The organism is Rhizobium phaseoli, assembly GCF_010668805.1.
GTDB lineage: Bacteria > Pseudomonadota > Alphaproteobacteria > Rhizobiales > Rhizobiaceae > Rhizobium > Rhizobium phaseoli_A.
The window spans coordinates 113086-226797 of the sequence record NZ_WUFT01000009.1; the positions used below are offsets into that span (position 1 = coordinate 113086).

A 113712-nucleotide genomic window follows, 5' to 3' on the forward strand; every position below is an offset into this window, starting at 1 on the left:
AAAATGCGATTGAGGCTGAAAACACACGATGAATGTCAAGACACCGAATGCGATAGACGGCTATGTCGGAGCGCGCATTAGAATGCGCCGGCAGTTGCTCGGAATGAGCCAGGAACGGCTTGCCGACCAAATCGGCGTGACCTTCCAGCAGGTTCAGAAATACGAGAAGGGCATCAACCGCATCGGCGCGAGCCGTCTGCAGCGCATAGCCGAGGTTCTTCATACGTCGCCGAGCTTCTTCTTTGAACAGGAAAATTCCGAGCCGTTGACGTTGCAAGGGCTGGAACTGCCCGCAAACACTGATCCGGTCGTCGAATTCCTCAGAACCAAAGAGGGATTGGTGCTCAATCGTGCGTTTCTGAAGATTGCCGACCGGAAAATCCGCGAATCGGTCATTGCACTGGTGAAGGCAATGGCGCAGACGGAAAGCCGCAGTGTAACATTGGCCGCCTCTGCAGCGGATATCACCCTTCCGCTTGGAGAATAGTCAGGCATATTCTCATGAAACTCCGGCTCGAGTCATTTGGTGAGTTGCGGTTGATCGACCCGGCCGGGAAACCAGCGGCTTTTCCGGAAAAGGGTCTACTGGCGATTTGTTATTTGCTGGACCGTGATCTGCGCGAAGGGGCTGGGAGCGAATTTCCACGCTCGGCGCTGGCGCGGTTCTTGTGGGACAGCCATGACAATTCTGACATCATGGCCAACCTGCGCAAGACCATATCGCGTGTCCAGGCGCGTCAGACCCAGCTCGGTACCGAACTTCTGATCTTCTCGGCGACCGGTGTTCGGGTCAGGCCGGACGCATTTGCTGGGGATCTCTCCGAACTCGTCAACCCCGACGGCGACGACGCTCTTGGCAAGCTGCGGCGGCTGGTTACCATCTTTCGCCAGGATTTCCTGGCGGGGCTCGCCGACCAAAGCGTCGGTACGCGGCAATGGATCGCCGGCCAGCGCGACAGGCATATGGCAATCCTGGTGGATGCGCTGAAGACGGCGCTGCCCGCGGCCCGGTCGCGAGAGGATGTGAGCCTGATCAAGGAGGCGGCGCTTAGGATTTTTCGCGAGGCCCCGGATGACGAGAACATTCGTCGTATCCTTCTCGAGGCCTACGAGTCCGAAGGACAATTGGAGAAAGCGCGCCGGCTTTTCGAGACCAGCAAACATCAGCCGGGAAGCAAATTCGATATCGGCCTTGATGTCCAGGCGCTGGCAGAGGTCCGCAAAATCTTTGCCGGCGGTCAATCTTCGCAAAGCGCTGCGATGCCGCTCAGCGACGGCGAAGTTCGAGTTCCTGGTCCCCTGCCCCGTCTGGTGCTGTTGCCGCCGGGCGGGACCGATGCGGGCGCCTCGCCGATGCTTTCCGAAGCGCTGATCGAGGACGTGACCATCGGCCTTTGCGCCCTGAACACGGTTTCGGTGGTGGCGCCCCACACGGCCGCTCGGATCGCACGCAATGCCGACAGAACCGACCTGATCCTGCGTCATTCGATTACTTATGTTCTCGACACGAGGCTGACCGATCGTGCGGGCAATCGTGCGCTCTTTGTCCAGCTGATCCATGCCGGCAGCGATGAAGTCATCTGGGCCGAACGTTTCAGCCTCGAGAAGTACGAATTGATAAGTCACCGGCGCGACATCGCCCGGCAGATCGCTCGAGAGCTTGCCGGGCAGGTTCGCCGGCATGAAACCATGCGCGATTCCTTCGAGGGCAACTCGGCTGCCTATCACAGCTACCTCATCGGTCTGCGGGATATCAAGCGGCTCGCCCTCCCCGATGTTCGCCGCTCCCGAAAGGCTTTCCGCGAGGCGCTTCAGCACAGCGCACATTTCGCTCCTGCGCTCAGCGGATTGTCGCGTACCTTTCTCGTCGAATGGTTGCTGACGGCACGGGGCGACAGCGAGTTGCTCGGACTTGCGGAGGAATATGCGAACCGCGCGATCGTCGCTGATCCTTCGCTTGCAGCCGGCTTTCGTGAGCTTGGCGTTGCCAAACTTTATCTCGGGGATCTTGACGAAAGCGTCGTGGCGTTGAAGCGCGCGGAAGAGCTGAGCCCGCACTATGCCGACGGCATTGCAAGTTATGCCGATACGCTCGTCCATGCGTCGCGCCCTGCCGAGGCATTGGCCAAGATCGAGCGGGCGATCTCCCTCAACCCACTGACACCGACCGACTACCTCTGGACGGCGGCGGGCGCGAATTTCGCCCTCGGCCACTATGCCGAGGCGCTCGAGAAAATCACGGCAATGGACGACCGCACACCCGCCGACCGGCTTTCGGCTGCCTGCTGGGCGATGCTCGGCGATATGAAAAACGCACGTATCTATATGCGCAAAGTGCGCGAGATCTATCCGGATTTCGATGTCGACAAATGGCTTTCAGTCGTTCCTTTCAAGGAGCAATGGCAGAAGGAACAGTATCGCGAGGCGCTACGCAGGGCCGGTTTCTGAGGCTGACGGCGAAAGCTTTAGGCCGACAAATCCTGTCACGCCCGTGTCACGCGCGTCTTTCGTTCAAGGGGATTAAGCTGTCTTTGTTCTGTCGGCATGCGCTGGCCAGGCAAGACGGAGGATTCTCAAATGCACGATGCAGCCGAAGCAACGTTCACGCCGAAAAGTGACGACGAGCTCAAGGAGCTGGTCTCGCTCGCCAGGCTCGTTGCCTATGCCCGAGAGAACGCCAAAGACCTGAACGCCGAATTCTCCGCCTATTGCTTGGACCTTGCGCTCGGTGCCCTGATGCAGGATCTCGACAGAAGCGGCGTGTCCCTGTCCGACGAAAACGGTCAGGATGGCAGTCTTCTCGGCACACGGCACTAAACCCGTCACCGTTGACCCGCTCGTGGTTGCCAGCTTGCCTCACCCTGCGGCAAGAATCGATATATCGATTCTCCCATATCGGATCGGCTACGATGCCGGTGCGGTCTTTGTTCTTGATTCGATCTGCAAATACGCGATTGCCCCGCCGGCAGCGCGACCGGCGGCCCGTCCAAGCCCGTGAAAAAGATTGGACAACCCAGCGATAGGGTCTTGTTAACCCTATTTGCCTTGCCACTCTCCCAGAATCGGGACTAAATGCGCTTTCTAGGCTCGCAGGGCTTTCAAATCGCATTTTCGAGATTTCCATGAATATGGTACCGCAGATAGAAAAAGCAATTTCCGATGTTGACCAGCTGATCATTGGTCAGGCGCAGGAGCTATCCGACAAGCTGAAGCAGCATCGGCTCGAAATGTTCCCACCGCGCGCTCTGAAGGGGTTGCGGGAATTTCAGCTTGCTGAAACAGCGCGCTTCCTCGGCGTCACCAGCGGCTATCTCCGCAACCTGTCGCTGGAGGGCAAGGGCCCTCTTCCGCAGGTCACCGCGTCCGGGCGCCGATCTTATACGGCCGGGCAGATGGAAGAGATGCGCAGCTTCCTGGAACACAATGCGCGCGCCGGAACCCACTACCTAAGTCATCGCCGAGGCAACGAACATTTGCAGGTCGTTGCGGTCGTCAATTTCAAGGGCGGCAGTGGCAAGACGACGAGTGCCGCGCATCTTGCCCAGCACCTTGCCCTGACGGGTCATCGCGTCCTTGCCGTCGACCTCGACCCACAGGCATCTCTCTCGGCCATTCACGGCTTTCAGCCTGAGTTCGACGTCGACGAGAATGAGACGCTCTACGCCGCCATTCGCTATGACGATCAGCGGCGGCCGCTGAGGGAGATCATCCGGCCGACGAATTTCCCGAACCTGCATCTGGTGCCGGGCAATCTCGAGCTGATGGAATTCGAGCATGATACGCCCCGGGTGCTTGCGCAGGGCAAGGCCGGCGACTATGGGCGCGTCTTCTTTGCCCGGCTCGACGAGGCGCTGTCTTCGGTCGCCGACGATTACGATGTCGTCATCATCGACTGCCCTCCCCAGCTCGGCTTTTTGACGATGAGCGCCATTTGCGGCGCAACGGCGGTTCTGATCACCGTCCATCCTCAGATGCTCGATGTCATGTCGATGTGCCAATTCCTGCAGATGCTCGGGGAAGTGCTGAATACGCTGAAGGGCGCCGGCGGCAACATGAACCTTGACTGGCTGCGTTATCTCGTTACCCGCTACGACCCGCAGGATGGCCCCCAAACCCAGATGGTCGCCTTCATGCGTTCGATGTTCAAGAACCATGTTTTGACCAATCCGATGTTGCGCAGCGTCGCAATCTCCGATGCGGCGATGACCAACCAGACGCTTTACGAGGTGGAGCGGAGTCAGTTTACCCGCGCGACCTACGACCGCGCCATGGAGGCGATGGATGCCGTCAACAATGAGATCGTCGACCTCGTTCACAAGGCCTGGGGGCGGAAATGACCGAGAAGTTTACTGCAGTAAACTGGGGCAGGGGCTTGGCTGATGGCGCGTAAAAATCTTCTCTCGGGCCTGATGGACGAGTCCAAGAAGTTTACTGCGGTAAACAATGAGGATGAGCCTCCCCAAAGGGACGAGAAACAGCAGATTGCCTTTAAGGGAATCGGCGCTCTTGGTGCGGTCACGCGCAGCATCGATGCACTGGCTGCCAAGGCGGATGCGGCCAAAGCCATCGAGGAGAAGCTGGCGACTGGCGAAACGGTGATTGATCTCGACCCTGCCCTGATCGAAGATTCGTTCGTTTTGGACCGGCTGGCGCATACCGACGAACAGTTTCGCGAATTGGTCGAGGCGATCCGCCTGCGTGGCCAGGATTCGCCCATCCTGGTTCGCCCGCATCCGGAAAAGCACGGCCGCTATCAGATTGCCTTCGGGCACCGTCGCGCTCGGGCCGCCAAAGAGCTGGGCAGACCTGTCCGCGCTGTGGTCAAAAAGCTTGACGATCGCGACCATGTCATCGCGCAGGGCCAGGAGAATTCGGCGCGCGCCGATCTCTCGTTCATTGAGAGGACGATGTTCGCCCACAAGCTCGACACGTTGGGTTTCGACAGGGAAACAATCATGTCGGCGCTCAGCGCCGACAAGACGACGGTTTCCAAGATGATGTCTGTCACCAGACGGATCCCAACCGAAGTCCTGACCGCAATTGGTGCGGCAAAAATGATCGGTCGTGACCGCTGGCACGATCTGTCGGTAAAATTCGAGACCGAAGACATCTCTGCTCGGGCGATAGAGTTCAGCAAGTCGGCAGAATTTGGGGCCGCGGAACCGGATGCGCGCTTCGATATGCTGGTTGCCCACATGAGCAGGAAGCAACAACCCGCGCCGGTCTTAGCGTCGCTTCAGCCCGCAGCGCGCGCTTGGCAGCGCAAGGACGGCGCGGTCAAGGCGAAGATCAAGGATGACGGGAAACAGTTCACCATAGCGTTGAAGGCGGAAAAGGCGTCAGCCTTTGGAGCTTATATCGCAAGCAATCTGGATCGTCTTTACGAGGCGTTCGAGAAGACACAGGATTTGACGAACAACGGAGATCAATAAGCAAAAGAAAAGGCCCCCGAACGTTGCCGTCGCGGAAGCCCTCTCTGATCTAGACACCCAGAGAATCACATTTCCGCGAATCATAGTCAAGAGTTTTTGGCACCGAATTTGGTGAGCCGTGATCTTTTGCCTTGTAGAAGGCGAAGAAAATGGAAAGCGGAAGTGTGACGACGCCCTTCGGGCGGCGGTCGATGACGCTTGGCATGTTAGCAAGCCAGGCGGCTACTCGGAGAATCGAGCCCGGCCAATCAATTGACAAGTGGAAACTCTATCGTGCGCTGTGCGAGGCCAGGCCGTTGCTCGGCATCACCGACCGGGCGCTCGCCATCCTGAACGCCTTGCTGAGCTTTTATCCCAAGGGAGAACTCTGCGAAGACAACGGGCTCATCGTGTTTCCTTCCAATGCACAGCTCTCCCTGCGCGCGCATGGAATGGCGGAACAGACGATCCGGCGGCATCTGGCGACCCTGGTCGATGCCGGGCTGTTGATCCGCAAGGATAGCCCGAACGGCAAGCGTTACGCCCGCAAGGAGCTGGGTGGAGAACTGCGCGAAGCATTCGGCTTCTCGCTGGCGCCGCTGCTCGTTCGCGCTGAGGAGATCGAGCGGCTGGCGGCGGAGGTAGTGGCGGAGCGATTGCACCTGCAGCGGCTAAGAGAACGTCTGACGCTTTGCCGGCGCGACGTTGCCAAGCTGATTGAGATGGCATTGGAGGAGGGTGCTGCTGGAAATTGGAGTGCCATTCATCTGCACTTTCGCAGTGTCGTCGAGCAACTGCCACGGTCTCCGTCCGCCGAACAAATCGCCGCTACGCTCGACGAATTGGAGATGTTGCGCGAAGAGATCGTCAATCAGTTGGAAATGCAGGTTAAAACCTACAATCAAGGCGGCAATGCCCCACACACTGAGCGGCACATACAGAATTCAAACCCACAATCTATCACTGAACTTGAACCAAGCTTCGAAACGAAGCAGGGCGCGACGGCGGAAGATGGATCGGAAGGTCGGGCCGAACCGACAGAACAAATACAAAAGGATGAGGCAAAGATCGACCCTGTCTCGGGCACGCACGCCGCCTCTGCAGCCAACGCTGCGCTCCGATCCTTCCCGCTGGGACTGGTGCTGCAGGCCTGCCCGGAAATCATGGCCTATGGGCCTCGGGGCGCGATCGGCACCTGGCGCGACCTGATGGCCGCGGCCGTGGTCGTTCGGTCGATGCTCGGCGTCAGTCCGTCGGCCTATGAGCAGGCCTGCGAGATCATGGGTGCTGAAAATGCCGCCACCGTCATGGCCTGCGTCCTCGAAAGGGCAGGGCATATCAACTCCGCCGGCGGCTATTTGCGCGATCTGACCCGCCGGGCGGAGAGGGGAGAATTCGCCATCGGGCCGATGTTGATGGCGCTTGCTCGCACGAATTCGCCGATCCGAGAGAAGACAGGATGAAGATTCCCGAATCTTGCCTGCGACGCGACGTTATGGTTAACGGATTGTGACGGAAATGAAGTCCAAGATAACTTCTGAATGGGAGCTTCTCGTTTCCGGATCAAGGGTTTAAGGTCTGCCACCTCTGAGGAGCGAGGCGGAGGACGGGGCGATCACTGACAAACCCGGCCCACAGGGGAATACGATATCACACAGTTGACGCGAAATGGTTTTTTGACGATACGGCAAGGGTGGCAAATAGCGACCGCCAGTGGGCGGGAAAGAGCAGCGGAGCATGGGTTTAAAAAGGGCGGTGGATTTTTTCCTGGCTTTGGCTGCTTCGATGATGCTGCTCGTTCCGATCGTTATCGTCGCTCTTGGTGTTCGCCTCACTTCGCCCGGACCAATCCTCTATTGGTCGAAACGTGTCGGTCGCTTCAATCAGATCTTCCTGATGCCGAAATTCCGCAGCATGCGCGTCAACACACCAACCGTTGCTACGCATCTGCTCGAAAATCCGGATCGGTTTTTGACACCCATCGGCTCGTTTTTGCGCAAGTCCAGCCTCGATGAACTGCCGCAACTCTGGTGCATTCTCAAGGGTGAAATGAGTTTCGTTGGACCCAGGCCAGCGCTCTACAACCAGAATGATCTGATCGGATTGCGCACGGCCCACGGCGTCGACGAGTTGCTGCCTGGATTGACGGGCTGGGCGCAGATCAACGGCCGCGACGAGTTGCCGATTCCGGAGAAGGTCAAATTCGACGTCGAATATCTCGAGCGGCGTTCATTCGGCTTCGACATGCGCGTCCTGTTCCTGACCGCAGGGAAGGTTATCCGCCGAAAGGGAATACGGCATTAAGTTACCTACTTCTGATAGATAAGCGGTGCGGAAGACTCTGCTTTCCGATTATTTCAGTTGCGCTCGTTGCAGAAAATGACAAGAAGGTGCTTGTCCGATTGATCCACGAGACGCTGGTTAGCAATGCCTGACAATACGCCCACTGAGACGTCGCGCTCAGCATGGTTCTTGATGCCGATGCAAGCGCTCGTTACCCCTCTGCTGGCGATGCCGCGGGTTGCCAAACGCGCTCTGGCTTTGCTGGTGGATTCCAGCTTTTGCGTTCTGACGATCTGGTTGGCCTATTGCTTCCGCTTGAACGAGTGGACGGTTTTGACCGGCGTACAGTGGTTGCCGGTGTTGGTTTCCTTGTGCATGGCGCTGCCGATCTTCATCGTCATGGGTATGTATCGGGCGATCTTCCGCTATGCGAATTTGGCCGCTTTCATCGCTGTCCTGAAGGCCATCGCAATCTACGGCCTCGCCTTCATGACGATATTTACGGCGCTCAGCGTGCCTGGCGTTCCGAGAACTGTTGGTATTCTTCAGCCCTTCCTGCTGCTAATCGCGATCGGCCTGTCGAGGCTGGGTATCCGTTATTGGCTTGGGGACGCCTACCAGCGTATCCTCAACAAGAATACGGTCGCGAAGGTGCTGATTTACGGGGCGGGGAATGCCGGACGGCAATTGGCCGCCGCCTTGAGCAACAATGCCGAACTCAATGTCGTCGGCTATCTCGATGATGATCCGCGTCTCAAGGGCGGCATCATGGGCGGATTGCCGATCTACGATCCTTCGGATCTTCCGATGCTTGCCGAAGCCCTTGGCGTGCACAATGTGCTTCTTGCTCTTCCCTCCGCGTCACGGCAGCGTCGAAACGAAATCTTGGAGCATATCCGCAAGGCCAGGGTGAATGTCCGCACCCTTCCGGATCTCACGGCGCTGGCTCAGGGACGTGTCGCTGTCTCTGATATCCGTGAGCTCGAGATCGAAGATCTGCTTGGGAGGGAAGCGGTCGCGCCGCGCCAAGAGTTGCTCGACAAGGCAATGCGCAACAAGGTGGTGATGGTCACCGGCGCCGGCGGCTCGATCGGTGGCGAGTTATGCCGTCAGATTCTCCGCAACGGACCTTCCAGCCTGATCCTCATCGATCAGAACGAATTCGCGCTCTATAATATTCATGCGGAATTGCAGAAGCTGGCCGACGTCTTCGAACATAAAAATTTGCAGATCGTTCCAATCCTCTGTTCCGTCCGCGATCAGGATCGCATGGAGCATATCATCCAGAGCTGGCGGCCTCAGACGCTCTACCATGCCGCGGCTTACAAGCATGTGCCCCTTGTCGAACATAATGCCGTGGAAGGCATCAAGAACAACGTCATGGGTACGCTTGTTGCGGCACGCGCAGCGCGTAAATGCGGCGTGGCGAATTTCGTGCTGATCAGTACGGATAAGGCCGTGCGCCCGACAAATGTGATGGGCGCCAGCAAGCGGCTGGCGGAGATGGTTCTGCAGGCGCTCTCAGCAGAATCGATGGCCGACAGAATGCGAACGAATTTTTCCATGGTCCGCTTCGGAAACGTCCTCGGCTCCTCTGGATCCGTCGTGCCGCTTTTCAGGCAGCAGATCAAGGAAGGCGGCCCGGTTACGCTGACACATCCTGACATAACCCGCTATTTCATGACCATTTCGGAAGCCTCGCAGCTCGTCATCCAGGCAGGCGCCATGGGCGAGGGCGGCGATGTTTTCCTCCTCGATATGGGCGAGCCCGTTCGCATTGCCGATCTCGCCCGCAAGATGGTGGAGTTGTCCGGGTTGACCGTCCGCGACGAGACCAATCCCGACGGGGATATCGAGCTTTCCGTGACCGGCCTCAGGCCCGGTGAGAAGCTTTATGAAGAACTGCTGATCGGGGATAATCCGGAAACAACTCAGCATCCCCGGATCATGAAAGCGCGTGAGGATTTCCTGTTCTGGCCGGAACTTTTGAAAAGGCTCAATTCGCTCAATGCGGCATTGGATCGGAACGATATGCTCGCCGCACGTGCGACATTGGCTGAGCTCGTTTCCGGCTATTCGTCAACGGGTGAGGTCTCAGATCTCGCTTTCACCGGCGCCGAAACCAACACGGCGGCGTGAGCCATCACAGACGTTAAAGCGCGTTGTTTTTATCCGTTGCGTTATCGCGGAACCCTTGCACCCTTCCCAGGCGACATGCATCAGTTTCGAACGACGGGCGCAAAGCCTGTGCTGCCGCGATCCACGCAAATAAGAGCGACGAGATAGGCGAAGATCGGATCCAGCGCCTTCTGATTGAACATGATGCCGAAGCTGCCCGTTATGACGTAGCTGCTGACGAGCAGCAGTGCGAGCGCAATGGCCAGATCACGGCCCGGCCCAGCTTCCTTTCTCCACGCGCCGATCAAGGGCGTCGCGAGCATCAGCGAAAGCGCTGCAATGCCGAAAATACCGGCGTCTATTCCCGCCGTGAGAAAACCGTTGTGAACATGCGAATAGGTCAGCTGCGGCCTTATGCTGTCGGGCAGCTCCGCTAGCACCGAAGCCATCCGGTTTTGCGGGCCATAACCCGTCAGCGGGTCCTTGCTGATTGCTGATACTGCGCCTTTATACAGAGCAAACCGTGCACTGAGCGACGTGACTTCGCCGTCGCTGCGGTCGAGCGATGCCATATTTTCCTGCAGGGCCTCGATGCGATGGAGGATTTGGCCACTGCCCAAAGCAATAAGTCCCGCAAACAGCAAAGAGCCGGTGATAGCAAGACTACGCAAACTCAGATGGAAGCTGTGTTTGCGGAAATACCAGAGAAAAATGACGATATGAACGGGAATGACGAGCCAGGCCGAGCGCGTTCCAGAAAGCAGTACGCAGCCTAGACCGGCGGCATATCCCAGTATGGCAATTCGCTGCTCAACACTCTTGGGCGATTGGACGTTGAGAAGCGCAATGCCCCCGAAAAGGACGCCGATGACGCCAAGTAGTGCAGCGTTCGATGTCCCGGCCTCTGCCCTCTCCATCAGAAACATGATCTGCAGCAGACTGAAGAGAAAGGTAACGATCATGCCGATGCCTGCGCTGAGAATAAACAGTGGCACGAGGCGGCCATCGGGAGACTGGCGCATTCGCGGCAATAACAGCCAGACCGAAAAGAAAGGCAGCAGCCGGAATATCCAGTCCAGTACTTCGGAGTAGGGTGGATTGACGAATATGCTGGCGATCATCACCAGCGGGTAGATCGACATTCCAATGGCGACGAGTCGGTCGGATTTCGACAGGTTCAAGGCCATGCTGCCGGTCGCCAAACAGTAGAGGCCCCACACCATCGATGCGAGAAGAATGAACAAGTTGAAGTTGGGCGAAAGTCCGGGAAGGATTGCAAAGGAAAAGACCGCAATGCGGTTGTTCCGATCGCGTGCGCCTTCCGCCCCATCTTCTGGATAGAGCACTGCTATCTTCAGTTGTTCGAGGTATTTCACTTGCCGATCCTGATCATGCTGATGCCGTCTCGCTAAGGATCGGGATCACGGCTGTCAAGCCGAGGATTGCGTACAATCTATGGCTTTATTCCCAGTGGTATTCCAGCAACAGGATCTACGGGCGAACGTGGCCCACGAAATGACGGGATGCGAGATAAGCCAGCTTCAGCGGTGGACACGCCCAAGGTGCAGGTTTTGTTCGAAGGTTTGATCGTCGAACGACATTTATCGCATGTGGGATCGCCGTGCGGCGAAGCCCCGCTCCTAAGGTGCCGATGGTCGATGGGCCGCGCTACAGATCTTCGATCCGGCAAGCCGCTGCACTGAATGTCACCGCTATCGGCAATATCGGCTTGTCAGACTCTCGTTCGATGATCGACCGAGGAGGTAGCCGAGGCCGAAGGCCAGAATGCCCGTGCTGAGCAACAATGCGCTTGCGGTGTGCGGGTGATCCCTAACGCCGGAAGCGACGGCGTAGACCTCACGCGTCACGCCGTTGGCTGCCGACCTCGCAGCTTTGGTCAGTCCCTCCGGCGGCTCGGAGGGCGTTCCGGTGAACCCGGCGTTCAAGTTTTGTTTGTCGGCCATGTCTGGACCTTTCCTGAGATTGGCTAACGGCTGAAAATTCAACTTTGCTCGCGCGTGCCGGGAGAGGCCTCGCGCTGATCGGCATCTTCGAGATCGCTTTTGACGAGGAAGGTATCGGTATGTTGGCGCGAGGCCTCTCGCAGTGCCGCAAGATTTGGAGGATTGTCGATCTCGCCCTGTGCATCGAGTTCATGTGCATCGAGCTCATCCTCAGCCAAGGTCCAGTGATGCCGGTGCATGCCTTCCGGTCTACCTTCCTTCTCCCAGAGCGAGTATGCTTTTTTGCGGATCTCCTCCTCACGGGTGGCCGTCGGCGACCCGGCGCTCTGCTTGTCTATTTCGTTTACGCCTCGCTTTCCGCGGCTGTCCGCAGCGGATGGAAATTCCGGCCGGACGTCGGCCGGGGCTTCGCGTGTCTTGCGTCGTGTTGGGTTTTTCATGAGCGTCTCCTTGGCTCTTTCAACCAGCCCGGCCGTTCTAAGTTCCAAAACAATGAATGCCCTGGCGTGGGGTCTAATTTCCCGCCCGTCTTTCGTTCGCGGCGCCAGCAGGCAAACCTGCGGATGGACGTCATGCCGTCATCCCGACGACCACGAGTTGGCAAAGTGAAATGATTGATATACTAGTATGCTAAATCTTTGTCCGGTATCATTATGCGGCAGGCATCAGGAACCGAAGTTTTTATCGTCCCGCCCGTTATCGGCAGGCTGCGTCGGGTCACCACCGCTGGCGCCATCTACGATCGCCTGCATGCCGATATCGTGTCGCTGCGGATGCCGCCTGGCATGTCGCTGCAGGAAAAGCGCATCGCCAACGATTTCGGCGTAAGCCGCACGCCAGTGCGTGAGGCACTGCTCAGGCTTTCCGAAGGAGGACTGGTCGACATTTACCCGCAGTCGGGCACCGTTGTGTCGCGCGTGCCAGTTTCTGCGATCCCGGAAGCAGTTGTCGTGCGCAAGGCGCTCGAAGGCACGACCGTCGAGACCGCGGCTTTGACCGCCACCGCTGCCGACATCGCCTGTCTCGATGCCATCATCGGCCGTCAGCGGTCGCATGCCGCGACCGGCAATAGCTCGAGTTTCCATGAGGAAGACGAGACCTTTCACGAAGCGATCGCACAGATAGCGGGTTATCCCGGCATCTGGGCGATCCTGAAAACGGTCAAGGTGCAGATCGACCGAGCCCGGCGGCTGACGCTGCCGGTGCTCGGACGGATGGACACAGTGGTGCACGAACATATGATCATTCGCGATGCGCTCGCCGCCCATGATGTCACGGCTGCACGGGAAGCGATGATCCATCACCTGAGCGCCGTCATCCCCGATGTCGACGCGCTGCGCGCGCGTTATCCCGACTATTTCTGCTGATGGCAGACCGAGACATGAAACGAAAAGGCGAGGGAAGGAAACAAGGATGCGGCAAGGTTGGAGATGGTTCGGGCCGGAAGCGCCGGTGACGTTGGATGATGTCCGCCAGACGGGCGCGACCAATATCGTCTCTTCGCTCCATCAGGTGCCGATCGGCAGGGCCTGGACGGAAAGGGAAGTGCGCGAGCGCCAGTCTCTGATCGAGACGACGCCTGGCGACCGTTCGCCGCTGGTCTGGTCGGTGGTCGAGAGCATTCCGATCCCCGATGCCGTCAAGCGCAAGGGCGGGGAGGCGAGGGCCGAAATCGAGGCGTGGATCGCCAGCCTCGAAGCCGTCGCCGCCTGTGACATTCCGATCGTCTGCTACAATTTCATGCCCGTGGTCGACTGGACCCGTACCGAGCTTGATTTCGTGACGCCGACTGGCGCCACCGCCATGCGGTTCGATCACGAACGTTTCGCAGCCTTTGATCTCTTCATACTCGAACGGCCGGATGCGGCGCAGCACTATTCGGCGGAAGACCGCGAACGGGCGCGTATCGTCTTCGAAGCCATGTCGGAGGACGAGATCGCCGATATCACCCGCATCATCACCTCGGCTCTGCCGGGTTCGACCACCGAGCCTTTGACCATTCCGGCATTCCGGGAAAAGCTGGTCGCCTATGGCGGTATCGATGCCGCACGGCTGCGCCGGCATCTGATCGAATTCCTGGAGGCAGTGACGCCGGCTGCCGAGGCGCGCGGCGTCAAGCTGACGCTGCATCCAGACGATCCGCCGCGTTCACTGTTCGGCCTTCCACGCATCGCCTCGACGGCCGATGACTATGCTGCGCTCTTCGATGCGGTGCCATCGGCAGCCAACGGCATGTGCTATTGCACCGGCAGCCTTGGCGTGCGCGCCGAAAACGACCTGCCGGGGATCGCCCGGCGTTTCGCGTCGCGCATCCACTTTGCCCATCTGCGCGCCACGACGCGCGAGGGCGACGGCCGGACCTTCCATGAAAGCGCCCATCTGGAAGGCGACGTCGACATGGTTGCGGTGCTCAGGGAACTGGTTGCTGAAGATCGCCGCCGCAGCGCGCAAGACGCGATCGTCTTTCGTTCGGACCATGGTCACCGCATGCTCGACGATCTCGACAAGATCGTCACGCCCGGTTACCCGGCGATCGGCCGCATGCGCGGCCTCGCCGAACTGCGCGGCATCCTGCATGCCCTCGGCGCGCCGCCGAACTGAGGGCGTCCAGCGGCTTGCATCGCTGCACCTTCAGCAGAAATCATCGCGCTCTGAAGCTTGAGCAACGCTTCAGAGCGCGCAACCCTTCAAAAAAAGATCAGCGCACATTTTCGCCCGAGCCTCAATTGCCTCGATTTTCGGCGCCGGTTCCTGGCGAAGCATTGCGGCGCGCTGCGGCTCCATGATCATCATGCCGCGCAGCATGCCGCAGGCGGCGTGTGGATCGTCAAGCGCGATCAGGCCGCGGTCGATCTGCTTGCGCAGCCAGTCCTCCATCAGCGTATTGGTTCTGACGATGGCTTTCTCATAGAAGGTATTGGCGATCTCGGGAAAACGGTCGGACTCACTGATGACAAGCCGGGTGACGGTGATCGTATCCAGCGAGAGCGTCAGCATGCCATAGGCCAACAGCATGCGTTCAAGCCCTTGTCTGAGATCGGCCACGGCGAGGGTGCCCGGGTCAAGCGCCATGAGAAAGCGGCCCGTGCGCTCCGTGACCATTTCGGAAAAGAGGTCTGCCTTCGTCGGGAACAGGCGGTAGAGCGTCTTGGTCGAAACCCCCGCCTCTTGTGCGATCGAAGCGATGCTTGCAGCCGCATAGCCGCTCTCGTGGAACTGCCTGTTGGCCGCCTCGATGATGACGCTTCTCGTATCGTCGTCGCAACGCACTTGCGGTCGGCCTCGCGGCCTCTTCTCGATTTCGTGATTTTGGACCATCATAATTTTCCAAATTATCGTTGACATCCAATTTCTAATGCATATTTTGGAAAATATCAAGTTTCTAAAATGTATTCCACCTGTATTCAAAGGCCGCAGCCGGTAGCGACAGCGACCACTCCAAGGAGAGAGACATGTCCATCAAAACGCTGCAGGCCCTTAATAACAACGCACCTATGCCGGAAATCGTCGCGGAAGCCGCGCCCGCAACCCTTGATGCCGGCAATTCGCCGCGCATCGTCGAGCCTGCCGTCGTTTCGGAGCCTCCCGTTCGCAAACGCGGCGGTCGCGGATTGTTGCTGGGTGCAACGGCGCTCGTGCTGATCGCCGCCGGCGGCTATTACGGCCACAACTACTGGACTGTCGGCCGTTTCGAAGTCTCGACCGACGATGCCTATGTGAAGGCTGACAATACGACCGTCGCACCGAAAGTGTCGGGCTATATCGCGGAAGTGCTGGTCAGTGATAATCAGATGGTCGAGGCCGGCCAGCCACTTGCCCGCATCGACGATCGCGATTTCCGCGCCGCGCTCGACCAGGCCAAGGCCGATGTCGCTGCAGCCGAGGCGATGCTCGACGCCAAGCAGGCGTCGCTCGATATTCAGCACTCGACGATTGCCGCCGCCCGCGCCACGGTCGAGGTCGACAAGGCCAATGAGACCTTTGCCGAACAAAACAACAAGCGCTATGCCAATCTCGCGACCAACGGTTATGCTCCGGTCCAGACGGCACAGCAGGCGGCCTCTGCCATCGCTGCAGCCCAGGCAACCATCGTTCGCGACAACGCCGCTCTCGATGCCGCCGTCAAGCAGGTCGATCTTTTGAATGCCGAGCTCGCCCAGGCGAGGGCGACGTTTGCTCATGACCAGGCCGTCCAGCATCAGGCTGAGCTGAACCTCTCCTATGCAACCATTGCCGCGCCTGTCGACGGCACCGTCGGCAACCGCACGCTGCGTGTCGGCCAGTATGTCCAGGCCGGCACCCAGCTGATGTCGGTCGTGCCGACGAGCGAGGTCTATGTGATTGCCAACTACAAGGAGACGCAGCTCACCGATGTTCGGGCGGGGCAGCCGGTCAATATCGAGGTCGATACCTTCCCGGGCCGCATCTATCACGGCCATGTCGACAGCCTTGCTCCGGCAAGCGGCCAGGAATTCGCCCTGCTGCCTCCTGACAATGCGACGGGAAATTTCACCAAGGTCGTTCAGCGCATTCCGGTCAAGATCGTGCTTGATGGCGAAGCCGCCGGTGGCGACCTGCGTCCGGGCATGTCCGTTCAACCGAGCATCGACACCATGGCCGATGCCGACCGCAAATAGGCGCCGGGATCAGGAGATCGTGTCATGTCCACCATCGCAGCAACAGCCGTCGCCACATCGCAGCCCCGCGCCAGCACCAGGGAATGGATCGCCGTTCTCGCCGGCATGATCGGCGCCTTCATGGCGATCCTCAACATCCAGATCACCAATGCCTCCCTCCTCGATATCGAGGGCGGCATCGGAACGGGCGTCGACAACGGTGCCTGGATCTCGACCTCCTACCTGATCGGCGAAATCGTCGTCATTCCGCTGACGGCCTATTTCAGCAGCGTCTTTTCATTCCGCCGCTATATCCTCGTCAACTCAATCCTGTTTCCGCTGTTTTCGATCGCCTGCGCCTTCGCCCATGATCTCGGCACGATGATCCTGCTGCGCGGCCTGCAGGGTTTTGCCGGCGGCGTGCTGATCCCGATGGCCTTCACCATGGTGCTGACCAAGCTGCCGAAACCGCAGCAGCCGCTCGGCCTTGCGATCTTCGCGCTCTCCGTCACCTTCGCACCGGCGATCGGCCCGACCATCGGCGGTTACCTGACTGAAAACTATGGCTGGCAGACCATTTTCTTCATCAACGCCATCCCGAGCGCCGTCATGGCCGTGGCGCTCGCCATGACGCTCGACAAGCAGCCGATGCAGCTTCGCCTGCTCAGGGAGGGCGACTGGGCGGGTATTTTCACCATGGCGATCGGTCTCTCGGCGCTGCAGACGGTTCTCGAGGAAGGCAACAAGGAGGACTGGTTTTCCTCGCCCTTCATCGTCAAGCTCAGCATTCTCGCCTTCGTCTTTCTTGCCGCCTTCATCTGGATCGAGCTCACCGTCAAGAAGCCGCTGGTCAAGCTCAGCCTACTGACGCAGCGAAATTTCGGCATCGGCGTTGCCGTCAACGTGCTGGTTGGCGTCGCCCTCTTCGGCACCGTCTATATCCTGCCGCAATATCTCGGCCAGGTTCAGCGCTACAATGCCGAGCAGATCGGCATGGTGCTGGCTTGGACCGGCTTGCCGCAACTGCTGCTGATCCCGCTTGTTCCGATGATGATGAAGCGCTTCGACGCGCGTTACATCGGCTTCCTCGGCATCTCGATCTTCGCGATCAGCTGCTTCATGAACGTCACGCTTTCGGCCGATACCGCGGGCGACCAGTTCTGGATCCCCAACATCGTTCGCGCCATCGGCCAGGCGCTGGTGCTGACGCCGATCACCGCCATTACCACCGCCGGCATCGCAGCCACGGATGCTGCTGCCGCTTCGGGCCTGACCAATATGCTGCGCAATCTCGGCGGCGCCGTCGGCACGGCAACGCTCGGCACGGTGCTGACCAAGCGCGAGCAGTTCCACTCCAACATCATCGGCCAGTCGGTCACGCTCGGCCGCGATGAGGTCCGCGACCGGCTTGCGCAAACGACCGGCTATTTCATGCAGCACGGCATTTCCGACCCAGCGCTCGCCGGGCAGAAGGCCATTGTCGTACTCGGGCAGATCGTCAGGCGCCAGGCCCTGATCCTTGGCTTTGCCGATACCTTCGCCGTCATCGGCGTGGTTCTTGCAATTGCTGCCGTCGCGCTGCTGCTCACCCAAAAGCCGCGGGCCAGCGGTGGCGCCGGCGCTCACTGAGAACGGCCCCGCGACAGCTGCAAAAGCCTCCTTCGTGCGCCCTGTCGGGCGCACGGCTTTCTATTGTAAAATCTCGACGGTAAAGGCGAAGCGAGCGACCGCACCCGGTGCCAGGATCGTCGTGGAGGGCCGCTTCGAAAGTTCGCTCGAACGTCCAGCCTCCGCGGCCGTTCCATGCCAGGGTTCGATGCAGAGGAAGGGAGCGCCCGGTTTGGTCCACAGGGCAAGATTGGGCAGATTTTCGAACCGGAACTGTATGGTCGGCCCATTTTCGGCGCCATAGGTCAGGCCTTCGCCTGCCCCTATCGGAAAGATCATCGCATCCTGCTCGAACATTGCGTGATCGAGCACCAACCGGCCGGCATCGAACGGCGAGGGCAGCGGCGCAGGATTGATGAGGCCACCCTGCAGCCGCACAAGCGGCGGCTCGGCCTTATTGTCGAGGGTAATGACATGGTCGTGCCCGTCAGCACCCGGCAGCGGCCAGGTGAAGGCCGAGTGAAATCCAAGTCCAAACGGCATCGCCTTCTGGTCGCAGTTGGTGACTTCTGCCGCCACCGTCAACGTGCGACCCTCAACCGCATGCTCCACGGCCAGCTGAAAATCGAATGGATAGACCGCCTGGGTGGCCGCCGACGCGGCCAGTTCGTATCGGCACATCGTCGCGGTGGATGCTGCAAGCGCGAATTCGCTGCGGCGGGCAAAACCATGCTGGGTCATCGGATAGATCGTGCCGTCGATTGCTATCTTGTCATCCGGCGCCTTGCCGACGATCGGAAAAAGGATCGGCGACCGCCCGGTCCAGAAGGCTGGGTCGCCCGTCCACAACCATGAGCGTCCGTCGCTGGTGGCGAGCGCCTGCATCTCGGCGCCGAGGGAGGAGACGTCGACGGTGAGATGCTGGTTTCCAATCCGGATCGAGCTTGGCATCGCAATTCCCTTTCGCCATGGTTCGCCATCAAGCCATATCTTTCTGGGCGGCTGATTTCCACTCAATAGGTAAGGAAGCCGCTCCTGCCGTCGCACCGCGTTATTTTGGCACGGCGCCCACTCTGGCGATCACTTCGTTTGGGATGCCATAACGCTGAATGGCGTCGCGGTTGTTTTTGAGCCCGCAGATCTCACGCTGGATAAAGAAGGCCCAGACGGCGTCGGATGCTGCATTGAGAAGTCTCTCGCGTTCCTCGCCACTCTGGCTGTCGGCGGTCCAGGCCTTCAGCGCAGCAAGTGCTGCCTCCACCTTCAGCCCGTGGCGCCTGAGCGTATCGGCGCGTTCCGACATCAGCTCGTATTCGAGGACGTTGAAGCCACCTGGATTCTGCAGCGATTGTCCGAGGGACTGCGGCGGGCGGACGCTCATTGGCAAGGCTTCTCCTTGGCGCGAGCCACGATACTATCCAATCCGGTTCTAAATGAAAGACGCAAGCACGACGTCGTCCGACAACCGCCAGATCGAGAGGGTTGGGAACGGGCCTATCCTGTCATTTCCATGCGTGGCATAAGGGCGACAAAATCTTTTCTTGGGTCCCCGCGCACATCATGATTCGTATCGAAAATATCAGCAAACAACTCAGCCACCGGATTCTCTTCATCGAGGCGTCTGCAGCTCTCAACAGAGGCGAGAAGATCGGTCTCGTCGGCCCCAACGGCGCCGGCAAGACGACGATCTTCCGGATGATCAACGGTGAGGAGCAGCCAGACGAAGGGCAGGTCTCCTGTGAAAAGGGCGTCACCATCGGCTACTTCAACCAGGACGTCGGCGAGATGGCGGGCCACAGTGCCGTCGCCGAAGTGATGAACGGCGCCGGCCCGGTCAGCATCGTTGCCGGGCAATTGCGTGAGCTCGAGGCGGCCATGGCCGATCCCGAGCAGGCCGACGACATGGACAAGATCATCGAGCGCTACGGCGAGGTGCAGGCGCGCTACGAGGAACTGGACGGCTATGCACTCGAAGGACGCGCCCGCGAAGTGCTCGCCGGCCTGAGCTTCAGCCAGGAGATGATGGACGGCGATGTCGGCGCCCTGTCGGGCGGTTGGAAGATGCGCGTGGCGCTCGCCCGCATCCTGCTCATGCGTCCCGATGTCATGCTGCTCGACGAGCCGAGCAACCATCTGGATCTCGAAAGCCTGATCTGGCTGGAGGAGTTCCTGAAAGGCTATGAAGGCGCTCTGCTGATGACCTCGCACGACCGCGAGTTCATGAACCGCATCATCACCAAGATCATCGAGATCGATGGCGGCACGCTGACGACCTATTCGGGTGATTACGAATTCTACGAGCAGCAGCGGGCGCAGAACGAAAAGCAGCAGCAGGCCCAGTTCGAACGCCAGCAGGCAATGCTCGCCAAGGAAATCAAGTTCATCGAGCGGTTCAAGGCGCGTGCCTCGCATGCCTCGCAGGTGCAGAGCCGCGTCAAGAAGCTGGAGAAGATCGACCGGGTGGAACCGCCCAAGCGCCGTCAGGTGGTCTCCTTCGAGTTTCAGCCGGCGCCGCGATCCGGCGAAGACGTGATCAACCTGAAGAACGTGCACAAGAAATACGGCAGTCGAAGCATCTATGAAGGACTGGATTTCATGGTGCGGCGCCGGGAACGCTGGTGCATCATGGGCATCAACGGCGCCGGCAAGTCGACACTGCTGAAGCTGGTGACGGGGACCGCCGAGCCCGATGAAGGCAGCGTCGCTCTCGGCGCCAGCGTCAAGATGGGATATTTCGCCCAGCACGCTATGGATATTCTCGACGGCGACCACACTGTCTTCCAATCGCTGGAAGACCGGTTCCCGCAGGCGGGGCAGGGGCCTTTGCGGGCGCTCGCCGGATGTTTCGGCTTTTCCGGCGACGACGTCGAGAAGCGCTGCCGCGTGTTATCGGGCGGCGAGAAAGCGCGGCTGGTCATGGCCATTATGCTGTTCGACCCGCCGAATTTGCTCGTGCTCGACGAGCCGACGAACCATCTCGACCTCGACACCAAGGAGATGCTGATCAAGGCGCTGTCGCAATATGAGGGCACCATGCTGTTTGTCTCGCATGACCGGCATTTCCTGGCGGCACTCTCCAACCGGGTGCTGGAGCTGACCCCCGAAGGCGTTCATCAATATGGCGGCGGCTACACGGAATATGTGGCGCGCACCGGCCACGAGGCGCCGGGTCTCAGAAGCTGACGATTATTTTTCCCGGCATGTCGAAACCGCCAAGCTCGAAGCGACCAGCAGAGCCGGCCATCGACAACGGTGGACGATCGGAACAACGGAGGAGAAATGCCCACGAGGTTGGATAGGATCGAGGTCATCACCCTGTTCGCCGACGATATCGACGCGGCGAGGGCATTCTACCGAAAGGTCTTTGCCGCCAATGTCGTCTACCAGGACGCGGTATGCTCGGTTCTGGAATTTTCGGGGACGATGGTCAATCTGCTCCAGACTACAGAAGCGCCGCAGCTGGTCGATCCCTCACCGGTGGCGGCATCCGGTTCGGGCAGTCGCGTCTTGCTGACGATCAAGGTGGATGATGTCGACGGGGTCTGCGCGGACCTGCGCAAACTCGGGATCATGCTGCTCAATGGTCCGATCGACCGTCCATGGGCCGCCGCACCGCAGCCTTTGCCGATCCGTCCGGCCATGTCTGGGAGGTCGCGCAGGAACTGCGCTGACGTTGCATCTAAGGCATTGGCAAGCGGTTTCCTGCACGCGAAGAATGGATTCGACAGGTGTTGCCACGATGATGACCAAATTCCGTGGTGTTCGGAGCCCTCTTCATGCAATCGGGGACGCGCATCGGCATGGACTGGATCAATCGCTATATCGATCAGCCGCTACTGCACGGCGCGGCGGGCTTGTTACGGAGTTGGCATCTCCGCACGCGGCAACCGCCGGAGTTGTTGGAGCCGGTATGGAATCTCGTCGTGCTCTCTTTTCTCCTGATCGCGAGCGGGCAGGTCATGGCTGGCAAACCCTTTGCGCTCAGTGTCGCCGCGCTGCTCATGCTGGCGTTGCCGTCAGGACGTAAACTGCTTTCGGCGGTGAAGGCGAGGGGAAGCAGTTATGGCGCCCGACAATACAAATCGCTGCGAGCGCAGGCCATCGCCAAACGTGAAGCGGAATGGTCGGTGCGGATCATCGTCCTGTTTGCCTCCGCCTGCCTTCCCTTCATCGCCCGCATCGACGAGCCGGTGGGAGCCTATTTCATGCTGGGGGCAAGCGTCTGGTTTGTGCTGACCGGACCGCTCAAGGCCTACCTCGATGCGGCCGAGCCTCCCGAGCCGAATGAAGGAGACCGGATGGTCAGCGGCGCCTTTCATTTCGGCTGAACAAAGCCGATGCGAGATTGCATTTACCAGGTCGCAAGAGTGGCAGGGAACCAAATGGGGCGGCCTCCGTTATCTCCGCAGCAACGTAAAAGGAGATTGCGATGCTTTATTACGCTCTGGTGTTTCTCGTTGTGGCCTTGATTGCCGGCGTCCTCGGATTTGGCGGTATAGCAGGTGCTTCAGCTTCTATTGCCCAGGTTCTGTTCTTCATTTTCCTGGTGCTGTTCGTCGTATCGCTCGTTATGCGCTTCATGCGAAGAGTATAACGCGAATAGAGCAAGTATAAAAACCCGGCGACACCACGCCGGGTTTTTTAGTATTGCCTCATCCGCTTGGCCATCTCTTCACATTTCCATCCAGGTGGTGGTCACCATTGAATCCCGGCATTCCCGTCGCGAGATCCCGCTCCGGATGATCAGTCATGGTTCAGCTTAGATAAGTGAAGCCATGCCGTCCAAAGCCGACAGCTCTCAACGACCGTGCCTTTCCGGCAACCATTCCTGACAACATCATGAAATAACCGGATGGCGCGAATTAGTGCCTTCGAAATGTCCCAATAGGGGCTGAACCGTAAGCGTGTTTGTCGCTTGCGCATTTTCTGCGCTCTGACAGGCGACGTGAAGATGGTACCGGATCGGGATCGTTTTGCAGTTCCGTCCGTTATCTATTGCCGAATCTGGTGGCGAGTAGCCGGGTATGCTCCCGTCACGATTTGAGAAGGAGAGACTTATGAACAAAATTCTTGCAAAGGCACTTGCCGCGGTATCGTTGACGCTGGTCGGCGCTGGGGCGGTCAATGCCGCTGACCTCGTAACCAGGACATATGAAGAGCCGGACCTGCGCAATGGTGTCAAGATCGGTTATCTCACCTGCGATATCGGCGGCGGTACAGGTTATGTGCTCGGTTCATCCAAGGAAGCCGATTGCATCTTCCAGTCGACTGTCGGCAACGAGCTTTCGGATCGTTATACAGGCGAGATGAGAAAGCTCGGCATCGACCTCGGCTTCACCACCCGCAGCCGCCTGATCTGGGCCGTGTTCGCGCCGACCGCCGGTTATCACCGCGGATCGCTCGCGGGCCTCTATGTCGGCGCTACCGCCGAAGCGACGCTCGGGGCCGGTGTCGGCGCCAATCTCCTGATTGGCGGCACTTCCGGCTCGATCCATCTGCAGACGGTCAGCCTGACCGGCCAGCTTGGCCTCAACGTTGCGGCCGGCAGTGCGTCGATGACGCTGACCGCCGACAATTGATATGCCTTTGGCGCCCCGCCGCGATGCGGCAGGGGCGCTACCCCTCCGAAGGCGATTTTACGCCCCGATATGCCCCCCGGCCGGATCAGGACATGATGGATATTCGAACGGCAACGCCTGACGAGGATGAGATCCTGGTCGGGCACCACCTGAAGATCTGGGATAGCTACGGGACGCCACCGGAACACTACAGGCCCGATGCAGCGGCGCGGATCTTGTCTTTCATCAGAAGCGGTCGCGAGGAGCGGCGTCTGACCTCATTCCTTGCCATCGTCGACGGTGAAATTGCCGGTTCCGCATCATGCCAGATGCACCAATCACCATTTCCAGAGATCATCCAGCCGGAACAGCGGCTGCATGGCTATATCTGGTCCGTCTATGTCGCCGATGCTTTCCGCCGGCGCGGCATCGCATTGGCGCTGACCAACAAGGCCGTCGCCTATCTGAAGTCGATCGGTTGCACGACGGCCGTCATACATGCTTCGGATGCCGGTGAGCCCGTCTACCGGGCCGCTGGGTTTGAACTGGCGAAGGAAATGCGTCTGCAGTTTCCGGCAGAGTAACGAACGGCGTGACGGCACGTCTTCCGCCTACGCCTTTGCCCGGCCGGGTGCGATGAAAGTGGCGATCGTCGCCTCGTCATGGCCGGCTTCGCGCAGTAAGCGACTGGCGAATTCGATGGCAGGGCTTCTGAGCGCATCGTCCGGCCGAATAAGGTGGAAGGCCACATGATTGTCGAGCGTCCGCTCCGACACGGCAACGACGCGCCCGGCCGCAAGTGCGGCATCCGACAGCGGTGGCCGGGCGAGAGCTAGGCCGAGCCCTTGGGCACAGGCATCGATCACCAGATTGTAATCCTCGAACCGACGGTCGTGGCCGCGCGGGGTATAGTTGACGCCCTCGCGAGCGAGCCAGTGGCGCCAGCCTTCGATATTGGAGTCGTGCAGGATCGGCAGGTCGAGCAGCGAAACAGCATCGGAGCGCTGGCCGAGCCGGTCTGCGAGGGCCGGGGCGGCGATCGGATAAGATTTCTCCTGCCAGAGCGGCAGGGCGCGTACGCCGGCCCACGGCCCCTTGCCGCAGCGGATGGCAAGGTCCGTACCTTCACCGAAATCCGCCAGCCGGTGTTCGAGCGTCAGCTCGACATGCAGCTCGTTTCCTTCGAGCTTCGCCAGACGCTGAAACAGCCACAACGAGGCGACCGAGGGCGTCACCGAAAGGCGCACCACCGCCTTATTGCGGCGAGGCAGCCAGCGTTCGCCGCTATTGCCGAGCAGCGCAAGTGCTTCCTCCGCCCGCGCGAAAAACCGCATGCCCTCCGGCGTCAGCCGCACGCCTCTGGCTTCGCGGGCAAAGAGGCGCACCCCCATCCAGCGCTCGAGGCGCGAGACCTGCCGCGACACTGCGCCATGCGTGATGCCGCTTTCCTCGGCCGCGGCCGAAAATGATCCAAGCCGGGCGGCGCGGGCAAAGGTCTCGAGCGTATCAAGCGGCGGAAGCACTGGCGAGCTGTGAACCATGGACACATTTGATCATCGATTGCGATGCTTTTCAAGCACGCATGGAAGGCCTAATTCATTGTCGAAGAATAAATGGAGGCGAAGATGAGCATGGCCGTAAGCACACCGATTTCGACGAAACAGCAGGGCGGGTTCGATCTGGTGGCGTTTGGCGCGATCCTCGTCACGATCCTCTTCTGGGCTTCCTCCTTCGTGGTGATCCGCATCTGTCTCGGACCGCTGACGCCGATTGAACTGGCGACCGCGCGTTATGTGGCAGCCGGCGCCATCGCTTTGGTCTACCTCGTGATCTACCGGCCGTTGCCGGTAAAACGCGATTTCCTCCGCCTCTCCGTCGCCGCGGTGCTCTTCATCGCCGCTTATGCGGTTTTGTTGAACACCGGCGAGCAGACGGTTGCGGCAGGACCGGCAAGCTTCATCATCAACACCATGCCCGTCTTCACCGCCCTTATCGCCACGTTCGCGCTCGGTGAACGCTTCGGCCGCTGGGGCTGGGCCGGCACTGCCATATCCTTCGGGGGTGTGGCGCTGATTGCGGTTGCCTCGGACGGCGGCTTCAAGCTTGATCCGAATGCCGTCCTCATCCTCGGCGCAGCACTTTGCTCGGCGATTGCCAGCGTGCTGCAGAAGCCGTTGCTCGGCCGGATGCCGGCGCTTGCCGTCACCGCTTGGATCCTGCTGATCGGTTCCGTGCCGCTATTTCCCGCTGTGCCGGCGACGATCCAGGCGCTGGCCGCCGCCCCGGCGGAGGTGAACTGGGGCGTTGCCTATCTCGTCATCTTCCCGACTGCGATCGGCTACCTCACCTGGGCGATCGCGCTGAAGCGGCTGACGGCCGCTCGCGCTTCGAACTTTCTCTATGGCGTTCCGCCGGTCGCCACGCTGATCGGCTTCCTCTGGCTGGGTGAGACGCCGACGGCGCTTGGTGCAGTCGGCGGCGTCATGGCGATCCTCGGTGTGCTTGTCGTTAATGTAATGCGGAAGCGATAGACGTAAATTCGCCCCACAAGGTGATCAGTCTCGCCCCAGTAAGCCTCCAACTGCGGTGATTGTTTTGTTGAGTTTTCACCTTGCTAGCCCCTTAGAACCGTCACCTGTGCGAGCGCGATACCATTTCGCATACTTTGTCGTCCTTGCCAGGTGCCGGTTGAGATCCGGCGCGCCCGTCCACCATACCGGCCCTCGCTCGCCCAACCCGACCTTCGCCGCGCCTACCGCGGTTCGCGCTGCGCGCATCCGATCCGCCTGCGGCTTCCCTGACTGCCCTGCGCGCCGACATAAGCTCGCACACTAGGCGCTGCTTCACCTCCTCCGGAAGGTTAGGGGTCGCCTTCCGCCACAGCCGGCCGCGCACGATGATGTATCGGTCGTCCGGCGTCTCAAGGAGTAGTTGCTCCTTCATTAAGCGGATCCACCCTGGGTCGACCGTCGACCTTTTTTAGTCGGAAAAAGTACCGCCGCTCATCGCCCTCGACGACCATCATCCCAGCGAGTTCGTCGTCGCCAAGCCAGCGGAAATAGTCGACGATCGGCCGACGGTCGTAGACCATCGCGGCCGTTTCTTTGCCGTCGATCATGCGAAGCTTGAAGGACGCCGTTCTCGCGCGTGCGCGGAAAATCCTTTGCATATAGGAGAACCAGTTGCGAGCGACGAACGTACGGCCAAACGGGGCGAAACGGATCGCCATCCTGATCGGGATCAAGGCCGGGTCTATCGGAACAAGGCGACCGGGCTTCCACTGGAAGAGGAGAGCGTCTGCGCTGAGATCGGGATGGAAGCGCTTGCCGAACCATTGAAGGTTTTCCAGCACACCGTCGAGCGGGTGCCCGGACGGAATTCCGACACCGCTCCAGAGGCCGATCATCTCGGCGGGCAGCACGGGATCGAGAGCATCGAACCATGCACTGCGCGAAGGCTGGCTATCGGTCCTCGGGCCCTGTGTATCCATTCTAAACTCCTTGATTGAGGCGTGCCGGACAGGTGGGGCGCTCGTCTGCCGTTTCGTTGGCCTCAGCGAGAAACCGGAAAAATCGCTGAGTTCACCATCCCTGCCGAGTCCAGTTGACACGGCTCGCTCTCGACAAGGGGAATGTCAATCCGTCGGAATGGTTCCGGGCGAAAGGAGCGGGGAGATCGGCGGACGCCTTGAAAGGAACACCGTGTCCACTTAAGTAATGATCGCCGGCATTGCTGAGGAGCGCAGATTTCTGCCGCTCGCCCTGCTGGACCCGCTTCTGACTTTTGACCACGGATGTACTGGCACTAGGAGATAGCGGGATGAGGAAGGTCGGTGCGGTTTCGCCCCGGCCTTTTTTGTTTGCGATGCGTGCATCCACGCAACTGCGGCCAATGTCGGTCTATGTGTGCTTGGCCCGAGCTGCGCGTCGAGCCGATCGAATCCGACGCGGGAGCCTTGCAAAATTGGGCTTCTGGACCGAACTGCGCGACAAGCGCTTCCCGGCGATCGCAAAAGGCGCAATCTACCGCCTCAAGGGACGATGAACCTCTTTCAGGACAGGGCCGCCTTTGTTGTCCGGCGCCGCTCGTCTTCTCGGCTTCATGACTCGATAGCGGACGCGGTATCCGAGCGCCGGCCACCAGCGGTTTTGGTTCCTCAGGCAAGGCGCCGACACTGACAAAAAATTCAATGAAGACACAATGAATAGACAAACAGAAGCATCGGCATCGCCCGCGGCGCTCTCGTGTAATTCGAGTGTCTAGGACGTCCGGATGCCAGACTAGCGGAGGAGCCCGTCCCGCCCAAACTCTTCCCAACCCCGTAGCTTTGCGGACGCTTCTTCGGTGACGTCCTGCGATGCCTCGGTCGCCTTACAGTCCTTCTTCAGCGAACGCGTCAGCTTCGCCTTGTAGGCTGCTCTGCGCCTGTTCTCCGCGGCAGCCGCGGTGTCCTCTTCACGCCACTCTTCGACAGCGCCCCGGTCGAGCAGATCCTCGACCATCCGTGGTTCGAAGATGTGGAAGGTGATCTGCCTGGCGCGGCCCCGAAGTTTCACCGTTCGCGTTCCCGCGCTGGGCAGACGACCGTCCTCCAGCCAGCGACGTCGCTCGGTCGTTGAGATCGTGAGGATGTCCTCGATTTCGCGCGGGATCACCGGCAGGCTTTCGATGCCTTCGAGCGACTTCGCAATCACTGCCGAGGCATGACGGAACTCGCTCTCCGAGCTTTCAGGCATTGCCAACGTTAAAACCCTCCCGCTGACGTCGAGCAATTTTCGGGTGGACGACGGGAGGCGCGCACGAATTTCCAAGAGGATTCCCTTGGCGCGCACTGACGACCCTAGAGTGCCCGCGGGCGCTAGCGTCCACGTTTCGACCAGTTCAGGAGAGCCATTTTTCTTTGTTTTCGCCATGCGCACTCAGATGGGATCAAGGCGCAGCTCCGTCAACAGATCACGACGTTGATACATTGGCCTCCTCGATCTCCGCCAAGATCAACAGCTCCTGCGCCACAGCGTGGTACGAGGTCGGGGTTCGTGGTATTTTTAGGAACGGTGGAGCGGGATCAACGTCGATGCAGGCGATTGAGGATTGGCTAGGTCAACTCGGTCTTGGCAAGTACGCCGACACCTTCGTCGAGAATGACGTGGACCTGCGAGCGCTCGCTCATCTTGCCGAATCCGACCTTCTGGAGCTCGGCGTCTCGCTTGGGCACCGGAAGATTATTCTGGCTGCGATCAACGAACTTGCGCATCAACGTCCGGACGAGCAGCCTCCTGCTTTAGCCGCTACCGATGCAGAACCCGAAGCTGCGGCTGACCGGCGATTGCTCAGCGTGCTGTTCTGCGACCTGGTCGGGTCGACAGCGCTGTCAGCGCAGCTCGACCCGGAAGACATGCACGAGTTGACCCGCCGCTATCAGGATAGCGTCGCCGGGGCCGTCACGCGCTTCGGAGGCTACGTCGCGAAATATCTCGGAGATGGCGTGCTAGCCTATTTCGGGTGGCCTAGCGCTTACGAGGACCATGCCGAGCGTTCAATCCGGGCCGGCCTCGAGGCGATGGCCGCCGTCGACGCCCTGCAGCCGCCCAATGCGCAGCGACTGAAGGCTCGCATCGGCATCGCATCCGGGCACGTGGTCGTTGGCAACACCGACGGCAGCGCGAAGGAGCGGGCATCGATCGCGGGAGACACTCCCAACCTAGCATCACGCCTGCAGGTCGCGGCCGCCCCAGGCCAGATCGTGATCTCCGACAGCACCCGCCGTCTCGCCGGGCAGTCGTTCGAAATCGAGAGTCTCGGCGCACAGGAGCTCAAAGGCTTCACCTCGCCCGTTGCACTGTTTGAAGTCCGCGGTCAGCGAGAGGTGGATAGCCGTTTCGAAGCTGCACATGCCAGCGGGCTTTCGAAATTTGTCGGCCGCGTTAGTGAGATCGGCCTGTTGCTCGAACGGTGGGAGTTGGCGAAGGCCGGGCAAGGCCAGGCGGTCTTCCTGTCGGGGGAGGCTGGCATCGGGAAATCCCGCCTTGTCGAGACTTTCGAAGAACATCTGCAAGAGACACCGCATGATCTCATTCGATTGCAGTGTTCACCCTATCACGCTACCTCGGCCTTTTATCCGATCGTCGAGCGACTGAGCCGGGTCGCGTCGTTTGCCCCGACAGATGACTGGAACACGCGCGTCGAAAAGTTTCGCACCCTTGTTGGCCGCTACGGCGAAAGTCCTTCCGACGTTGGCGCGATCTACGCCGAACTGCTTTCGCTCGACGTCGGCGACGAGTTCAGACCTCCGGATATCTCCGCCCATCAGCGCAAGGAAATTCTCGTCCGCACATTGGTGAACCGTTTGCTCCTTGCCGCCAAAATCGCACCAGTGCTGATGGTTTTCGAAGACGCGCACTGGATGGACCCATCCACCAGCGAAGTGCTGAGGGAACTCGTCGGCCGGCTTCACGGGGCCGCTGCCCTCGTCGTCGTGACCCATCGACCGGAATGGAGCGCGGACTGGGCAAGCGGGCTGGCGCAGGCGACGACGCTCTCCGTTGGGCGCCTGACCAGGCAGCAGATGCACGAGTTGATCCAATCTATGGTGTCCGATATTCCCGAACAGCTTGCCGAACGGATCGCAGAGCGAACGGACGGAGTGCCGCTGTTCGTCGAGGAGTTGACCCGCTCTGTAGTGGAAAGCGGTAAACCGTCTGCGCTCAACGCAGAGATCCCCGACAGTCTGCAGGGCTCTCTGATGACACGTCTCGATCGTTTAGCGACGACGGCCAAGGAAGTCGCGCAAATTGCTGCCGTAATAGGCAGGGAATTCGATCGTGGCCTTCTTTCAAAGATCGCAGGCCTTGACGACCGGACGCTCGAGAAAGCACTGAACCAGCTCGAAACCAGCCAGATCGTCGTCGAAGGCGGCGTCTTGGACGATGCTCTCGTTTTTCGCCATGCGCTTATTCAGGATGCGGCCTACCAATCGCTCCTCAACCGGCGCCGGCGGCATTTCCACGAGAAGATCGCCAGGGTTCTCGTCGAACAATATGACGATGTCGCTGCCACGCAGCCCGAACTCATCGCCCAGCACTACGAGAAGGCGCAACGGATTGAGCTCGCGCTTCCCTACTGGTTGAAGGCTGGAGAACGCGCCCTTGCGCAATCAGCCAACTACGAGGCGGTCGACCATTTCCAGAACGCCTTGGCAATCGCAGAGCATTTGCCTGAAGGGCCTGCGCGGCAAAGGGACCTGCTCACCGCGATCCTAAAACTCGGCGACGCCCTTTTTGCTGCGGGTCGCATGACGGATTCGCTGGCGAAATACAGGCTGGCCGCGCCATTGGCACGCAAAGCGGCCGACACACAAGCCTTTATTCGCGCAGTGATTGGTCTAGACGGTACCAAATTCCTCTCCTCGAATTCGCTTGCCGAAACGGTGCCGCTTCTTGAGGAAGCCCTCGAGATGGTTGAACCCGCGGATATGAGTTCACGGTGCCAGCTTCTCAGCCGCCTTGCGCGGGCATACACCTACCTGAGCGACAGCAAGAAGGCTGCAAAATGCCATGATGAAGGAATAGAACTGGCCCGACGGGTTGGCGATAAGACTGCTCTCGTGGAGCTCTCCTCTCTGCCGTTCCTGACGCCGGCACCGGTCAAGTCCATCATGGAAAGAAACGACCGGATCGCTCGCATCGTTGAAGTGAGACGCCTCGCGGATGAGATCGATGACGATGATTTGCAAAGCCGAGCGCTTTCAGTTGACGCATATGTCTCCACGGAACTCGGCGATCGCGCGCGAGCCGATCGGGCGGTTGAGGCGCTGGACGAACTTGGTACTGAGCGGCAGCATTTGAACGTCCAGTTCTACGCTCGCACCGCAAAAGCGATGATGGCCATCCTCGATGGAAGGTTCACTGCCGCGGAGGAGCTTGCTGAGGAAGCGCTGAAGCTGGGTATGCGAACCCTTGGCGCTACGCCGGAGGGCGTTTACGGCATGCAGATGTTCGCGATCCGACGGGAGCAGAACCGCCTCTCCGAGGTCGCACCGATCATGAAGCTGCTGATTGACGAAAATCCGGAAGAGACCACCTGGCTACCGGGCTTTGCATTGGTTGCCTTTGACCTGGGCTATCGGGAAGCGGCCCAGCGGAGGTTGAGCGAGCTTGCCCGCAACCGCTTTGCCCTTCCGCTTGACGGAAAGCGGAGTGCCTCCCTCTCGTTCTTGACGGAAGTCGCCGCCGGTCTCGGCGACGCGGATGCTGCCCAGGCCCTCTATGAGCTTATGCTCGACTACAGGGAGATGACCGTCACGATAGGTATGGCGACCGTTTGCTTCGGCGCGGCAAGCCGCTATCTGGGAGTGCTGGCAACGGCGTTGGGCGAATTCGACAGAGCGTCGGAACACTTTGAGCACGCACTCGAGATGAACGCAGAGATCGGCTCGCGGCCGTGGCTCGCGCACACACAGGCAGATTATGCGGACTTGCTAATGAAAATAGGTAGCCGCACCGGGATAAAGAGAGCAATGTTGCTATCCGAGAATGCCCGGTCAACCGCGGCTGAACTGGGAATGGTCCGGCTGCAACAGCGACTGAAGCCAACGATTCATTAGGAAAAACGGCTGCTTTTGGTGGGAAGAAGGTCTCGTCATGCCACGCTACATCATTGAAAGAAATTTTGCGGAACAACTCAATCTATCGAAAGAGGGGGTCGAGCACATCAACCTGATCAATGACCAGGAAGGAGTGAAGTGGATTTTTTCCTTCCTCAGCGCGGACAGAAAAAAGACTTACTGCCTTTATGAGGCGCCCAATACGGACGCCATTCTCGCTGCAGCGCGGAAGAACAATGTTCCTGCGGATATGATCATTGAGGTTAGCGAGGAGATTGGTCCCAATATGTTTGCGTAGTGCTCCTCGGCCAAGCAGAGGCGTAAGGCGCTGTCGCGCGCATACTGTTCAGTCGGAACAGGTTCAGCGAGATATTCGTTAAACGGCAATGGCCGCTTCGGGCCGCGAGCGTCGCGACTGGTGGCGATCTAAGTTCCTGCCAAAGGGCTCCCCTGCTCCTTTAGTGCCGCTGCCTTGGCGACGTGGGCGCGAAAAGCTGCCAGAACGAACTGTTCGTCGTCGACATTCCCCTTCGTCCACTCGCCACGCCATCCTTGCTGTATCGTCTAGGTACGGACCGGCGATGTGGTGGCGCTGGCCGATTTCCCCGGCAGATGCGCGAGAAGAAGGACTGCGCCCTTCGAGCGAGCATCCAAGCGCCATCCGATACCGCGATGTTTGTGTCTCCCAAAGAATGAAAATCCTAAGATGCTCATCGAGACTGTTCATCCGTTTTCAACGGTGTCCGGTGGTCCACCACGCGAACTCGAAATTTTTTTTATGGCGATCTTGAAACCGAAAATACTGAAAACCAAATCGATGCCGTCGGCAGCCCATAAGGGGGCCGAAAGCCGGGGACGCAGGTTTCCGCCGCGTTCCTTCCATCTCGCTTCTAGGAGGTTTTGGTCATGAGAACTGAGTTTGACTTCGCACCGCTCTACCGGTCCAGCATCGGCTTCGACCGTGTTTTTTCGCTGCTCAACAATCCGCAGCGCCTGCAGGCTCTCGACGCCTGGCCGCCCTACGACATCCTCAAGGTTGGCGACAACGAGTACCGCATCGTCATGGCCGTCGCCGGCTTCGAGGATGGCGATCTCGACATCACGCAGGAACGCAACGTGCTTGTCGTCAAGGGCGGCAAGGCCGATGACGCCAAAGCGGAATACCTGCACCGCGGAATCGCTGGGCGCGGCTTCGAGCGCCGCTTCGAGCTTGCGGACCATGTGAGCGTGGAAAACGCTTCGCTGAAGAATGGTCTGCTGCACATCGAGCTGAAGCGCGAGATTCCGGAGGCGATGAAGCCACGCAAGATCGCGATTGGAAATGGCGCGCCGACACAGGTGCCGTTCCAGATCGAAGGTGAAAAGCAGGCCGCGTAAAGGTCGATCGATGGAGGGCGCGGGCGACGCTTAGGCGTCGCCCGCCGAAAACGATGAATGCATTGGATTTCGATAAACCAGATTGCTTCGGCGCTGCAGACCTGCGTGTCTGCCAGGGCGTGTTCGACATCGTCGCTGCAGAAGCGGGAGTGGAGCCGACGTCCGAGGAGGGCGAGCGCATAGCCGCCATTCTCGTGCAGCTCTATCGCCAAGGAGTGAAAGAGCCCGATCGTCTGCGGGTTATGGTCGAATCCGCCCGCGGTATTCATTTTCCAAAAGCTGCATAAGGGGCGGGACGCCGCGACAGCGGCGTCTTTGTCTGACTTGTTCAGATCCGTGGGCAAGCTGTTTCGGAGCAAGGCGCCTCTTGGCAGGCCAACGTCATCTTTTCGTCATGAGAACGCGGGCCGGGTTTACTTAGCGCTTGTCGAAGCGGATATGCGCCCGGCGCGTCGATCCGAGCGAGAAGGCGTGGATCATTGTCGGCTTCTCGATGGCATGGTGGTCCTAGGTGCAGACGTCGGTTGAAGACAATGTTGATCCCAGGAGAGGTTTCGCACTTTAGATTGGGTGAGCTTCGCTGGAGATTGGGTGAGCTTCGCTGGCAGCCTAATTTTAGAGGCGCGGGGTCTAGAATTTCGAGCGCTCAGCCTAAAATGAGATGGAGGGCGATCAGGTCACAGATAGGCATTGCACAGGCGTTCGCTTTCTTTAAAACGAAAGTAGATCGAAAGGTGCCAGCTCATGTTCTTGACCGACCGGCAAACTGAAATCGTGGCGATAGCGAAATCGAGCGGCAGGGTCCTGGTCGAGGAGCTCGCTTCCCGCTTTTCAGTGACGCCGCAGACGATCCGCAAGGACCTGAACGATCTCTGCGATGCGCAGGTCCTGACGCGCATCCATGGCGGCGCCACATTTCCGAGCGGGACCGAGAACGTCAAATACGAGGCGCGAAGGCAGATCGCGGCGTCCGAGAAACAGTCGATCGGCATGGCTGCAGTCGAGCTGATACCGAGCGGAGCCTCCCTGTTCATCAATATCGGAACGACGACCGAGGCGGTGGGCGAGGCGCTCGCCAACCATCACGAGCTGATGGTCATCACCAATAACATCAATGTTGCCAACAGATTACGATTGCTGCCGGCGATCGAGGTGGTGATCGCCGGTGGGGTGGTGCGCGGTTCGGACGGCGGCATTGTCGGCGAAGCGGCGGTCGATTTCATCCGCCAGTTCAAGGTCGATTACGCCGTCATCGGCGCATCGGCAATCGACGTCGATGGCGCGCTTCTCGACTATGATTTTCGCGAGGTCAAGGTCGCCCAGGCGATCATTGCCAATGCCCGGCATGTCATTCTCGTTGCCGATTCCACCAAGTTCGAACGCACCGCGCCGGTCAGAATCGGCCAGCTTTCCCAGGTTCATACCTTCATCACCGACCACTGTCCGGTGCCGTCGATCCGCAATCTCTGCCTCGAAAACAATGTGAAGCTGATCGAAACCAACGGCAGGATTCGCTAAGGGCGAGGAAGCGAGCCACTCCAAAACTGCCATCTGCGAAACATTCGTTTGACATTCGTATTCCTTTCGTTTTAACTGCCTTCACTTTCGCAATCGCGAAAGTTTTGTGCGATGCGAAATCACGCGCAGGCTCGGAGGGGCAATTGGGCCGGGAGATCTACGACATATTCGTCATCGGTGGCGGCATCAACGGCTGCGGCATTGCGCGCGATGCTGTCGGGCGCGGTTATTCCGTGGCGCTGGCGGAGATGAACGACTTCGCCTCTGGCACCTCGTCGGGCGCCACCAAGCTCATTCATGGCGGCCTGCGTTATCTCGAGCATTACGAGTTCCGTCTGGTGCGGGAATCGCTGATGGAGCGCGAGATCCTCTGGGCGATGGCGCCGCACATCATCTGGCCGCTGCGCTTCGTGCTGCCCTACCATAAGGGCGGCATCCGGCCGGCCTGGCTGATCCGGCTCGGCCTCTTCCTTTACGACCATCTCGGCGGCCGCAAGCTGCTGCCGGCGACATCGGTGCTCGACATGCGCCGCGATCCGGCCGGAAAGCCGCTGAAGGCGCTATTTGCCAAGGCCTTCGAATATTCCGACGGCTGGGTCGATGATGCCCGCATGGTGGTCCTGAACGCCCGCGATGCCGCCGACAAGGGGGCGACCATCATGCCGCGCACCAAAGTGGTGTCGGCAAGGCGCGAGAACGGCCTCTGGCACATCGAGACCACCGATACGGCCACCGGCCGCAATGACAGCCACCAGGCCCGCATGCTGGTCAATGCTGCCGGTCCCTGGGTTGACCATGTCATCCGCTCCGCCTTCGGCCAGAACGAGGCTCACCATGTGCGTCTCGTCCAGGGCAGCCATATCGTCGTGAAGAAGAAGTTCGATGGTCCACGCGCCTATTTCTTCCAGAATCCCGACAACCGCATCATCTTTGCGATTCCTTACGAGGGCGACTTTACGCTGATCGGCACCACCGACCGCGATTACACCGCCGATCCCAAGGATGTTCGGATCTCCGAGGAAGAGACCATCTACCTGTGCAATGCGGCGTCGGAATATTTCAATGAGCCGGTCAGGCCGCAGGATATCGTCTGGACCTATTCGGCGGTCCGGCCGCTTTATGACGACGGTGCTTCGAAGGCGCAGGAGGCGACGCGTGACTATGTGCTGAAGTTGGACGGCGAGGGAAGTAGCGCACCGCTACTCAACGTCTTCGGCGGCAAGCTCACCACCTATCGCCGGCTTTCCGAACATGCGCTTGAGAAGATCGGCGCTGCGATCGGCGTCAAGGGCGCCCCGTGGACGGCCAAGAGCCATCTGCCGGGCGGCGACTTCCCGGTCCAGGGTTACGACGCCGAGGTCGCCGATCTGAAGCGGCTTTATCCGTTCCTCGCCGATCAGCATGCCCGCCGGCTGGTGCGCCGTTACGGAACGAGGGTCAAGGCGCTGCTCGGTGAAGCCCGCGGCGTCGACGATCTCGGACGGCTGTTCGGCGGCGATCTCTACGAGGCAGAGGTCACCTATCTCGTCAAACATGAATGGGCCCGGCACGCCGAAGACGTGCTGTGGAGGAGAACAAAGGATGGTCTGCGCCTTTCGAGGGAGCAGGCTCAGTCACTGGAGGAGTACATGGCTGCCATGCCGGCGATGGCCGGATAAGGGCAACATGTGATCCCCGATGCGTGGAGGCACGGGAACAGGAATGCTGGAACTGCGGAAGGCCGCAAAGATGGTGGGAGGAGACTATCATATCCACCCGACCGATCTTGTTTTTGAAAGAGGAACGCTGAACGTTCTGCTTGGGCCGACCTTGTCGGGCAAGACCTCGTTGATGCGTCTGATGGCCGGCCTTGATCGGCCGACAACGGGTACGATCCATTTTGATGGTGCTGACGTGACAGCTATGCCTGTCCAGAAGCGCAACATCGCTATGGTCTACCAGCAGTTCATCAATTATCCGGCATTGACGGTCTACGAGAATATTGCCTCGCCGCTGCGGATTGCCGGCAAGGATGCCAAGGTCATCGATCTGGAGGTCCGCAAGGCTGCCGAACTTCTGAAACTCGGGCCTTATCTCGATCGTACGCCGCTCAACCTCTCGGGTGGCCAGCAGCAGCGTACCGCACTTGCCCGTGCACTCGTAAAGAATGCGAGCCTTGTTTTGATGGACGAGCCGCTTGCCAACCTCGACTACAAGCTGCGTGAGGAGCTGCGGCAGGAATTGCCGCGCATCTTCGCGCAGTCCGGTGCGATCTTCGTCTATGCCACGACCGAACCCTCCGAAGCCTTGTTGCTGGGCGGCAATACGGCAGCGCTCAGCGAGGGCCGGATCACCCAGTTCGGCCCGACGGTCGAGGTCTATCGCCATCCGCTCGATCTGACCACGGCGAAAACCTTTGCCGATCCGCCGCTGAATTTCATTGATCTGGTCAAAGCGGAAGGCAATTTCCTGCGCGACGGCGCTCTGATTTTTGCCGTGCCGCCGCATCTTCAGAATGTGCCGGACGGGCCGGCGACCATAGCGTTTCACCCGCATCATCTTGCACCAACCGCCCAGACGGCTGTTTCGGCGCGGATGACGGCACGAACGCAGGTTTCGGAGATCACCGGGTCGGAAAGTTTCGTGCATCTGCAATTTGCCGACACCCGCTGGGTGATGCTTGCGCACGGCATCCACAATATCGACCCGGACACGGACATCTCCGTTTTCATCGATACGCGCCACCTGATGGCATTCGGCGCGGACGGCCGGGCGATCACCACCGCCAGGCAAGGGGGTTAGGAGAAGATCATGGCACGTATCACCCTCGATCATATTCGCCATGCCTATGGGCCGAACCCGAAGAGCGAGAAGGACTACGCTCTCAAGGAAGTGCATCACGAGTGGAACGATGGCGGCGCCTATGCGTTGCTCGGACCTTCGGGCTGCGGAAAGACCTCGCTGCTCAATATCATCTCGGGCCTCATTCAGCCGTCCGAAGGGCGAATTCTCTTCGACGGACAGGACGTTACGAACCTGCCGACGCAGCAGCGAAATATCGCGCAGGTCTTCCAGTTCCCGGTCATCTACGACACGATGACGGTCTACGACAACCTCGCCTTTCCCCTGCGCAACCGCGGCGTGGCCGAGGCGGATGTCGACCGACGCGTCCGCGAAATCCTCGAGATAATTGATCTTGCAGACTGGGCCAAGCGGCGCGCGCGCGGCTTGACGGCGGACCAAAAGCAGAAGATTTCGCTCGGCCGCGGCCTCGTGCGCTCGGATGTGAACGCAATTCTTTTTGACGAGCCGCTCACCGTTATCGATCCGCATATGAAATGGGTGCTGCGATCGCAGCTAAAGCGACTGCATAAGCAGTTCGGCTTTACCATGGTCTACGTCACCCATGACCAGACGGAGGCGCTGACCTTCGCCGACAAAGTCGTGGTGATGTATGACGGCGAGATCGTGCAGATCGGCACGCCAGCCGAACTCTTCGAGCGTCCGAGCCATACCTTCGTCGGCTATTTCATCGGTTCGCCGGGCATGAACTTCATTCCGGCCAAGGTAGAGGGCAGTACGGTTCGCGTCGGCGAGCACGCGCTGACGCTCGACTATGCGCCAAAGACTTCGGCGGCGGCCAAGGTCGAGCTTGGAATCCGACCCGAGTTTATCCGGGTCGGCCGCGAGGGTATGCCTGTGACGGTCAGCAAGGTTGAAGACATCGGCCGGCAGAAGATCGTCCGCGCGCAGTTTGCCGGCCAGCCGATCGCGATCGTGGTTCCTGAGGACGAGGAAATTCCGGCCGATCCCCGGGTGACCTTCGAGCCATCGGGCATCAGTATCTATGCCGACTCTTGGCGCGCCGGACCGGAGGCTTGATCATGGAAAAAACCTGGAACAACAAAGCCTGGTTTCTGGTTCTGCCGGTCCTCGTGCTGGTGGCTTTCTCGGCTGTCATTCCCTTGATGACGGTTGTGAACTATTCCGTTCAGGACACTTTCGGAAACAACCAGTTCTTCTGGAACGGAACGGACTGGTTTACCGAAATCCTGCATTCCGACCGCTTCTGGGCCGCCCTGCAGCGAAACCTGATTTTTTCGTTGATCATTCTCGCTCTTGAGATTCCGCTCGGTATCTTCATTGCGCTCAACATGCCGAAATCAGGCATCGGCGTGCCGGTATGCCTGGTTCTGATGGCACTGCCGCTGTTGATCCCGTGGAACGTGGTCGGCACGATCTGGCAGGTGTTCGGCCGCAACGACATTGGTTTGTTCGGCTATTACGTCAACGCCATCGGCATCGATTACAACTATGTGCAGGATCCGCTCGACGCCTGGGTAACGATCATCATCATGGATGTCTGGCACTGGACGAGCCTGGTCGTCTTACTCTGCTATGCCGGCCTGGTTTCCATTCCGGATGCTTTCTATCAGGCAGCCAAGATCGACGGTGCGTCCCGTTGGGCAGTGTTCCGCTATATCCAGCTGCCGAAGATGAAGCGCGTTCTTCTGATCGCCGTGCTGCTGCGTTTCATGGATAGTTTCATGATCTACACCGAGCCTTTTGTCGTCACGGGTGGCGGTCCGGGCAACTCGACCACTTTCCTGTCGATCGATCTGGTCAAGACCGCCCTCGGACAGTTTGATCTCGGTCCGGCAGCTGCCATGTCGCTGGTTTATTTCCTGATCATCCTGCTGCTTTCGTGGGTGTTCTACACCGTCATGACCAGCCACGACGCGGAGAATTGAAATGAGCGTCTCCAACGAAACGACATCGAGCCGAAACATCCCAGGCGTTACCAGTGTCGCAAGCGGGCTCTCCGCCGATGAAGTCAGCCGTCTGATGCGCCGGCGCGGCGAGGAATCGCGCTGGTGGTGGCTGGTTCCGACGATCTATATCATCGTGCTGTTGCTGCCGATCTATTGGCTCGTCAACATGAGCTTCAAGACCAATGCGGAAATCGTCAATTCTCTGACGCTTTATCCTCATAATCCGACGATCGCCAATTACGTGACCATCTTCACGGAGAAGGCGTGGTATTCCGGCTATATCAATTCGATCAGCTATGTCGTCATGAACATGGTAATCTCGGTGACAGCCGCGTTGCCGGCGGCCTATGCCTTCTCCCGATATCGGTTCCTCGGCGACAAGCATCTGTTCTTCTGGCTGCTGACCAACCGGATGGCGCCGCCTGCAGTCTTTGCTCTGCCGTTCTTCCAGCTCTACTCAGCTTTTGGACTGATCGATACGCATATCGCCGTGGCCTTGGCGCATTGCCTCTTCAACGTACCGCTGGCGGTCTGGATCCTTGAAGGCTTCATGTCCGGCGTGCCGAAGGAAATCGACGAGACGGCCTATATCGATGGCTACTCGTTCCCGCGGTTCTTCCTGAAGATCTTCACGCCGCTGATTGCGAGCGGCATAGGTGTCGCCTGCTTCTTCTGCTTCATGTTCTCTTGGGTCGAGTTGCTGATCGCACGAACCCTGACGACGACCGACGCGAAGCCGATCGCCGCCACAATGACCCGCACCGTCTCTGCATCCGGTATGGATTGGGGCTTGCTCGCCGCCGCGGGTGTTCTGACCTTGATCCCGGGAGCGCTGGTGATCTGGTTTGTGCGCAATTACATCGCCAAGGGCTTTGCCCTGGGGAGGGTTTGATGAGCTTTTCGCTTCCCGATTTTTCATGGATGGCATGGACCTGGCCGACGGCCGCTTTCTTCATCGTCATCGCATTGCTGCTGATCGGCATGGGGATATGGGAATATGCGGTGCCGGGCGGCAATCCGCGGATCGGAATCCTGCGCTTCGAGACGACGCGCGGTGACCGGCTTTTCCTTTCGCTGCTCGGCGCAGCGTTCATTCATCTTGCATGGCTTGGGCTCGGTGGGCCCAACCTGTGGTGGGCTCTTGCCATCTCCGTGGTCTACGCCATCGGCGTGTTCCGCTACGTGTGACGGTAAAGTGAAGACAGATGGCCGGGGGTCCTTGGCCGCCTGAGACGTGACTGCAATCGCAAACCCTGGGAGGATATTATGCGACGGCACTTATTGACGACGACAGCAGGCTTGCTGCTGGCGATGACCGCATCGGCCTATGCCGGCATGGACGAGGCTAAGACTTTTCTGGACAAAGAGATCGGCGACGTGTCGACGCTCTCTCGCGCCGACCAGGAAAAGGAAATGCAGTGGTTCATCGATGCTGCGAAGCCTTTGCAGGGTATGGACATCAAGGTTGTCTCGGAAACCCTGACCACTCACCAGTATGAGTCCCAGGTTCTGGCTCCGGCCTTTACTGCGATTACCGGGATCAAGGTCACTCACGACGTCATTCAAGAGGGCGACGTTGTCGAGAAGATCCAGACACAGATGCAGACCGGCCAGAACCTTTATGACGGCTGGGTCAACGACTCCGACTTGATCGGTACGCATTGGCGCTATCAGCAGGTGCGCAACCTGACCGACTGGATGGCCGGCGAAGGCAAGGACGTTACCAACCCCGGCCTCGATATCAACGACTTCATCGGCACCAAGTTCACGACGGCACCGGACAAGAAGCTCTACCAGCTTCCCGACCAGCAGTTCGCCAACCTCTATTGGTTCCGCTACGACTGGTTCAACGACGAGAAGAACAAGGCCGATTTCAAGGCGAAATACGGCTACGATCTCGGCGTTCCGGTCAACTGGTCGGCCTATGAGGACATCGCCGAATTCTTTACCGGCCGCGACGTGAACGGCAAGAAGGTCTTCGGCCACATGGACTACGGCAAGAAGGACCCGTCGCTCGGCTGGCGCTTCACTGACGCCTGGCTTTCGATGGCCGGCAATGGTGACAAGGGTCTGCCGAACGGTCTTCCGGTCGACGAATGGGGTATCAAGGTCGACGAGAAGTCGCGTCCCGTCGGCTCGTGCGTTGCCCGCGGTGGTGACACCAATGGCCCGGCTTCCGTCTACTCGATCCAGAAGTATCTCGATTGGTTGAAGGCCTACGCACCGCCGGAAGCTCAGGGCATGACCTTCTCGGAATCCGGTCCGGTTCCGGCACAGGGTAACGTCGCGCAGCAGATCTTCTGGTACACGGCCTTTACAGCAGACATGGTCAAGCCTGGCCTGCCTGTTATGAACGAGGACGGCACGCCGAAATGGCGCATGGCACCGAGCCCGCATGGCGTTTACTGGAAAGACGGCATGAAGCTCGGTTATCAGGACGTCGGTTCCTGGACGCTGATGAAATCGACCCCGACGGACCGTGCGAAAGCTGCCTGGCTCTATGCACAGTTCGTGACCTCGAAGACGGTTGACGTGAAGAAGAGCCAACTCGGTCTCACCTTCATCCGCGAATCCACCATTCGCGACAAGAGCTTTACGGAGCGTGCTCCGAAGCTCGGCGGTCTGATCGAGTTCTATCGTTCGCCGGCCCGTGTTCAGTGGTCGCCAACCGGCACCAACGTTCCCGACTATCCGAAGTTGGCTCAGCTTTGGTGGCAGGCTATCGGTGACGCCGCTGCCGGCGCCAAGACGCCGCAGGAAGCCATGGATTCTCTTTGCGGCGAGCAGGAGAAGGTCATGGGCCGTATCGAGAAATCGGGCGTCCAGGGCGATATCGGCCCGAAACTGGCCGAAGAGCATGATCTCGCCTATTGGAACGCGGATGCGGTAAAGAAGGGCAACCTTGCGCCGCAGCTGAAGATCGAGAACGAGAAAGAAAAGCCGGTCACCATCAACTACGACGAACTCGTCAAGAGCTGGCAGTCGAAGTAAGGCGGACCTGGCCGGAAGCAGCGAGGCTTCCGGCCATCACTTCCTGCCACCGGCAGCAAGCCGGTGGCACCCACAATCTTTCTCTCATGAAATATCCGCATCCGCCCTCCTTGCCGGGCGGAGCGGTTTCGTGCGAGCCGGAGACGATATGAGCGGCTATATTCTTTCAATCGACCAGGGCACGACATCGTCACGCGCGATTATCTTCGATGGCGACATGAAGATGGCCGGCTCGGCCCAGGCGGAGATCACCCAATATTATCCGCAGCCCGGCTGGGTGGAGCACGACGCCACTGAGATCTGGCAGTCCGTCGTCGAGACGGCGCGCAAGGCGATCGCCGATGCCGGTCTTGATGCCGCCGACATTGCCGCGATCGGCATCACCAATCAGCGCGAGACGGCGGTCGTTTGGGACCGCAGGTCCGGCAAGCCGCTTCACCGGGCGATCGTCTGGCAAGACAGGCGTACGGCCGAAATGTGCGAGAGCCTGAAGGCCGATGGATACGAGAAGCTGTTTTCCGCCAAGACCGGCCTGCTGCTCGACCCCTATTTCTCCGGAACCAAGCTGCGCTGGCTGCTCGACAATGTCGACGGCCTGCGTGAGAAGGCGGAGGCGGGCGACGTCTGCTTCGGCACGATCGACAGCTGGCTGATCTACAATCTGACTGATGGTCGTGTTCATGTCACCGATGCGACCAATGCGTCGAGAACGCTGCTCTACAATATCGATGACGGGGTTTGGGACGAGGAGCTTCTCGGCATTCTCGGCATTCCGGCCGCCATGCTTCCCGAGGTCAGGGAATGCGCCGATGATTTCGGGCGTGTCGACAAGACCCTCTTCGGTGCGGAGCTTCCGATCCTCGGCGTCGCCGGCGACCAGCAGGCGGCGGCCGTGGGCAATGCCTGCTTCGAGCCCGGCATGATGAAGTCCACTTACGGAACCGGCTGCTTTGCGCTGTTGAACACCGGCAGGGATCGTGTTTCCTCGTCCAACCGGATGTTGACGACCATCGCCTGCCGCCTCGACGGCGAGACGACCTATGCGCTCGAGGGTTCGATCTTCATCGCCGGCGCCGCCGTGCAATGGCTGCGCGACGGCCTCGGCATCATCGACCAGGCGTCGGAGGCGGGCGCGCTGGCGGCCAAGGCCGATCCCGGACAGCAGGTCTACATCGTTCCGGCCTTCACCGGCCTCGGCGCACCCTATTGGGATCCGACAGCGCGCGGTGCGATCTTCGGGCTGACGCGAAATAGCGGGCCGGCGGAATTTGCCCGTGCCGTGCTTGAATCCGTCGCCTATCAGACGCTCGACCTGCTGGTGGCGATGAAGAAAGACTGGGGCGTCAACCAGCTGGAAACCGTGCTGCGCGTTGATGGCGGCATGGCGGCTTCGGATTGGACGATGCAGTGTCTGGCTGACATGACGGGGAACCCGGTCGACCGGTCGGCGATCCGCGAGACGACGGCGCTGGGTGCCGCCTGGCTTGCCGGCTCGAAAGCCGGCATCTGGCCGGGCCGACGGGAGTTTGCGCGGGCCTGGGCCTGCGACCGCCGCTTCAAACCCTCGATGGAGGAGAGCGAGCGGCAGGCTAAGATCATCGGCTGGAAGAATGCCGTCTCGCGGATGATTTCGGACGTCTCGGCGGGGTAATCGGCTTCCCCGAGGCTAACGGCACTGGCGGCGTTTCTCACGTGCCGCTTTCGGCCTTTCGGCTGATGAAGCTCAGAGCGAGTACGGCGAAGATCAGCGTTCCCGTGCCGACCTGCTGCCAATAGAAGTTCAGATCGGTCAGCAGCAGGCCGTTGGCGACGATGCTGAGCAGCAGCGCGCCGAGAACGGTGCCGCCGACATTCGGCCGGCCGAGGGGGCTGAGCGTCGTGCCGATGAAGGTCGCGCCGATGGCATTCAGCAGGAAGGCATTGCCCGAGGAGGGGATGTAGGTGGTGACGGTTGCCGTCAGGATCAGGCCGGCGATGGCCGCGATCAACCCGACCAGGATGAAAGTCACCGCGACATGAGCCGGTGCTGCAATGCCGGAATAGCGCACGACGCCCGGCTGGATGCCGATCGACAGAATGACGCGGCCAAAACGCGAGCGGGCAAAAACGACCGCAGCGGCGGCGATGACGACAATGGCAACTGCAAGCGGCACCGGAAAGCCGGCGATCTCGCCGTGGCCGAGGAAACGGAAGGCTTCCGGCACGCCGTTCGGCGGCAGATAGACCGGATTGCCGCCATTGGTCAGTAGCTGCTGGACGCTGCGGCCGATGAACAGCGTGCCGAGCGTGGCGAGGAACGGCGACACGCCGATCCCGGAAATCAGAAACGCGTTGAAGGCGCCGACGAATGCCCCAGCGGCCAGTCCCGCGAGCGCGGCGAGTGCCACCGGCTGCCCGGCGAGGACCAGCGAGACGAAGGCGAAGCTGGCGAAATCCATCGCCGTTCCCACAGAAAGATCGATGCCGCCCGAGGCGACGGCGAAGGTCATGGCAATCGAGACGATGGCAAGCAGCGTGAAATTGTTGACCAGGATGCTCTGCAGGTTTGCAAGCGTCAGGAATGTCGGCGTTGCCGCGGAGAAGGCTGTAAAGACCGCAATCAGGGCGAGGATCAGCCCATAGCGCACCAGGCCGCCGGCGATAAGACGCGGCAAGCCTGTCGTGGCAGGGGTAGGGGTGTGGAGCGACATGGTCAGGCCTCCTGCCGGCGCAGCAGCGTGGTCGCGGAAACGACGATGAGAATGAGCACGCCCTGGACGCCGCTGACCAATGTGCTCGAAATGTTCAGCAGCTGGAAACCGTTGATGAGGAAGCCGACCAGCAGGGCGGACAGCAATGTGCCGGTGATTGTCGGAACCAGCCGGCGCGAGAAGACCGCGCCAAGCAGGGCCGTCACGACGACGGGCAACAACATCTCCCCGGAACCGGTCGTGCTGCCGCTGAGATAGGAAACCGAGAGGATGCCGGCGATGCCGCCGCAGAAGCCGCTGGCAATGAAGGCGCCGGCGAGCAGGGGGCGAAGCGGCAGGCCGGCGGCACGCGCCGCGTCCGGAAACTCACCGACGGCATAGAGACGCAGGCCGAGCGGAGTATATTGCACGATCGCCGCCGCAATGGCCGTGAAGCCGAGGAGCACATAGGCAAGAACCGGTATGCCGAAAGGATCCGAAGCCGAAAGTGCCGATAGGAAAGGCGTCGAGGCCGGCAGGACGGTATTCCCCGTCAGCACCAGTTCCAGGCCGGCGACGATATTCATGACGGCAAGCGTGGCGAGCAGCGGCACGATGCCGGCATAGACGACGGCAATGGCATTGACCGTGCCGATCAACGCGCCGGTCAAGATCGCCGCTGCAATCGCTGTCGCGTCGCCGTAGCCGAGTTGCGTCAGGCTGGCATAAACGGCGGCGCTGAGGCCCATATTGGCAGCCAGCGACAGGTCGATGCCGCCGGTGACGACATTGGAGCCGCCGGCAATCAGCACAACCGTCAGTCCGATGGCAAGCACGCCCGAGATGGCCGATTGGCCAAGCACGTTGCCGATATTGCCGATGCTGAGGAAATAGGGCGCGCTCAGCGAGAAGATCAGCAGGATAGCGGCAAATGCGATCAGCGATCCGAAGCGCAAGGCCGCAGCCGCAACATTGCCGGTCGGCCGCGGAGACAATTCCACAGCGGCAAAGCGGGAAGGCGCAAATTCCACTTCAGCCGGCATGGCGCTGCCCCTTAGATGATCCGGTCGATTGAGCCAGCACGGCATCCGCGCTGGTCTCCGATGAAATGAATTCTCGCACCACGCGCCCGCGAAAGAGCACAAGGATGCGATCGGTGATGCCGACGAGTTCGGGCAGATCCGAAGACAGCACGATCACGCCGGCGCCGCGCGCCGCGAGTTCGCCGATCAGCGTGTAGATCTCGACCTTGGAGCCGATATCGACGCCGACCGTCGGCTCGTCGAGGAGATAGACCTCGGAGCGGCGGCTCAGCCATTTGGCGATGGCGACCTTCTGCTGGTTGCCGCCCGAAAGCGTGCGCAGCAGGGCATTCCGCCCATTGGTTTTCACCTGCAGTCGCGTGATCAGCGCATCGACCTCGCTCTGTTCGCGTTTACGATCGAGAAAGCCGAAACGCGTGAAACGGCCAAGGCTCGAAAGGCTGATATTTTCGGCGACGCTGAGGTCGAGCGCGACGCCGTGACGGCGGCGATCTTCCGGCACCAGTGCGATCTCGCGGCCGGCCGCCTGTGTCGGATTGGTGAAACGGGTAAGCTTGCCGCCGACCTCGATGCGGCCGGAAGCGGGTGTTTCCAGCCCGAAGAGAGTGCGAAGCAGCTCCTTTGCGCCGGAGCCGAGCAGGCCTGTGATGCCGAGCACCTCGCCGCGGCGAAGCGTGAAGCTGACGTCGGTATATTTTCCTGGCGCCGACAGCTGCTCGACCTTGAGGATTTCCGCGCCGGGCGTCACCTCAGGCTTTGGAAACATTTCCTTGATGTCGCGCTCGACCATCAGCCGGGCGATCGCGGCGGCCGACGTTTCCCCGATCGGCAAGGAGGCGACGTCGAGCCCGTTGCGCAGCACGGTGACGTGGTCGCAGAGCGCTTCGATTTCGTTCAGATAATGCGAGATGTAGATGATGGTCACGCCTTCGTCGCGCAGGCGACGGATCAGCCGGAAGAGGATATCGGCCTCGCGGGCCACCAATGCGGCGGTCGGCTCGTCGAAGACGAGCACCTTCGGCTGATTGAGGAGCGCGCGGGTGATTTGCACGATCTGCTTTTCGGCAGTCGACAATTCGCCGATCAGGGCGGCGTTCGGCAGACGGAGACCGAAATAGTCGTTGAGAATATCGGATGCGCGGCGCTGCATCAGTCGCCGGTCGAGAAAGGGCGTACCCGAGATCCGCGGTTCCCGGCCGAGGAACAGGGTTTCACCGACGGTGAAGGTCGGGACCAGCAGCCGGTCCTGGTGAATGAAGTGGATGCCGAGCTCTTCGGCAAGATGCGGCGTCAGCCTGTCGAATATCTGCCCTTCGATCTCGATCCGGCCGCCATCCGGCTGGTGAAGGCCGGCCAGCAGCTTGATCAGTGTCGACTTGCCGGCACCGTTCTGGCCAACAAGGCCGTGGATGGTGCCGCGCCCGACGATCAGCGACGCACCGGCCAGCGCCTGCGCCCCGCCGAAGCGCTTGACGATGCCTTCGAAGCGGATGATGTCGTCGCGCGCCGTCACTGGCTGCTTTAAGGAAATAGCCGTCATACGATTTCTCCGGTCATCTTGCCCGGGCGATCCAGCGATGCCGGATCGCCCGTCAGACAAGGTCAGCCGATGCCGAGTTTCTTGGTGATTTCGCCGACATTGGTCTTGTTGGCGAGCAGGGCGGGAACATAGGTCTCGCGCGGCAGGGTCTGGCCGGCGAGCAGCTTGGCGACGTTGCGGATGGCGGTGCGGCCGATTTCCGCCGGCTGCTGCGCGACGTCGGCCCCGGCCGGCGAATTCGGATCGGCGACGAGCTGCAGGACCTCGGGGCTGCCATCGACGCCGTAGGTACGGATCTCGGTCCGGCCGGCCGCCGCCAAAGCCTGGGTGGCGCCAAGCTGCGGAATATCCCAGGCCGACCAGATCGCCTTGATCGAACCCTTTTCCGGATATTTGTTGAGGATTGCCGTGATCTGCGTGAAGGCGTCCTGCACGGTATTCGGGATGACGTCGCGCAGTTCCGGCTGGAGAATTTTCACCTTCGGGAAATATTTGACGACATTGACCAGCTGGTCGTAGCGGATTGCGCAAGGGGTGACGCCATAGAAGCCGTTGAAGACGACGATATTGCCTTCGCCGCCGATATCGGAGACCAGCTGCAGCGCCAGGTCCTTGCCGATGCCCCAATTGTCAGAGGTGGTGTTGTTGATCGAGTTGGTCGAGCCGACGTCGACGGTTAGAACCGGGATCCCGGCATCACGCGCCTTCTTCAGCCAGGGGTCGATGACACTCAGCGTGCCGAGGATTTGAACGATCGCATCCGGTTTCTGGGCGATCAGGGTCTGCAGCTGCGAGACCAGCTTGCCGTCATTGCGTCCGGCATCGACAGCGATCGGCTCGCCGCCGAGGCGCTTTACCTCTTCGATCTGGGCATTAAAGGCCTGCAGGTCGAAGAAGTGATCGGTGCCGGTTGCGCTGATGGCAATGCGCTTGCCTTTCAGCGACAGTTCTTCGCCGGCTGCGAAAACCGGCTTCTGCCCGATGAGGGATGCACCGGCGACGGCGACCCCGGCCGCGGCAGACAGTTTCAGCAGATCTCGTCTTCCGAGACCCTTTTCAGACTTTTCGATGCTCATGACCACTCTCTCCAATTAAGTTATTTCTATAAATTAAGTAGACTAATAAAAATGAGGAGAAAGGAATTTCCAAAAAGAAGCTCTCCGAGAAAAAGAGTAGGCGGAAAGAGCGCCTATTCCCGGCTCGAGGTTTCCGGCGAACGCTCGATGGTGCACGTCCTTGGATGATGCCTGCAACGGAGATGACCGAAGCACCCTTGATCATCGGCTCACTTGAGACTAAATATAACCTCAAGTGAAAAGGAGCCATTGTCATGATGGGATTTTCTATCGTCGCCGACGTTCTCGGATTGCCTGCCCGGGAGCCGGCATCGCGCTCGGCCTTCGGCCTGCTCTCCAGCATCGAGGCGGGATTGCCGGTCAAGGCGCTTGACCGCATGGCATTGCTTCTGGCGCCTGACGATGTCCAGTTCAAATACCGGCTCGTTCCCAAGGCAACCTATGAGCGGCGCAAATCCAAGCATCGGCTCTCCACCGACGAGGGGGTAAAGCTCGCTCGCCTGGCGCGCGTCTGGGGGCTGGCGCTCGACGTCTGGCAGACCGAGGCCGAGGCCCGCGATTTCCTGTTTCGGCCGCACGCGATGCTGGAGGACAGGCGGCCGATCGACGTGGTCATCCAGAGCGAGATCGGCGGCGAACTCGTGCTCGATATCCTTGGAAGCCTGAAATATGGCAGCGCTGCGTGAGCGCACAGCGTCTCGACCGGACGCTCACATCCGTTCGCATCGGAGATCCCAGTGGAACCTATCCGATCTTCGATGCCACCGGCTCAACCATCGCGCCGGGGCGGTGGAATACATCAGGCAGCCCGATCATCTATACGAGCGAGCACTATTCGACGGCGCTGCTCGAAAAGCTCGTCCATGGCAGCGGCAGGCTGCCGCCCAACCAGCATTATGTCACCGTCACCATACCGCGCGGGCTAAGCTACGAGGTCTTCTCCGAACCCGCTTTACCGGGCTGGGACAGCATGCCTGCCGGGGTCAGCAAGGCTTTCGGCGAACGCTGGTGCCAGGAGAAGCGCAGCGCCATTCTGCTGGTCCCAAGCGTCGTCGCCCGCGTTGACCGCAATGTGCTGATCAACCCGGCCCACCCGGAGTTCCAATCGATCACCGTCAGCCTTCACCAACCCGTTTTCTGGGATCGCCGTCTGTTCGGCGTCTGACGAGACATCTGGTTGCAGATCACCCCTTCTGCCGCGGCGAACGCGCCATCAGTCTGGCATAGGCAATAGCCGAGAGCATGTTGACGTGATTGGCCTTGCCGGTGCCGGCAATGTCGAAGGCTGTGCCGTGGTCGACCGAGACGCGGTCGATCGGTAGGCCGAGCGAGACGTTGACCGCCGTCTCGAAGGCGACGAGCTTGATCGGGATGTGGCCCTGGTCGTGATATTGGGCGATGACCAGATCGAAGGCGCCGTTATAGGCGCGGGCGAAGACCGTGTCGGCGGAGATCGGGCCGACGACGTCGATGCCTTTCGCCTGCGCCTGTTCAACGGCGGGCGCCAGGAATTCCGCGTCCTCAGTGCCGAACAGGCCGTTTTCGCCGCAATGCGGATTGAGGCCGGCAACGGCGATGCGCGCCTTCTTGCCGAGTCTCAGGAAATGCTTATGACCGGCTTCGATAGTGGCGAGCACCCGCTCGGTCTTGGCACGTTCGATCGCGCCCTTCAGCGAAATATGCGTGGAGACGTGGATGGTATTCAGCCGCTCGGAAGCCAGCAGCATGAAGGAACTCTTCGAGCCGGTGAGATGGGCGAGAAGCCCGGTATGGCCGTCATGGTGATGGCCGGCAAGGTTCATCGCTTCCTTGTTGATCGGCGCAGTGACGATGACATCGGCTTCACCGGACATCGCAAGGTCGACGGCGCGGGTGATATAACGCACCGAAGCATCGCCGGCGATCCGGCTGACCTTGCCGATTTCGGGCAGGGCCGCGCCGAGCGCAACTTCATCGACGGCAATCCTGTCATCGCCGCCGGCATCGGCCGGCGCGAATGTCAGGCCGGTGCCGCAGACGCGATCGGCGCGCTCCAGCGCTTCGACATTGCCGACAATGACGAAATCGCGGCGCTCTTCACTCGGAAGGGCCGCCAAGGCCTTGACGATCACTTCGGGGCCGACACCGGCCGGATCGCCGAGCGTCACGGCGACTTTCGCATTCCTGTCCATCATAAAAGTTCCTTCTACAACGCGGCCGCGTAAATCGAGCGGATGTCGGCGCGTGTGAGATCGCGCGGATTATTGTCGAGCAGACGGCGAATGGCAAAGGCATCGTCGGCCATGGCGTCGAGATCGCTTTCCGGCACGCCGAGGCCGGAGAGCTTCATCTCGATACCGAGTTCGGCGCAGAAGGCGTAAGCCGCATCGAAGACGGATGCGATGGTTTCCGAGGTTTGACGTCCGAGCGCGGCCATCACGGTCTTCGTCTTTTCCGGGGCGGCCGGCGTGTTGAAGGCAAGCACATGCGGAAAGATCAGCGCGTTTGCTGCGCCATGGGCAACATGCCAGCGCGTGCCGAGGGGATAGGCAAGCGCATGGCCGCCGGCAGTGTTGACCGGGCCAAGGCAGAAACCGCCGTAAAGCGAGGCGAGCGACAGGCCGGCACGCGCCTCGGCGTCGTTGCCATCCTTGACGGCGCGGGCGAGATATTTGCCGACCAGCCGCGTTCCCTCGATCGCATAGAGATCGACCATCGGATGGGCCTTGCGATTGGTGAAGGCCTCGACGCAATGGGCCATCGCGTCGATGCCGGTAGCAGCTGTCGTGGGGGCCGGTACGCTGAAGGTCAGGGCCGGATCGATGACGGCGATGTCGGCCAGCATATGCAGGCTTTCCACCGCAAGCTTGGCCATCGTCTTGGGATCGGTGACCAGCGCGCGGATGCCGGCCTCGCTGCCGGTGCCGGAGGTGGTCGGTACCTGGGCGAGTGCTGCCTTGCGCGGCCCATGCACTTTGTTGGGGCCGACGACGTCATGCAGCGTCTGCGCGGAGCCGGCAAGAACGGCGGCAAGTTTCGCCAGGTCCATGGCACTGCCGCCCCCGAAGCCGACGATCAGTTCAGCGTTGGCGCCGTTGGCTGCGGCCAGGACTTTTTCGAGGTTGGCCGTGTCCGGCTCGGGCGTCACTTCGGCAAAGACCGTCACTTCGCCCTTCAGCTCCAGCAGGTCGATGCGCGAGGCATTGAAGGCATCGGAGATCACAAGCGTGCGCCGATAGCCCTTTTCGGCAGCCCATTTGCCGAGCTTTGCCGCCGTGCCGATGCCGAATTCGATCAGGTGCGGACGAACGATCGTGATTGGCGAATCCAAGCTGGCCATGAACCAGTCCTCCCTGCAAGACCTTGCGGCGATGTCGTCTCTCTTTAATGTAAAGTTGTAAGATTAATGTCAAGCCAGCATTCCCAGGCGCGTAAATTTTTATCGCCGAACCTGGCGTCGAATGTGGTTCAAACAGACGTCGGTGTGCTAATATCTTATTGAAGATCAGGTGGTTACTGAAAACCCATCGATGAACGGGCATTCGACCATGAAGGACGGGCCGCCATTCGCGTCGGCGACGAACAGCGCGGAGATGTTGTCACATTCTCTCGCGATGCCGATCAAAGCCAGTCCCAGCCTGCATTCTCTCGCGCTCGACCGGACATAGATTTACAATTTTCGGCCGCCGGTTCGCTTACGGCAGGGATTGCGGGGCAAGCCGCACATATTTGATGGCGCGCCGGTAGTAGGTGTAGGCGACATGGAGCGTGCCGTCGCTGCCCTGGATGATCGAGGGATAAGAGAATTCGCGGTTCAGCGAGTCCTTGGAATTGTTGCTGAGGCAGAAGCCGTCGCCGGTATCGAGATCGATGCGATGCGGAAAGCTCCTGCCGCCATCCCTCGATATCGCCAAGCTGAGTGGGGCGCGCGGAACACCCCACACCGCCTTGCGGCCGATATGGGCGGCGACAATAGCGGGCTCTTTGGCCTCTCTGCCTTCGATTTCGTCATAGAGTGACTGGCGCCGCGCGTCCGACATGCCGGCATTCGAATGGTTGTAAACCATTGCGATCGCTCCATCATTCAGCACGGTGGCCTGGACCGAGGAGTTGTTGTTCGGCAATTCGGTGGGCTCGGGCACGCTCCAGGATTCGCCGCCGTCGGTCGATCGGCTGAAAAGAATGCTCTCGGCGAAGCGGTTGCGGTAGAAGGCGACCATCTCGTTGCCGCCGAGCGGCAGGATGTTCATGTGCACGGCGCCGATACTGTCTGGAATATCGCGCATCTGCCAGCTGGTGCCGCCGTCTCGCGAGATCAGCACTGCCGCCGTATCGGCGTCGCCACTCCAGCGCTGGCCGTTGAGGCCGACGCAGCGGAAAACCGGAAGCAGCCAGTCGCCCCGGTCGTTGACGACGATCTGCTGACGAACGAATGTGCCGGGACTGTCGCAGAGGATGCGAACCGGGCCGAAGCTTTTACCGCCATCCCCCGATATCCGGCATTTGACAACAGAGCCATCCTGATTACCGGAGGTCTGCGAGGTATAGAGCAGCCATGTTTTCCCGTCCGGAGCATTGAAAATCAATGGGTTCTGCTCGGATTTGTCTGGATCGTCGCTCATCTTCTCCGGCTCGGACCAGCGCTCGGAGCCTGGTGCCAGCCGCGACATGTAAATCGAAATATCGCCCATACCCTCCATCGTGCCGCCGAACCAGACGCAGGTCAGCGTGCCGTCCGGCAGAAAGGCGAGATTGGCCGCATGGTTCTGGATGCAAGGGGAGGGCAGATAGGCATCAGCGCGGCCCTGAATGGAGGGGTGCGGGGTGATAAGCCCAGTCATCAGGGCGGGCACGGCTTCCGAAGGCAGGCCGGTAAAACTCATGGCAGATTTCCTCAAGGCAGCTTGGCGTAGCTTTCGGCGAGCGCGGCATAGTCCGCATCATCAAGCGGCATCAGCGGTGCGCGCGTGCGCTTCCAGGCGGGATTACCGGTCTTTAACCCCACCATTGCCTTGATGGTCGGGATCTGGACGTAGGAATTGGAAAGCGTGCGATAGGCATTGATGCGCGCCTGCGCCGCCTCGACATCGGCGGCGCGTGCGGCGTCATGGACATGGTCGTAGACGGTGCGCAGCGAACCCGCCACGAGATTGGAAGTGGCGGTGATGCAGCCCGCACCGCCGGCCTTCATCAGCGGCAGCAGCAGCGGATCGGCGCCGGCCAGCACCGAAAAACCGGGATGGGCGGCGATGATCGCCTGCATGTTGTTGAAATCACCGGCAGATTCCTTGATCCCGACAATCGTTTCCGGAAAGGCCGCAATCAGCCGGCCGATCAGCGGTATGGACAGCGGAACGCCGGAAACCTGCGGGATGTGATAGAGGATCACCCGCAGACGCGTATCGGCGACCTTTTCCAGCACCTGCGAATAGGCGGCGAAGAGGCCGTCGTCGGAGACGCCCTTGTAATAGAAGGGCGGCAGCATCACCACCTTGGTGACGCCGAGCGACAGCGCGTGCCGGGTCAGTTCGACGGTCTCCGGAATGGCGACAACGCCGGTGCCCGGCAGGAGCCTGTCGGCAGAAATGCCGGCCTTCACAGCCGCTTCCAGAATGGTGCGGCGCTCGGCTGCGGAGAAGGAATTGGCCTCGCCCGTCGTGCCGAGCAGGGCGACGCCATGGCATCCCTCGGCCAGCAGCTGCCGGCAATGGTCGGTGAAAAGCGCGAGATCAGGCGTATTGTCCGCCGTCAGCGGCGTTGCGGCGGCGCTGAAAACGCCTGTAATCCTGTGATGGCTCATTTCACCCTCCTCGGTACGCTCCGTCCCACCGTTGTCTGTTCGAACGGGCCGGCTGCACATGCAATTGTCATTCGTCTGTCGCGATGGATTGCGAAAAACTTTTCCATTGCGGCGCTTTTGTCAAGCAGACAAAATGCGTTCCTGCGAGAGACAAAATTTAACTTGTTGTTATTGAATGGATATTCGTCGGATGAAATTTTGTTGGAACGGAAAATGCGATTTTTTGTTGACATATTTACAATAACGAGAGAACGATACGGGACGGATTGTGCTGCGCCTAGCAAGGGGCAGGGAGAGTGCTGCCGAATTCACCTGGGAGGAATGCCATGTCTTTAGATCAATCGGATAAAACCAATATATCGCGTCGCAACGCGCTGAAGCTCGGCCTTGCGGCCGGCGTCGGCCTCACCGTGTTCGGGATGAATGCCCGCATCGTCATGGCCGACGAGGGGCAGGTCCTCAAGGTCGCACATCCGGCCTTCGACCAGGATTGGTCGCCGCTGCGCGGCGGCGGCAGGACGTTCCGCTGGAATTCGATCTGGTGGGCCTCGCCGATGTATTTCGACAGCGAAGGCAAGATCAAGCCTTACGTATTCACCAGCTGGGAATCGGCCGACAATGCCGTCTGGACGTTCAAGATCGACCCCAAGGCCGTTTTCTCCGACGGCAGCAAGATCACCTCGGCCGACGTCAAGGGATCGTGGGAAGTCGCCTCGATGCCGAACACCAAGAGCCAGCGCGCCGATCAGGTGCTGAGCAAGGTCAAGGGTTACGCCGAAATCGCTGCCGGTTCCGGCAAAGAGCTGACCGGTGTCGCGACACCCGACGAGGGCACGGTCGTGGTGACGCTGACGGCAGCCGATCCGATCTTCTTCATGCGCCTGGCAAACCATATCGCGCCGATCACCAAGGCGTCGCAGTCGCGCGGCAGCGACGGCGAGGAGATCATCGACTGGTACAAGCCTGACAGCAAGCCGGCCTTCTCCGGTCCCTTCAAGCTGACGAGCATCGATATCGACGCCGGCAAGCTCACCTTCGAGCCGAACGAGAACTTCTTCGGCCCGAAGCCAAAGCTGGCGCGCATCGAGGTTACCTCGATCGAGGACAATGTGACGGCGACATCGCTGATCAAATCCGGCGAGTTCAACGCGCATACGGAACTCGTCACGTCGACGATCATCCAGGATCTCGGCCCCGAATTCTCCGCCGGCCCGCTGATCCCGACCAGCCAGCACTTCTGGTTCAACATCTCGCGCGCGCCGATGGACGATCCGAAGGTTCGCCAGGCACTGATCATGGCGATCGACCGCGACGGCCTGTTCAAGGCATCCTATCCGGATGGGCCGCACAAGAAGGCCGATCAGATCCTTAATTCGGTTCCCGGCGCCGAAAATTCCGGCTTCGAGCCCTTTCCCTATGATCCGGCGGCCGCAAAGAAGCTGCTTGCCGAATCGAGCTATGGCGGGCCTGAGCGCCTGCCGAAGATCATGTTCGTCGGCATCTCGGCGCCAGCCATTCAGGCCGCCGCCCAGTTCATCGCCGAGCAGTGGCGCCAGAACCTCGGCATCACCGCCGTCGACATGAAGCCGCAGCAGGATGCCTATGCCGGCCCGGACCAGAACTCGGTCCAGATCTTCCGCGACGACGTCGGCACCCGCGTTCCCGATGCCGTCTCCTATCTGGCAGGCTGCATCGCCTCGACTTCGTCGAATGCGCAGAACAAGCTTGGTGGATACAAGAACGACAAGGTCGACAACGCCCTTGCCGAGGCGACGACCAAGGCTGCGGACGATCCACAGCGCATCGCTCTTGCCCAGGAAGCCCAGAAGGCGTTCCGCGACGATTGGGCCTTCATTCCGTGGTACTCTCAGGCGATGTCGCGCTGGGCCACCAAGGAGGTCAAGGGTCTGGACAAGAACCTCGACTGGCAGATCGTCGAACCCTGGAACATTTCCATCGGTTGATCCGGAACGATCGTTCCTGGCGATAAACGCGCGAAGGCCGCAAGGTCTTCGCGCAAATTTCAAGAAGAGATGCGATCTGCTGCGCTTTACCCAAGCCGAGCCGCATCGAACAACTGGCGGGAGGTGGCCATGCTGCGCTACGTGCTAACCCGGTTTGCCATCTGGATTCCCTCCGTGCTGGTCGTGATGCTGGCCGTTTACGCGCTGGCCTTCTATGGCGCCGGCGACCCGATCAAGCTGATCTTCCTGCGCGCGCCGGGCGACGTCGCTTATAATCCGCAGCGCATCGAAGCCATCCGCGAAAGTGCTGGCCTCAACAGGCCCTTCATCGAGCAGTTCGGCCTTTACATCTCGAACCTGCTGCATGGCCAATTCGGCAACTCGCTGACGTCGGGCCGCGCTGTCTGGGCAATGGTCTCAGCCGCAGCTCCCGTTTCCTTCCAGCTTGCCCTCTGTTCCGTCATCCTGACGACCGTCGTTGCGATACCACTCGGAATGATCGCGGCGCTGAACCAGAATTCGCGCCTCGATTATGCTATTTTGGGCTCTGCGCTCTTCCTCTGGGCGATCCCGGCCTATGTCGCAGGTCCCTTGCTGATGGTCGGCCTCATCGTGCTGCTGCCCGGTGCAAGCGTGCCCTATGGCTGGGGCGGCATCTTCGATGTCCGTATCCTGCTGCCGCTACTCGTCCTTTCCTTCCAGCCGATCGCGCTGATCGTGCGCCAGACGCGCGCCGCCGTCATCGAAGTGCTGTCTGAGGATTTCGTCCGCACCGCCCGCGCCAAGGGCGTGCCCGAGATCATCGTGGCGCTGCGCCATATCCTGCGGCCGGTGCTGACGCCTGTGGTGACGCAGCTCGGCCTGATCATGATCACCATCGTCAACGGCGCGATCTTCGTCGAACTGGTCTTCGGCCTGCCGGGGCTCGGACGCCTGACGGTGCAGGCGCTGATCAATTCCGACTATCCGGTCATCCTGGCGATCACGCTGATCGGATCGTTCCTGGTGATGGTGTCGAACCTCTTGGTTGATGTGCTCTATCCGCTGCTCGACCCGCGCGCCAATGATGCAAGAAGGAGCCGCTGACCATGTCCGCAATCCCTCTCTCCACCACCGAAACCGTCGAGGAGCAGCCGGTCAGCCTGTGGCGCGACGCCTGGTATCGGCTAAAGCGCAACAAGCTTGCCGTCTTCGGCCTGGTTATCGTCCTGATCCTCGCCTTCACGGCGATCTTCGGGCCTTACCTGACGCCCTATGACTATCTGAGCCAGGATCTCAACGCTCGTAACGCGCTGCCGTCGATGAGCCATCTCTTCGGAACCGACGATCTCGGCCGTGACGTCTTCAGCCGGGTGGTCTTCGGCACCCGGACCGCTCTCCTCGTTGCAGTCATCGTCACTTTCTTCGCGGTGTTGATAGGCCTCACGCTCGGCGCGATCGCCGGTTTCTTCGGCAATCCCTTCGACCGCGCCATCATGTGGCTGACCGACGTGACGATGTCGGTTCCCAACCTGCTGCTCGTCGTCGTCATCAATGCATCGCTGAAATCGCCGATCACCCGATGGATGGAGGCGCGCTACCTCGAGACGCTCAATCCCTTCTACCGCCAGACGATATGGGTGGATTTCATCCTCGTCTTCGGCTCGATGGCGCTGATCTCCTGGCCACCCTATGCCCGTCTTGTGCGCGCCCAGGTGCTGTCGATCCGCAGCCGGCCCTATATTACCGCGGCACAGGCGCTCGGTCTTTCGAACTGGGTCATTATCAAGCGTTACGTCGTGCCGAATGCGCTCGGGCCGCTGATCGTCTCGGTCAGCGCCGGCCTCGGCACGGCAATGGTGCTGGAAAGCGCCTTCAGCTTCCTCGGCGTCGGCGTCAATCCGCCGACGCCGAGCTGGGGCAATATGATCTCGGACGGTCTTCGCGTCTGGCAGCATTATCCGCATCTTCTCGCCGCTCCGGCGGCCGTGCTCGGCCTTGCCTCGGTTGCCTTCAGCTTCCTCGGCGACGGCCTCAACGACGCGCTCAATCCGCGGGGCAGCAAATGATGGACACGCAAAACAGCGAACGCCTGCTCGACGTCAGGAACCTCACCGTCGAGATCGACGGCCGCAATGGCCCGGCCGTCGTCGTCGACGGCATCGATCTGCATGTCGACAAGGGCGAGACCCTCGGCGTCGTCGGCGAATCCGGTTGCGGCAAGAGCCTCACCATGCTGAGCCTGATGCGGCTCCTGCCGAACAAGATCAAGGTCACCAAAGGAACCGCCACCTTCGACGGCCGCGATCTGCAGACGATGTCGAATCGCGAGCTGCGCAAGGTGCGGGGTGGCGATATCGGCTTCGTCTTCCAGGATCCGATGACGTCTCTCAATCCCGTCATGCGGGTCGGCGATCAGATTTGCGAGCCGCTGATCTATCACCGCGGCATGAAAAAGGCAGCGGCCCGCGCCCGTGCCGTCGAGCTTCTGCGCCTCGTCGGCATTCCCGGCCCGGAAGAGCGCCTGCAGGCCTTTCCGCATGAGCTTTCCGGCGGCATGCGCCAGCGCGTGATGATCGCGATCGGCCTTGCCTGCAATCCCAAGCTTCTGATCGCCGATGAGCCGACGACGGCGCTCGACGTCACCATCCAGGCTCAGATCGTCGACCTGGTGAAGGATCTGCGCGCCAAGCTCGGCATGTCGGTTGTCTGGATCACCCATGATCTGGCGCTGATCGCCGGTCTCGTCGACCGCGTCGCCGTGCTCTATGCCGGCACCGTCGTCGAGGATGCACCGGTCGACGAGCTCTATGCCCGTCCGAGCCATCCCTATACGCGCGGCCTGCTCTCCTCGATCCCGAAGCTATCAGATCCGCCGGCAAGCCGGCTGAGCTCGATCGGCGGCACGCCGCCGGAACCCGGCCGCCGGCCGAAGGGCTGCCCGTTTGCGCCGCGCTGTCCACTCGCCGAGACGATCTGCCACGAACAGGTGCCGCAGCTTGAACGCTTAAGCGGCAGCAGCAATCACCGCGCCGCCTGTTTCGTCGTCCAGAGAATGCAGGAGGCCGCGTGATGGCTGCTCAACCACTGCTCAAGATCGAAAACCTGGTCAAGCATTTCCACGTTAGGCTCGGCGCCTTCGGCGAACGCTCGGCGACGGTCTATGCCCTCGACAACGTCAACCTCGATATCATGGAAGGCGAGACGCTGAGCCTCGTCGGCGAATCCGGTTGCGGCAAGTCGACGACCGGATTTACCATCCTGAACCTTTACAAGGCGACCAGCGGCAAGGTCGTCTACAAGGGCCAGGATCTCGCGACGCTCGATGAAAAGCAGATGCGGCCTTTCCGCCGCGACCTGCAGATCGTCTTCCAGGATCCCTATTCGACGCTCAATCCGCGTATGACGGTGGGCGAGGCGATCGGCGAGCCGATCCTCTTCCACAAGCTCTGCACCAAGGCCGAGCTGAAGGAGAAGGTGGCAACGCTGCTCACCGATGTCGGCCTGCCCACACGGTTTGCCCAGCGTTACCCGCATGAGCTTTCCGGCGGCCAGCGTCAGCGTGTCGTCATCGCCCGGGCGCTTGCCTGCCAGCCGAAATTCATCGTCTGCGACGAGGCGATCTCGGCGCTCGACGTGTCGATCCAGGCGCAGATCATCAACCTGCTGCTCGATCTGCAGGAGAAATACGGGCTGACTTATCTGTTTATCGCCCACGATCTGGCGGTGGTGCGCCATATCAGCACCCGCGTCGGCGTCATGTATCTCGGGCGGCTTGCCGAGCTTGCCAGCCGCGAGGAACTGTTCGACAATCCGCTGCATCCCTATACCAGGGCGCTGCTGTCGGCCGTTCCGGAGACCGATCCGGAGCATGAGCGCACCCGCCAGCGCCAGATCCTGCAGGGCGACGTGCCGAGCCCGCTGAACCCACCAACCGGCTGCCGTTTCCACACCCGCTGCCCGATCGCGATGGATGTCTGCAGCAAAGTTATTCCGGCTTGGAAAGAGTCCAAGCCCGGCCATCTTGTTGCCTGCCACGCCGTCAATATGGGTGAGATTGCATGACGCTGAAGGCTGCGATCATTGCCGATGATCTGACGGGTGCGCTCGATACCGGCACGCCCTTCGTCGCGGCCGGCCTTTCGGTTGCGGTCGCCGTCGATGTCGAGGCGGCACAGGATGCGATCGCCACCGGCTGCGATGTCCTGGTCATCAACACCGCCTCTCGCGCGCTTAGTGAGCGTGAAGCTGCCGAAAGGGTCCGATCGGCCGCCGAAGTCATTCGTGACGTCAAACCTTCCGTTGTCATGAAGAAGATCGACTCCAGGCTGAAGGGCAACGTCGCTGCGGAAAGCCTTGCGCTGAAAAAGGCGCTTGGCCTGAAGACCATCCTGGTTGCGCCCGCCATCCCCGATCAGGAGCGCGTGACCTACCGCGGATGTGTCGTCGGCCGCGGCGTCAACAGGCCGCTGCCGATCGCCACCCTGTTTGCGAGCAGTGCGGACAGTGTTGTCGTTGCCGATGCCGAGCATGATAGCGATCTCGATCAGATCGTCGAGGGTCATGACTGGCTGACGACGCTCGGCGTCGGTGCGCGCGGCCTGGGGGCCGCATTTGCCCGCCGGCTCGGCGAAACGGGACGGTGGCCGATGATGGAATTTACCGCGACCCCGCGGACGCTGTTTGCCTTTGGCTCGCGCGATCCGATTACCTCAGTGCAGATGAACCGGCTCGAAGCTTCGGGCGCCTTGCGCGTGCTGACGGACGCGCCAATGGGTGAGATCGAATGCGGCGAGGGCTTGGCGCTGCCGGCGCTGCTGCGCTGCACCGGCGAGATGGAGGCCGATGCAGCACTCGTCGCCCGCCGTTTTGCCGATGGCGTCAAGGTGGTCATCGACGATACCAGGCCTGAGATGCTGATGGTCGGTGGCGGCGATACAGCGCTTGCCGTTTTTCAGGCACTGGGGGTCAGAGTCTTGGCGCCAAAGGGCGAGATCGAGGCTGGGATCCCTTGGTTTGATGTCAGCGCCCCCGACGGGCCGCAATTTCGGTGCGCCGTGAAGTCGGGGGGCTTCGGCAATCCGGATAGTTTGTTAAAGCTGGTTCTTCGGAATCAGGCGGCATAAGATACCGCCGGGGAGAATGACGTGGTTGAAGTGAATGGCGAATCGTTGAACGCGGAAGCCGGCCCGCCGGGCAAGCCCGAACGTGGAAAGGCCGTCAAGCTGGTCGACCGCGTCTTCGACCAGCTGCTCGAGCGTATTCGCGGCGGGAACTATCCGCCGGATTCACGCCTGCCCGGCGAACATGAACTTGCCTCGATGCTAGGTGTTTCCAGGCCGATCGTCCGCGATGCGCTGGCCCGCTTGCGCGATCAGGGCATGGTCTACGCCCGGCAGGGCGCCGGCACCTTCGTCAGCGCCCATGGGTCGCCGACGACGCAGCTTGCCTATTCGCCGGTCAAGACCATTGCCGACATTCAGCGCTGCTACGAGTTCCGCCTGACCATCGAGCCGGCCGCGGCCTATTTCGCCGCCAAGCGCCGCAATGAGCAGGCGATCCAGAAGATCGCTACCGCCCTTGCGGATCTGCGCGAGGCGACCAGCCATCAGCTTCACCGCACCGATGCCGATTTCATCTTCCATCGTGCGGTGACGGAGGCTGCCAACAATCATTATTATACGGCTTCGATCGACGCGCTGAAGGCTCATATCGCCGTCGGCATGCATCTCCACGGCCTTTCGCTGCTCGGCCCCCGCCAAGGGCTGGAACAGGTCTACGAAGAGCATAACGCCATCTACAAGGCGATCGCCGATGGCCGGGCTGACGATGCGCAAAGGCTGATGAAGGCGCATCTCGAAGGCTCCCGCGATCGTCTGTTCGAGGGCAGGGCGCTCGACCTGTCCTTCTGAGGCATCCCGGAGAGACAAGCCCGCTTTTGCTCAGGCCGCGCTCGGATATCCAGATAGGACCGCAGAACAATACCTATGGTAGCCAGCCACTGATTTTTTGCGCGAACGGTTATTCCCGCTCCTGGCGCGAAGATCAGCCTGGGATTTCGAGGGTAAACACCGTCCGCGTCTCATCGGACGCCACCCGCAGCCGACCACCATGCGCCTTGGCAATTTCGCTCGCGATGTAGAGACCAAGCCCAAGCCCTTGCTTGCCGCCGTCCGCAACCCTGGTGAATGGCAGGAACAACCTTTCGACGGCATCGGCTGGTATCGGCTCTCCGGCGTTTGCAACCGAGAGTTCGAACCCCGCATCCTTCGAGCGGGCGGTGATTGTTATCGGGCCGTCCGGAGAACCGTGCGCGACGGCGTTGGCAAGGAGGTTCGACGTAAGCTGTGCGAGCTTCGGACCGTCGCACATGATCGGCAGCGGGAGTCTAATGTCCGCTTCGATCCTTCTGCCGGGACGGGCCCCGGAAATCTCGTTGACGACCTGAAGCAGAACAGCGGCCAGGTCGGTCTCGCACAGCCGCACAGGGATCCCGCCGCCAAGTCGCCCGCGCGCAAAGTCCATGATGTCGTCAATGAGACCGCTCATTCGTTTAATCGTCGCCTCCACCAGCGACACGATCCTCTCCTGCTGCTCGCTGAGTGGCGACCTGGCGATCGCGCGCATGCCGCCGTCGATCGCGGCGAGCGGGTTTCTGAGGTCGTGACCTTTTGCTCGTAGATCAGCCGGTTCGATGCCCGGATGATGGTCAGCCTGAGAAAGAGCGGTTGCCCTGCGCCATCGCGCTGCTCGAAGCCGTTCATCAGAACCGGAATCTTGCCACCACCGGAGTTTCGCATCTCCAGCATAATCTCTTCGAACTCACCCTGCATCCTGAGCATGGGGGCGAGGTGGGTCTCGAGATAGATACTGCCGCCGATGGTCAGCAGATCGGACAGGCGTTTGCCCACCAGTTCCTGCGCCGTCTGGCCGAGCCAGTTGGCAAGCCGACCGTTCGCTCGAAGGACGATACCGCCCGGCGAGACGACGAGATTGCCCGTCATCGTGTTTTCGAAGAGGTTCTCGAAGTCGTCCTGAAGGTTCTTCGGCGCCGCGTGATCCATCTCAAGCTGCCTTGGCAAGGAAATTTGCGATCGCGGCGATCGTCTCCCTGGGTGCGCTCAAATTGGGGCAATGGCCGGTCGCCTTCATCACCACCAGGCTGCTATTTGCAAGCCGTCTGTGCATGTACTCGCCGACTTCGACAGGGGCAATCACGTCGCTCGAACATTGAAGGATCAGGGTCGGGATGTCGAAGCCCTGCAGCAGATGCCTGCAGTCTGAGAGAAAGGTCGTCCGCGCGAAATGGCGCGCGATCTCCGGGTCCGTCCTGCAAAAGCTCTCAGTCAGCTCCTCGGCGAGCACCGGCCTGTCGGGATTGCCCATAATGACGGGGGCCATGGCGCCAGACCAGCCGAGGTGGTTGGACTCCAGCAAGTCCATCAGCTCCTCGATCTGATCCTGCGAGAAACCGCCGACATAGCCGTCGCTGTCGATATCGCACGGAGAGGGGCCGACCATGACCAGCGACTTGAAGAGATCAGGACGCTTCCTTGCAGCGATCAGTCCGACCATGGCGCTAACCGAATGGCCGACGAAAATGACTTTCTTCAGTGATAGGGCGTCAATGATCTCCACCACGTCGTCCGCATAGCCGTCGAGGGTGGCGTACTTTTCGAAGGAATAGGCCTTCAGGTCGGATTGCGCCGATCGTGCTCCTGCTGCCAACATGGGTAAGGTCAGGGCCTGTGGTACCTGATGCCTCGGTGCCGCGTATCGAATGGCAGGCGGCGCAAGGCTTGCTCATGAATACCAGCTTTCCAGCTGCGGCTTCACCGTCCAGTGGGGCGGCGGCTGCGAGCCTTTGCGCTTCTAGCCATCGGGCATAATCCCCGGGCTCGTCGGCGACGACCAGCAATGCCATATGACTGTGTTGCAGACCGCAGAACTCGGCGCACTGACCGCGGTAGATGCCGGGTTTGCTGGCATGAAGCGTCAGCGCATTTTCGCGTCCGGGAACCAGATCCTGCTTTCCTGTGAGGTTCGGCACCCAAAAGGAATGGATGACGTCGCTTGCCTCCAGGCGAAGGCGCACGTCCGTTCCGACGGGGATATGCAGCTCGTTGGCGGTCTGGAAGGTCTTTGCGGGATCGCGATCGAGGTAGGTGAACTGCCACCACCATTGTTGCCCCCGAACGACGATCGTCGGGGGATTAGCCTTGCCGCGATCGAGGCTTGGCGTTGCGTAAAAGCTGGCAGCGGTCAGGAACGTTATCACGATGAATGTTGCCACGATTGCGCCGGCAACGACCCTGCCCATGGAACGCTCGGTCTGCGGACTGCCAGAAGTCTCGCTCCTCGCGCGAACCAAAGCCCAGGCCATGACGCCCATGACCAGCACGAAGACGATGCCGCAGACGGCGAAGAAGAGAAATATGAGGTTCTCCAGTGCCAGCGCGGACGGCCCGCCCGCATCCAGCGCCGATTGCCGACCGGCACAACCGGAGAGAAACAGCACGCATGCGGGGGCGGTTTTCAAGGCTGGACACCTCGATCGGAGCGGACGCCGGCCGGTCCTTGCTCGAAAAGACCCGCGGCCGGTGCGCGGTTCTCGGACGGTCTCGTATGCTTGTCGTCATTGCGGCTCGGCGCGGTATAGGGCACGGAATAGGCACCGATCGTCCTGACATAGCCGGCGAGCTGCCAGATCTGGTCGCTCGTCATCTTATTCCCGTAAGACGGCATGCCTTGAGGCCTGCCGTCGCGAATGGATGCAACGACTGATACCATTTCAGGGCCGTAGAACCACCACCCGTCGAGGAAGGAGGGACCTGTTCCACCGCGTCCGTCTCCATGGCAAGTAGAGCAGCCGAACCAAGAATAAAGGCGCTTGCCCTGGCTCAAATCATAGGCCGTCGCCTCATAGGGTTTGCCGAGCGCGAAATAGACATCCGGCGGCGTGCCGCCGATGCGGTCGGACATGAGCCGGAACTGATCGAGCGCCGAGGTGACAGGCGGGTCGGACCGGTATTGGCGCGGGTGTCGTGCCCATCCGATCGCCACGCCGATGAGCAACATGCAAAGCAGCGTTCCTGCCGCAAACCAATTGAAATGTTTTGCCGCGCTCATCGCCACCGCTCCTGATCAGGATGGCGATGAGGTGCTGGAGAGGCTGAGGCTCACCGGCAACAGCTTGTAAGATGGGGTCTTGGCTTTGGCGTCATGATGGGCCAGCGGAAAGAGCGGGTTGGCCTCCGGGTAATAGGCCGCGCAGCAACCCTTCGGCATGTCATGCCGGGCGATCCTGAAGCCGGTGACACGGCGCGTCGTGGCAAAATCGATTGCCGTCGTCAGATCGACGAAGTCACCGTCCTTAAAGCCCAGACGCTGGATGTCCTCCTCGTTCATGAAGACGACCTTTCTGGTCCCATCCACCCCGCGGTAGCGGTCGCCATAGCCGTAGATTGTCGTGTTGAACTGGTCGTTCGAGCGCAACGTGGCAAGGTTGAGAACCTCGCCGGCGGCGGGGTCGATGTCGAGCTGCGGAAAGAGCCGTGACGGCGTTATGAAATTGGCCTTCTTGTTGGAGGTGGCGAATTTGCGCTGCCGCGCCGGCACCGGCCGCGGAAAGCCTCCCGGCTGAAACATGCGTTTGTTGAAATCTCTGAAGGTTTCTGGGTAGGTCCCTTCGATCGCATCGCGGATTTTTGAATAGTCGCCAACCCATTCGTCCCAAGGAACACGGCCTTTGGTCAGCGTTGCCTTGGCAATGCCCGCGATGATCGCAGGCTCAGACAGGAGCTCTTTGCTCGCGGGCTTTGCCCTTCCACGTGATCCGTGGAAATGCGCCACCGAGCTTTCGATAGAGACTGCTTGCGGACCGCTTTCCTGTTCGTCGATCTCCAGGCGGCCGAGACAGGGCAAGAGATAGGCGATCTCGCCATGGATGACATGGCTGCGGTTGAGCTTGGTGGCGATCTGGACGCTCAGGCGGAGCTTTCGCCATCCTTCCTCCATTGCTTCCGTTTCCGGGACCGCGCGCAGGAAATTACCGCCGAGGCTGACAAAGGCCTTGGCTTCGCCTTGCATGATTGCCTTGCAGGTATCGACTGTCGAACGACCCTCCCAGGTCGGTGGTTCGAACTGGTAGAGTTCCGACAGCTTGTCGAGGGGGGCGAGGCCCGGCTTTTCCGTTATCCCGACCGTGCGCTGCCCCTGGACGTTCGAGTGACCTCGCACAGCACAGATATTGGCGCCGGGTTTGCCGATATTCCCCCGCAAAAGAGCGAGATTGACGACCATATGAACATTCTGAACGCCCAAGACGTGTTGGGTCAGCCCCATGCCGTAGATCATCAGCACGGCTTCGGCCTTGGCATAGGTGTGTGCCGCCTGGGTCATCTGTTGGCGCGTCAGACCCGACACCCGCTCCAACTCCGCCCAGTCGTGTCGGCGCGCAGCAGCGGCAAATTCTTCAAAACCCGAAGTATGTGTCTGGATGAAATCATGGTCCAGCACGTGCCTCTTGTCGGCTGCCGCCATCGAGGCGGCAAAGGCGACCGTTGCAGCATTTGACGGATCTTTCGGCACGTCATCGGAGCCAGCGACCTTGCTCGTTCCCGACGCCTTCAGCGCGTCGTCGGCCTCGATCAGCGCCTTGCAGACGCCGAAGAGTGCCGCAATGTCGCCGCCGTTTCTCACCTGGTAATATTCGGAGGAGATCGGCGTCGAACGGCCAGTCAGCATCTGGCTCGGCATTTGCGGATTGATGAAATGTTCGAGACCGGGTTCGCGCAACGGATTGAAGGTGACGATCTTTACGCCTCTGTCAACCGCATCCTGCAGGTCGTGAAGCATCCTCGGCGAGGAGGTGTTCACGTTCTGGGCCATATAGAAAATGCAATCGCAATTCTCGAAATCGGAAAGGATCGCCGTACCGACGGCGGAGCCGATACTTTCCGGGAGAGCAACCGAGGAGCTTTCGTGACACATGTTGGAGGAGTCAGGCAGATTGTTGCTGCCGAAGATGCGGGCGAAAAGCTGGTACATATAGGCGGTTTCGAGCGAGGCCCGCCCAGAGGTGTAAAAATCGACCTGCTGGGGAGCGATGGCCCGCAGCTCCTGGCCGATTTCTGCAAAGGCGTCATCCCAGCTCACAGGCTCGTATTTGTCGGTTTCGCTGTTCCAGCGCATAGGGTGGGTCAGGCGGCCTTGCTCTTCAAGATCGTGATCACTCCACTCTTCCAACTCACGCAAGGTATGGGAGGCGAAAAAGCCTTTGTCTGCCCGGCGGCTGGTGATTTCCCAGGCGGTTGCCTTGGCGCCGTTCTCGCAAAATTCCATCGGATGAGGTTTGGCAGGCTTGGCCCAGGCGCAGCTGACACACATATAGCCGTCGGCCTTGTTTTGATGGATAAGCATCGACGACCCGGAACGCGGGACGTGCTCGCGCAGAAGAATCTCTCCGGTAGATCTGGCTGCTCCCCATCCGCCCGCTGCATGGCTTCCTTTGCCGATCTTGGGGTGATTTTTCGATCTCGCTGACATTTTCGCCTCTCGACACTTTCTGACGCAGAAATTCCCGGCCGACGTTCCGTCACGCCGAACTCCGCCAGAGACCAAACTGTTCCATGCTCGGGCTTTCCAGGATTGAAGATATCGGCGCAGCCGGGCTGTGAGCGTTATCCCCCGGGGGTGAGATGCTTTTCGACTGGCCGGATAGCTTCTTGCTAGCGTAGGGCCAGCGTCATTCTTCGGCTGGCCGCCGGCGGAAAGATGATCAGTCGATGAGGTTGCTTCCGAGCATCGACAGCAAGGACCCGCGTGCCCGGCTGACGCGGCTTTTCAAGGTGCCTATCCGGCATCCGCATAGCTTTGCGGCGTCCTCGTAACTCGTTCCGGTCGCAACAAGTATCAGCGCGCGACGCCTGTCGTCTGGAAGTTGCGTGAGTGCTCGTTCTAGCTCACGCTCCCGCAGGGCCCATTCCTGGCTTGGCGCAATTGCCACCTGTTCCATTACCGCGTCCATGGCGGTTGGCTCGCGTTTCTGTCGGCGGTAGTTGGTGCAAAATGTGTTTCTGAGGATCGTGAAGAGCCAGGATTTGAGTGAGGTGTCGGGCTTGTAGAGGTGTCGCGAGTTCAATGCCTTTAGCAGGGTTTCCTGCACGAGATCATCGATGTCGTCCTCGCTGCGCAGGAACCTTCGGGCAAAAGAACGCAACGCCGGCGTCAACTGGACGATCTCCGACTCGATGGCGGACGTTTGCTTGCAATCCGACGCAGAGCTTACCGGGAATGAAGAATTCATTTTTCCCTCCTGTTATAAGAAGGAAAAGCGGTACGCCTGCTCTTCGTTGCTGTACGCTACCGGACAAACCGGGTGGTTGTGATCGGCCGACAGATCTTCCACGAAAGTGCTGGTTTCAGCACGGACGAAACGCGCGGAAATGAGGACGCCGGGCCCGTTGCAGCTCCAGCAGCACCATCCTTGTTTTAAGCTTCAACTTCGCCATAAAGCTGACCGCACATCGTCAGCGATTGGCGCATCGCGGCCACGCGCTCTTCGGCATCTTTGGATGAATAGGCCCAGATTTCCGTCGCCCAGTTCTTGCCGTCCATATCGTATTGGAGAGCAAACCTGTAGAGCTTCCGATTATCACCGTCCGTGGCCACGAAAGCGGCATTCGGACCGTCGTGACTGTTTCACTCTTCTGAACATCAAAACATTCACAATAGGCTCCTTGGCTGTTCATTGTGCGGCTCCCGAGACGCGGCGCGGCTTTCCAGGGCTTAACCGCGGCGTCTGGGTTTCGTTCCCGCGAATGGGCCGGCCAATCCCGGCGATCACGACCGGCCATTCCACCCTTCGCATCGGTGGCCTTCCCTTCGGTACAGGCGAAGCTTTGCGGTCGGGTCCTGGCATTCGGAAAGCTGAGACAGTCGCTGAGTATCCGAAAAAGCTACAGATATTACGTGATGCTACAGGTCTCGGCATGGTACGCCTGCTAGTGTTTGGGCTCCAAAAGCTTCCTCCTGAGCGATCGCAGGATGTGTGGATGCGTGCATGGCAAAACGTGGTGTGGCTCTTTTTCTCCTCCTGACGAGTTGCGGGCATCCGGACGGCGTGATGACGCCGGTTTCAATGTCATCGTCGATGCCACCGACATCTAGGGTCGACATGCTGGTCGCCACCACGCGCGAGCCTTCCGGAAGCCCCGCCACGCTCTTCAATGGCGAGCGCAGTTCCAAGCCGCATCTGACCCAGATCTCGATTTCTATTCCAGCAAAGCGCGAAGTCGGCACCGTGCAGTGGCCAATGCGCCTTCCGCCCGATCCTGCCACCGACTTTGCCGTGACCAGTGTTCAGCAGATCGACACGGTGGCGCAAGGCCGCGTCTGGTTTCGGCAGCATGTAAACGGCGGACATGCGCTCGTCTTCATTCACGGCTTCAACAACACCTATGAGGATTCGGTTTTCCGGCTGGCGCAGATCGTCCACGACAGCAAGATGCAGGCGACGCCGGTCCTGTTCACCTGGCCGTCGAGAGCAGAGATTACCGCCTACCAATACGACAAGGAAAGTACGAATTATTCGCGCACGGCGCTGGAGCAGGCGCTGCGCACGCTGGCAGCTGATCCCAACGTCAAGGACATCACCATCATGGCCCACTCGATGGGCACATGGCTTGCCATGGAATCTCTGCGGCAGATGGGAATACGCGACGGCCACGTCAATTCGAAGATCCACAATGTCATCCTGGCCTCACCTGACATCGACATCCAGGTCTTTGCCAAACAATATGTGGAGATGGGCGAGCCCCGTCCGAAATTCACGATCTTCGTCTCTCAGGATGACAAGGCTCTTGCGATCTCCAGCTTCATCACCGGACGCGTCTCCCGTCTCGGCGCGATCAATCCGGCCGAAGAGCCCTACCGCTCGAAGCTGGAAAAAGCCGGCATCACCGCCATCGACCTGACAAAGGTGAAGAGCAGCGACAGTCTCAACCACGGCAAATTCGCCGAAAGCCCCGAGATCGTCCAACTCATCGGACAGCGCCTCATGACCGGCCAGACCCTTACCGATTCCAAAGTCACATTGGGTCAAGGCCTTACGGCCGTCGTCGGCGGAACGGTGACCAATATCGGCACCGTTGCCGCTACCGCTGTCGCGGCACCGATTGCGATCATCGAGCAGCCCACCAGGCAACAGAGACCGCCACGATCCGCTAAGGACACGCTCGACGGCGACCTGAAGCAACAGACGCTGACGCAATGAGGAGTTCCAGGTTGAGATGGCTCTTTTCCTTTACTGCCGTTTTTCTGTTCGCATTGAATGCCTGGGCGCAAACTCCGCCGGCGGAGCCGCAACAGAAAATCGACGAACTCGTTCGCCTGCTGCAGGATCCGGACGTAAAGGCCTGGCTCGATAGCCGCAAGCAGCGCGAGCCTTTGACACCCGTTTCACCTGCGGGCAATTCTGCCTTGGCCAAGTGGGAGGCTGGGGCGCGGCTGGGCGTGAACCAGATCCTTTCGGCGATACCTGCGATACCGGCGGAAGTGACGGCGGCGGCGACAAGAGCAAGACGCGAAGCCGCCAGCAGGGGCTATGCGCCGATATTCGTGATATTTGGCGGCCTGGTCGCTTTCGGTCTCGCCGCCGAGGCGGTGTATCGCAGGTTTGCCGCTCGCCGTGAGGCATTGCTTGGCCGGCTTATCCCGGTCGGCATCTTCGCCGGAGCGATGGCAATCGTATTTTTCGCGATCGACTGGCCGCCACTCGCGCGAGTGACGCTTCTGGCCTATCTCGCCGCGTTCATCGTATTTCGATTGGCTGCCGCGCTCCTGTCGGTGGCGGCAATGGGTTCCCCGCTGCGCAGGAGGTTGTTGGTTCTGTTCGGGCTCGCTTGTTTTGCGGTCGCCACGGCCGTCGTCGGCGAGCCACTTGGGGTTTCTCCTGAGATCAGCAACGCCATCAGCTACTGCTTCTCGGTGGTTGGAATGCTGCTCGCGATCGAAGCAGCATGGTCGATCTGGGAGGGAAGCCGTGGCTGGAAAGTTGCGGTAACGGCCTATCTCGTCGTCCTGTGGTTCATCTGGTGTCTCAATATGAGGGGCCTCTTCTGGATCGGCACCTACGCGCTGGTGTTGCCGGGAATCCTGAACGCCGTCGGTCGCCTGGCACTATCCTTCACCAGCGATCCCGGTAGTCTGCGCGGTATTTTGATCGCGCGCGGCGCACGCGCCGCGGTTATCGTCTTCGCCGTGGGATGGCTGGCGCTTGTCTGGCATCTCAACCCTGACACGTTGGGTCAGCGCGACCCGATGATCGCCGCGCTTTTTTACGGCGGCCTTAAAAGTGTTCTCATCCTCGTGGTTGCTGACCTTCTCTGGCAGATCGCGCGGGGCTGGATTGATCGAACGCTGAGCGTATCGACCGGTACAACAACGCTCGCGCCAGCGGACGCCGCCCGACGTGCGCGGTTTCGCACCCTTCTTCCGATTTTCCGCAACGCATTGGCCGTCGCTGTTGCGGTCATGGCGGGTCTGATCGTGCTGTCGCAATTGGGTGTCCAGATCGGTCCGTTGATCGCGGGAGCAGGCATCTTCGGTGTCGCGATCGGTTTCGGCTCACAGACCCTAGTCAAGGACATCATCAACGGTGTGTTCTACATGCTCGACGACGCTTTCCGGGTGGGCGAATACATCCAGGCCAAGGATTACAAGGGAACGGTGGAGAGCTTCAGCCTTCGCTCGGTTCGTCTGCGCCATCATCGTGGCCCGGTGTTCACGGTGCCGTTCAGCGAACTGGGTGCTGTCGAGAACATGAGCCGGGACTGGGTGATCGACAAGTTCAGGATCACCGTCGGGTTTGATACCGATATAGACAAGGCGCGCAAGCTGACCAAGAAGGTCGGAGCCGAGCTTATCGAAGATCCTGAACTGGGCCCGCATTTCCTGGAAGCGCTGAAAATGAAGGGCGTCGAGCAGTTCGGCGACTACGGCATCGTGTTGAGCTTCGCCATGACCACACTTCCAGGCATGCAGACCTATATCCGTCGCAAAGCCTATGCCAAGATTCGCGAGGTGTTCCTGGCCAACGGGATTGCATTCGCGCAGCCGACGGTGCAGGTCGGGGGAGATGACAAGGGGGCCGCGGCGGCCGCTCAAGCGATCCGTGCGCAGCAGGCAAACGCGGCGACGCCGGCGAAGTGAGCTTACAGGGTCAGCCCATCGTCTGTCTCCCGTTCTGAAATGAGGAGCATGACTATGTCCGAAAACCGCTCACAGTTTCGGCATTTAAGGTTTCAAATCATAAGCTTGCTGCGATGCGCGAAGCTCCACCAATGTCTTGCCGACACAACTGCCGCCTCCCAACCCACCGACCGCCTTCGCCTTGCCATCGAGCGTGATCGTGCCGGCGATCCGGTCAGATGCCGCATAGGTCGCCACACCGTCATGGGAGACCCTCGATATGTAAAACGCATGGTACGTTTCGTTGTATTTGCAATGGATGACCAGCGGAAACTGAGAGAAGGGATCGTCCTCGGCGCGGGCGACGGTCATCTGAAAAACCGACCCCACCACTGCGGTGCCATCAAGCCTGCAACAAATCGTTTCGATCTTTGGCGGGACACATATGTCATGGTTCAACCCCTTTGTTACACTCCTGGCAAATATCCGCTTTCGCTAAATCGTTAAGGCGATGAGTGCATCCCGGTCGAGAAGCCGGACAATTCGTTGCGATTTGCCGTTGAGACGAAGGATGTGTTTTTCCCGCAGCTTCGTGAAAGAGCGGGCAACCGTTTCTACCGTCAGGCCAAGATAGTCGGCAATATCGCTGCGACACATCATGATATCGAATTCCGGATCCTCGGGATGACGTTCAACCATCTCCTGAACAAAGGCCGCAAGGCGCTTCAGCGCGCTTTGCTCGCTGATGATGAGCTGTTTTTGCTGGGCCTTGGCAAGGCCCGTCAGGGCAATCTGTAAAAGATCGATGGGAACGACCGCGGCCTGATTGGTCCGAAACGATCTTACGCGCGTTTCGCAGATGGCTTCTGCAAAATCGGTTCGCACATTTCCGATCTCGAGCCCGAACCATTCGCCCTTGCCGCAGAACGATAAGATGTGCCGCTGGCCATTCGATGTGAGCCGGTAAATCCGAACTGCGCCTGCTTCGACCTGGTAGATCGCAGTAACGTGTTCGCCTTCGCTATAGATCGTCTCGTCGGCGCTGAATTTTATCGACTGATCCTTTGCCGCCCCTGGACCCGCCCTGTGGCGGTGGTCGGGAACCGTCGTGAATTTTCTGACCGCCTGAGCTTGAAACATGCGCGTTGCTCCCGTCCACGCTGCAGCATAAGCAATCGTTGCGTTCCTCGGTATTCGAGATACCCCTTACGTATTGCTACGGAAGCAGGCGATCACGGACCGGTGTATAAGGCTATTGCCCCTGAAGAGCCGTATCGCGGGAGGTCTAAATGGCATCGGAAGAGGGAGGGGACAGCCCGGCACGACAAGAACCGGCAAGCATTCGCGCACAGCTTGATCGTATGCTCGCAAGTCCGGAATTCCTCGCTCCCGAACGCGGCCGCCGCTTTCTCCAATATATCGTGGAAGAGACGCTAGATGGCCATGGCGAGCACCTCAAGGCCTCTACGATCGCACAGGCGGTCTTCGGACGCGATGCCTCCTTCGACGCGCAGAACGATCCTGTTGTCCGTATTGAGGCGGGGCGTATCCGTCGCGCAATCGAACGGTACTATCTCGTTTGCGGAGGCAGCGACCCGATACGGATCACCATTCCCAAAGGGGGCTATGCTCCGCATTTTTCGAGCGGTGAAGAAGCCTCCAACCCAGGCGACGTGTCTGCGCTAAATGAGAGAAAGCAAAATCCCCCCGGGCACGAGAGACCGCTGACCTATCGCGATCTCCTCCTGCCGATCGGCATTCCTGCACTGTTGGGCGCCATGGCGGTTCTCGCCCTTATCCGTCCCCTCGCGTCCTACCTCTCGCCGGCGGGGACCTTGCCACCTCCTGCCCAGTCAATGTTGGACAGCAACACCAGGATTGTCGTCGAACCTTTCGCAGCCCTCGGGGCTACCGCGCAAGGAGCAGACTTTGCGAAGGGAGTGGTCGATCAGCTCATCGCCAGGCTCGTCAAGGTGAACGGCTTCGTCGTGCTGACCCCCGGGCAATTCGGTACGGAGCCTATCGGCCCGCTCTTTAATTTGCAGGGGAGTGCTCTTGTCGAGGGCGGCGCGGTTCTCCGTCTGCATGTCCGCCTGATAAACGGCGCCGATGGCGCGGTCATCTGGGCAAATCAATATGATCGCGACCTCAGTGATCAAACTATTCTCGATGTCGAGGACGAGGTTGCCGCTCAAATCACCAAGGAGATTTCAAGCAGCCGCAAACTGGGCCGCTCGGGCTCCCAGCCATAGCGGTAACATGAATCTTTACGGGCTTATTCTAGGAAAACCCGATGTCAATCTTACGATGGAAGGTTGACCGCCACGCCGGCGGCGCGCAGGCCGTCAAAAAATCGTTCCTGATCTTCAGGACGTTTCAGACGTAAGGACATCTCCTGGCGGATGTTCGTCATCAAGGCGGGCGCGTTGATATGGAGCCAATCCTGTTCCACCCTGGCCTCATCCAACTTCCCCGCAGCTCCGAGAATGGATAGCAATACGAGATGACGCAATGGGTTGCAGTCAAGATCGGATTTTCGCGACCACTGTTCCGCGGCTTGCATATCGCCCCGCATAAATGCGCAGAGCGCCATGCCGCCTTGGTAGTAGCCTCGGGAACCGGCATTTTTGTCGATCGCAATTGATATCAGCTCGCAGCCTGATTGCCATTTTCCGGACATCGCCAGTCGCAGTCCGTACTCGCCCGCAACCTCCACATCGTTAGGATTTGCAGCGTAAGCTGCAGTCCCGGCCGCAAGTGCCTTGTCGATATCCCCCCTGAAGAAGTTCACCAGCATCATTGCTCGCAGCACCTGGGGATCGTGCGGCGCGAGCAAAGCGGCCCGCTCGGCCGAAACGGTTGCAAGTTCGAGAGATTCAGCAGAGGGCGTTGTTCCGAGCTTGTAGCGAAATCTGATTTCGTCAAGGTAGACCATCGACAAAAGCGCCCAGGATGTAGCGTTGTCAGGCATACGGCGGGTTGCCTGCCACAGGCATTCGCGTGCGGCGCCATGACTTTGAGCGGTCATCGTCTGGACATAACTATGATAGGCCAAGACACAGGGATATGCATCATGATCCCCGTTCTTCATCGGCACGGCGACCAAACCTGGTTCGGCCTGAAAGAGCGCGCCAAGGGGCTGGCCTAACGCGCTGACGATTTGCCCGGCGACATTTGTCTGAATACCAAGCTTGTTTTGAGCGCGAAGTTCGGCATCGAAATTACTGGCCCAAACGACGGCTCCATCTGCTTGGCGAACCAGCCTTGCAACGGAGCGCAGCTTACGTCCGTCCATCTGGATGTTGCCTTGAAGAGCGTAGTCTGCAGCAGCGGCATGATCATCTCTTGACGCATCGGCAACGACGACGATGTCGTCGAGTTGGGCGAGCTGGCCAATAATGTCATCCCTCAGGCCCCGCGCGATATCCAGATTGGGGTCGATGGTGCTGCTCGTTGCAAAAAACTCGACAGCAACTTTTGGCCTGTAGGTAGCCGACGATGGAGAACCCGTAGGGACATTTCGCGCTACAAAAAGTGCGGAGCCAAGTGCGAGGAGAAGGAGAACGAAGAAGAAAAGAAGTCCGGTTGCGACGCCGCGAGCGGTTGGCAGCGCCGGAGGTTGCCCCTCGGGATGCGGATGTCTTTGATCCGCCAGGTCTGCGGGTGGCGCGTTTTGCGGGCCGTTACCGGGTGGCGCTGGCACGGACGTGTCCAGAGCATATTCGAAATGCGGTACGTATCCGCCTTTAGGGACCGTTATGATGACCTCATCTGCTTGGCCTACGACGAGATAATAGCGCTCCAGGGCTTTTCGTATTCGACCAGCCTCGATGCGAACGACTGGGTCATTCTGCGGGTCAAAGGAGGCTTCCCGCCCAAAAACGACATTGGCGATCGTAAATGCCTTCAGAAAGCTTGATCGTCCAGCCAGCGTCTCGTTGACAACGAACTCCAGGAAATTTCGCCCCCGCTTCGGGGCGTGAAACTCTTCGCTTCCGAGAATTCGTTGAACTTGCTCGCAAATTTCCTCAGCGGTCGGCGTAAGACTGCTAAATACATTAGCTTTTGCCGCGCTTCTCATTATCGCCCCCACGACTTGATTAAGCACTTATAAGCGTCTTCTAAATCACCATAGCTGAGTAGATTGCAGTTGCAAGGGCTAGTTCGAACTAACGAGCGCAGGCTGGCCAGACTTTGACCGGTGAGGTTCGGCGCGTTTCAATTGATTGTTTAACCGCGTGAATGGTCATGGCCATACGCATGAGTTCCGCAAGATTGCGGGCGCCCATCTTGGCCATCACGTTGGCGCGATGCACTTCCACTGTCCGCGAGCTGATACCCAGATGATAGGCGATCATCTTGTTCTGCAGCCCGTCGAGGACGCCGGTCAGAACCTGATGTTCGCGATCCGTGAGCTGACGAACGCGCGCCGCGACGGTCTCGGAACCGGCGATGGTGTGACTTTGCCGCCTTTGGCCCATTGCCAGGTGGATGGCCGCGATCAAAGCTTCCTCCCTGAGAGGCTTTTCCAGGAAATCCGATGCCCCCGCCTTCATCGCGTTGACCGCTGCACCGACGTCGCCCTGGCCGGTAATGACGATCGACGGAACGCCCGCACCCAGCCGGTTCAGGCGCTGAAGCAATTCTATGCCGTCGACGTGGGGCATGCGCAGGTCCGTGATGAGGCAGCTTCTGCCCGAAAGCGGCAGAAGCTCCAGAAACGTGTTTGCGCAGCTGTGCGCCCGCACGGCAAAACCTGCCGACACCAGCAAAAACGTCAACGATCGTCTCGACGACTCCTCGTCATCGATGAGATGGATCGTAAGGTCGTTCGCCATCTGCTTTGGTCTCCACTAGCGGAATTGAGAACGAGAAGATCGAACCCCTGTCTCCTCCTTTGCGCGCGCTTATGCGGCCCCCATGCGCTTCAACAATGCGCTTGGACAATGCCAGGCCCATACCGAGGCCATGTGGCTTGCCGGTCACGAAGGGGCGAAACAACGATCCTTCCATCTCGGGTGCAATCCCACAGCCGTTGTCGGACACTTCAACGACAAGAGACGAGAAGTTCTCAACTGTCGTCCGGACCCCGATAGAGGGCTGCTCGGCACACTCCGTCGCCTCCAAAGCATTGCGCAGGAGGTTTGTGAGCACTTGCACGATCTGAACGCCGTTTGCGAGAACGACGTCCCGCGCCGCCTTGAGCTGGAAGTTCGTATGAAGGTCTTTTCGCCGCGACCCCATAAGCGCAAGCCGTATCGCCCGATGGATCAGTTCGTGCATCTCCTGCGATGTCCGCTCGGAGGTGCCGCGCGCGGCGAATTCTCTTATGTTTTGGACAATACTACCTGCCCATAGCGCATGCTGTGTGATTTCCAACAGGGCTTGACGCAGCTCTTCGCTGCGCCGGGGGCTATCGGTGGCGAGGCGGCCGCACCCTTGGGAATAAGCTGCGATGGAGGACAGCGGCTGGGAAAGTTCATGCGCAAGCGTGGATGCCATTTCTCCGAGTTCAATCACTCTTGCAAGGCGAGCGACCTCGTGCTGAAGCTCCTGAACTTGACGCAAAGTCTCGCCCTCGGCTTGATAATCCTCGAAAATCGCTGTGGTGAAGACGCCTTTTTCGCCATGCCTTCTAACGATGGTCAAGGCAGTCGGGAATTGGTCTCCGTTCTTGGTGAGCGCCAGGCCGGCACGCACTGCGCCGCGGTCTCCCCATCGTCCCTTGAGTTTAACATTCGGTGTCGGACGCCAGACAAAGTCGATCTTGCGTCCGATCAACTCCCGCTCTTCGTAGCCGAACAACGCGACCGCAGCCTTGTTGCAGGCCGAAATTACGTGGAGATGGCTGATAAAGAATACCGCATCCGGCATGTCTTCGTGGAGTTGCTGGATCCAATCCATCCGCCGCCCGTCTTCTTCTTCGGTCAAGGCGCGCGCGGGCTCGGGGTATGGCATTTGGGGCGTCAACGACCATATTTGACCCACCACAATCGGGGCAGCGGTACTAGTTTCGGCAGAGACATGCGGTGCCTCCATCTTGATGGGCATGATGCTCTCCTCCGCCCTTTGAGACGCATTGGCCGTTGGGAGCGTCGCTTTTCCCGACCGATAGCCTGATACTACCATCCTTGGATGAGAAACCGGTGTAGGATCGGGTAGCCTCTATTGTTCGTCCCTCGGGACTTTTGGCCGATCTGTTGTCAGGGCTTGCCATTATCCAATTGATCCGGCGCAATGCGCGCGCTTCATTGATCTATTATTGTGAGAAGCAAAGGCAACGTGGCCATTCGGGCAGTGAATAAAACCAGAGTCTGATGGCAGGTTGATCCTTTAGATCGATGAGCGATGCCAAAAGGCCGTCGGCTCTATCTCCGAACAAAAGCCGCGCGACTACTATCTTATCGCAATGCCAGTGCATAGCGGATCCATGTCGATGGTTTAGACGGGATCGAGGCAAGGCATGCCGGTGGAACAGCGTGCTTGAATGACACCTCGCATCCGGGTCAACCTGGTCAATCTTTGGGGGAGGGCGCGGCGATGTGGCGGTTGCCTGTCGAAGCTCCGTTCGAACTTGATATAGAACTCGCTGTCATCGACGATGACGGCGTTCATGCGCTGGTATTTCCCTGCCAGCGTCTCCCCGATGGCTGGATCAATGCCATGACGGGTGAAGTGCTCGACGTCCACCCCACACATTGGCGGATATGGCAAATCTATCGATGTGTCGTTTCGAGCCTTCAGTGAAAATGGGATGAGCCTCTCTCTTGGAGTCACCCACCACATATTGCGCCGCCAATTGTCTGCGATCAATGACCTGCCCGAGCCGGCCCCAATAGTGTGATGGTCGATAAACGAGCGGCGGCGCCGCGATCAAAGAAGCTGCAGGGAGGGCCACATGCGTGGTTTCGGCGTTCAAGGGCGCGCGAAGGTGAGGCGGAGGCAGATCGCACCGGCGCCCATAAGGATCCAGAGGATGATCGCCAGATTGCCATAGGGAGCGACGGCAACCGGGGAAAGATTAAACCCGGACCCGTCGATGTTTCCGACCACGATGGCGGCGCAGCCGGCAAGTCCCAGGCTCTTGCCGTTTGGCGACCTTGTCATGAAGACATCCGGAGAATCTGCCTTTCCGTGCCGACGCGCTTCCGGACAGCGGTTCCTGAGTGTGATCTTCCACCAAAACAATAGGCACCGCAATCCGGTCCAATCTGCGATCGTCCAACTTGCCGGGTGCGTGCCCATGCGGGAACGGCCTTCCGTTCATCATGTTCTCGCTTGGGCAACATTGATCGAACGCAATGCCCGGCTCCTGCGCATGGGCTATCCTACGTGCCGAGGATCAATTTGTTCTCAGGAGTTAGAGAAATGAAGATCGCCGTGATCATTGGAATTGCCGCGTTGACCGCTTTCGCCGGTACCCTTCCGATACAAGCTCAGCAGGATCGACGCGAATATCGAAGAATGAACTGGAGCGAGAATTTGCCTGACGCGGTGCGGGCTTATCATGGCAAAAGATTCACGATCGTAAGTTACCGGGTCGCAGGTTTTTCAGAGACCGGTTCACACCCACAGCCAGGCAGTGAAGCGCATATTGACGCCATTCGAGCCGCAATTCGCGAGAACAAATGGCTCGTGGCGCAGCTCAAGACCAAAAAGCTGCGGCCGAACGATATCGAGTGGGCGTCACGGGCGCGCAACGGAAACATGACGTTTTATACAAAATAACGACGATCTGCGTTGGCGTGCCCCCAGGAATGTCAGGCTGAGGCGATTGCACCTCGACCGAGCAGAAGACGCAAGCTTGGCCTACGGCGTTCCCGCCACCAGCAAAGGCGGAGGGCCGCCAGGCTTCTGCCTTTGGGCCCGATGATGCTGTGTAACCGCTGCCCTAACTGTTCTCGAATAGCCATAAGCGCCGCCGAAATGGCTTCGGCGTTCTCCGGGGCTCGAAAGAACCAGGTCGATCTCAGCGTCGGCATCGCGCTCGGAAGCGCTTCCCAGATTGCGTTGTTCGTTGCACCCGTCCTGGTTTTGCTGAGTTAGGTGATCGGCCCGTCGCCGATGAATCTGCAGTTCTGGTCGGGTGTCGTGGTGATGGTCTTCCTTGCGACCATCACGGCGATGTTCGTGACGAACAGCGGACGGTCGGCATGGATTGTCGGCGTGTTGGTGCTGATGGTCTATTCGATCTTCGCCATAACGCTGTACGTCCTGCCGCCGCAAATGCAGTGAGGTCGTGCAGCGTAATGATGCCCGAGCCCGGGGGCGGGGCGATAGGGGTTCCACGATGTTCGACAGCGCCGCGTGCGAAGGACGCTGTAGCTCTTTTGAATTTGAAGAAGGTTGCCGCTTCATAAGGTCTGATGCTGAACCGCAGAGAGGTGGAAATCGTGCCAGTCGGAAAAGGCGACGAGCTGGGCGCCAGGCAAATGAGACGCCTGTTCTTCATCGCGCTTGCCCGGCAGCTTCGTATCATTTGGCCAATCCTATCCGGCATCGTGTCGGTAATGATCGTGTCTGGCCTGGCAATATGGCGCATCGAGAATTGGAGGATCGACGAAGCCCTGTACTTCACCTTTGTGACCGGACTCACCATCGGATATGGTGATTTTACGCCCAAACATGTATTGGCCCGGATGTTTGCTCTGGTAATTGGTTTTGCAGGAATCGTGCTGACCGGCGTCGTTGCGGCTGTCACAGTGAAGGCCTTGAGCGCAACCGATCAAGACAGCCGGAATGGGAGAGACCGGCCAGATGAGCCCTGATACAATGCAGCGGCTGCTACCTTCGGGGAAAATAAAGGGGCGGTTTTTTCATGCTTGTGTCGGCTTTCGCCGCACATCCCTTCGACGGCCGGCGTCAATTCGAAAGCGGTCCGGTCAAACCTGCGATTTTGAAATACATTCTGCGAGGGAACGATCTGGTGTTCACGCAGTTTGGGAGGCCTTGCAGAGGTGAGCGCGGAGTTATTCAATGGGTAAAGAGCGTGGACGGAGGAAGCTGATGCTGAGGCTCCCCGAGTTCCGTCGCGCGTTGACCGATCAGGCCAGTGAGGCGCTAGGTGAGATTTTCGAGGCTTATGATCTTGCCGCCGATGCTCTGGACCGTTTCCGAAGACAACATCCAAGGCAACAGACGCTAATCACCGAATATGAACAAGTCTGCCGCGAAATAGAGCACGAGGTCGCCGTCTATTGCACCAAAGACTGAATGCCGAACACCGCGAAAGCGTCCATCGACAGACGGAGACATACCATCTGAGCTGCCGCATGGAACCAGCATCTGCCCATCCCAGTGATTTCAAGCGGCCTTTGATCCCTCCGGTGCATCGGATGGCCATGCCCAGGCTTTCAGAAGTTCATAGAAGACACTGAGGACGATCGGTCCCAAAAATAGCCCCAGCAGACCGTATGATAGAGTTCCTCCTATCACGCCGATCAGGATGACCGGCATTGGAGTCGAGAGGCCCCGCGACATCAAGATCGGCTTCAAGATGTTGTCGACGAGCGTGATCGGGACCGCGACGCAGGTAAAGGCAAAGGCCGTGACGGGCGACCAGGAAAACCAAGCCCAGATGATGGCAGGCAGGAGCACCAGGCCTGGCCCGAGCTGCATCACGCAGAACATGAAGACTAGAAAGGTCAGTGCCCCGCGCGCTGGCATGCCAAAAACGGCGAAACATAAACCGCAAAGCAAGGTCTGCAGAAAGGCGACGCCGATGACACCGCGCGAAACGTTTCGCACCGTCGCGCCTGCCAGCCGGGCAAAGCCGACACCTCTGTCCCCGCCGACCCGGCTCGCCAGCGCCTGAATTGCTGTCGCCAGGTGCGCCGCCCTGGTCAGAAGCAAGCCGGAAAGCATGATGGAGGCGACAAAGCTCAATACGCCGCCGCCGATCGATGCGAGCTTTGCAACAACACCCCCCATGACCTCACGAATGGGCGCTTGAAACTTGACGATGGTGGAGGCCAGGTCACCAACAATCTGGTTCCATGTGTCATGAATTCGCTCGCCGACGACCGGCCATGCCCGCACCGCTTCCGGGGCTGAGGGGAGCGTGACGGTTCCCGACCACAACTTGCCGATCAGCGCCTGCGCGGCATCGGCAAAATTGACCGCAACGAGGGCGAGCGGTGCGATGATCAGCACAAGACAGCCGATGACAATGATCGTGGCGGCAATTCCCGGTCTGTTTCCGATCAGCCGCGTGAGCGCCTCGAACATCGGAAACAGTGCGACCACGAGAATCGCCGACCAGATGACGATGAGTGCGAAGGGAGCGATGAGTTTCATGGTCCAGTAGGCAAAAAGCCCGATGATGCCCAATCGAACCAGATCGCTGACTTTCGCCTCTATCGAAACCTGTCCGGCCTCACCTCTTTGCGTCGTCGTCTCGGCTGACCTGTCCATCGTCGCGGCGCCGTCCGTTCTAGGCTCGGTTGTTTATGAGGTGACGTCGGGCACGACATGTCGGATGCTGTGATCATCGACGAAGTCGGCCGGCCGCTTCTGGCGTTTTTTGAGATCCGGCGCATTAAACTTGAGGCGCTCATAGGGGATGGATTGCAGGATGTGCGAGATGCAGTTGATCCGCGCGCGTTTCTTGTCGTCCGACGGCACAATCCACCACGGTGCGTGATTTGTATCGGTCATCCGCAGCATCGCGTCATAGGCGCGCGTGTAATCCCACCAACGCTGAAAGGATTCGACATCCATCGGGCTCAGCTTCCATTGCCGTAGCGGGTCATCGATCCGGCGCTTGAAGCGACGCTCCTGTTCCTCCTCGCCGACCGTGAGGAAGTATTTCAGCAGAACGACGCCGCTTTCGACGATGGAAGCCTCGAAGCGAGGCGCCAATTCAAGGAAGCGCTCCGCCTTCTTTTCGCTGCAGAACCCCATGACGCGATCGACGCCGGCACGGTTGTACCAGCTGCGGTCGAATATCACGATCTCGCCGGCTGCCGGCAGATGGGCGATGTAGCGCTGCATATAGATCTGCGATTTCTCGCGCTCGGTCGGAGCGGGCAGAGCCACGACCCGGAATACGCGTGGACTGACCTTTTCCGTTATCCGCTTGATCATGCCACCTTTGCCGGCAGCATCGCGTCCTTCGAAAATGATGACGATCCTCGCACCGGATTTCTTCACCCAGGCTTGCAGATGCGCAAGCTCCACCTGCAGGAGGCCGATTTCCTTTTCATAATCCCATTTCTTTTTCTTTTTGTCCTTGCTGCCACTGTCGGCTTTCACATCGATCTGGCTCGGTTCGTAATTCTCGTCCATAGCTCTCCCTCCTGTGCTTAAGGTGCGTTGGCTGCCGAAGCTGCCGGTCCGGTCCGATCGAAATCACCGATCAGCGTTCGCAGGGCTTCCTCCCTGCCGTTGAAAAGATTTTCGGCTCCGATCGCCTTGATGACGCCGGCACGTTCGAGAATGCCGCGGCTCTCTTCACTGAGGTCGGCTAACGCGAAAATGATGTTCCGCTTGGCGAGGAGCTCGGCCACGGCCTCCAGTGCTGTTGCGCCGGTGCTGTCGATATGCGTGATGGCGCTCGCATCCAGCACGAGGCATCTGGTTCCGACAGCGAGCTCCTTTGCCACCGATGTCAGTCGCATACGCAGGTAATCGGCGTTGTAAAACAAAATGCTGCCCTGGATGGCGAAGACGGCGGCGCCCTCGACCGGGCGGGCTTCGGGAAATCGGCGAAGGTCAAAGAAGCCATGCCGTCGCTGGATGCGGCCGAGAAGACCGTCGCGCGGGAACATCGTCTGACGCAGGAGATAGGCGAAAGTTGCCGCAACAGCGACGACCACGCCGTTGAGGACCCCAAAGCTGATCGCACCCCACATGGCAATCAGCGCAAAGATGAATTCCATACGACTGACGCGCCAGATCTTCTTCAGTTCGTGAACATCGATGAGGCTGATCGCCGCCGTTGCAAGGATTGCCGCGAGCGCCGGGATGGGAAGTATCCGCAAGGCACTGTGCAGGAAAACAAGGGCGGCAATCAGTGTCGCTGCCGATACCAGTCCGGCGGCCTGCGAAACGCCGCCGGTCGACAGGTTTATCGCGGTTCGCGAATCCGAGACGCTGACCGGAAACGAGCCGAACAGAGCGGGTGCGATATTGGCAGCGCCAAGTCCGATCAGCTCCTGATTGGCGTCGACCTCCTCTCCGGTTCGCGAGGCGAAGCTTCTTGCTGCGACGATGCCGGCGCCGAAGCTGACGAGAAAGATCGCGGCTGAACCGATCACGATCATATCGAGGGGCATCCGATGCAACGCGGGCAGGGACAGGCTCGGCAGTCCGCTCGGGATGTCGCCGACAACCGCGATCCCCCGACCTTGGAAGTCGAAGATAGCAGAGAGAATAACCGAGAGGACGACCACCAGAACGGGGCCTGGGACCCTGAGATGAAAGGCCCGGACGATCCATAGCAACGCGAACATCACGAGGCCGAGGAGGAACGAAGGCCAGTGGATGAGATTGCCCTTGGCGATGAGCTCTAGGAGTGGCGGGATCAACCCATCCGATTCAATCTTGAGCCCTGTGAAGCGGCCGATCTGTCCGACAAGGATCGACACCGACACGCCGGCAAAGAATCCCACCAGAATGGGACGCGACAGAAAGCTCGCCAGGACACCGAGCCGCAATAACCTTGCCGCAATGCAAAAGACGCCGACGCCAAGGGCAAGAGCCGAGGCGATGGCGATCCTGTCGGTATCGGTCGCAGCCGGTCCAGTTGCGATGATTGCTCCCATGGCAGCCGCCAGCACGCTCATGGTCGCAGCATCAGGCCCGACGACCAAGAGCCGGGAAGGTCCAAAGATCGCATAGGCGATCGGCGCGACGATGCTGGCATAGATGCCCGTCTCCGGGGGCAGACCGGCGATGGCGGGGTAGGCGATGGCGCTCGGCAAGCCAACGGCTGCGATCGACAAGCCGGCCGGAATGTCACTGCGGAGCCAGGCTCGGTTGAATCCGGCCAGGCCCCGCAACATGGGAAGACTTCCTATCACCCCTGGCTCCTTATCCCTTGCCGTTGCCCTCGCCCGCTCGGCGCGTCAGAGTTGGTTTTTGCGGCATAAACCGACGCAGGGTTTCTGCGGGACATGCCGTTAGTGTTCGAGGAAGACGAAGTTCATCCAGCTGCTCATCCGCAACAGGACCTTGCGCATGACTGCGACATGGTGCCAATGGTGGGTGTAGACCGCGACATCGGCGACGACGCCGCCTGGCAGTTGATAATCGTCGGTATTTTCGAGCAACTCGATCCGAGCCAGCGTTTGCCCGGGCGATATGCGCTCGGGCGATTGTGGATCGATCAGCGCACCGCTCGGCTGCAACTGGCCCTGGGCCATCACATCGATGACCCCCTGCACCCGTGCCTTGAATATCTTTCCGGGCACGGCTCTAAAGGAAACCTCCGCTTCATCACCGACGCGCACGCGCTGCAGTGAGTTCTGGATGAAAGCTGCCGCCAGCATGCGGTCCTGGCTGTCGATGAAGACCATGACCGGGCGCAACGGCAGCGGATTGGCCATCATCCCAGGGCGCAGGAAAACCTGCGTGACGTAACCATCGGTCGGAGCCCGCACGACCGTCTGGTCGAGTTCGTACTCGGCGTTGTGCAATTCCGCTTGCAGCCTTGCAACGGTCGGGTTGGTTCCGTTGATCTCGGACTCAAAGGCAAGTTTTGCCTGCAACGCTTGGGCGCGGGCCGTCTCGACCGTGGCCTCTGACGTCAGGTAAATGCCGCGCCGGTTTTCGACCTCGAGCTCGGAAAAGACGGCGCCCCTGCCGTTGGACTTCGCATTCTCGTTCGACTGCTGGAATTTCTCAAAGGCCTGCTGGGACCTGTCCCTCGAGGCCTCGGCGCCCGTGACTGCTGAATTGGCAGCATCGACGGCCGCTTTCAACTGCAGGACGGACTGCTCGGCTTCGGCGAGCGCGGCTTTCTTTTGATCGACGGTAAACTGATAGGGCCGCGGATCTATGCGAAAGAGAATGTCGCCCTTCTTCAACGGCGCATTCGCTGTCACCGGGACGTCGATGACCTGGCCTCCGACGACGGGAATGACCGGAGCCGAGGTGAAGTAGATGCGCCCGTCGCTAGAATAGGGATGGTTGTAACTCATCAGGAGCAGCAGGGTGGAAATGAGGAAGATCCCTCCAAGAACGGCCGTTGCGAGCGTCCATTGGGTCACCGGGATCCTGAATATTTTAAAGACTACCCAGCAGATTGCGGCGTAGGTGAGTACGAGGAGCAGATCCATCAGGCGTTCTCCTTCTCCGGCGTCTGTGTCTCGAGCTCGGCGATTCTTGCATGGAGACGAGCAATTTCCGCATTCGCCTCAGCTTCGGCGGATAACTTGCCGTCCTGCCGGATGCCCCAGCCCCTGTCTTCGCGGTAAAGCGTCGCCCAAATGAACAGAAACGGCCAAATCACGTGGAGGGTGAAGAGGCTGACCCAACCGGCAACATGAATGGCGTCCTGATGGGGGTGGTTTCGTGCCTTGGCCATCAGATGGGGAATGTCATGGATTGCAATCACGGCGTAAAAGAGCGTGACCACGACGAAGACTAAGACGCCCAAGGCAAAATAGTCGAGAAACACGGATCCCCCTTCCGGCTTGGTCTGTCCGAGCCATTTGATCGCAAGCGAGGATTGGATAATAGGCCCGTTTCGGTGCAAAGACCCGTAGCATCGCGTAATCTCTATCGGGGCGTCTGCAGCCAATCTGCCTGAGTGGATGCGCCTGAGTGCGAAGGAAAAACGCCAGATAGGCAGATCCATCCTGTTCCATGGCTCGGTTGTCGAATGCGCAAATCGATTCGAGCCCCGGCGAGCGTAGGATCGCGTATTTTACGTCTTGGGGCGGTTCGCCTGATATATAGTTCCATCTCTGCTGGCGCAGTTCGGTGTCGGGGGCGGAGATGGTGTCGGGAGAAAGTGGTTCGACATATTTGTCCGCCCTTGAAGCGGCAGAAGCTTATTTTCCCGACCAGACAAGGCTGGTGCAGCGACTTTTCTACGTCAACGATGCCTTTCACAGCATGTGCGAGGACCTCGCTGCGGCGGCGCAGGCGTTGGCCCGCGTCGAACAGCTGTCTGACGCGGTGAGGGAGGCGCGACGGCTCGAATATGCGGGGTTGGTCGATGCGCTGCTGAAAGAGATGAGGGAAGCGATAGCACAATCGAAAATTGTGATGCTCAGGCGGACGCCAATTACCCCCAAACTGCGGTGAAAGCCTGTGTCGTTCAACGATTAATAAGAGAGGTCCGTGTGCGATGAATAGAGTTTCCCGCAAGTTGCTGGTCGGGTTGTCGATCTTGGCGATCATCGCGTTCCAGCCGGTACTCCCGGTCAGAGCGCAGGCTCCTGCACCCGCTGCTGCGCCAGACCAGGCGGATGCAGAACAGTCCACGGCGACACTCCTTTCAGACGATGAACTTGAAGTGCTCGTGGCGCGGATCGCGCTCTATCCGGACGAACTGGTCGCGGCGATTTCGGCCGCATCGCTCTTCCCCTTGCAGATCATCGAAGCCCAGCGTTTCCTGGATACCAAAAAGAAGAACGACAACCTCAAGCCCAAAAGCGATTGGGACGGGAGCGTCGTTTCGCTGCTCAATTATCCTGATATCGTCAAGATGATGAGCGAGGATCTCGAATGGACGCAATCCTTGGCCGCTGCGCTTGGCAGCCAGCAAAAGGACGTCCTGATCGCTATTCAGCAGCTTCGCGACGAGGCGGTGGCAAAGAACATCATCAAGACCGATGACAAGGTGACTGTCGTTACGGAAAACGACAACGTCATCATCCGGCCGACCGATCCGCAGAAAATCTATATTCCGCAATATCCGCCGGAGATGCTGTACCAACCGGACTATGTAGCCGAACCGATCTCCTACTATCCCGATTATTACGACAATTATTACTATCCCGGCGCGGCGTTTTTTGCCGGCGCCGTCACCGGGCTCGCCTGGGCGGCCGTCGTCAATTGGGACGACTGGGGGGTATGGGGCGGTCGCTGGGGCGGTGGTGACATCGACATCGACTGCAACAATTGCCTAAACGGTCGAAATTTCAACGGCAAGATGAAGTGGAACGATGTCGATTGGTCGAAAGTCGACCGCAGCAAAATGAGCATCGGCAAGGACCAGCTTGCCAAGCTGGACCGCTCGTCGATCAAATCCGGATTGCAGGCCGACAATCGCAATCAGTTGCGCAACAGAGCGTCCGAAATAAATGCAGGCCAGAGGCCGGGTACGCGTGATGTCGGCGCCCGCGCCGACGACATCCGGAAGGGAACGGTGCAGGGGCTGAAGGCAAAGCCGCAACCCAGAGCGCCGAACGCGGCCAATCGTCCAGGCGCGTCTCGTCCCGACACGCGCCCGGCAACGTCAGCCAATCGACCGAACAAGCCGGCGGCAAGGCCTGCGCAAAAAGCCAACAAGCCGCAGATGGCCGCCAGGTCCGACAATCGCAACCGGCAGCCGAGTGCGCTTGGCAATGTCCAATCCGGCCGTCGGGAAGCGGTTTCCTCGAAGCGCGGTGCGCAGAGCATGGGCAGCCAGCAGCGCTCTGCGCCGCGTGCAGCGCCACAGCGTTCCCGCCCGCCAGTATCGCGTGGCGGTGGTGGTGGCCGTGGTGGTGGCGGCGGTGGCCGCGGCGGCGGCGGCCGGCGGTAAATGTCTTCCCTCCAAGATGCCGGAGTTCTATGATGAAACCTCAATCAGCCTTGATCCCGCTTATGCTTTCTTCCCTGCTCTGCGTGGTTTCCGCGACGCCGTCAGTGTCGCAGATGCAGACCGATCTTACCGAGTTTGCGGCGGCAGGTCCGACCCCGTCGTTTGGCACGCCGGCGGAGGTTCTCGATCGCCTGAAGGCCGTGCTGGCTAGCAACGATGTCGACGGGTTCGCAGGTCTTCTCGGCTTGAAGGCAGATAAGCTGCGGTCCAGCAACGAGGCGATGATCACCTATGGGCTAATCCGCGAAGGCGCCGCACGACAGATGATCCTGGAGGATCTCAGTGGACGGAAGTTCGTCGCGATCGGCGACAGGCTCTGGCCTTTGCCCTTCCCGCTGACGGAAAACCAAGGGAAGTGGTTCTTTGATACCAAGGGCGGCCTTCAGGAAATCGTCAATCGCCGGGTCGGCGAAAACGAACTCGCAACGATCGATACCATGCACGAATATGTCGCCGCTCAGTATCAATATGCTTCCGAGGACCGTGATGGCGACGGCATTTACGAGTTCGCGAAAAAATTGATCAGCAGTCCGGGCAAGCTGGACGGGTTGTATTGGGACCCGAGCGTCTTTGGCGAAGAAAGCCCGGCTAGCGCCCTGGTCGAGACGGCGGCTTTCGGCGCCGCCAAACGCGGCCAAGGCTATTTCGGATACCGCTATCGCATCCTGACCGCCCAGGGTGACAACGTTCTCGGCGGCAAACAAAGCTACATCGTCAATGGCTATATGACCGCCGGCTTTGCATTGCTCGCCTGGCCCGTCGCATATCGGGTGACCGGCGTGGAGACCTTTATCGTCAACGGGGCGAGCGTCATCTATCAGCGCGACCTCGGCCCGCAAACGGAACAGCGTGCCGCGGCGATCAAGGATTTCAATCCGGATGCCAACTGGACTGTTGTCAGCCAGTAGCCACTAGCTCCAAGAGAGTGTCGCCCGAAAACCGTTAGTTTTCGGGCGACTTCATCCCTGATCTGACATTGGAAACGGGATTTAGACTTGGCCCCCCGGCCTATCCGGCTCTGGCGCTAACGCCTTGCGTCGGGGAGGGGAGGTTCCGGGCAGCGGCCATCGCGCGGTTGGAGTAGCGCTTATTGCCTGTGACTTCTTGCCCAAGCCAGCTCGGCAGGTCTGGCCGATCATCCTCGCTTGCCATTTCTATCTCGGCGAGCGTCAATCCCTCATAGCGGCCCGCAAAGACGTCTATGGACCAGATTCTGCCGTGATGGAGGACCTGGTAGCGCGTCTTTTCGATGACGTGGCCGGTTGCATGGAGGAGCAGGTCGCGTGCCTCTTCGACGGGGATCTCGTACTCGAATTCCTCCTTTGAGAGCTCCGCTATGCGGAACTTGATCGTCAGGCACCCGGAATGCCCGTCGATCAGGCGGACGCGTATCGAACTCTCGCCGCGGGACAGGTAAGTCTGCTGCAGGACATGCGAATTGCCGGCGCTATCGCGCCAGCTATTATCGCGGATCAGGAACTTGCGTTCGATCTCGGTCGCTTTCAAGTGATCTTCCTCCGCTCCGCCCAGCGGCTTCGGCGTCAATCGACAGGCGGCTCCCAAGTGAGGAAGAAGCCGACATCTCCAGGCATGCCGTCCGGGAAGCTGATGATCATGGCCTTCAGCCCGTAGCCCTGCGGCCTTGCAACCGCCTCGAAGAGTTCGAGGAGTTCCTTTGCCTTCCCCTGCAGGGTCTTTTGCCATCCAGGTAGGTTGTTATTGATGGCGCGTCCGCTGTCCGAGCAGAACGTCGACGGGAAACTGTAGATCAGCGCCTCGTATTTGCCGTCTGCGGCGGCCTTCATCACCAGCCGCTTGATAACGGTGCGTTCGGCTTCGCCGATGCTTTTGCGGAAAAAATCCTCGACGAAATCCGCATGTTTTTTTGCTTCACGCGCCTTGATCTTGTCGTTGCGGTCCATCTCGAGAAGCTGAAGCTCCAGAGCACGTTTGCGCAATTCCTCTGCACTGGTCATGGGATGAGGGGTCGAGGTCTCAGGGGATGTCATGGCAGCTCCTCCAGGATATTTGATGATGATAGGGGGAGCTGGGAGATTAAGGCAGTAAAATACATGTCGGCTGTGGTAGAATACGGTATCTTACGCTGGTATTCCGCGCACTGCGCCTTCATACCTCAACCGACTATAGAACGAACTCCTTTGGCCATTATTGGGCTGCTCGGTTGGGTCAGGATTGCCGTTACGCCAGGCTGAGATTATCGTTGGGACGACATACTGCAAGTTGTTATCAATCGGAACCCGGGGGCCCCGATGACGAGTGCAGGCATTGACCGAAGCACCGCTTCCCAAGACGAGGTGCAACAACAACTCGACCGAATTCTTGCCAGCCGGGAGTTTCGCCTCCCGGAACGGGCGAGAAGATTCCTCGAATTCGTGGTGATGGAAACGCTTGCGGGCCGTCGCGAGTACTTGAAAGCGTTTACCGTTGCGCAAGCCGTTTTTGGCAGGGATGCGAACTTCGATGCCCAACAAGATCCATGTGTTCGGATCGAAGCAGGGCGACTGAGACGCGAACTGGAACACTATTACCTGACTGATGGCGGTGACGATCGGGTCATCATCACAATTCCCAAAGGCGGATACGCGCCAGTCTTCGAAGTCAACCCCAACGCCGAACCCGTCGAAGTGTTGCCAATGGAGCAGCCTCTTGGCCCAGCGCTCTCAGGCGACGATGGCGAGGAGGTCGAAACGGCGGCAGACAAGATCGGCGTTGAGCACCGACCCCTATCAAGGCGGCCCTGGCTTCTGGTGGCAGGCGCGGTCATTTTCGTCGCCGCGGCAGTGGGCATATTTCAGCAAGTTCGGTCGCCGCGCTCGGACCGCGGAACGGTACAGGCAGGTGATACCCGCCCCAGCATCATCGTCGAGCGCCTTGATGCTGTATCCGACGGGGCTCCCGCGACCGATATCGCCCGGGGCATGACCGACGACATCATCGAGAAGATGGTCCGCTTCAATGAGATCATTGTGGTCACAGCGGTGCCGGGCAATAACGGCGTCGCTTCGTCAGAGCCGCTCTACGCCCTTCAGGGAAGTGTGGAGCTCGACGGCAACAGGCTGCGTTCAATCCTGAGGCTCGTGCGACGGGCGGACGCGGCGGTCATCTGGGCAAGAAACTATGACGCGGACACGGACGTGCAAGGTATCCCAGAAACCCAAGCACGCCTTGCGGGGGATATCGCCACGGCTGTCGCCCGCCCGTTCGGCGTGATGTTTCAGAGCGATACCGCAACCATCGCCGGAAGCGCGGACGCCTTTTCGTGCATTCTCTCCTATTACAGCTACCGTAGCGAAATGACGGTGCGGGCACTTGAAGTGGCAAAACACTGCCTGCAAGAGGCGATGGAAAAAGCGCCTGCCGATTCCAATGTCGCGGCGCTGCTTTCGCTGATCAACCTCGACGAGTTCCGCTTTTCATACCAGCTTCAGACCAAACCGACCGCTTTGACGCTCGGCGTCGCGAAGGAGCTTGCCCAACATGCGGTGCGGCTCGATCCGAAGAACGCACGCGCACTTCAAGCGCTGATGCTTGCCGACTTTTTCGGCGATGATCAGCCTGGGGCGTTGGACGCCGGCGCCGCTGCCTATGCCAACAACCCGAACGATCCCGATGTGGTTGGGGAATATGGCCTGCGCCTTTCAATGTCGGGGCAGTGGGATAGAGGCTGCAGATTGATATCTGAAGCTGTCGGCAAAAATGCCGGTCCGCGCGGATATTACGAGGTTGGAATGGCGCTGTGCGCTTTCATGCGGGGCGATTTGCAGGCTGCCGAACTATGGTCGCGTATGTCGGACCTGAACTACAATCCGATGCATCGTCTCGTATTGTTGTCTATTCTCGGCGCGCTTGGAAAGAAGCAGGAGGCGCAGGAGCAGTTGGAATGGATCAAGGGCAAAACACCTGCATTGATTTCGAACGTTCGGCCAGAAGTCGTCAAGCGGCTGGCGCGGGCCGAAGATCAGGACCGGTTTTTCGCAGGCATAGAGGCCGCCGGCCTGTCGATGCCGGACAAAGCGCCGAACGAGTGACGGATACCAGCGGCATCGCGATTGCGCTAATGGCCGAACTTGCCGCAAGAACGCCGGCACTCTATCCCACTCCAGGCCAGTCCTGCTGCGGCAGGCGACGTTAGGGTGTAACGCTTAACTGGCAAGATGGTCGACCGGTCACCTGTCTCTCCTGGGAACGGCGAGATCGGACCGGTTACCGGAACGTCGCAAAAACAATTCGGCTGATGGAGGCTTGCCCCCTCCCCAACATCACAAGCTTGGTATATTTCCGCGAGTTCCTGGTCCGCTCTTTAAAGCCTCAACCTCCTCAGAGAGGCGATCCTTGATCTCGTCATGAGTTTCCGATGCGACCGCCACAGCACGGTCGTAGACCTCCGAGGCAACGGCTTTGCCTCGATCAACAAGCTCGGACGTCTCAGCACTCATCGCTTCCTTGGCAGCATCTGACACCTCTCCTGCGAACTCGTCTTCCGTCTCAGTGCTCGGGAGCGCCGCGCCGATAGCCGCCCCTACGGCGAAAGCCAGTGCGCCTCCGACCAGCGGCTGATCGCGAAACTGGGTGAGGATCATGGCGTTGAGCTGGGTGGTCTGTTCTTGCAGATTGGTTGCCGCGGTAGAGGTTCGGCTGGTCAACGAGCTGGCGGTCCCCGCCGCGCGATCGGCGATGTCTTGCGCTGCCGTCTTGGCTTGTTCCCACTTTTCTGCGGCCCAGCCGGATGCCGAGTCGAAAATCGCACCGGTCTCGTCGAGGATTTGATTGACCTGCTTGCCACTGGCATCGACGAAACCGCGATAGGTTTTGCCCGTCTCGTCTATAAAATGACCGGCACGACGTCCCGTTTCGTCGGTGAGCGCCTTCAGTTGCTTCCCGGACCCGTCGCCGAAATGGCTGTATCGCACGCCCCCGATAGATGTGGGCGGGCCAATGCGGCGCACGGGCCCTTGAACAGGGTAAAGTGCAAAGTCCGGGCCGGTTGGCGAAGTTGACGGGGCGGTCGACGGAGGGCTGCCTTTGGCCATCAGCCAAGCCAGACTGACGCCCATCAGGGCAACAGGAAGCGGATTTTCCTTTAGCGCCGAGCCGAGATTGCCGACGAACTCGCTGCCTCCGCTGCTCTTGGCGTAGGCGAGAACCTCATCGACCAGTTGGCCAGGCGACATTCGCTCCTGGATGGCGTTGATACGATCCCCAAGTCGTTGCCGATCGTGCTCGATTTCTCGCTCAAGCTCGGCGGACGTTTTGTCTGTAGACGTTTCCATCAGAGTTTATCCTTCACGGTTTGCACGTCACGGCGCAGCGAAGTCGTCGTTCGGTCAAGCGTCAAATTGCTGCGTCGGAAAGCGGCAAGACCGCGAGCGATCATGAGCCATGCAATGATGCCAATCACTGCACCGACGATTACGGAAGCCAGCGCGTTGGCCGTCGGCTCGGCAAATCCTTGCGCCACGAGCAACGCGGCTATGCCGCTGACAATGGCGCTCAACAGGACGCCGACGGCTCCAATCGCCATGACCAGTCCGATCAGAAGCACTTCAACGCCGCTCAAAGCATTGGATAGTTTCTCCGACGCTTCGGTTTTGGCCAGATCGATCTCCTTGCGCAGAAGACCGGTGACGTCGCGTAAGAGCCCGCCGATTAGTTCTGACAGAGGCGTATTGTCAGAGGAATTTTTCATTTGAAATCCCCGCTTCCAGAAACCGATTTCACTGTAGTCGACGGACCCGTTGGGCGATCTTGATCACTTCGTTTCGAAGAGGCGATCAAGAACCGACTTGCGGTTAAGCCTGCAAGCGCCGCAATTCCAAGGAATGCCATTGGTTGCCTGCGCCCGAAATTCTCGGCCAATGAAGCAATTTCGCCGAGGTCCTTGCCCTCTATCCTTTTCGCAACGGCTGCAACGCTGCTACCGATTTCGCGGGCGTAGCGGCCGACCTGTCGCTGATCGGAGGCTTCCAGTTCCGCCCCGACCTTTTCAAATGCCGCTGCAATGCCGCTCACTTGATGCGCGGCAAAATGCGCCTGCTCGGAAACCACCTCGTCGACCTTTTCAATGACGGCGCCGGAGCCCTCCTTGATCATGCCTTTCGTCGCGCTGATGTCCGCGTTGAGCTTGTTTTTCAGGTCAGTGAGTGGTGAGGCGTTCGCAGACGGACTGCGTTCTCCTGTCGGAGCGGAAAATTCGTCTGTCATCGAGGGCCTCCATGGCGTGATCGTTTGTGGAGGACGAACCTCAATCTTCTAGCTTTGTTCCCGATGATGGGGTCTGAGGTTGAACAAAAGCCGTGTCGCTGCGGAGGGACGACTGGACGACGGCAAGGCTGAACCGGCGGACACGCGCCATCAACGCATGTCGTGAGAGGGGCGATGGATCGGAGCTGTTCAATTTTTCGCAATTTCCTTGAGATCGAGGTAGACAGACCGAATACCCATCAACTCCCTGGCTTTTATGAAAACTATCGATCGAAAGGCTCGGAAGGGGCCCTGCCAGAGCGATGCGGTTTCCGTCGCGGTCTGCGAACTGGGTAGTTATTCCGTAATCGCCTTCGATTCACCCTTTGAGTTTCACGCCAATTTCTTCGTGCGATCTGCCGGTAATGTCCATTCCGGCACGAGATGCAAACCGTCAAGGTTCTTCAAAGGAACCGCTGGCGACCGCCAAAGTTTAGCTTTTGGAGCCACCGGCAGAGATGAGTTCGATGGAAAAGACCTGGACGAACAGCATGGACGGCTCGGTCGCCGTCACGTCGCAGCAATTGACGCATAACCTTGGAAGGGCAGCATGGAAGCCGAAGCGATAATGTTCGAGCCGAGCGACTGGGTCCCGAACAACCCGCGTCTTCCTGTATTGCTTTACAGGGGTCTTTCAGCTGGCGGTGGGCCGACTGATTTCAAACTTCGCTTCGCAGCAAACGGTTGGACAGGCATCTGGACAAACGGTGTATTCGATTATCAGCACTACCATTCCAGAGCGCACGAAGTACTGGGAATTTCAACTGGTAGCGCCAGGCTATTGATCGGCGGCCCCGGCGGTCGAGCACTTGAAGTAGCGGCGGGAGATTGCTTGGTGCTTCCAGCGGGGACAGGCCACCAGAATCTCGGCAGCACGTCGGACTTTGAAGTCATCGGCGCCTATCCGGAGGGACAGCATGCCGACATTCAGACTTCGGCCGCTTCAAGCGAGATGCTAAAGACAATCTCGTCAGTATCCTTACCCAATACCGATCCCGTTCAAGGACCCGCGGGATTTCTCATCGACAAATGGCGGTAGCCTCCAGCTCCTGCGCGGCCGACCCCGGTTTCATCTGAGGCGTCGCCAGTCATTTGGTATTTCTGGCGAAGACCACGGCTTAGTTCTCGCTTCCGATCTGGATCGCGGTCATTTCTGCCAGTCGGCATTCATGCACCGATGAGCGGGTACTTCGAAAGAGATGTTGCGTTCGTGCTGCGGAGACAAGTGTTGAACGGAACAAATATCGTCAATTTTTGTTAATGTCTCAATGACTTGGAGGGACAATTATGACCAGCCACCGTGCTCAGTGGAAAGGCCACCTGAAGATTGGGGAATTGAGCTGCGCCGTTGGTTTGTACACCGCCGCATCCACATCGGATCGGATCAGCTTTCATATGCTGAACGAGAAAACCGGAAACCGGCTGAAACGCGAGTTCATCGACAGCGAAACCGAGGAGGTCGTCGACCGCGATCAGCAAGTCAAAGGCTTCGAGGCCGGGAACGGCGATTACATCATGATCGATCCGGATGAGGTGGCGGCGGTCGTGCCAGATTCCGACAAGATGCTTGAGGCGGAAGCATTCATTCCTTGTGGTAAAATCGATGATATCTATTTCGACAAACCATACTATTTGGTCCCCGTCGAAGACGAAGCGCAGGATGCATTCACCAGCATTCGGGATGCCCTGATCAAGACGAACGCTACTGCTATTGCCCGGACGGTCTTGTTCCGCCGCATGCGTACGGTGCTGATCAGAGCACACGGCAAGGGACTGATCGCCACAACACTCAACTTCGATTACGAGGTCCGATCTTCAAAGGAAGCATTCCAGGATGTGACGAAGGTCAAGCTCGAAGGTGAGATGCTGGACCTCGCAAAGCACATCATCGATACAAAGAAGGGCGAGTTCGATCCCGGGAAAACCGATGATCGCTATGAGACCGCGCTCGCCGCACTGGTCAAAGCGAAGGCCGAGGGTAAATCCCTGCCGAAGCCGAAGCCGATCAAAGTCTCTAACCCTAACGACTTGCTGAAGGCGCTACGAGAAAGCGCCGGAATGGACAAAGGACCCGCCAAAAAGCCGAAGGCGGCTAATGCGAACGCGGGGAGGAAGAATGCTTCCACCTCAAAGACGTCGAAGACCCGAGCAAAAACCGCGCATAAGAAAGCGAGCTGACGACCATGGCACCCCGTCGCCCCTACTGGAGAGGCTATCTGAAGCTATCCCTCGTCACCTGCCCGGTCGCCATGACGCCCGCGACGTCAGAGAGCGAAAAAGTGCGCTTTCATACCCTCAATGAGAAGACCGGCAATCGCGTTGTCTCCCAATACATCGACAGCGTCACCGGAAAGCCGGTGAAGGATGAAGATGAGGCAAAAGGCTACGAGCGCGGAGAGAACGATTACATCATCCTGACCGACGAAGACCTGGAATCGGTTGAGCTGGAGACGGTACGGACAATCGACATCGAAAAGTTCGTCCCTCGCGAAAGCATTGAGTGGATCTATCTCGATACTCCCTTCTACCTCACAGCCAACGAGAAGATCGGCGACGAGGCATTCGCCGTCATCCGCGAAGCGATGAAGGCCCAGGATGTGGTCGGCGTGTCCCGCGTGGTTCTCGGTCGCCGTGAGCGGGAGGTGATTTTAAAACCCCACGATGAAGGCATTGTGGTCTGGACCTTACGGTTCGGTGACGAGGTTCGGCCCGAAACCGAATACTTCACGGGCATCGACAAGAAGTCCGACGCGAGCGACGTTGCGGCCCTCGAAAAGGTCATCAAGAAACGGATGAAGGAGTGGTCGCCCGAAATGGTGTCCGATCCGATCCAAGAAAGCCTGCTGAAGCTGATCGCTGAAAAGAAAAAAGCGCGGAAGCCGGCCAAGAAGTCGACTGCGAAATCTGCGACAGGCGATGACGAGAAGAAGAGCAACGTCATCAACATCATGGACGCACTAAAAAAGTCAGTCGAGAAGGAGTTGAAGTCTCGCAAGGCGCGATGATTTCCGGCCACACTCCGCGCTCGGATACCAGACTCCGGCTAGCGATGCCGAAACCATCGCCGCAACCGGCTCCAACGCTGCGCTAGATGAAAGCTTCGCATTTCCGCCGGTTGCTCACACCGCGCCACTTTGGCGTATTCCGTGATCTTGATAGCGTGCTGTGTTCGACGACTGACCCTCCAGCGCGAGCATGAATAAAACGCACATGGCATTCGAAAGTAGACCGCAAAATAACCCGGCTCTTATCAACGAAAGCGGTCGCGTCGGTTTACTCGGCGTCCTCGTTCGCCTTGGGAAACAGTTCTAGCACATTCGACCCGTTCGAGGACGCTTGACTGCCAGGCTTTCGGCGTCGCGAACTGTTTTGTCCAGCCTTTTGAATTGCTGAAACCAGCCCTTCGCGCTGGCGATAATAGTCGGGCTTGGCAGGCAGAGTGAGGTCGAACTCCTTTAGCATATGCTCAATGATATCCATCGCTTCCGCCGCAAGATTAGCATAGCCTTCGTGACGTCGCTCGAAGAAACCACCGTATCCCGGCCTGGAAAGGTCGAGACTATCCAAGGCATATGCGAGGTTTTTCACGCGGTTCGACAGCCATAGGATTTCGTCCGAAAGCTCGGCATCGAAAAGGTCCCAATTGGCGTTCGCTGGCAGTACAAGGGTCGGATCTGGAACGTGGAAGACGAATTCGCCTTCATCCATGGGATTGAATTCGGGCACGTCGTGAACGGCCGCATAACTGGCTCCGACAAAATCATCTAGCGCCAGCACCGTCATCATCGCGAGGTTTCTCGTTTCGGCCTTCGGGCGCCGGTCGATCGCCGTCTTCACAAGTCGGATGACGTTCGGAAGCAAGGAGCCAGCAGCTAAACTGCCAGCGCCGATTAACGCTCCCATTGCCATGATCCCTTGAGTGGTTTCGAAGAACTGCGTCAATAGTGACCTCGTTGAATAGGAGATGTGAATTGCATCAGGCAAAAGACACAGACGGAATCCCGCACCTTCCGTTCCAGTCTGCCTTGAACCGTATTGAAAGGGAACTGTGTTTCGCCGGAAGCTCCATCGAGTGTGACGACATCATCATCCCCGACGACCTCAGTTCCGTTGAAGCCTTGGCAAGGAGCTGTCGGTGCAACGATCAATCAGTATCTCAAATGAGATCGAGCGGCTCAGCTTTCAAGGACATCCCGATGGTCGAGGCTCGAACGTTTCACATTGATCGGCAAATCGAACAGTCGGACGCACTCTCAGCCTTGTTCGTGCGAACAGAGGATGAAACCACGTTGATGGGGAGCGCCAGCGCATCTCTCCCTCGATGCGGCGATCGACGAGGCCCATAGGACCGCACGCGAAATAGTCCCGAAAGAACTGGTTCTTCACGCCGTAGAGATGTTGCGCTTTAAGATCAGCGGTCACGAGCGGACTGTGTTGCGATCGTCGGTCTCGTGCAGATACCGACCAGTTACCTCTCAACGGTCACTGGAACACTTCGATCTTGAAAAGAGCGAAAGGAATAAACATCTGAACATAGCAAGAACATCTTCTGGGAGACGTCATGATGACGACCGACCGCAAACCTCTTTCCAAAACGTCGATCAACACTTTGACCGCGATCGCCAGGTTTCGCCACCAGCGTCGCTCGGGACGCGTCTGGCTGGTCGGCGACAAACGCATTTCCACGGCAATAATTGCAAACCTCGAAGCGAAAGCGTTCGTGAAGGAAATCGCATTGAACGGGACCCCGGTACTCGTGCTCACTGACCGCGGAAAACAATTGGTTGCCGACGTCCGATCATGAAGGGACTGCCACGAGGGGATGTGTCATGGTGGCCGATCTATTTTGCGCGAAAACGCTTCACCCGGCTGTGGGTGCCGCAACTCTCGTCGGAGCACCATTTCCGGCGACCACCTTTCGAATGATCAAGGAACAACCAACCGCAATTGGCACCCTTGCATTCCCTTATCGGGCGGCGCTCTGGCTTAGTGGCGAGTAAATCTGCCCCCGAGAGGGCAAGAAGGTGCACCAGGTCCAGGGGCTCTTTCAGCTTCTGCATCCAGGTCCACGTTTCGCCGTCATGGTGAAACGTCTGCCTTGCCCTTCCAGATGTTGCTGCCTCTTCCAAGTAGGCGATGTCGTCTTGCGACGGCCTTCCACCTCGATGCTCGACGAGAAAAAGTCGGTACAGACACTCTCGAAGCTCCTTCCCGGCTCGGAGAGCTTCGAATGCGTCGCCTTGGCTCGCTGTCAGCCCAAGGGCGCTATCGCCGCGGTCTGCGGTCAGCCCCACTCGGCGAGCAAATATCACAAGATCATCGAAGCTATCCAAAAGGTCGGGGCCCCAGCGATCACCACGGCTGTCGACAGTGTTGACAAAGTCGAGAACGGGATGCCCGCCGCTTAGGCGCATGTTCTGAACGGTTTTACTCATTGTTTGGAACCCGCCGCCATCAGCGAAGTTTGTAACGGTATAAGATAATTATACCCGTTACAGCAAAAGGTCGAGATGATGACTCCTGGAAATCTCGCTAAGTTCGTCGTGCTCTGCATCGTGTGGGGCCTGACATGGATAGCCGTCAAGTTGGGGGTCTCTTCCCTACCGCCGCTGCTCTTCGCCGCTACGCGATTTATCTCCGCGGGAGCCGTCTTCATCACAATAGCTTTCATGCGGGGTTCCACATTACGACCTTTGCTCTTGGATTGGCGAACGCTCGTCCTTGCAAGCCTGCTGATGATCACCCTCTGTTATGGGCCGCTCTTCTGGGGAATGACGAAAGTGTCATCCGGGACAGCTGCTGTCCTTGAAATGTCGCTGACACCGGTATGTCTGTTTATCTTCGGGGTGGTCTTACGGCAAGAAACCTGGAGCTGGGTTGCGCTTCTTGGCATGGCTGTGGGTACGGCAGGCTTGTATTTGCTCTTCAAGGACGGTGTCCAAGCCACTTATGGCGAAGAGGCCTGGCTTGGAATAGTAGCCGTCAGCTGGGCAGCGGCATCCTCTGCCTTGGGATCGGTCTTGGCCAAACCGCTCATAGAAAAACACGGAAGCTCGGCGCTGGCAGGTTCGACGACGCTCCTTGGAGGACTGCTGCTTGTTATTGCGGCGATCGTCTCCGGTGAAAGGATCGCAGACCTTTCACCCATGAACTGGACGGCCCTCGCGCTGGCAGGCTGGTTCTTCTTGGTGATTTTCGGCTCACTGATCGGATATCGGCTTTACATGCAGCTGTTGCGCGACGTCGGACCGACAAGAGCGGGAGCATTCGCTTTCGTATCACCGATGATTGCCGTCGCGGTGGGCGCGCTCATCGCTCATGAACCCGTAACGAAGACTGGCCTCATCGGGATGGCTTTGCTGCTCCTCTCTGCTGCGACGTGCCTTTATGGCCCGAAACTTGGATGGAAGCCTGTGGGTTAAAGAGCGAGCGTCGGGAGGCACTAGGCGGGAACCGGAGTTCGTATCCTTTGACAACCCACCGAGCAACGTTGAGGCCGATAGTTTGCTCTTCGTTTCTCTGTGACAGTCGGTCGCTGGGGTGTTCTCATCGCCGCCGCCCTAGCCAGCCCCGCCAAGTCTAAGGACAGCCCGCAAGCCGGCATCGGCGGGACTAGTCCCAGGCCGGTCGGAGAGAATAGATCCGATCTGAATCTAATCGCCCACATTCCTTATCAGCGCGCTCGACGCCTGCTCTGCGAGGTCGCGCTGCTGATTGGCTCAGTCGACCGGGGCAGCGGCAAACTCGCCTAGCGAATGCGCAAGCTCTCGGCGGATACCGCTGGGAAGCCGTCCTTTCAAGACCAATCCGCCTCTAGCGCCGCAATTACACCCGAGAGTCGGAATAATCTTGAGCTTGCAGCTTCTGAAGCGACGCGTCGACCCTGAGCATGAAGCCTGTCGCAGCGTAATCGAGAGAGACATCTCCGTATGCGGCGAGGCTAGAATTGACGAGCCGGGAGCCAAAGCCCCTCCTCTTTGGAGCCTCCACAACCGGGCCGCCGCGCTCCTGCCACGAAAGGTCCAAGCGATCGTCGCCGGGGTTTTGGCGCACCGACCACTCGATTTCGACAGAGCCGGTATCCACAGACAGAGCCCCGTATTTGGTGGCGTTCGTGACAAGCTCGTGCAGCACGAGGGAGAACGAAAGAGCCGCCTGGGGGTTCAGATTGACTTCAGGTCCTTTTGCTTTGACACGGTTCGACCCAACTCCAAGATTGATCGCGGTCGCCACGACGATCGCGTCCATGGTCGCGCACAGCCAGTTCTGCTGCAGCAAAATATCATGCGCGTTTGCATAAGCATTGATGCGCGCTGAGACCGACTGCTCCGCTTCCTCCATGCTGACGGCACTTCGGAACGATTGGTTGATGATCGCCTGAACGACGGCCAGCGTATTCTTAATGCGATGAGAGAGTTCGTGCATCAGGACCCGCTGACGCTCCTCGTTGTCTCTCTGGTCGCTTCGATCCCTGAGAATCTTGAGGAAGCCTTCAAGTTCGCCGTCATCCGACCTCAACGCCATCATCTGGCCGGACGCCCAGAATAACGAGCCATCCTTTCGAATGTGCCAGCGCTCATCATCTCCATGGCCTTGCGTCAACGCGGCGGTCATTTCCCGCTGGGGAATCCCGGCCTCCCGGTCTTCCGGCGTGAAAATTACGGCCACGGGCTGGCCGATGATTTCAGCCTCCTCCCATCCAAGGATCCGGCGCGCACCCTCATTCCAGGTGGTCACGAGGCAATCAAGGTCCACGACGATGATCGCATATTCGATGGCACTCTGGAGGATGGCTTCGAGGAAGCGCTCACGAGCGCGGCTGGAATGGGAAAAGCGGTTCATGATGTTCTTCGCCTGATCCTTTAGGTCACAAGCGGATGACCTAAGCTCAATCCTATACCGGACGCGGCCGCATTGCCATCGCAGCCGTGATGCTTTGGCCGGCCGATCTTTAGAGATCCTTTCATCTTAGCCAACTCAGTTGATCCTCATGGAAACAAAGGAACGCGATCGGCGTTATCAGCCGACGTCCGATTAAGCGTGGAAGCATGACGAACCATTTGACACAAAAACTACACGGAGACTTGCCTTCGGCATCGGCAAAGGCAGCCTTGGCCGACCGAAAAGAGTTAGCGGCGATCGCTTTTGAGCGGACCAGGATGCCGATGGTAGTCACCGATGCACGGAAACCGGATCATCCGATCGTTCTGGCAAACAAGTCATTCCTTGAGCTGACGGGTTACACTGCTGACGAGGTGATAGGCCGCAACTGCCGTTTCCTTCAGGGGCCGGCGACGTCTCCCATCGCCGTTGCCGAAATTCGCGCAGGCATCGCCGACGAGCGTGAAGTCAGCGTCGAGATCCTGAATTATAAAAAAGGTGGAGAAGCATTCTGGAACCGCTTGCACTTGAGCCCCATCCATGGGGATGACGGCGGGATCCTGTATTTCTTTGGGTCGCAAATAGACATGACGGAGTACCGGCGGGTCGAGGCCCTGGAGGCTTCCGAGCATCGCCTGTTGATGGAGGTCGACCACCGATCTAAGAATGCCCTCGCTATTGTTGACAGCATCGTTCGCCTCAGCAATGCCGATGATCCGGCCCTTTATGCCGCTGCCATTCAACACCGCGTGCAGGCGCTCGCACGTGCACATAATCTGCTGGCCGAACGAGGATGGGCGAGTATTTCGGTTGAAGACCTCGTTCGCCTGCAGGTGACGCCATTTGCGGCAAACCGCGCTGCTTTAAGCGGACCTGATATCAGGCTGCCGGCGACGGTTGTCCAGCCGGTTGCGCTCGTTCTTCACGAATTAGCCGTCAATGCGGCCCGTCATGGTGCGCTTGCCGTGCCGCAAGGTAGGCTTTCGATTAGCTGGATGCCCGGACCGTCTGACGCCGGCTTCAGGCTTCGGTGGCAGGAGGCGGGTGCTGGCACGGCGCCCAAGTCAACCAAACGCGGTTTTGGCACGGTGATCGTCGGTGCAATGATCGAAAAACAGCTGAAGGGGCGTGTTGAGAAAACCTGGTCGAATGATGGACTGCTTATCGAGATCGAGGTTCCTTCTGGCGGCTCTACCACCGGATGACGGACGCGGCGTAGACTTCTTAAGCCGTCATGGACGCGAAATGGAATGGCGTAAAGCTGGTCTCAAACAGCTCGCTCGATCGGGACTATATCGACAGGTCAAACAGCTCACGGACGGACCATCAGGCGACGCCACTACCCGCCATTTCGCTTAAGCATCGCCAAATGCTCGGAGCAAACTGTCTTGACTAGCTGGAGCAACAAGGCGGTTTGCTCTCCAAGCCAGCCAAGGGCTTCCTCGCTGATCTCGAAATGCTTGGAATACCGCGCCTTCACATAGGCCTCGTTCAGGGTGTTAAACCAGGCGCGCTCACGATGCTGATCACGAGGAAAGGCTTCTGTCAGACGTCGGTTTTGTTCTTCGGCAAGGGACCGGAGGAATTTGATGTTGTGGGAAGGCGGGCCGTAGTTCGTGAGTGTCAGCAGGACACAGGAATAGGCTTGCTCGATCGATTGGTGGAGCTCGAAGGCTGCGTTCTCAATGTAGTGACGCTCAATGGCTAGCGTTGCCATCTCCAGAAAGCGCATCGCTGCCCGAAACCTTTGGTCGAAATGTTCATCCGCAACTTTGAAAAGGTCCGCCTGAGAGAGTGGCTTGGGTTCTGCAAGCGGTTCATCATCGAGTTCATAGAGAACGACGCCTTCCTTGCGGATATCAGAGAAGAAGTATTGGCCTTCCTTGAGATAGGTGTTCACTTCGCGTCTGGAATGGACGATGAAGCTCACCGGTGTTTCGATCGACTTATCATGGATCAGCCGATCGGCGGCCTTGTGCCAGTACTCGGCGAACTCGCAGAGCTTGCGGTTGTTGACGATGATCAGGAGGTCGAAGTCGGACCGGTAACCCTTCATGGTGAACGGTTCATCCACCCAGACGCCTTTGGCATAGGAGCCGAATAGGATGATCTTCAGGATGCGCCCGCGCTTCTTGAATTCCGCGGTGCCGTCCTTTAGCGCGTCTTCGAATTCCTCATGAAGGATTTCCAGAACGCGGCCAATCTCGCGCTGCTTGCGAAGCGGAATGTGATCGAGAGACGACTTCATGACACCATCGATAGGCGAAAGATCTTGCACCGTCCACCCGAAGTTTAGGTGCGATTCAGGGTTCATGGGGATGTTCCACTCCAATCCGAATCTTGAACAGACGCCTTTGGCCGGGTAGACGCGCCCGAGCAGCGGCTTGAGCGCCCCGAAATCCATCACTTACCTAACGCCAATTGTCGGAGAGACCCAGGCAACCCTCCAATTGCTGGCCACTTCCTCCAAATTCCGGTGAATTGTGGGCGCATAGTGAATGAAATTTAGATTCGAAAAATGTAATTCCTATTTCTGCAGCGGTCTTACAAGGATGTTGAAAATGACAGCTACAGTGGGCGCTAAGGGGCAGGTCACTATCCCGAAAGCGGTGCGGGACTTGCTAGGCATACTTCCAGGAAGCCAGGTCGACTTCGCGCGGGCCGAAGATGGGAGTGTGGTGGTGATCAGCCGATAGAAAGCACCTGCCAGCCGCTTTTGAGAAACTTCGGGGCCACGCGGGGAAGGGACTCGACACTGATGCGATCATGGCGCTCACGCGCGGTGGATCGTCCGGCTTTTAGACACGGGCGTCAAGAGAAGTCGCTGTCTTTGATTTGTAACGATCTACGATCACCGTACAAAATCGGGAATTGGCTTTTGACCTTATCCAGGAACGAGGAGGTCTTCGATGCGCCGAACGCACCAAAGCGGGCATCGAGGCGGCGAAGTGCCCTGCGGGGTCGAGGTGTCGATCGGATCGCGGATCAATCGATAATGAACGTCGCATTGCTCGAGGTCTTCGATGACTTGCAGCAGATGGCTCACGGATCTCGACAGCCGATCAAGGCGGACGATGACGAGGACGTCGCCCGCAGTTAACTCGCCAAGTAGTCGGGTCAAACCTGACGAGCGCGAGATGCTCCGGAACCGGGTTCTTGGAAAATACGATCGCAGCCGGCGGCTCGAAGCTCATCCATCTGGGCGTCGTGGACCTGATCGTCCGTCGAGACCAGCCGCTTTGGAGGTTGTTGGACGTTACCTCTTCGTCGCTTCGCCGTTGCGTTTTGAACGGCCCATTTTGAGGTGATTTGTACAGATAAGGAATGCGCGAGAAATCGATCCTTTGCAGGCGCGTTCTATAGATGACATAGAAGCTTGTGGGCGTGTTTGAAAACCTCGCGCCGGCCGTTGCTCGCTCAGGGCGCATCAGCGGCGCACTGGGGCGGAAATGCCTCAAACAAAGCCTCGAAAGCCGATACCTTCCCCGATCGAGCAGCTCATGGTCGTTCACTTTGAGGTGTCTGTGTTTCCGGAAAAACACCATGCTATTGCTTCTCGCCGCGGCATGGAATATATATCCCAAAGTATCTATATCATTCAGGATCTGAAATGACAGGCTGGAGGGTCGAGCTCCACGAGCGCTTCAAGATTGAGGTTCTCGACCTACCAGCCGATGTTCGGGTGGAGTTGTTGGCATATCTGGTGCTTCTTCGCCAGAAAGGTTTTCGACTGGGTCGGCCCGAAGTCGATACGCTTTCAGGGTCCAAGCACGCGAATATGAAGGAATTACGCATCAAGGTGCTGAAGGTGCAATGGCGGTTTGCCTTTGCTTTTGATCCCGAACGAAAGGCCGTTGTCCTTTGCGGCGGAGCTAAGAGCGGCGTGAGCCAGAAGCTCTTTTACAAGCGGCTGATCGATCTGGCCGATAGACGATACGACGAACATTTGATCGGGTTGGAGAAGTGACATGGATGATCTCGACAAGCTGATAAAAACGCTTCCTGAAGCTGAACAGCACGCAGTTGCCCAGCGAGCTGAGGAACTCGTCATTGCCCATAATCTGCGAGAACTACGCGCGCTCGTCGGGCGGACGCAGGAAGACGTGTCTGCCGGAACCGGTTTCAAGCAGACCAATGTTTCGAGACTCGAAAAGCGCGCGGATATGAAGCTATCAACGCTTCGCGACTACGTTGAATCACTCGGCGGCACTCTGAAGATTGTTGCGGACGTTGCGGGCAAGAAAGTCGATCTATCCAACATCGCCGAGCGATCTCGACAAGGTTCAAAAGCCTGACCAAGTCCGTCGGCAAGTGAAGCTGTGATGACGCGGGCTTCCGTGTGCAAATTTGAGGCTTACAACATCCTTGCCGCCCGCCCGCTCCGGCGAGTGGCATTATTATAATAGCTCGACGCTTGCTGTACGGATCGATGCCTTGACTGCTCCATGGCCTCGGGCAAGGGAATGCCGCGGTTGGCGGCCTCGGTGAGATACCCCGACCGTAGTCCGTGCGCCGAAAACTCCCCAGGCTCGAGCCCAGCCATCTCCGCCCGCTGCTTGACGATCGCATTGATCGCACTCGGCTCCAGCGCCCGCTTCGAAACATTGCCCCAGCGATCGACCTTCCGAAAAACAACCCCGCCGTCGATCTTGGCAGCTTCAAGCCAGGCATTGAGCGCCTCGACCGGACGACCGGTGAGATAAACGATTTCGTCATGATCGGCACCCGATGTTTTGGTGCGACCGAGATGGATCGCAAGCGAGGGGAGGGCAGGGCCGTCTGCCACTTCAATCGCAGCCTCGACGACCAGCTGTTCCAGGCGAAGGCCTGCGATCTCGCTGCGGCGGCGACCGCCGGAGGCAAAGGCGACCATCAGGATCGCCCGATCCCGTAAATCGCGCAGACTACCGGTTGCACAGGTCGCCAGCATCTTTGCCAGCACGTCGCCGGTGACCGCTTTGGCGCTCTTGCGTTTTCTGGGCCGCGGCGTCGCCCGGACGGCGAGACGGATCGCCGACTTGAGGGCCGGGGAGGTGAAGTTGCCAGTCAACCCTCGCCATTTCGTCAAGGTCGACCAGGTGGCCAGCCGTCGGCGCACCGTATCGGCCGCATGCGGACCGACGACTTTGAGAAAACGCTGGTCCCGCAGGCTGCTCTCGACATCTGCCGGCATACCGTGGCTCGGGTCGTCGGCACGTCTTGCCGGATCCCACAGGTGGTGCGCGACGAACTTCAGCAGCATCGCCTCAGGAGCCGGCCAGGGGAGGGATGCACCCGTCGCCGCCAGCGACCAAGCCTGCAGATAGGCGAGATCCGACGTCAGCGCCCGCAGGGTGTTTTCGCCCATGCCTTCGTTGACGAGATGCCGCAGGGTTTCGACATCCTGGTCAGTCAGTAGTTCGGCCAGCTCGTCGCGGCGCTCCATCGGCAGCACGGCGGCAATGGTGTCGAGTGCGTCGGCGCGCAGATCGACAGGATTTTTCGAGCTGGATGGTTTGGGCACAAGAACGCTCCGGATCGACGGTTTTCGACGGCGCTGAGGCCGTGCTTGGCATCGATTCTCGATGATTTGCGGGCAGAAATCAATCACCTCCGATAAGCATTACTTATCGATGGTTGATATTCCAGCTGTCGCTCGTACCATGTGAGGAACTGCAATATTATTATAGAGTTTCTTTAGCAAATCATTTACCATGTTTTCAATGGCTTACGATGTCACGAAAATCAGCATGACAGCCCTGATGCGGCCGGCTTTCGACGCCGGCATTGCGCTGACGCGTCTGGACGAGCGCATCGCCCGCTCGCCGGTCGGCCAGGGGTGGATCGAGCGCACCCAATTCACCGACGCCTGCGCCTCACTGTGGATCGACGGCGAACTCGTCCATCTCGAAGACCTCGTCCTCCACGACGCCAACCGCGATATCCGCACACCCACCCACGAGCTGACCATCGCCCGCGACGTGCTGCGCACCCGCCGACGCATCGCCGCGCAGTCGCCGGATTGGGCGTTATCGACCGAGGGTATCCGAAATTTGCGACAGACGTCGGACATCAATCCGGTCGGCGCTGAGGCGGGGCAGCCAAGCGGCGTCATTCGGCCCGCGGTCGCCGTCGATCCGGAAGGGGAGGCGGATGATGGTAACGACGGCGAAAATCTCCCCGGCGTCGACTATGCCGCCATCGATGCGATCCTCGCGCGGTCTGACGCCGCGATCGAGCGAGCCAGCAAGCCCGGCCGGGCTCCGGCCGATCCGCTGGTCTATGATCTCGACTGGAACGAGGACGAGCGGCTGGACGAATGGCGCGGCGTGCTTCGGCAAGCGCACGACCTGCCGGCGGTGCTGCAGGCGATCGTCGCCCTCGATGCCTGGAACGAGCTCGCTGTCTTGCAGCATGCGCCCTGGCTCGGCCGGCTATTTGCGGCGTCTATCCTGCGCCAGGCCGGCATCACCACTGGCGCGCATCTCGCCGCCGTCAATCTTGGCCTCAAAACCATTCCGGTCGACCGGCGCCGGAACCGCGACCGGGAGACAAGGGTGCTGGCGATTGCGCACGGGTTTTTGGCGGCCGCCGAGATTGGCTTGAAAGAGCATGACCGGCTGACGCTGGCGAAGACAACGATGGACCGAAAGCTCGACGGGCGCCGGACGTCTTCAAAACTGCCGGAACTGGTCGAGCTGGTGATGGCGAAACCGCTCGTGTCGGCCGGGATGGTGGCGAAGACGCTCGAGGTGACGCCGCAGGCGGCGCGGCGGATTGTTTTGGAGCTGGGCTTGCGGGAGATGACGGGGAGGGGGAGGTTTCGAGCCTGGGGAATTGTTTGAGCTTCAAGATTTTCTGGAGCGATCAAAATTCTGTGTCGCCTCTAATCCACAACCATTCTCGAATGTATCACCTTGCAGAGCTGTATGCCGTCAGCCGAAGCGGGAAATGGCCGCCGCATAAGCGGCAGTGGATGAACGGGGTGTAACGGCTAGTTAGTAATCGCGATTAGCGGTAACCGTGTTCTGGTGGGTGGAGGAAGAACACGACATGAATCGGGACTTATGGAGCTACAGTTTCAACAAGCTACCAAGGTGGACTTGCCCGCACTGCCAGCAGGGGCTGTTGCACTCGCTCGGCAATTACCCGCACGTCGAAGAGACCGAGTATTCCAAAGAAGATCAGAAGCTAGCGGAATCAGAGCCGGACTGGACGATGGAGCGGTTCGTCGCCCTTTTGAAATGCGATGTAGCTCATTGCGGAGAGGTCGTTGCCGTCGGCGGCAATCGTGTCGCGGAGTTGTTTCAGGATTTCGAGGGGCGTGAGCAACATTGGGAAAGCGCACTAGTTCCCCTGTTCGTTCGTCCTGCGCCGCACATCATTCCGGTTTCTAAAAACCTGTCGCCAGCCTGCAACAAGCAGTTGGGGAAGGCATTTGAGCTGTATTGGCTGGACAAAGCTTCGTGCGCCAACCGCCTCCGTATTTTCGTAGAGCGGCTGATGGATCACTTTGAAGCGCCGACCACCAAGCTCACCAAGAAGGATAAGGTACATTTGCTGAATCTGTCCGAGCGGATTGAAGAATTCGACAAGATGAAGCCCGGACACAAGGACGCGCTCGATGCGCTGCGCCATGTGGGCAACTACGGTAGCCATGAGGGGCAGATCGACACAGCCGCTCTTCTGGATTGTTTTGAACTACTAGAAGACGCGCTGGATGAACTGATTGACGAAAAGAAGGCGATGCTTGCGGCAAAGGCGCAGAAGCTTATCCAGAACAAGGGCAAGAATACGTGGTAGACGCTCGTAACGCACTTAACATTCCCCAGCTCTGTCTAAATTCAAGGCTAGGGCATGACCACAAGCTGGAAGCAGTCGGCAGGGAGCCGTACACGCGTCATATCCGCTCGAGGCGGCGCGGGGACAATTTCACGAGGTATGGATACGGCCTGTACACTATTTGTATGCGTCGGGTGGCAGCCGAGCTCAGGGGCCGCCGGTTTCCCCCAATCTGGGCATATGCTCGGGATTGTATGTTGCGATGAGCGAGCTTCTCACTAACGCCATTTACTCGATCCAACTTGGCATCGAGGACTATCAGTCCAACGATGACCGGCGGCCGATCAGTGCGTTACGCAATTTCTATGCGGGCGTGTTGCTGCTCGGCAAGGAATGCCTCCTTAATGCCGCGCCCGATGCGGAGCCGATGGAAATCCTCGCCTCGAAATTCGTGCCGTCGCTTGACGAAGACGGACAGGTGGTGATGACCCCGAAGGGCCAGAGCACCATCGATCTGAACGAGCTACGGGAACGCTTCTCAACCTTCAAGCTGAAATGGCCGGAAGGCAACATCAAGGACCTGCAAAGGCTACGTAACGATTTCGAGCATTTCCACTCGAAAGCGCCCAAAGACGCCATCCGGCAGGCCATTGCCGCCTGCTTCCCGCTGGTCGAAGGGTTCTTCTCCATTTTACTGAAAAGTCCCAAAGTCTCGCTCGGTTCCGCATGGGATGTGATGCTGGCCGAGCGTGCCTTCTTTAACAAGCAGAAGGCGGATTGTGATGCCACCCTCCAGTCCTTGCCGTGGTGGCACAGTCTCGAGGACAGCAGCGCATTCTCCTGCACGGAGTGTAGTTCGTCGTTGCTGTTCCAAGCGGATGCGAGCAACGCGGAACCGACGCTAATCGCCGGTGGCTGCAAGGCATGCGCGGCCGAGTTCAGCGCTGAAGAGACGGTCACGATGATCGTGGAATCCGTTTTCGGGGTCGATGAGTTCGAACGCGTAAAGGACGGGGGCGAGCAGACCATCTATGACTGCCCTGAATGCGCGTACCCAACCTATGTCCAAGCGGGCATGTACGTGGGCTGCTACTACTGCCAGTACGTGATCGAGGGCGAATGCGCCCGTTGCTTCACCGACATGAACATCAACAACCAATCGGTCAATAATCCTAGCCTGTGCGATTATTGCGACCACGTCACCAGCCGCGACGATTAAAAAAAGCGGTCCATCTTCGCCGATAACCTGCCTCCGACCAACAGGGTTCAAGCGGCATTGCAACGGGTCTCTTCCGCCCGTCGCAGCGGAGCAGGGGCCAGCCCGAGCCGGCGGACGGCCTTCGCGATTTGCCGGTCACCTTTGCTTATTCAGCTTATCGGTATTGATAGGTGCTTGGCTTCCTTGACGATATGCAGCATCAGCCCTCTGGCCACGTCCGTGGTCATAAGATCGGCATCAGGGATGGACGCCGACCGGCTGAAACGGCTCTGCTGGTTCCGTTCACGACAGCACTTAACGATGCTCTCTAAGCTTATGGATCAACATGGATTCCGCGCGCCCTGCGTGTATACAGAAGATGCACTGCATGATTGGGGAAATGAAAATGGCTGACGAGTGGAATGGAGAACTTCGGCTGATCGTTCACGATCTGGGTGACACTATCAATGTAGATGTGCAGCTTAATGACCGATTGGTCCAGAGCGTCAACACCTTCTACAATTGGCCGGCCGTCAACGAGCCGAAGCAGCTCTTCACCATCGATCTCGACAGGAAGGTAGCCGGCATTTTCCCACTCATCACCTATCGGAGCGATAAGATCTACGCGCAGAAATACTCACAGATCAGGTCGATCTGGTTCGACCTGCCGGACGATGATGTGGGCCGACCGACCGATCACGACAGTGCGGTGGAGTTCCTGAAGCAATACCTCCCTGGCGGGTTTGTGCAGGACCCCACTTACGGCCTTGGTGTGACGAAGGAACTGCGCCCAATTATCCAGGCGGTGGAAAAAATC

Annotated in this window: 106 protein-coding genes and 9 pseudogenes (1 of these 115 only partly in view); 67 read left to right on the top strand and 48 right to left on the bottom strand. The window is 59.4% G+C overall.

Annotated elements, in window-relative coordinates; genetic code table 11:
- Positions 1-28: 28 nt before the first annotated feature.
- From GR197_RS15665 to GR197_RS15700, 8 genes are all read left to right on the top strand, one after another.
- Positions 29-487 carry a helix-turn-helix domain-containing protein gene (locus tag GR197_RS15665; protein ID WP_164011098.1) on the top strand — a complete coding sequence of 153 codons (459 nt, stop codon included), beginning with the start codon at positions 29-31 and terminating at the stop codon, positions 485-487.
- Positions 488-501: 14 nt separating this feature from the next.
- A complete protein-coding gene (locus tag GR197_RS15670; protein WP_164011100.1) occupies positions 502-2448 on the top strand; it encodes an SARP family transcriptional regulator in 1947 nt (648 codons plus the stop codon).
- Between the two features lie 129 nt (positions 2449-2577).
- Complete coding sequence (locus tag GR197_RS15675; protein ID WP_164011102.1) at positions 2578-2817, top strand: hypothetical protein; 240 nt, start codon at positions 2578-2580, stop codon at positions 2815-2817.
- Between the two features lie 305 nt (positions 2818-3122).
- Entirely contained in the window at positions 3123-4337 is a 1215-nt protein-coding gene (gene repA / locus GR197_RS15680) for a plasmid partitioning protein RepA (protein ID WP_164011104.1), read from the top strand.
- 42 nt (positions 4338-4379) lie between these two features.
- Positions 4380-5432 (top strand): plasmid partitioning protein RepB, encoded by a 1053-nt coding sequence (repB, locus tag GR197_RS15685; protein WP_164011106.1) that lies wholly within the window; start codon positions 4380-4382, stop codon positions 5430-5432.
- A 149-nt stretch (positions 5433-5581) separates the two neighbouring features.
- Positions 5582-6874 carry a plasmid replication protein RepC gene (repC, locus tag GR197_RS15690; protein ID WP_164011108.1) on the top strand — a complete coding sequence of 431 codons (1293 nt, stop codon included), beginning with the start codon at positions 5582-5584 and terminating at the stop codon, positions 6872-6874.
- 274 nt (positions 6875-7148) lie between these two features.
- Entirely contained in the window at positions 7149-7715 is a 567-nt protein-coding gene (locus GR197_RS15695) for a sugar transferase (RefSeq protein WP_164011110.1), read from the top strand.
- Positions 7716-7838: 123 nt separating this feature from the next.
- The gene (locus GR197_RS15700; protein ID WP_164011112.1) at positions 7839-9833 is read left to right on the top strand and encodes a polysaccharide biosynthesis protein; all 1995 of its coding nucleotides are present in this window, start codon (positions 7839-7841) and stop codon (positions 9831-9833) included.
- A gap of 80 nt (positions 9834-9913) precedes the next feature.
- Here the strand turns inward: GR197_RS15700 and GR197_RS15705 are convergent, their stop codons facing one another.
- The 3 genes from GR197_RS15705 to GR197_RS15715 all read right to left on the bottom strand — a co-directional run bounded on the left by GR197_RS15705 (position 9914) and on the right by GR197_RS15715 (position 12216).
- Complete coding sequence (locus tag GR197_RS15705; RefSeq protein WP_164011113.1) at positions 9914-11188, bottom strand: O-antigen ligase family protein; 1275 nt, start codon at positions 11186-11188, stop codon at positions 9914-9916.
- A 336-nt stretch (positions 11189-11524) separates the two neighbouring features.
- Positions 11525-11776 carry a hypothetical protein gene (locus GR197_RS15710; protein ID WP_164011115.1) on the bottom strand — a complete coding sequence of 84 codons (252 nt, stop codon included), beginning with the start codon at positions 11774-11776 and terminating at the stop codon, positions 11525-11527.
- A gap of 38 nt (positions 11777-11814) precedes the next feature.
- The gene (locus tag GR197_RS15715; RefSeq protein ID WP_204330229.1) at positions 11815-12216 is read right to left on the bottom strand and encodes a DUF2934 domain-containing protein; all 402 of its coding nucleotides are present in this window, start codon (positions 12214-12216) and stop codon (positions 11815-11817) included.
- A gap of 213 nt (positions 12217-12429) precedes the next feature.
- Here GR197_RS15715 and GR197_RS15720 point away from each other — a divergent pair, with 213 nt between their 5' ends.
- Positions 12430-13143, top strand: coding sequence for a GntR family transcriptional regulator (locus GR197_RS15720; RefSeq protein ID WP_164011118.1), 714 nt, complete (start codon positions 12430-12432; stop codon positions 13141-13143).
- A 46-nt stretch (positions 13144-13189) separates the two neighbouring features.
- Positions 13190-14377, top strand: coding sequence for a mannonate dehydratase (uxuA, locus tag GR197_RS15725; protein ID WP_164011120.1), 1188 nt, complete (start codon positions 13190-13192; stop codon positions 14375-14377).
- A gap of 69 nt (positions 14378-14446) precedes the next feature.
- On the opposite strand, the gene GR197_RS15730 is transcribed toward uxuA, so the two are convergent.
- Positions 14447-15094: a TetR/AcrR family transcriptional regulator gene (locus GR197_RS15730; RefSeq protein ID WP_164011122.1), complete on the bottom strand. Its 648-nt coding sequence runs from the start codon at positions 15092-15094 to the stop codon at positions 14447-14449.
- A gap of 134 nt (positions 15095-15228) precedes the next feature.
- On the opposite strand from GR197_RS15730, the gene GR197_RS15735 reads away from it, so the two are divergent.
- Together GR197_RS15735 and GR197_RS15740 are read left to right on the top strand one after the other, a co-directional pair.
- On the top strand, positions 15229-16413 hold the full coding sequence (locus GR197_RS15735) for an HlyD family secretion protein (RefSeq protein ID WP_164011124.1): 1185 nt from the start codon (positions 15229-15231) through the stop codon (positions 16411-16413).
- A 24-nt stretch (positions 16414-16437) separates the two neighbouring features.
- Positions 16438-18021, top strand: a complete 1584-nt coding sequence (locus GR197_RS15740; RefSeq protein WP_164011126.1) for a DHA2 family efflux MFS transporter permease subunit — start codon at positions 16438-16440, stop codon at positions 18019-18021.
- Positions 18022-18081: 60 nt separating this feature from the next.
- On the opposite strand, the gene GR197_RS15745 is transcribed toward GR197_RS15740, so the two are convergent.
- Entirely contained in the window at positions 18082-18951 is an 870-nt protein-coding gene (locus GR197_RS15745; protein ID WP_164011128.1) for an aldose 1-epimerase family protein, read from the bottom strand.
- Between the two features lie 100 nt (positions 18952-19051).
- Complete coding sequence (locus tag GR197_RS15750; RefSeq protein ID WP_164011130.1) at positions 19052-19381, bottom strand: DUF6665 family protein; 330 nt, start codon at positions 19379-19381, stop codon at positions 19052-19054.
- Positions 19382-19560: 179 nt separating this feature from the next.
- Here GR197_RS15750 and GR197_RS15755 point away from each other — a divergent pair, with 179 nt between their 5' ends.
- The 6 genes and pseudogenes from GR197_RS15755 (at position 19561) to GR197_RS15780 (ending at position 24142) form a co-directional block, all read left to right on the top strand.
- Complete coding sequence (locus GR197_RS15755; RefSeq protein ID WP_164011132.1) at positions 19561-21183, top strand: ABC-F family ATP-binding cassette domain-containing protein; 1623 nt, start codon at positions 19561-19563, stop codon at positions 21181-21183.
- Positions 21184-21279: 96 nt separating this feature from the next.
- Positions 21280-21671 (top strand): annotated as a pseudogene (locus GR197_RS32320) (VOC family protein).
- A 68-nt stretch (positions 21672-21739) separates the two neighbouring features.
- A pseudogene (locus tag GR197_RS15765) lies at positions 21740-22328 on the top strand (hypothetical protein).
- Between the two features lie 101 nt (positions 22329-22429).
- On the top strand, positions 22430-22594 hold the full coding sequence (locus tag GR197_RS15770) for a DUF1328 domain-containing protein (RefSeq protein ID WP_003571841.1): 165 nt from the start codon (positions 22430-22432) through the stop codon (positions 22592-22594).
- Positions 22595-23057: 463 nt separating this feature from the next.
- On the top strand, positions 23058-23579 hold the full coding sequence (locus GR197_RS15775; protein ID WP_164011136.1) for a DUF992 domain-containing protein: 522 nt from the start codon (positions 23058-23060) through the stop codon (positions 23577-23579).
- 95 nt (positions 23580-23674) lie between these two features.
- A complete protein-coding gene (locus tag GR197_RS15780) occupies positions 23675-24142 on the top strand; it encodes a GNAT family N-acetyltransferase (RefSeq protein ID WP_164011331.1) in 468 nt (155 codons plus the stop codon).
- A 27-nt stretch (positions 24143-24169) separates the two neighbouring features.
- Here GR197_RS15780 and GR197_RS15785 read toward each other — a convergent pair whose 3' ends face one another.
- Positions 24170-25099, bottom strand: a complete 930-nt coding sequence (locus GR197_RS15785; RefSeq protein ID WP_164011138.1) for a LysR family transcriptional regulator — start codon at positions 25097-25099, stop codon at positions 24170-24172.
- Positions 25100-25171: 72 nt separating this feature from the next.
- Between GR197_RS15785 and GR197_RS15790 the strand changes: the two genes are divergently transcribed.
- A complete protein-coding gene (locus tag GR197_RS15790; RefSeq protein WP_164011140.1) occupies positions 25172-26089 on the top strand; it encodes a DMT family transporter in 918 nt (305 codons plus the stop codon).
- Between the two features lie 75 nt (positions 26090-26164).
- On the opposite strand, the pseudogene GR197_RS32325 reads toward GR197_RS15790, so the two are convergent.
- From GR197_RS32325 to GR197_RS15800, 3 genes and pseudogenes are all read right to left on the bottom strand, one after another.
- Positions 26165-26501 (bottom strand): annotated as a pseudogene (locus GR197_RS32325) (hypothetical protein).
- Complete coding sequence (locus tag GR197_RS15795) at positions 26479-27048, bottom strand: GXWXG domain-containing protein (RefSeq protein ID WP_164011143.1); 570 nt, start codon at positions 27046-27048, stop codon at positions 26479-26481. Before GR197_RS15795 ends, GR197_RS32325 begins: the two are co-directional and overlap by 23 nt.
- Positions 27049-27838: 790 nt before the next feature.
- On the bottom strand, positions 27839-28471 hold the full coding sequence (locus tag GR197_RS15800; protein ID WP_164011145.1) for a hypothetical protein: 633 nt from the start codon (positions 28469-28471) through the stop codon (positions 27839-27841).
- A gap of 161 nt (positions 28472-28632) precedes the next feature.
- On the opposite strand from GR197_RS15800, the gene GR197_RS15805 reads away from it, so the two are divergent.
- The 13 genes from GR197_RS15805 to glpK all read left to right on the top strand — a co-directional run bounded on the left by GR197_RS15805 (position 28633) and on the right by glpK (position 44448).
- Complete coding sequence (locus GR197_RS15805) at positions 28633-32160, top strand: adenylate/guanylate cyclase domain-containing protein (protein WP_164011147.1); 3528 nt, start codon at positions 28633-28635, stop codon at positions 32158-32160.
- Positions 32161-32197: 37 nt separating this feature from the next.
- Complete coding sequence (locus tag GR197_RS15810; protein ID WP_164011149.1) at positions 32198-32458, top strand: DUF4242 domain-containing protein; 261 nt, start codon at positions 32198-32200, stop codon at positions 32456-32458.
- A gap of 608 nt (positions 32459-33066) precedes the next feature.
- Positions 33067-33537 carry an Hsp20 family protein gene (locus GR197_RS15815; RefSeq protein WP_164011151.1) on the top strand — a complete coding sequence of 157 codons (471 nt, stop codon included), beginning with the start codon at positions 33067-33069 and terminating at the stop codon, positions 33535-33537.
- A gap of 53 nt (positions 33538-33590) precedes the next feature.
- Positions 33591-33824 carry a hypothetical protein gene (locus GR197_RS15820; RefSeq protein WP_164011153.1) on the top strand — a complete coding sequence of 78 codons (234 nt, stop codon included), beginning with the start codon at positions 33591-33593 and terminating at the stop codon, positions 33822-33824.
- Between the two features lie 457 nt (positions 33825-34281).
- Positions 34282-35055 (top strand): DeoR/GlpR family DNA-binding transcription regulator, encoded by a 774-nt coding sequence (locus GR197_RS15825; RefSeq protein ID WP_164011155.1) that lies wholly within the window; start codon positions 34282-34284, stop codon positions 35053-35055.
- Between the two features lie 143 nt (positions 35056-35198).
- Positions 35199-36713, top strand: a complete 1515-nt coding sequence (glpD, locus tag GR197_RS15830; RefSeq protein WP_164011158.1) for a glycerol-3-phosphate dehydrogenase — start codon at positions 35199-35201, stop codon at positions 36711-36713.
- Positions 36714-36756: 43 nt separating this feature from the next.
- Positions 36757-37836 carry an ABC transporter ATP-binding protein gene (locus GR197_RS15835; protein ID WP_164011160.1) on the top strand — a complete coding sequence of 360 codons (1080 nt, stop codon included), beginning with the start codon at positions 36757-36759 and terminating at the stop codon, positions 37834-37836.
- 9 nt (positions 37837-37845) lie between these two features.
- On the top strand, positions 37846-38916 hold the full coding sequence (locus GR197_RS15840; RefSeq protein ID WP_164011162.1) for an ABC transporter ATP-binding protein: 1071 nt from the start codon (positions 37846-37848) through the stop codon (positions 38914-38916).
- 2 nt (positions 38917-38918) lie between these two features.
- Positions 38919-39785, top strand: coding sequence for a carbohydrate ABC transporter permease (locus tag GR197_RS15845; protein ID WP_007637179.1), 867 nt, complete (start codon positions 38919-38921; stop codon positions 39783-39785).
- A 1-nt stretch (position 39786) separates the two neighbouring features.
- Entirely contained in the window at positions 39787-40698 is a 912-nt protein-coding gene (locus tag GR197_RS15850) for a carbohydrate ABC transporter permease (RefSeq protein ID WP_164011164.1), read from the top strand.
- Positions 40698-40994, top strand: coding sequence for a DUF2160 domain-containing protein (locus tag GR197_RS15855; protein WP_164011166.1), 297 nt, complete (start codon positions 40698-40700; stop codon positions 40992-40994). Before GR197_RS15850 ends, GR197_RS15855 begins: the two co-directional genes overlap by 1 nt.
- Positions 40995-41072: 78 nt before the next feature.
- Positions 41073-42797: an ABC transporter substrate-binding protein gene (locus GR197_RS15860; protein ID WP_164011168.1), complete on the top strand. Its 1725-nt coding sequence runs from the start codon at positions 41073-41075 to the stop codon at positions 42795-42797.
- 148 nt (positions 42798-42945) lie between these two features.
- Positions 42946-44448, top strand: a complete 1503-nt coding sequence (gene glpK, locus GR197_RS15865; protein WP_164011171.1) for a glycerol kinase GlpK — start codon at positions 42946-42948, stop codon at positions 44446-44448.
- A gap of 37 nt (positions 44449-44485) precedes the next feature.
- Here the strand turns inward: glpK and GR197_RS15870 are convergent, their stop codons facing one another.
- From GR197_RS15870 to GR197_RS15885, 4 genes are all read right to left on the bottom strand, one after another.
- Positions 44486-45487 (bottom strand): ABC transporter permease, encoded by a 1002-nt coding sequence (locus GR197_RS15870; protein WP_164011173.1) that lies wholly within the window; start codon positions 45485-45487, stop codon positions 44486-44488.
- A gap of 2 nt (positions 45488-45489) precedes the next feature.
- Positions 45490-46509 carry an ABC transporter permease gene (locus GR197_RS15875; protein WP_164011175.1) on the bottom strand — a complete coding sequence of 340 codons (1020 nt, stop codon included), beginning with the start codon at positions 46507-46509 and terminating at the stop codon, positions 45490-45492.
- Entirely contained in the window at positions 46499-48049 is a 1551-nt protein-coding gene (locus GR197_RS15880; protein WP_164011177.1) for a sugar ABC transporter ATP-binding protein, read from the bottom strand. Before GR197_RS15880 ends, GR197_RS15875 begins: the two co-directional genes overlap by 11 nt.
- 62 nt (positions 48050-48111) lie before the next feature.
- On the bottom strand, positions 48112-49125 hold the full coding sequence (locus tag GR197_RS15885) for a sugar ABC transporter substrate-binding protein (RefSeq protein ID WP_164011179.1): 1014 nt from the start codon (positions 49123-49125) through the stop codon (positions 48112-48114).
- Between the two features lie 254 nt (positions 49126-49379).
- Here GR197_RS15885 and GR197_RS15890 point away from each other — a divergent pair, with 254 nt between their 5' ends.
- Together GR197_RS15890 and GR197_RS15895 are read left to right on the top strand one after the other, a co-directional pair.
- Entirely contained in the window at positions 49380-49811 is a 432-nt protein-coding gene (locus GR197_RS15890) for an antitoxin Xre-like helix-turn-helix domain-containing protein (RefSeq protein ID WP_164011181.1), read from the top strand.
- Positions 49808-50290: a type II RES/Xre toxin-antitoxin system toxin gene (locus GR197_RS15895; RefSeq protein ID WP_164011183.1), complete on the top strand. Its 483-nt coding sequence runs from the start codon at positions 49808-49810 to the stop codon at positions 50288-50290. The genes GR197_RS15890 and GR197_RS15895 overlap by 4 nt, the downstream gene beginning before the upstream one ends.
- A gap of 19 nt (positions 50291-50309) precedes the next feature.
- On the opposite strand, the gene pdxA is transcribed toward GR197_RS15895, so the two are convergent.
- The 4 genes from pdxA to GR197_RS15915 form a co-directional block, all read right to left on the bottom strand.
- The gene (pdxA, locus tag GR197_RS15900; RefSeq protein WP_164011185.1) at positions 50310-51296 is read right to left on the bottom strand and encodes a 4-hydroxythreonine-4-phosphate dehydrogenase PdxA; all 987 of its coding nucleotides are present in this window, start codon (positions 51294-51296) and stop codon (positions 50310-50312) included.
- Positions 51297-51310: 14 nt separating this feature from the next.
- On the bottom strand, positions 51311-52444 hold the full coding sequence (locus GR197_RS15905; protein ID WP_164011187.1) for an iron-containing alcohol dehydrogenase: 1134 nt from the start codon (positions 52442-52444) through the stop codon (positions 51311-51313).
- A gap of 355 nt (positions 52445-52799) precedes the next feature.
- Positions 52800-53987 (bottom strand): sialidase family protein, encoded by a 1188-nt coding sequence (locus GR197_RS15910; RefSeq protein ID WP_164011189.1) that lies wholly within the window; start codon positions 53985-53987, stop codon positions 52800-52802.
- Positions 53988-53998: 11 nt separating this feature from the next.
- Positions 53999-54904, bottom strand: a complete 906-nt coding sequence (locus GR197_RS15915; protein ID WP_164011191.1) for a dihydrodipicolinate synthase family protein — start codon at positions 54902-54904, stop codon at positions 53999-54001.
- A gap of 326 nt (positions 54905-55230) precedes the next feature.
- On the opposite strand from GR197_RS15915, the gene GR197_RS15920 reads away from it, so the two are divergent.
- From GR197_RS15920 to GR197_RS15950, 7 genes are all read left to right on the top strand, one after another.
- Positions 55231-56868 (top strand): ABC transporter substrate-binding protein, encoded by a 1638-nt coding sequence (locus GR197_RS15920; protein WP_164011193.1) that lies wholly within the window; start codon positions 55231-55233, stop codon positions 56866-56868.
- A 129-nt stretch (positions 56869-56997) separates the two neighbouring features.
- Positions 56998-57954 (top strand): ABC transporter permease, encoded by a 957-nt coding sequence (locus tag GR197_RS15925; protein WP_164011195.1) that lies wholly within the window; start codon positions 56998-57000, stop codon positions 57952-57954.
- 2 nt (positions 57955-57956) lie between these two features.
- Positions 57957-58916: an ABC transporter permease gene (locus GR197_RS15930; RefSeq protein WP_164011197.1), complete on the top strand. Its 960-nt coding sequence runs from the start codon at positions 57957-57959 to the stop codon at positions 58914-58916.
- Positions 58913-59920, top strand: a complete 1008-nt coding sequence (locus GR197_RS15935; protein ID WP_164011199.1) for an ABC transporter ATP-binding protein — start codon at positions 58913-58915, stop codon at positions 59918-59920. The genes GR197_RS15930 and GR197_RS15935 overlap by 4 nt, the downstream gene beginning before the upstream one ends.
- On the top strand, positions 59920-60912 hold the full coding sequence (locus GR197_RS15940) for an ABC transporter ATP-binding protein (RefSeq protein WP_164011201.1): 993 nt from the start codon (positions 59920-59922) through the stop codon (positions 60910-60912). Before GR197_RS15935 ends, GR197_RS15940 begins: the two co-directional genes overlap by 1 nt.
- Complete coding sequence (locus GR197_RS15945) at positions 60909-61973, top strand: four-carbon acid sugar kinase family protein (protein ID WP_164011203.1); 1065 nt, start codon at positions 60909-60911, stop codon at positions 61971-61973. Before GR197_RS15940 ends, GR197_RS15945 begins: the two co-directional genes overlap by 4 nt.
- Before the next feature lie 21 nt (positions 61974-61994).
- Entirely contained in the window at positions 61995-62759 is a 765-nt protein-coding gene (locus tag GR197_RS15950; protein WP_164011205.1) for an FCD domain-containing protein, read from the top strand.
- A 133-nt stretch (positions 62760-62892) separates the two neighbouring features.
- Here GR197_RS15950 and GR197_RS32330 read toward each other — a convergent pair whose 3' ends face one another.
- The 8 genes and pseudogenes from GR197_RS32330 to GR197_RS15985 form a co-directional block, all read right to left on the bottom strand.
- Positions 62893-63474: a sensor histidine kinase gene (locus GR197_RS32330; protein ID WP_246724593.1), complete on the bottom strand. Its 582-nt coding sequence runs from the start codon at positions 63472-63474 to the stop codon at positions 62893-62895.
- Positions 63393-63911: a PAS domain-containing protein gene (locus GR197_RS32335; RefSeq protein ID WP_246724594.1), complete on the bottom strand. Its 519-nt coding sequence runs from the start codon at positions 63909-63911 to the stop codon at positions 63393-63395. Before GR197_RS32335 ends, GR197_RS32330 begins: the two co-directional genes overlap by 82 nt.
- Position 63912: 1 nt before the next feature.
- Positions 63913-64548 (bottom strand): annotated as a pseudogene (locus tag GR197_RS15960) (alpha/beta fold hydrolase); the annotation flags it as partial.
- Positions 64472-65386 carry a cytochrome c oxidase subunit II gene (gene coxB, locus GR197_RS15965; protein WP_246724595.1) on the bottom strand — a complete coding sequence of 305 codons (915 nt, stop codon included), beginning with the start codon at positions 65384-65386 and terminating at the stop codon, positions 64472-64474. The pseudogene GR197_RS15960 and the gene coxB, both read right to left, overlap by 77 nt.
- Complete coding sequence (locus tag GR197_RS15970) at positions 65383-65976, bottom strand: c-type cytochrome (protein WP_164011207.1); 594 nt, start codon at positions 65974-65976, stop codon at positions 65383-65385. Before GR197_RS15970 ends, coxB begins: the two co-directional genes overlap by 4 nt.
- A 15-nt stretch (positions 65977-65991) precedes the next feature.
- Entirely contained in the window at positions 65992-68394 is a 2403-nt protein-coding gene (locus GR197_RS15975) for an FdhF/YdeP family oxidoreductase (RefSeq protein ID WP_164011209.1), read from the bottom strand.
- A gap of 232 nt (positions 68395-68626) precedes the next feature.
- On the bottom strand, positions 68627-69154 hold the full coding sequence (locus GR197_RS15980) for a sigma-70 family RNA polymerase sigma factor (RefSeq protein ID WP_164011211.1): 528 nt from the start codon (positions 69152-69154) through the stop codon (positions 68627-68629).
- A gap of 185 nt (positions 69155-69339) precedes the next feature.
- On the bottom strand, positions 69340-69519 hold the full coding sequence (locus tag GR197_RS15985) for a hypothetical protein (RefSeq protein ID WP_246724596.1): 180 nt from the start codon (positions 69517-69519) through the stop codon (positions 69340-69342).
- Between the two features lie 391 nt (positions 69520-69910).
- Here GR197_RS15985 and GR197_RS15990 point away from each other — a divergent pair, with 391 nt between their 5' ends.
- Entirely contained in the window at positions 69911-71122 is a 1212-nt protein-coding gene (locus GR197_RS15990; protein ID WP_164011214.1) for an alpha/beta hydrolase, read from the top strand.
- Positions 71119-73059: a mechanosensitive ion channel family protein gene (locus tag GR197_RS15995; RefSeq protein WP_432444203.1), complete on the top strand. Its 1941-nt coding sequence runs from the start codon at positions 71119-71121 to the stop codon at positions 73057-73059. The genes GR197_RS15990 and GR197_RS15995 overlap by 4 nt, the downstream gene beginning before the upstream one ends.
- A gap of 84 nt (positions 73060-73143) precedes the next feature.
- Here GR197_RS15995 and GR197_RS16000 read toward each other — a convergent pair whose 3' ends face one another.
- Positions 73144-73410, bottom strand: coding sequence for a hypothetical protein (locus GR197_RS16000; protein ID WP_164011218.1), 267 nt, complete (start codon positions 73408-73410; stop codon positions 73144-73146).
- A 123-nt stretch (positions 73411-73533) separates the two neighbouring features.
- On the bottom strand, positions 73534-74178 hold the full coding sequence (locus tag GR197_RS16005; protein ID WP_164011220.1) for a helix-turn-helix domain-containing protein: 645 nt from the start codon (positions 74176-74178) through the stop codon (positions 73534-73536).
- A gap of 149 nt (positions 74179-74327) precedes the next feature.
- On the opposite strand from GR197_RS16005, the gene GR197_RS16010 reads away from it, so the two are divergent.
- Positions 74328-75290: a hypothetical protein gene (locus tag GR197_RS16010; protein ID WP_164011222.1), complete on the top strand. Its 963-nt coding sequence runs from the start codon at positions 74328-74330 to the stop codon at positions 75288-75290.
- A 50-nt stretch (positions 75291-75340) separates the two neighbouring features.
- Here the strand turns inward: GR197_RS16010 and GR197_RS16015 are convergent, their stop codons facing one another.
- The 3 genes from GR197_RS16015 to GR197_RS16025 form a co-directional block, all read right to left on the bottom strand.
- Entirely contained in the window at positions 75341-77119 is a 1779-nt protein-coding gene (locus tag GR197_RS16015) for a hypothetical protein (protein WP_204330230.1), read from the bottom strand.
- 88 nt (positions 77120-77207) lie between these two features.
- Complete coding sequence (locus tag GR197_RS16020) at positions 77208-77876, bottom strand: response regulator transcription factor (protein ID WP_164011225.1); 669 nt, start codon at positions 77874-77876, stop codon at positions 77208-77210.
- Entirely contained in the window at positions 77842-79089 is a 1248-nt protein-coding gene (locus GR197_RS16025; RefSeq protein WP_164011227.1) for a sensor histidine kinase, read from the bottom strand. Before GR197_RS16025 ends, GR197_RS16020 begins: the two co-directional genes overlap by 35 nt.
- 432 nt (positions 79090-79521) lie before the next feature.
- On the opposite strand from GR197_RS16025, the gene GR197_RS16030 reads away from it, so the two are divergent.
- Positions 79522-79785 (top strand): hypothetical protein, encoded by a 264-nt coding sequence (locus tag GR197_RS16030; RefSeq protein WP_348643281.1) that lies wholly within the window; start codon positions 79522-79524, stop codon positions 79783-79785.
- A gap of 174 nt (positions 79786-79959) precedes the next feature.
- Here the strand turns inward: GR197_RS16030 and GR197_RS16035 are convergent.
- Positions 79960-80145, bottom strand: a pseudogene (locus tag GR197_RS16035) (amino acid permease); the annotation flags it as partial.
- A gap of 261 nt (positions 80146-80406) precedes the next feature.
- Here GR197_RS16035 and GR197_RS16040 point away from each other — a divergent pair.
- From GR197_RS16040 to GR197_RS16055, 4 genes and pseudogenes are all read left to right on the top strand, one after another.
- A complete protein-coding gene (locus tag GR197_RS16040; protein WP_204330231.1) occupies positions 80407-80766 on the top strand; it encodes a hypothetical protein in 360 nt (119 codons plus the stop codon).
- Positions 80767-80952: 186 nt separating this feature from the next.
- Positions 80953-81273 (top strand): annotated as a pseudogene (locus GR197_RS16045) (calcium/proton exchanger); the annotation flags it as partial.
- Between the two features lie 197 nt (positions 81274-81470).
- The gene (locus tag GR197_RS16050) at positions 81471-81806 is read left to right on the top strand and encodes a potassium channel family protein (protein WP_164011338.1); all 336 of its coding nucleotides are present in this window, start codon (positions 81471-81473) and stop codon (positions 81804-81806) included.
- Positions 81807-82014: 208 nt separating this feature from the next.
- Complete coding sequence (locus tag GR197_RS16055; RefSeq protein WP_164011229.1) at positions 82015-82251, top strand: hypothetical protein; 237 nt, start codon at positions 82015-82017, stop codon at positions 82249-82251.
- Between the two features lie 90 nt (positions 82252-82341).
- Here GR197_RS16055 and GR197_RS16060 read toward each other — a convergent pair whose 3' ends face one another.
- The 5 genes from GR197_RS16060 to GR197_RS16080 all read right to left on the bottom strand — a co-directional run bounded on the left by GR197_RS16060 (position 82342) and on the right by GR197_RS16080 (position 87658).
- Positions 82342-83451 (bottom strand): AI-2E family transporter, encoded by a 1110-nt coding sequence (locus GR197_RS16060; RefSeq protein WP_164011231.1) that lies wholly within the window; start codon positions 83449-83451, stop codon positions 82342-82344.
- Positions 83452-83484: 33 nt separating this feature from the next.
- Positions 83485-84324 carry a polyphosphate kinase 2 gene (gene ppk2, locus GR197_RS16065; RefSeq protein WP_164011233.1) on the bottom strand — a complete coding sequence of 280 codons (840 nt, stop codon included), beginning with the start codon at positions 84322-84324 and terminating at the stop codon, positions 83485-83487.
- Between the two features lie 17 nt (positions 84325-84341).
- Entirely contained in the window at positions 84342-86042 is a 1701-nt protein-coding gene (locus tag GR197_RS16070) for a SulP family inorganic anion transporter (protein ID WP_204330232.1), read from the bottom strand.
- A gap of 117 nt (positions 86043-86159) precedes the next feature.
- A complete protein-coding gene (locus GR197_RS16075) occupies positions 86160-87317 on the bottom strand; it encodes an HlyD family secretion protein (protein ID WP_164011237.1) in 1158 nt (385 codons plus the stop codon).
- Complete coding sequence (locus tag GR197_RS16080; RefSeq protein ID WP_164011239.1) at positions 87317-87658, bottom strand: DUF3302 domain-containing protein; 342 nt, start codon at positions 87656-87658, stop codon at positions 87317-87319. Before GR197_RS16080 ends, GR197_RS16075 begins: the two co-directional genes overlap by 1 nt.
- A 320-nt stretch (positions 87659-87978) precedes the next feature.
- Between GR197_RS16080 and GR197_RS16085 the strand changes: the two genes are divergently transcribed.
- From GR197_RS16085 to GR197_RS16095, 3 genes are read left to right on the top strand one after another with little or no spacing between them, the layout of a single operon-like run.
- Positions 87979-88290 carry a hypothetical protein gene (locus tag GR197_RS16085; RefSeq protein WP_164011242.1) on the top strand — a complete coding sequence of 104 codons (312 nt, stop codon included), beginning with the start codon at positions 87979-87981 and terminating at the stop codon, positions 88288-88290.
- 43 nt (positions 88291-88333) lie between these two features.
- Positions 88334-89734 carry a DUF3300 domain-containing protein gene (locus GR197_RS16090; protein ID WP_164011244.1) on the top strand — a complete coding sequence of 467 codons (1401 nt, stop codon included), beginning with the start codon at positions 88334-88336 and terminating at the stop codon, positions 89732-89734.
- A 32-nt stretch (positions 89735-89766) separates the two neighbouring features.
- Entirely contained in the window at positions 89767-90702 is a 936-nt protein-coding gene (locus tag GR197_RS16095) for a DUF2950 family protein (protein ID WP_164011246.1), read from the top strand.
- Between the two features lie 100 nt (positions 90703-90802).
- Here the strand turns inward: GR197_RS16095 and GR197_RS16100 are convergent, their stop codons facing one another.
- Together GR197_RS16100 and GR197_RS16105 are read right to left on the bottom strand one after the other, a co-directional pair.
- On the bottom strand, positions 90803-91300 hold the full coding sequence (locus tag GR197_RS16100; protein ID WP_164011248.1) for a CYTH domain-containing protein: 498 nt from the start codon (positions 91298-91300) through the stop codon (positions 90803-90805).
- Positions 91301-91335: 35 nt separating this feature from the next.
- A complete protein-coding gene (locus tag GR197_RS16105) occupies positions 91336-91803 on the bottom strand; it encodes a hypothetical protein (RefSeq protein WP_164011250.1) in 468 nt (155 codons plus the stop codon).
- A gap of 261 nt (positions 91804-92064) precedes the next feature.
- Between GR197_RS16105 and GR197_RS16110 the strand changes: the two genes are divergently transcribed.
- Positions 92065-93843: a hypothetical protein gene (locus GR197_RS16110; RefSeq protein ID WP_164011252.1), complete on the top strand. Its 1779-nt coding sequence runs from the start codon at positions 92065-92067 to the stop codon at positions 93841-93843.
- 231 nt (positions 93844-94074) lie between these two features.
- Here the strand turns inward: GR197_RS16110 and GR197_RS16115 are convergent, their stop codons facing one another.
- The 3 genes from GR197_RS16115 to GR197_RS16125 are packed head-to-tail and all read right to left on the bottom strand — an operon-like array spanning position 94075 to position 96016.
- Complete coding sequence (locus GR197_RS16115) at positions 94075-95085, bottom strand: DUF3618 domain-containing protein (RefSeq protein WP_164011254.1); 1011 nt, start codon at positions 95083-95085, stop codon at positions 94075-94077.
- Positions 95085-95501, bottom strand: a complete 417-nt coding sequence (locus GR197_RS16120; RefSeq protein ID WP_164011256.1) for a phage holin family protein — start codon at positions 95499-95501, stop codon at positions 95085-95087. Before GR197_RS16120 ends, GR197_RS16115 begins: the two co-directional genes overlap by 1 nt.
- Positions 95498-96016, bottom strand: a complete 519-nt coding sequence (locus GR197_RS16125) for a nutrient deprivation-induced protein (RefSeq protein ID WP_164011258.1) — start codon at positions 96014-96016, stop codon at positions 95498-95500. The genes GR197_RS16120 and GR197_RS16125 overlap by 4 nt, the downstream gene beginning before the upstream one ends.
- A gap of 589 nt (positions 96017-96605) precedes the next feature.
- Here GR197_RS16125 and GR197_RS16130 point away from each other — a divergent pair.
- The 4 genes and pseudogenes from GR197_RS16130 to GR197_RS32340 form a co-directional block, all read left to right on the top strand.
- Positions 96606-97094, top strand: coding sequence for a cupin domain-containing protein (locus tag GR197_RS16130; protein WP_164011260.1), 489 nt, complete (start codon positions 96606-96608; stop codon positions 97092-97094).
- Positions 97095-97342: 248 nt separating this feature from the next.
- The gene (locus tag GR197_RS16135) at positions 97343-98233 is read left to right on the top strand and encodes a Ku protein (protein WP_204330233.1); all 891 of its coding nucleotides are present in this window, start codon (positions 97343-97345) and stop codon (positions 98231-98233) included.
- Positions 98234-98238: 5 nt separating this feature from the next.
- Entirely contained in the window at positions 98239-99060 is an 822-nt protein-coding gene (locus GR197_RS16140) for a Ku protein (protein WP_164011262.1), read from the top strand.
- A pseudogene (locus GR197_RS32340) lies at positions 99056-99254 on the top strand (hypothetical protein); the annotation flags it as partial. The gene GR197_RS16140 and the pseudogene GR197_RS32340, both read left to right, overlap by 5 nt.
- Before the next feature lie 74 nt (positions 99255-99328).
- Here the strand turns inward: GR197_RS32340 and GR197_RS16150 are convergent.
- Positions 99329-99997 carry a hypothetical protein gene (locus GR197_RS16150; RefSeq protein WP_164011264.1) on the bottom strand — a complete coding sequence of 223 codons (669 nt, stop codon included), beginning with the start codon at positions 99995-99997 and terminating at the stop codon, positions 99329-99331.
- Positions 99998-100616: 619 nt separating this feature from the next.
- Between GR197_RS16150 and GR197_RS16155 the strand changes: the two genes are divergently transcribed.
- Entirely contained in the window at positions 100617-100859 is a 243-nt protein-coding gene (locus GR197_RS16155; protein ID WP_164011266.1) for a hypothetical protein, read from the top strand.
- A gap of 37 nt (positions 100860-100896) precedes the next feature.
- On the opposite strand, the gene GR197_RS16160 is transcribed toward GR197_RS16155, so the two are convergent.
- A complete protein-coding gene (locus GR197_RS16160) occupies positions 100897-101490 on the bottom strand; it encodes a CGNR zinc finger domain-containing protein (RefSeq protein ID WP_164011267.1) in 594 nt (197 codons plus the stop codon).
- Positions 101491-101565: 75 nt separating this feature from the next.
- Between GR197_RS16160 and GR197_RS16165 the strand changes: the two genes are divergently transcribed.
- A complete protein-coding gene (locus GR197_RS16165; RefSeq protein WP_164011270.1) occupies positions 101566-102477 on the top strand; it encodes a DMT family transporter in 912 nt (303 codons plus the stop codon).
- A gap of 403 nt (positions 102478-102880) precedes the next feature.
- Here the strand turns inward: GR197_RS16165 and GR197_RS16170 are convergent, their stop codons facing one another.
- Positions 102881-103897 carry a sensor histidine kinase gene (locus GR197_RS16170; protein ID WP_164011271.1) on the bottom strand — a complete coding sequence of 339 codons (1017 nt, stop codon included), beginning with the start codon at positions 103895-103897 and terminating at the stop codon, positions 102881-102883.
- Between the two features lie 206 nt (positions 103898-104103).
- Here GR197_RS16170 and GR197_RS16175 point away from each other — a divergent pair, with 206 nt between their 5' ends.
- Positions 104104-105141, top strand: coding sequence for a PAS domain-containing protein (locus GR197_RS16175; RefSeq protein WP_164011273.1), 1038 nt, complete (start codon positions 104104-104106; stop codon positions 105139-105141).
- A gap of 134 nt (positions 105142-105275) precedes the next feature.
- Here GR197_RS16175 and GR197_RS16180 read toward each other — a convergent pair whose 3' ends face one another.
- On the bottom strand, positions 105276-106184 hold the full coding sequence (locus GR197_RS16180; protein ID WP_164011341.1) for a nucleotidyltransferase and HEPN domain-containing protein: 909 nt from the start codon (positions 106182-106184) through the stop codon (positions 105276-105278).
- Between the two features lie 313 nt (positions 106185-106497).
- Here GR197_RS16180 and GR197_RS16185 point away from each other — a divergent pair.
- Positions 106498-106738 (top strand): annotated as a pseudogene (locus GR197_RS16185) (AbrB/MazE/SpoVT family DNA-binding domain-containing protein).
- A gap of 148 nt (positions 106739-106886) precedes the next feature.
- Here the strand turns inward: GR197_RS16185 and GR197_RS16190 are convergent.
- A pseudogene (locus GR197_RS16190) lies at positions 106887-107262 on the bottom strand (recombinase family protein); the annotation flags it as partial.
- A 284-nt stretch (positions 107263-107546) separates the two neighbouring features.
- Here GR197_RS16190 and GR197_RS16195 point away from each other — a divergent pair.
- Together GR197_RS16195 and GR197_RS16200 are read left to right on the top strand one after the other, a co-directional pair.
- On the top strand, positions 107547-107903 hold the full coding sequence (locus tag GR197_RS16195) for a type II toxin-antitoxin system RelE/ParE family toxin (protein WP_164011275.1): 357 nt from the start codon (positions 107547-107549) through the stop codon (positions 107901-107903).
- A 1-nt stretch (position 107904) separates the two neighbouring features.
- Positions 107905-108231, top strand: a complete 327-nt coding sequence (locus GR197_RS16200; protein WP_164011277.1) for a helix-turn-helix domain-containing protein — start codon at positions 107905-107907, stop codon at positions 108229-108231.
- A 59-nt stretch (positions 108232-108290) separates the two neighbouring features.
- Here the strand turns inward: GR197_RS16200 and GR197_RS16205 are convergent, their stop codons facing one another.
- On the bottom strand, positions 108291-109439 hold the full coding sequence (locus tag GR197_RS16205; RefSeq protein ID WP_348643282.1) for a site-specific integrase: 1149 nt from the start codon (positions 109437-109439) through the stop codon (positions 108291-108293).
- 190 nt (positions 109440-109629) lie between these two features.
- On the opposite strand from GR197_RS16205, the gene GR197_RS16210 reads away from it, so the two are divergent.
- The 4 genes from GR197_RS16210 to GR197_RS16225 form a co-directional block, all read left to right on the top strand.
- Entirely contained in the window at positions 109630-110760 is a 1131-nt protein-coding gene (locus tag GR197_RS16210; RefSeq protein WP_164011279.1) for an RHE_PE00001 family protein, read from the top strand.
- A gap of 283 nt (positions 110761-111043) precedes the next feature.
- Positions 111044-111718 carry a DUF4145 domain-containing protein gene (locus tag GR197_RS16215; RefSeq protein WP_164011281.1) on the top strand — a complete coding sequence of 225 codons (675 nt, stop codon included), beginning with the start codon at positions 111044-111046 and terminating at the stop codon, positions 111716-111718.
- A gap of 241 nt (positions 111719-111959) precedes the next feature.
- Positions 111960-112916 (top strand): hypothetical protein, encoded by a 957-nt coding sequence (locus GR197_RS16220; RefSeq protein WP_164011283.1) that lies wholly within the window; start codon positions 111960-111962, stop codon positions 112914-112916.
- 385 nt (positions 112917-113301) lie between these two features.
- Positions 113302-113712, top strand: partial view of a Shedu immune nuclease family protein gene (locus GR197_RS16225; protein ID WP_164011285.1) — the 5' portion only. The gene runs 1083 nt beyond the window's last position; 411 of the gene's 1494 nt are visible here — the first part of the coding sequence; the start codon lies at positions 113302-113304; its stop codon lies beyond the right edge, outside the window.

Excerpts from the sequence above, each read along its gene's own strand:
- GR197_RS15665 (WP_164011098.1), top strand. The coding sequence starts at position 29 with ATGAATGTCAAGACACCGAATGCGATAGACGGCTATGTCGGAGCGCGC.
- GR197_RS15670 (WP_164011100.1), top strand. The coding sequence starts at position 502 with ATGAAACTCCGGCTCGAGTCATTTGGTGAGTTGCGGTTGATCGACCCG.
- GR197_RS15675 (WP_164011102.1), top strand. The coding sequence starts at position 2,578 with ATGCACGATGCAGCCGAAGCAACGTTCACGCCGAAAAGTGACGACGAG.
- repA (WP_164011104.1), top strand. The coding sequence starts at position 3,123 with ATGAATATGGTACCGCAGATAGAAAAAGCAATTTCCGATGTTGACCAG.
- repB (WP_164011106.1), top strand. The coding sequence starts at position 4,380 with ATGGCGCGTAAAAATCTTCTCTCGGGCCTGATGGACGAGTCCAAGAAG.
- repC (WP_164011108.1), top strand. The coding sequence starts at position 5,582 with ATGGAAAGCGGAAGTGTGACGACGCCCTTCGGGCGGCGGTCGATGACG.
- GR197_RS15695 (WP_164011110.1), top strand. The coding sequence starts at position 7,149 with ATGGGTTTAAAAAGGGCGGTGGATTTTTTCCTGGCTTTGGCTGCTTCG.
- GR197_RS15700 (WP_164011112.1), top strand. The coding sequence starts at position 7,839 with ATGCCTGACAATACGCCCACTGAGACGTCGCGCTCAGCATGGTTCTTG.
- GR197_RS15710 (WP_164011115.1), bottom strand. The coding sequence starts at position 11,776 with ATGGCCGACAAACAAAACTTGAACGCCGGGTTCACCGGAACGCCCTCC.
- GR197_RS15715 (WP_204330229.1), bottom strand. The coding sequence starts at position 12,216 with ATGAAAAACCCAACACGACGCAAGACACGCGAAGCCCCGGCCGACGTC.
- GR197_RS15720 (WP_164011118.1), top strand. The coding sequence starts at position 12,430 with ATGCGGCAGGCATCAGGAACCGAAGTTTTTATCGTCCCGCCCGTTATC.
- uxuA (WP_164011120.1), top strand. The coding sequence starts at position 13,190 with ATGCGGCAAGGTTGGAGATGGTTCGGGCCGGAAGCGCCGGTGACGTTG.
- GR197_RS15730 (WP_164011122.1), bottom strand. The coding sequence starts at position 15,094 with ATGGTCCAAAATCACGAAATCGAGAAGAGGCCGCGAGGCCGACCGCAA.
- GR197_RS15735 (WP_164011124.1), top strand. The coding sequence starts at position 15,229 with ATGTCCATCAAAACGCTGCAGGCCCTTAATAACAACGCACCTATGCCG.
- GR197_RS15740 (WP_164011126.1), top strand. The coding sequence starts at position 16,438 with ATGTCCACCATCGCAGCAACAGCCGTCGCCACATCGCAGCCCCGCGCC.
- GR197_RS15745 (WP_164011128.1), bottom strand. The coding sequence starts at position 18,951 with ATGCCAAGCTCGATCCGGATTGGAAACCAGCATCTCACCGTCGACGTC.
- GR197_RS15750 (WP_164011130.1), bottom strand. The coding sequence starts at position 19,381 with ATGAGCGTCCGCCCGCCGCAGTCCCTCGGACAATCGCTGCAGAATCCA.
- GR197_RS15755 (WP_164011132.1), top strand. The coding sequence starts at position 19,561 with ATGATTCGTATCGAAAATATCAGCAAACAACTCAGCCACCGGATTCTC.
- GR197_RS15770 (WP_003571841.1), top strand. The coding sequence starts at position 22,430 with ATGCTTTATTACGCTCTGGTGTTTCTCGTTGTGGCCTTGATTGCCGGC.
- GR197_RS15775 (WP_164011136.1), top strand. The coding sequence starts at position 23,058 with ATGAACAAAATTCTTGCAAAGGCACTTGCCGCGGTATCGTTGACGCTG.
- GR197_RS15780 (WP_164011331.1), top strand. The coding sequence starts at position 23,675 with ATGGATATTCGAACGGCAACGCCTGACGAGGATGAGATCCTGGTCGGG.
- GR197_RS15785 (WP_164011138.1), bottom strand. The coding sequence starts at position 25,099 with ATGGTTCACAGCTCGCCAGTGCTTCCGCCGCTTGATACGCTCGAGACC.
- GR197_RS15790 (WP_164011140.1), top strand. The coding sequence starts at position 25,172 with ATGGAGGCGAAGATGAGCATGGCCGTAAGCACACCGATTTCGACGAAA.
- GR197_RS15795 (WP_164011143.1), bottom strand. The coding sequence starts at position 27,048 with ATGGATACACAGGGCCCGAGGACCGATAGCCAGCCTTCGCGCAGTGCA.
- GR197_RS15800 (WP_164011145.1), bottom strand. The coding sequence starts at position 28,471 with ATGGCGAAAACAAAGAAAAATGGCTCTCCTGAACTGGTCGAAACGTGG.
- GR197_RS15805 (WP_164011147.1), top strand. The coding sequence starts at position 28,633 with ATGCAGGCGATTGAGGATTGGCTAGGTCAACTCGGTCTTGGCAAGTAC.
- GR197_RS15810 (WP_164011149.1), top strand. The coding sequence starts at position 32,198 with ATGCCACGCTACATCATTGAAAGAAATTTTGCGGAACAACTCAATCTA.
- GR197_RS15815 (WP_164011151.1), top strand. The coding sequence starts at position 33,067 with ATGAGAACTGAGTTTGACTTCGCACCGCTCTACCGGTCCAGCATCGGC.
- GR197_RS15820 (WP_164011153.1), top strand. The coding sequence starts at position 33,591 with ATGAATGCATTGGATTTCGATAAACCAGATTGCTTCGGCGCTGCAGAC.
- GR197_RS15825 (WP_164011155.1), top strand. The coding sequence starts at position 34,282 with ATGTTCTTGACCGACCGGCAAACTGAAATCGTGGCGATAGCGAAATCG.
- GR197_RS15835 (WP_164011160.1), top strand. The coding sequence starts at position 36,757 with ATGCTGGAACTGCGGAAGGCCGCAAAGATGGTGGGAGGAGACTATCAT.
- GR197_RS15840 (WP_164011162.1), top strand. The coding sequence starts at position 37,846 with ATGGCACGTATCACCCTCGATCATATTCGCCATGCCTATGGGCCGAAC.
- GR197_RS15845 (WP_007637179.1), top strand. The coding sequence starts at position 38,919 with ATGGAAAAAACCTGGAACAACAAAGCCTGGTTTCTGGTTCTGCCGGTC.
- GR197_RS15850 (WP_164011164.1), top strand. The coding sequence starts at position 39,787 with ATGAGCGTCTCCAACGAAACGACATCGAGCCGAAACATCCCAGGCGTT.
- GR197_RS15855 (WP_164011166.1), top strand. The coding sequence starts at position 40,698 with ATGAGCTTTTCGCTTCCCGATTTTTCATGGATGGCATGGACCTGGCCG.
- GR197_RS15860 (WP_164011168.1), top strand. The coding sequence starts at position 41,073 with ATGCGACGGCACTTATTGACGACGACAGCAGGCTTGCTGCTGGCGATG.
- glpK (WP_164011171.1), top strand. The coding sequence starts at position 42,946 with ATGAGCGGCTATATTCTTTCAATCGACCAGGGCACGACATCGTCACGC.
- GR197_RS15870 (WP_164011173.1), bottom strand. The coding sequence starts at position 45,487 with ATGTCGCTCCACACCCCTACCCCTGCCACGACAGGCTTGCCGCGTCTT.
- GR197_RS15875 (WP_164011175.1), bottom strand. The coding sequence starts at position 46,509 with ATGCCGGCTGAAGTGGAATTTGCGCCTTCCCGCTTTGCCGCTGTGGAA.
- GR197_RS15880 (WP_164011177.1), bottom strand. The coding sequence starts at position 48,049 with ATGACGGCTATTTCCTTAAAGCAGCCAGTGACGGCGCGCGACGACATC.
- GR197_RS15885 (WP_164011179.1), bottom strand. The coding sequence starts at position 49,125 with ATGAGCATCGAAAAGTCTGAAAAGGGTCTCGGAAGACGAGATCTGCTG.
- GR197_RS15890 (WP_164011181.1), top strand. The coding sequence starts at position 49,380 with ATGATGGGATTTTCTATCGTCGCCGACGTTCTCGGATTGCCTGCCCGG.
- pdxA (WP_164011185.1), bottom strand. The coding sequence starts at position 51,296 with ATGGACAGGAATGCGAAAGTCGCCGTGACGCTCGGCGATCCGGCCGGT.
- GR197_RS15905 (WP_164011187.1), bottom strand. The coding sequence starts at position 52,444 with ATGGCCAGCTTGGATTCGCCAATCACGATCGTTCGTCCGCACCTGATC.
- GR197_RS15910 (WP_164011189.1), bottom strand. The coding sequence starts at position 53,987 with ATGAGTTTTACCGGCCTGCCTTCGGAAGCCGTGCCCGCCCTGATGACT.
- GR197_RS15915 (WP_164011191.1), bottom strand. The coding sequence starts at position 54,904 with ATGAGCCATCACAGGATTACAGGCGTTTTCAGCGCCGCCGCAACGCCG.
- GR197_RS15920 (WP_164011193.1), top strand. The coding sequence starts at position 55,231 with ATGTCTTTAGATCAATCGGATAAAACCAATATATCGCGTCGCAACGCG.
- GR197_RS15925 (WP_164011195.1), top strand. The coding sequence starts at position 56,998 with ATGCTGCGCTACGTGCTAACCCGGTTTGCCATCTGGATTCCCTCCGTG.
- GR197_RS15930 (WP_164011197.1), top strand. The coding sequence starts at position 57,957 with ATGTCCGCAATCCCTCTCTCCACCACCGAAACCGTCGAGGAGCAGCCG.
- GR197_RS15935 (WP_164011199.1), top strand. The coding sequence starts at position 58,913 with ATGATGGACACGCAAAACAGCGAACGCCTGCTCGACGTCAGGAACCTC.
- GR197_RS15940 (WP_164011201.1), top strand. The coding sequence starts at position 59,920 with ATGGCTGCTCAACCACTGCTCAAGATCGAAAACCTGGTCAAGCATTTC.
- GR197_RS15945 (WP_164011203.1), top strand. The coding sequence starts at position 60,909 with ATGACGCTGAAGGCTGCGATCATTGCCGATGATCTGACGGGTGCGCTC.
- GR197_RS32330 (WP_246724593.1), bottom strand. The coding sequence starts at position 63,474 with ATGCGCGCGATCGCCAGGTCGCCACTCAGCGAGCAGCAGGAGAGGATC.
- GR197_RS32335 (WP_246724594.1), bottom strand. The coding sequence starts at position 63,911 with ATGGATCACGCGGCGCCGAAGAACCTTCAGGACGACTTCGAGAACCTC.
- GR197_RS15970 (WP_164011207.1), bottom strand. The coding sequence starts at position 65,976 with ATGAGCGCGGCAAAACATTTCAATTGGTTTGCGGCAGGAACGCTGCTT.
- GR197_RS15975 (WP_164011209.1), bottom strand. The coding sequence starts at position 68,394 with ATGTCAGCGAGATCGAAAAATCACCCCAAGATCGGCAAAGGAAGCCAT.
- GR197_RS15980 (WP_164011211.1), bottom strand. The coding sequence starts at position 69,154 with ATGAATTCTTCATTCCCGGTAAGCTCTGCGTCGGATTGCAAGCAAACG.
- GR197_RS15990 (WP_164011214.1), top strand. The coding sequence starts at position 69,911 with ATGGCAAAACGTGGTGTGGCTCTTTTTCTCCTCCTGACGAGTTGCGGG.
- GR197_RS15995 (WP_432444203.1), top strand. The coding sequence starts at position 71,119 with ATGAGGAGTTCCAGGTTGAGATGGCTCTTTTCCTTTACTGCCGTTTTT.
- GR197_RS16000 (WP_164011218.1), bottom strand. The coding sequence starts at position 73,410 with ATGACCGTCGCCCGCGCCGAGGACGATCCCTTCTCTCAGTTTCCGCTG.
- GR197_RS16005 (WP_164011220.1), bottom strand. The coding sequence starts at position 74,178 with ATGTTTCAAGCTCAGGCGGTCAGAAAATTCACGACGGTTCCCGACCAC.
- GR197_RS16010 (WP_164011222.1), top strand. The coding sequence starts at position 74,328 with ATGGCATCGGAAGAGGGAGGGGACAGCCCGGCACGACAAGAACCGGCA.
- GR197_RS16015 (WP_204330230.1), bottom strand. The coding sequence starts at position 77,119 with ATGAGAAGCGCGGCAAAAGCTAATGTATTTAGCAGTCTTACGCCGACC.
- GR197_RS16020 (WP_164011225.1), bottom strand. The coding sequence starts at position 77,876 with ATGGCGAACGACCTTACGATCCATCTCATCGATGACGAGGAGTCGTCG.
- GR197_RS16025 (WP_164011227.1), bottom strand. The coding sequence starts at position 79,089 with ATGCCCATCAAGATGGAGGCACCGCATGTCTCTGCCGAAACTAGTACC.
- GR197_RS16040 (WP_204330231.1), top strand. The coding sequence starts at position 80,407 with ATGAAGATCGCCGTGATCATTGGAATTGCCGCGTTGACCGCTTTCGCC.
- GR197_RS16050 (WP_164011338.1), top strand. The coding sequence starts at position 81,471 with ATGAGACGCCTGTTCTTCATCGCGCTTGCCCGGCAGCTTCGTATCATT.
- GR197_RS16055 (WP_164011229.1), top strand. The coding sequence starts at position 82,015 with ATGGGTAAAGAGCGTGGACGGAGGAAGCTGATGCTGAGGCTCCCCGAG.
- GR197_RS16060 (WP_164011231.1), bottom strand. The coding sequence starts at position 83,451 with ATGGACAGGTCAGCCGAGACGACGACGCAAAGAGGTGAGGCCGGACAG.
- ppk2 (WP_164011233.1), bottom strand. The coding sequence starts at position 84,324 with ATGGACGAGAATTACGAACCGAGCCAGATCGATGTGAAAGCCGACAGT.
- GR197_RS16070 (WP_204330232.1), bottom strand. The coding sequence starts at position 86,042 with ATGTTGCGGGGCCTGGCCGGATTCAACCGAGCCTGGCTCCGCAGTGAC.
- GR197_RS16075 (WP_164011237.1), bottom strand. The coding sequence starts at position 87,317 with ATGGATCTGCTCCTCGTACTCACCTACGCCGCAATCTGCTGGGTAGTC.
- GR197_RS16085 (WP_164011242.1), top strand. The coding sequence starts at position 87,979 with ATGGTGTCGGGAGAAAGTGGTTCGACATATTTGTCCGCCCTTGAAGCG.
- GR197_RS16090 (WP_164011244.1), top strand. The coding sequence starts at position 88,334 with ATGAATAGAGTTTCCCGCAAGTTGCTGGTCGGGTTGTCGATCTTGGCG.
- GR197_RS16095 (WP_164011246.1), top strand. The coding sequence starts at position 89,767 with ATGAAACCTCAATCAGCCTTGATCCCGCTTATGCTTTCTTCCCTGCTC.
- GR197_RS16105 (WP_164011250.1), bottom strand. The coding sequence starts at position 91,803 with ATGACATCCCCTGAGACCTCGACCCCTCATCCCATGACCAGTGCAGAG.
- GR197_RS16110 (WP_164011252.1), top strand. The coding sequence starts at position 92,065 with ATGACGAGTGCAGGCATTGACCGAAGCACCGCTTCCCAAGACGAGGTG.
- GR197_RS16115 (WP_164011254.1), bottom strand. The coding sequence starts at position 95,085 with ATGGAAACGTCTACAGACAAAACGTCCGCCGAGCTTGAGCGAGAAATC.
- GR197_RS16120 (WP_164011256.1), bottom strand. The coding sequence starts at position 95,501 with ATGAAAAATTCCTCTGACAATACGCCTCTGTCAGAACTAATCGGCGGG.
- GR197_RS16125 (WP_164011258.1), bottom strand. The coding sequence starts at position 96,016 with ATGACAGACGAATTTTCCGCTCCGACAGGAGAACGCAGTCCGTCTGCG.
- GR197_RS16130 (WP_164011260.1), top strand. The coding sequence starts at position 96,606 with ATGGAAGCCGAAGCGATAATGTTCGAGCCGAGCGACTGGGTCCCGAAC.
- GR197_RS16135 (WP_204330233.1), top strand. The coding sequence starts at position 97,343 with ATGACCAGCCACCGTGCTCAGTGGAAAGGCCACCTGAAGATTGGGGAA.
- GR197_RS16140 (WP_164011262.1), top strand. The coding sequence starts at position 98,239 with ATGGCACCCCGTCGCCCCTACTGGAGAGGCTATCTGAAGCTATCCCTC.
- GR197_RS16155 (WP_164011266.1), top strand. The coding sequence starts at position 100,617 with ATGATGACGACCGACCGCAAACCTCTTTCCAAAACGTCGATCAACACT.
- GR197_RS16160 (WP_164011267.1), bottom strand. The coding sequence starts at position 101,490 with ATGAGTAAAACCGTTCAGAACATGCGCCTAAGCGGCGGGCATCCCGTT.
- GR197_RS16165 (WP_164011270.1), top strand. The coding sequence starts at position 101,566 with ATGATGACTCCTGGAAATCTCGCTAAGTTCGTCGTGCTCTGCATCGTG.
- GR197_RS16170 (WP_164011271.1), bottom strand. The coding sequence starts at position 103,897 with ATGAACCGCTTTTCCCATTCCAGCCGCGCTCGTGAGCGCTTCCTCGAA.
- GR197_RS16175 (WP_164011273.1), top strand. The coding sequence starts at position 104,104 with ATGACGAACCATTTGACACAAAAACTACACGGAGACTTGCCTTCGGCA.
- GR197_RS16180 (WP_164011341.1), bottom strand. The coding sequence starts at position 106,184 with ATGAAGTCGTCTCTCGATCACATTCCGCTTCGCAAGCAGCGCGAGATT.
- GR197_RS16195 (WP_164011275.1), top strand. The coding sequence starts at position 107,547 with ATGACAGGCTGGAGGGTCGAGCTCCACGAGCGCTTCAAGATTGAGGTT.
- GR197_RS16200 (WP_164011277.1), top strand. The coding sequence starts at position 107,905 with ATGGATGATCTCGACAAGCTGATAAAAACGCTTCCTGAAGCTGAACAG.
- GR197_RS16210 (WP_164011279.1), top strand. The coding sequence starts at position 109,630 with ATGTTTTCAATGGCTTACGATGTCACGAAAATCAGCATGACAGCCCTG.
- GR197_RS16220 (WP_164011283.1), top strand. The coding sequence starts at position 111,960 with ATGAGCGAGCTTCTCACTAACGCCATTTACTCGATCCAACTTGGCATC.